We start from the raw sequence: 115,343 nt of genomic DNA, 5'->3' as shown, positions 1-115,343 counted from the left end.
GGATTCCGCCGATATGGTCTTCGTGGCCGTGAGTGACAAACAGCCCTTTGATTTTGTCTGCGTTTTTAACGAGATAAGTATAATCCGGAATAACATAATCGATTCCGAGCAAATCGTCTTCCGGAAATTTAATGCCGGCATCAATCAGGATAATTTCATCCTGGAATTGGACGCCATACGTGTTTTTGCCGATTTCGCCTAGTCCGCCGAGGGCGAATACAGCAGTCTGGTCATTCTTTACAAACTTCATAATTAGTCCAAACTCTCAACTTTGAAATTCTCGCTGGCTTGTTCATAGGCAAGGTGATTCCCTTCAAGCAGCTGAATGAATTCAATGTTGTAATTGCGGTCTTTAAGATGGAATCTGACTTCACGCTCGGATGATGCTTCTACATAGAGGCTCTTGGTGTTTTCGCGAACTGGTACCTCTGCACGGTTTTCTTGGTATAATACTTTAAAGATCATATTTTGCTCTCCTTTTGCACGTTCAATTAAAATCACTTTCTTTATATTATCATGACATTGTTTTAAAATAAAGAATAGCCCTCCTATTTATTAAGAAGGGCTAAACAAGGTCAAGCGATTTTCTTTTTGTTCATAATGCCGTTCAGCTGTCTGAGCAGTCTTCTCCGAATACGTTTCAGTTTCAGCATGGCTATCTCACTCCTTGAGGGTATTATACTGTATTTTCTGATAAATGTAAAGAATGGAGCCGGTTTGGACATATAAAAAATCAAGAATGGAGAATGATGAATGGGTAAATTATTGTTGTTGGATATTGACGGAACTTTGATGAATTCAAAAAAAGAAATCCCGCAAAGCGCTAAAGATGCTTTAATCGAAGCGCGGGCAAATGGGCATGAATTGGCGATAGCCACAGGCCGGGGCCCTTTCATGATCAAGCGGGTGCTGAGTGAGTTGAATATCGACACCTTTATTACGTTTAACGGGCAATATGTAGTCAATAAGGGAGAGCTTATACATAAAGAAGCATTGGATACCGATACTTTGTCCAATATTGTGGAATACGCGGAACAACGCGACCACCCCATTGTGTTTCTGACAGACGAACGCATGGTGTCCACGATTGATTACCATCCGGACATTGACGAAGGCATCAAAAGCTTGAAGTTTCCGCATCCTGCCATGATCGAAGACTTCCATCTGGAGCATGAGGTTTATCAGGCATTGCTGTTTTGTGAAGAAGCGGATCAGCAGCAATACCATGAAACATTCGGCAATATGGAATTCGTCCGCTGGCACCGGGTTTCCTGTGACATCACCCCGGGAGGCAGAAGCAAAGCGAGCGGCATCAAACACTTGATCAAAGCGACTGGCCACGGCATTGAAGACACAATAGCATTCGGAGACGGCCTCAACGATGTGCAGATGATGGAAATTGCCGGCGTCAGTGTGGCGATGGGCAACGGCGAAGAAGAAGTCAAACAAGTAGCAACCCACGTTACCGACCACGTTGATAACGACGGCCTTGCAAAGGCATTCAGACATCTTGGATTAATTTAAAAAAAGAGACTCGGATTATTCATCCGAGTCTCTTCCTATTGCTATGGCATTTTCAATTTCGGCGTATGGATTTTTTGGATTGATATGGTCGAAGAACATAACGCCGTTCAAGTGGTCGAGCTCGTGCTGGAAAGCGATGGCGGGCAAGCCTTTCAAGCGCATTTTGTATTCTTTGCCTTCTATATCAAATGCTTTGATGGTAACGCGTGCGTAGCGTGGAACATAGCCCGGAACTGCACGGTCAACCGATAGGCAGCCTTCTCCGGCTGCTAAATAAGAGCGTTCTACAGAATGGCTGACGATCTTCGGATTGATGGCAATCAGGCTTAAGTTCTCGCCGGAAGTTTCATCAAAATGCAAGGCGAAAATCCGTTTTGGTGCATTGACCTGCGGAGCAGCAATTCCGACGCCTGGCCGCAAATCGTATTTTTTAATCATTTCATCATTTTGGCTATTTACAACATATTCCAATAGATCTTCCGCTAGTTTTCGGTCTTCTTCAGAAAGTGGAAATGCAACTTCCTCTGAACGTGCCCGGAGAGTAGGGTGGCCTTCGCGTATAATGTCTTTCATCAATATCAAGAGTATTCATCCTTTCATTAAAACCACTGTCTTTAAGTATAGCGCAATCCGGCATGCCGGGAAAAGAAAAAACCCGCTGCCGCGAGTTGTGTTTTTTAAAATCAGCTATTATAGTTGATTTAAGTATTAAAGGGGGTTTGGCATGAAAAGAATCGTTTCAGCCGGTATTTTTACAAGTGTGCTGCTTTTGAGTGCATGTTCAGGCCCGGCGGCAGGGGAACAATTGGACGCTGTATTAAATGATACATTCGATGCTGAAAAAGAGTATCGGGAAACACAAAAAAAGATGGAAGAGCTGGAAAAAGACGAACAGCAATTGTTCGAATCGATCATGGCTTTGACACAAGAACAGCAGGATGAAGTGGATAGCCAGGCAGAAGAAGCACTTGCTTCGGCGCAAGAACGGCTGGAACTTCTGGCAGCTGAAAAAGAATCCATGGGCAACGCCCAGGAAAACTTCAAAGAAATCGATACCGTCATTGCAGAAACGGATGACGCTCAGCTGAAAGAAGAGCTGGGTTCGTTAAAAGAAATAATGCAGGAACGGTTTGATGCCCATGGCCAATTTACGGAAGCCTACGAAACTTTGAACGGGCTCCAGCAGGAATTGTATACCATGCTGATGGACGAAGATACGGAGCTTAAGGCCATGCAGGAAAAAGCTATGGAAGTGAACGAACAAAACACAGTCGTTCAAGACGCTGTTACAGCCTTCAATGCCAGTACCGAACAGTTTAATGAAATGAAAAATCAAATTTTAGAAAACTTAAAAGAGAGTGAATGAAAAGCGGCCGCATCGGCCGTTTTTTTCTGTGCTATAAAAGAATTGGGAATACAGTACTGTTTTATAATACAGATGTCAACAGCGCACTGATACAGATTTTGTGATCCCTTGTTTTCTTTCGGCAAAAAATCCTTGGTAAATGTAGGTTCGCTATGATTGACCGAGCAAATCATCTAACGTATACTGAGTTAGAATATGCAATTGTATTACTAATTGAATATAATAATTTTAATACAGATAAAGGAGAGTTGCTTTTATGGCTGCGAAAAAATCACAGCAGTTCGATCCAGTGGAAACGCTTAATGCAATCGAAGAAAAGTTTGAAATGGTTCAAGTTCTCAATGAAGAAGGCGTTATTGTCAACGAAGAGGCAGATCCGAAGTTGTCAGATGAGGAGCTTCAAGAGTTAATGACCCGTATGGTTTATACGCGTATTCTTGACCAGCGCTCAATTTCATTGAACCGCCAAGGCCGTCTGGGCTTCTACGCACCAACTGCAGGACAGGAAGCTTCCCAATTGGCTTCTCATTTCGCTCTTGAAAAAGATGATTTCATCTTGCCGGGTTACCGCGATGTCCCTCAATTGATTTGGCATGGCTGGCCGCTTCATCAGGCTTTCTTGTTCTCACGTGGACATTTCATGGGGAACCAAATGCCTGAAGGCCTGAACATTCTGCCTCCGCAAATCATTATTGGCGCCCAGTACATCCAGGCAGCTGGAGTTGCACTAGGCATGCAAAAACGCAAAAAAGAATCAGTGGCAATCACTTATACAGGTGACGGCGGTTCTTCACAAGGGGATTTCTACGAAGGAATTAACTTTGCAGGGGCTTTCCGCGCACCGGCAATCTTTATCGTCCAAAACAACCAGTATGCAATTTCAACACCGCGTGAATTGCAGACTTCTGCTAAAACAATCGCACAAAAAGCTGTAGCTGCAGGTATCCCAGGCGTCTTGGTAGACGGAATGGATCCATTGGCAGTATATGCTGTTACCCGTGATGCACGTGCACGCGCTGTGAAAGGCGATGGGCCGACTTTGATCGAAACACTTTGCTACCGCTACGGACCGCACACAATGGCAGGGGATGACCCAACGCGCTACCGTACTTCTGATATCGACAGCGAATGGGAAAAGAAAGATCCATTAGTCCGTTTCCGCAAATACCTGGAAGCAAAAGGCATTTGGAGCGAAGAGAAAGAAAACGAAGTAATCGAACGTGCTAAAGATGAAATTAAAACAGCGATTAAAAAAGCTGACAGCGCACCAAAACAAACAGTAACAAACCTACTTGAAATTATGTATGAAGATGTTCCATTCAACGTGCAGGAACAGCTGGAAATCTACAAAGCGAAGGAGTCGAAGTAAGCGATGGCACAAATGACGATGGTTCAAGCAATTACGGACGCTCTCAGATTGGAATTGCAAAATGATGAGAACGTTCTGATTTTCGGAGAAGACGTCGGGAACAACGGCGGGGTTTTCCGTGCAACTGAAGGGTTGCAAAAAGAATTCGGAGAAGACCGTGTATTTGACACACCTTTAGCTGAATCCGGTATTGGCGGTTTGGCAATCGGTCTGGCATTGCAAGGATTCCGTCCGGTTCCAGAAATCCAGTTTTTCGGTTTCGTTTACGAAGTAATGGATTCCATCAGCGGACAATTGGCCCGTATGCGTTTCCGCAGCGGCGGCAGCTTGAACGCGCCGGTTACAATCCGTTCTCCATTCGGCGGCGGTGTTCATACACCGGAAATGCACGCCGACTCTCTGGAGTTATTGATGACTTCACAGCCAGGATTGAAAGTGGTTGTTCCATCTACTCCTTACGATGCAAAAGGATTGTTGATTTCTTCAATCCGCGACAACGATCCGGTTGTCTTCCTTGAGCATTTGAAACTTTACCGTTCAGGGCGCCAGGAAGTGCCTGAAGAATCTTACACGATTCCACTTGGCAAAGCGGATGTTAAACGTGAAGGGAAAGATATTTCCATCATCGCTTATGGCGCAATGGTCCAGGAAAGCTTGAAAGCTGCTGAAGAGCTTGAAAAAGAAGGCTATTCTGCAGAAGTGATCGATCTTCGTACAATCCAGCCATTGGATATCGAAACTCTTGTGGCATCTGTTGAAAAAACAGGCCGCGCAATGGTCGTACAAGAAGCACAAAAACAAGCGGGGATTGCTGCCAACGTAGTAGCTGAAATCATGGACCGCGCTATTTTGAGCCTGGAAGCACCGGTACTTCGTGTAACTGCGCCAGATTCGATTTTCCCATTCTCGCAGGCGGAGCAAGTTTGGCTTCCGAACTCGAAGGATATACTAGAAACAGCGAAAAAAGTTCTAACGTTCTAATAGTTGCGTAAAAGGAAGGGTGAAACTAATGGCTTTTGAATTTCGTTTGCCGGATATCGGAGAAGGTATCCATGAAGGTGAAATCGTAAAATGGTTCGTCAAAGTCGGAGATACAATCGAAGAGGACGACATTCTTTTTGAAGTACAAAACGATAAGGCGGTTGTTGAAATGCCGTCGCCAGTTTCTGGCAAAATCGTAGAAATCATTGTTGAAGAAGGAACGGTAGCCGTAGTTGGAGATGTATTGGTGCGTATTGAAAGTGATGATGCAGCCGACAACGAAAGCGCAAGCACTGAAGAAACTTCAGCTCCTGAAGAAAAACAGGAAACGGAAGAGCAAGTGCAGGCAGGAACTGCGGAATCTGCTCAAGACGTAGAAAAAGAACCGGTAAAAGAAGAACAGCCTAAAATGGGCGAAACGGGTGCTGGTGCCCAGCCTCAGACTACATCGCAGGACCCGAATGCGCGCGTAATCGCGATGCCTTCTGTCCGTAAATTTGCACGCGATAAAGAAGTTGACATCACCCAGGTTTCCGGTTCTGGAAACAACGGCCGTATCCTGAAAGAAGACGTTGAAGCATTCTTGAACGGAGGCCAGCAAGAAGCTGCAGCACCTGCTGCAGAAGAAACAGCACAAGCGGCTCCGCAAGAAGAAACAAAAGAAGTGAAAGAAGCTGCACCAAAAGCGGCTTCGCTTCCGGAAGGCGAATTCCCGGAAACACGCGAAAAAATGTCCGGAATCCGCAGAGCGATTGCAAAAGCAATGGTTCATTCAAAACATACGGCTCCACACGTAACGTTGATGGACGAAGTTGATGTTACCGAGCTTGTAGCACACCGTAAAAAATTCAAAGACATTGCAGCTGAAAAAGAAATCAAGTTGACTTACTTGCCGTATGTCGTTAAGGCGCTTGTGAGCACATTGCGCGAGTTTCCAGCATTGAACACGTCGTTTGATGATGAGACGAGCGAAATTATCCAGAAACATTACTTCAATATCGGAATTGCTGCAGATACAGAAAAAGGCCTTCTGGTTCCAGTTATCAAGAATGCTGACCGCAAATCTGTATTTGCCATTTCAGATGAAATCAACCAGCTGGCTACAAAAGCCCGTGAAGGAAGACTAAGCCCTGCAGAAATGAAAGGCGCTTCTTGCTCTATCACGAATATCGGCTCCGCTGGAGGGCAGTGGTTCACTCCGGTTATCAACCATCCGGAAGTTGCGATTCTTGGAATCGGCCGCATCGCTGAAAAACCTGTAATTAAAAATGGTGAAATTGTTGCCGCTCCTGTGTTAGCATTATCATTGAGCTTCGATCACCGTATGATTGATGGAGCAACGGCACAACATGCGTTAAATCACATTAAGCGTTTATTGAGTCAACCTGAATTACTATTAATGGAGGCGTAAAACTTATGGTAGTAGGAGATTTTCCAATCGAAACAGACACGCTCGTCATCGGTTCAGGCCCTGGCGGATATGTAGCAGCTATCCGTGCAGCGCAAACTGGACAAAAAGTAACAATCGTTGAGAAAGAATACATCGGAGGCGTTTGCTTGAACGTCGGATGTATTCCTTCAAAAGCCTTGATCTCTGTAGGTCACCGCTTTGAAGAAGCACAGCACTCAGATGCAATGGGCGTTGTTGCCAAAGAAGTTTCTTTGAACTTCGAAAAAGCGCAGGAATTTAAAAACGGCGTTGTGAAAAAATTGACTGGCGGCGTAGAATCGTTGCTTAAAGGCAATAAAGTGGAAATCGTCCGCGGTGAAGCTTATTTTGTTGATGATAATTCAATCCGTGTCATCACTGAAAACGCAGCACAAACGTACAAATTTAAAAATGCGATTATTGCTACAGGATCACGTCCGGTAGAAATTCCAACTTTTAAATTTTCGAAACGTGTCATCAATTCTACTGGAGCTTTGAACCTTCAGGAAGTACCGGGCAAACTTGTCGTAATCGGCGGAGGTTACATCGGTACTGAGCTTGGAACGGCGTACGCAAACATGGGATCAGATGTTACGATTCTTGAAGGCGCACCTGATATTCTTGCTGGATTTGAAAAACAAATGACAGCAATTGTTAAAAAAGGCTTGAAGAAAAAAGGCGTTGAAGTGATTACAAAAGCGTCTGCTAAAGGCGTGGAAGAATCAGAAAACGGCGTTACGGTATCTTATGAAGCAAACGGCGAAGAAAAAACAATCGAAGCAGATTATGTTTTGGTAACAGTTGGACGCCGTCCAAACACAGACGAAATGGGTCTTGAAGAACTGGGCCTTAAAATGTCTGAGCGTGGTTTGATCGAAGTCGACAAACAGTGCCGTACAAGCATTTCGAATATCTACGCAATCGGTGACGTTGTTGCCGGACTTCAATTGGCGCACAAAGCGTCATACGAAGGCAAAGTAGCTGCTGAAGCAATTGCAGGAGAAAAATCAGTTGTCGATTACTTGGCAATTCCAGCAGTATGCTTTACAGATCCTGAACTTGCGAGCGTCGGTTTGACCGAAGAGCAAGCAAAAACTGAAGGATTTGAATTCACTGCTGCTAAATTCCCATTCGGCGCAAACGGCCGTGCATTGTCATTGAATGCTCCTGATGGTTTCGTGAAATTGGTTTCACGCAAATCGGACGGCTTGCTTCTTGGCGCACATATCGTGGGAGCTGGTGCATCCGATATGATCGCTGAACTTGGCCTTGCTATTGAAGCAGGCATGACAGTTGAAGATATCGCAATGACGATCCATGCTCACCCGACATTGGCTGAGATTACAATGGAAGCTGCAGAAGTAGCTCTAGGAACTCCAATCCATATCATTAAGTAGTAGTGAAAGAAGCCCTGCAGTTAGCCATGCAGGGCTTCTTTTTTCTTTTGTCCGCTTATGGTAAAGTTTGTTTAATAAAGCAACGGGATGGGGGAGAGGGCATGATACATACAAAAGGGTTTTTACTGGCTGCAGGATTGGCTCTATTAACAGCCTGCAGTTCGGAAGGCGCGGCTCCGGAAAAGAAAGGAATGCCTGACACCGAACAAGCCGTTCCGAAAACCACAGAAAAAAGTGTGGAAGAAGAAACAGAGCTTGAACAAACGGAAGTGCCTGCGGAGAAGGAAGAAGAACCTGCGAAATTGGCAGCTGAGCCCAAATACCGCCTCAATCCGGCAAATTGGAATGTGGAGCCGATTGGCGATGCTCCTGCGGAGGCGGTTTTGATTACGATAGATGATGCCCCGGCAGACCATTCCGTGGAAATGGCAACCACGCTTAAACAACTGGATGTTCCAGCTATTTTCTTTGTCAACGGCCATTTTTTGGACAGCGATGAAGAAAAAGCGAACCTGAAAAAAATACATGATATGGGCTTTGCCATCGGCAACCATACTTATAACCATAACAATTTAAAAACGATCGGCGAAAATCAGCAGCGTGAAGAAATTTTATCATTGAGTGAAGCAGTCGAGGCGATTATTGGAGAAAAGCCGAAGTTCTTCAGGGCGCCGAACGGCTCGAACACAGATTTCAGCAAAGCGTTGATTGCACAGGAAGGCATGCTGCTGATGAACTGGACCTACGGCTATGATTGGGAAAAGCAATACATGGATTCTGCTGCCTTGACTGATATCATGGTGAATACAGAATTTCTGCGGAACGGCGCGAATTTGCTGATGCATGACCGCAAGTGGACCGCCCAAGCGTTGCCTGGCATTATTGAAGGCTTAAGAGCCAAAGGGTACTCCTTTATCGAACCGGGTGAAATTGAAGGCGTACAATAGAAAAAACGGCCAAGGGACTATAAAACCCCTTGGCCGTTTTGTGTTTTAACGAATCGCTTGCTGTTCTTTGATGACGCGCAGCTTTTTCAATGTATCGTCTTCAGGTCCTTGGACGGGAAGCCCTGCTTTGACGTTCATATCGATATAATTGATGTTTTCCTGTGTAATGATCTCACCAGGGATGAAAATCGGGATGCCCGGAGGATATACCATGATGAACTCCGCCGAAATGCGGCCTACGGCATCTTCAATGGAAATAACTTCTGTTGTAGCATAGAAAGCATCTCTTGGAGTCATGGCGAGCCGCGGAATGTCCGGCAGCAGCACTACAGGTTCAATGATCGCCGCTTCGCTTTCAAATGCCTCACTCATCCGCTGCAAGGCGTTAATCAAAAGATTGAGCTCTTTGCGCGTATCTCCGATTGTCACCAAGGCAAGGATATTATAAAGGTCGGACAATTCGATTTCGATATTGGCGTTTTCTCTCAGCCATTCTTCCGCTTGGTGGCCTGTGATTCCCAGGTTTTTAACACTGATCAGCAGTTTTGTCGGATCCATATCATAGGTGGCGGACGTGTTTAAAATCTCCTTGCCGACACAGTATAAATGAGGGATCTTATTGATCCGTTTGCGTGCATCCTGCGCCAGCCGGATTGCTTGGTCGATCAAATCGTAGCCATGGATCGCCAGTTGTCTGCGGGCTGTATCGAGCGACGCCAGAATCGGATACGATGTGGAAGTGGTGGTCAGCATGGAAAGCGTCGATTGGACGCGTTTGGCGGAAACCAGGCCTTCACGCACATTCAATACCGAACTTTGTGTCATGGAGCCTCCCAGTTTATGGACTGATGTGGCTGCCATATCAGCACCGGCAGCCATCGCCGATACAGGAAGCGACTTGTGGAAATGGATGTGGACGCCGTGTGCTTCGTCGACCAACACGGGAATGTCGCGGCCGTGCGCAATGTCCACAATGCGTTTTAAATCTGCGGCTACGCCAAAGTATGTCGGGTTGATGACGAGTACGGCTTTGGCATCCGGATATTCCACCAGCGCCTTTTCAACAGCTTCTGCAGAAATGCCATGGGAAATGCCCAGTTCTGTATCCACTTCCGGATGGATGAAAATCGGAATGGCACCGGCAAATACGATAGCGGACATAATTGATTTATGGACGTTTCGCGGAACGAGGATTTTGTCATTCGGGCCAACGACGCTTAAAATCATCGTCATGATGGCACCGCTTGTTCCTTGTACGGAAAAGAACGTATAATCTGCACCGAATGCTTGGGCGGCCAATTCTTGGGCTTGTTTAATGGCGCCTTTCGGTGAATGAAGATCGTCTAAAGGTGCAATATTGATTAAGTCGATGGATAAAACATTATCGCCGACAAATTCCCGGAAAGCAGGGTCTACGCCTTGGCCTTTTTTATGTCCAGGAATATGGAATTGTATTGGGTGCCGGTTACGATGCTTTAGGAGCGCATCGAATAACGGAGTTTCTAATTGAGACAATGGTAACCCACCTCACTTTATAAAAATGAAAACAAAATGAATTATAGCACGTTGCGTAAAGCTATACTATAAAAATAAAAGGAATTTGGCCGGTTCTATCGAATAGAGAAAATAAAGGGGAGGGAATACATTAGATGAATTTCAATACACGGGTAACAGACTTATTAGGGACGGAGCTGCCGATTGTTCAAGGGGGGCTCGCGTACTTGGCGTATGCTGAACTGGCGGCTGCCGTTTCAAATGCAGGAGGGCTCGGCCAGATTACGGCAATGAGCTTATCGTCTCCGGAAATGCTGCGGGAGGAAATCCGGAAAGTGCGTCAAATGACAGACCGGCCGTTCGGCGTGAATTTTGCTATCGGCGACCACGGTCGTGCCTTTTCGCATATGCTTGAAGTGGCGATTGAAGAAAATGTTCCGGTCGTCTCGATGACCGGAGGAAATCCGACGCCGATTTTTGATCAATTAAAAGGCACTTCGATTAAAAAATTGGTACTTGTTGCAGCAAGACGCCAAGCTCAAAAAGCAGAAGAACTGGGAGCGGATGCGGTCATGGTTGTCGGGCATGAAGGTGGCGGCCATTTAGGAAGGGACGACATCGGTACGATGGTGTTAATTCCGCAAGTAGTGGACGCTGTTTCAATTCCGGTTATTGCTTCCGGTGGCATCGGCGACGGCAGAGGGTGGATGGCTGCTCATGCGCTCGGTGCAGAAGGCATAGAGATGGGCACCCGCTTTATTGCTACGCAAGAATGTGTCCATGCTTCAGAAGTTTACAAAAAAGCATTGATTGACAGCACGGAAAGCGATACGGTTATTATTAAGAAAAGCATCGGTTCGCCTGCCCGAACCTTAAAAAATACATGGACCGATAAAATTCTTGAAATTGAAGCTGCGACGCCGAATTATGAAGCACTGCGCAATTACGTCAGCGGCGAGGCGAATAAAAGGTATATATATGAAGGAAACCTGAATGAAGGATTTGGTTGGGCAGGGCAAGTCACCGGCTTGATCAAAGATGTGCCCACTGTAGCGGAACTGCTGGACCGGATGGTTAAAGAAGCAGGTGAAATCCGTAAAAGATGGGCGATTACACCATGAAAGTAGGGATGAAAGATGGATTATTCTTATCCGTTTTCTGTCGACTGGACAACAGAAGAAATCATTGACGTCGTAACATTTTTCGAGGGAATTGAAATGGCTTACGAAAAAGGGATCAAACGGGACAATATCATGGCGCGTTACCGCCGGTTCAAAGAAATTGTTCCTTCCATCGCGGAAGAAAAGACGTATTTCCGTGAATTTGAAGAAGAAAGCGGCTACGCCAGTTTTCCGGTGATCAAAGAAATGAAAGCCAGAAATGACAGCGACGTCATTAAAATTCAAAAAAGATAAAACTGCTCATGTTATTAGTGGGACGAACAAAAAGATGTCTCAGCTTAGCGCTGGGGCATCTTTTCAGTTTGTTGTGAAAGATATAGAAAAATTTTCCTTAGAATATCTCCGATATTCCGCAAACCAGCTGCGCTTGCCGCGGGCGATCCGCCAAGCCTCCTCAGCCGCTGTGCGGCTTGCGGCGTCTCGGCTGTCTCGCTTTCCCGCAGGCGTCTCCGCTGGTTTGCTCCATATCGAGGGAGAGCAATGAATAAATAGCATGCTTACTCTTCCGCTCTTTCTGATAAAAGAGTTTTTTATTAAAAGAGTGAGCCGAATGAAGCGGAAAGCGTCCACTTGGAGCGAAATGGCTTAGAGAATGGAAGGTTTCTCGGTAGCTTGAAAAAATGCCTCAGCTTAGCGCTGGGGCATTTTTTCTTTCTGTAGCAGTGTTTTATAAACAGGCAATAATGCGGCGAATGTTTCTTCGGCAAATTCCTTGAACTCTTCTTCGTTCAGTTTGATGGCCTGTTCTTTTGGTAGATGGCGGCCGATCACAAATTCGCCTTTTTTGACATCGCGCAGGCGGACAATCAGCTTGTTCACCTCTTCTTCTGTCATTTCCGACAGTGGAGACGCATCCGGTTTCATATGGTCACCGGATACGACAAAACCTTCCGGCAAAGCAGCTAGTGCATTTTCGTCCAATAAGTTCTGCGCCATCGCCGTTTTATTTGGTGCTTCGTATATGACCGCTAATATGATAAATATGTGGCTGTTCCATAAGCCAATCTGGAAATGGGGCACCGCTTTATAGCCTCTTTTATGCGGTGCAAAAGCCACCCAGCTATCGTTTGGCGGATTTACCGTGCGGCGCATATGCTTCGCTACATGCGGGAAAAACTCATCTCCGGTTGTTGCTGAAAAAAATGAAGAATAGTGGCTGCCCAATTCCTCGAATTTTGGGCGTACCCGCTCAATCAGCAATTCCATACGAGCTTCTAGCCCGGGTGTATCAAATACTTCAAAATCCTGTTCATTCCAAAATGATGTCAAATTTATTTCCTCCTTAATCTATTTCACAGGTTTCATTTTAACGAACTTTGGGAAGAAAGAGTATAAATAAGTTTTTCCTAGTCGCCAATGGGGTAAGGATAATTAACAGCAATTATAAATTTCTGAATTATCGAAATGCGGAGAGAAAGGGGTGCTTATTATGAAACAGATGATTCAAATCATTCGTAAGGCAGAGATAGAAAAAGAGTATATTAATGTATTAAAACTAGAGCTGGACTATGAACTTGCTTCTTTGTTTGATGCCCTGCAGCAAAAAGACAGCCGTGAAGCCGATAAAAGCAAAAAGCGGCTCCATGAAATATATGTAGAACTGGAGGCACTTCATGCGCTCTGACAATTCCATCACATGAAGGCACTTACTGTGAACAGACAGTAGGTGCCTTTTTCGTTATAATGGGTAGAAACAAGGAGGCGAAACTTATGGAACTGCATGCAGTGGATTTATATATTAAGTCGCTGATCAAAGAAGCCGGCCACAAAATCCGGAATTCGTTTATCAGTGATATCACAATTGAAACGAAGTCTGATGCCAATGATTTGGTGACGAATATTGATAAAGAAATCGAGCAATTTTTTATTGAGCGGATTCGCCGGGATTATCCGGGGCACCGCATTTTCGGGGAAGAGGGATTCGGAGACGATATCAAGGACCTGGAAGGCGTTGTCTGGATGCTCGATCCGATTGACGGCACGATGAATTTTGTCCATCAAAAACGCAATTTCGCGATTTCCCTCGGTGTTTATGAAAACGGCACAGGTCAGCTTGGATACATATACGATGTTGTAAACGATGATTTGTATTATGCGGTGCGCGGAGAAGGCGCTTACTATAACGATGAAAAATTAAAGCCGTTGATTGACACTTCCATTGCGGAATCGATTGTGGCCATTAATGCCAGCTGGCTGGCGCCAAATCGCTATCTTGACCATGAAGCAGCCATACGGCTCGTTCGGGCTGTCCGCGGAACACGGTCATATGGTTCGGCTGCACTTGAACTGGCGTTTCTGGCGAGTGGCCGGATCGATGCCTATGTATCGATGAGGCTGTCTCCGTGGGATATTGCAGGCGGATCCGTTATTGCAGGAGAAGTAGGAGCCGTCATGACAAACTTCAAAGGGGAAGCTGCAAACATGCTTAAACAAGATACGTTTATCGCAGCCAATCCTTCGATACACAATATTATGTTATCAGACTACATTCGGTTAAAATAAAAGAGGATGCGATTCGTCGCACCCTCTTTCTACATGATTAAAGTAAACCGGCTTCCCGCATTTCTTTTTTCTTTTTAAAGCCCATGCCCATGATTCCGAAAAGGAGCAATAGCGCCAAAAGGATCAAAGGGATGCTGCGCAAACCGACTGCGACGCCGATTCCAGTCATTGCCAAAAGTGCCGCCAACGAATAAAATACGAAAATCCATTTTATGTCTTTCAAACTTTTTCCTCCTGCACTGTTTGCTTGAAATAAAATCGTTAGGGTTTTCTCCCCATATGTGCTATACTAACACAGTTATGGACATGAAAAAAGAATATTGGAGTGAAAGTATGACTAACTTACGAAATGATTTAAGAAACATTGCTATTATTGCCCACGTTGACCATGGTAAAACAACTTTGGTGGATCAGCTGCTACAGCAGTCAGGGATTTTCCGTTCAAATGAACACGTTGAAGAACGTGCGATGGACTCGAACGATATTGAAAGAGAACGCGGAATCACTATTCTTGCGAAAAACACTGCAATTCAATACAAAGATGCTAAAATCAATATTCTCGATACGCCTGGACACGCCGACTTTGGTGGAGAAGTGGAACGTATTATGAAAATGGTTGATGGTGTTTTGCTTGTAGTAGATGCTTACGAAGGCTGTATGCCGCAAACCCGTTTTGTTTTGAAAAAGGCATTGGAGCAAAACTTGAAACCAATCGTTGTTGTAAATAAAATTGACCGCGATTTCGCTCGTCCAGAAGAAGTGGTTGACGAAGTAATCGAATTGTTCATCGAACTTGAAGCTAACGACGAGCAGCTTGAATTCCCGGTTGTTTTTGCCTCAGGAATGAACGGTACTGCAAGCCTTTCATCTGATCCTGCAGATCAAGAAGAAAACATGCAGGTTATTTATGATGCCATTATGGAACACGTGCCAGCGCCAATCGATAACAGAGATGAGCCACTTCAATTCCAGGTAGCACTTCTTGATTACAGCGACTATGTAGGCCGTATCGGAATCGGACGCGTATTCCGTGGAACGATCGAAGTAGGGCAATCGGTTGCCCTTATGAAATTAGACGGTTCTGTCAAGAACTTCCGTGTAACGAAAATCCATGGTTTCATGGGTCTGAAACGCGTTGAAATCCAAAAAGCCGAAGCGGGCGATTTGATTGCCATCTCAGGTATGGAAGATATCAACGTAGGTGAGACGGTTTGTCCGGCTGACCATCAGGAAGCATTGCCGATTCTTCGCATTGACGAACCGACTTTGCAAATGACATTCTTAGTTAACAACAGCCCGTTTGCCGGTAAAGAAGGTAAATGGATCACTTCACGCAAAATCCAGGAACGTTTGGATGCACAATTACAAACGGACGTGTCATTGCGTGTAGAAAATACAGATTCACCTGATGCTTGGATCGTTTCCGGCCGCGGCGAATTGCATTTGTCGATCTTGATCGAGAACATGCGCCGTGAAGGTTTCGAACTTCAAGTATCTAAACCGGAAGTAATCGTCCGTATGGTTGACGGCGTTCGCTGTGAGCCGGTTGAACGTGTACAAGTTGACGTGCCGGAAGAATACACTGGAGCAATCATCGAATCATTGGGTGAGCGTAAAGGTGAAATGTTGGATATGATCAATAACGGAAGCGGACAAGTCCGTTTGGTATTCAACGTGCCAGCGCGCGGCTTGATCGGTTACACCACTGAATTCCTGACACAAACTCGTGGATACGGAATCATCAACCATACTTTCGACAGCTACCAGCCAGTCGCTTCAGGGCGCGTTGGCGGACGCCGCCAGGGTGTATTGGTATCCATGGAGCGCGGTAAAGTTTCGACTTATGGCTTGATGGGCATCGAAGACCGTGGAACTGCGTTTGTTGAAGTAGGCGCTGAGATTTACGAAGGAATGATTGTCGGCGAGCATAACCGTGACAGCGATTTGACAGTGAACATTGTTAAAATCAAAGCTGCGACAAACATCCGTTCAGCAAACAAAGACCAGACGACTACATTGAAAAAAGCTCGTTTAATGAGTCTTGAAGAAGCACTTGAATATTTGGCAGATGATGAGTATTGTGAAATCACTCCGCAAAACATTCGTTTGCGCAAAAAAATTCTTGATAAAAACGAACGTGAGCGCATGGCTAAGAAAAAGAAAGTGGCCATCGAAGAATAATGAACTAGGAAGGGTGTAATATCTGTGGGAGACGAGCAAGCTTTTGTCTATGACAGTATGTATCCCGTAGCCCGAGTTTTGTATGAGAATCTGCCGAATTTCACCATTGCAGGATATGCGCTTTTTGCAGTCATATTCCTGTTATCGGCTTTCGTGTATAAATTAGGGTTCGCAAAAAAGTTATCCATCGGGAAAAATGCCGTCATTACGCTTTTCCTTCTGGCTGGTGGACTGGGGCTGACATTCTTGGCCTTCTTCCTGCCGGTTGTAGAAGGACTGGTTATTGCTGCGCTGATCTTGATTCTTTACAAAATACGCTTATGGCGTGAAAAACGCGAAAACGCTGCTTCTCATTGAGAAGCAGCGTTTTTTCGTTCAAAGGTTTTATAAAGAATCGGCAATGCCAATGCATACGTTAAATGCGCAAACGTCCAGTATAGAATGGCTCCGCCGTCAGTTAACGCCGGCACGTCTGGACGTACTGCAAGAGCGGCAAGCGGGAAGTAAAGCAGGAAAAATGGGATGCACATGGCGAGGCTGAACAATACCAGCTGGCCGAATGTATAGGGGCGCCGTTTCGCAAGGTAGACATACACGATGCTGATCAGCAATGAGACAACCAGGTGGAATGCAAATTCAACGGGTTCAGACCAGTTGACCCCTCCTATTACAGGGATAAAGTCGACATTCAGCAGCAGTGTATATACTTGCTCACCTGTAACCGCTTGAATCCATTTCAGTAAAATCCCCAAAAGCAAGCCGCTCCAAAATCCGATCCACAAGCCTTTTAACACCTTCATCAGAAGTCGTCCTCAATTCTGCGGGAACTTCTGAAGAAGTGGAACGACCCGGTAGCGAGCCGCTCTTTTGTTCTTTCTGTGATGCGGTCATGGCAAGCTTTGCACATATGCGTGTGAATCGGCCGGTTCCGCAATCGTTTGGCTTCGAGTGTATCGTCAACCAGTTCTTCGATGGTGTCGCAAATTACACATTGTACGCGCATGGCGGTTCACTCCTATTCGACTCGGATGGCTAAAATATGCGTGATTGGATCTTCTTGATTGGATCCATCAGGGAGCAATACATGGACGGGGCCGTTTTCTTTTAACGGTTTTCCGTTATCACTGAATTTGAAAATCAGCTCGTTTGCTGCATCCAGTGGGAATGCATACTCACCGTTGGCCGATTCAAAAACCACCGTTTTTGCTTCAGCTGAAGGCTCTGCATTTTTCAGAAATGGAGCGAATTTGATGCCATATGTGCCAGTGATCATTTCGTTTTTTTCCTGGCGGCTGTATCTTTTTTCGGTTTTCAGCGTCTGCGGAACAGTAGCGCCTTCCATGATTTCACGGGACCAGTGTTCGCCCATGCCGCGTTTGTATTCTTCCATTTCGTCGATTTCAACGCGTTCTTCATCAAAATAAGTATCCAGGTCAATCCGGCGGTCATCAAAAATCCAGACAGTAGGATCTAGTGCGATTTTAAATTTCACTTCACCTTTAAAAGGTACGATAAATTCCATTGTAAACCCTCCATCATTTAATCAATCTTTTATAAGTATACCTTTTCCGCACAAATTGCTAAAGGGATTAATACTAAAGGCAATAGACGCTTGCAATTTTGGTGTTTTGAAGATACACTTTAAACAGGTTAATAGAGATAAATATCATTAAATGGGGGAGTCCTCATGGAACATACAGAAGAACAAACTTACCAAGTAAAGGCTTTGGAACTCCTCAAAGCGGATGCCGAAAAAATTGAGCAATTGATTAAAGTCCAAATGGACAATTTAACATTGCCTTCTTGCCCCTTATATGAAGAAGTGCTCGATACACAAATGTTCGGACTTTCACGTGAAATCGATTTTGCTGTAAAGCTTGGGTTAATCGAACGTGAAGTAGGGAAAAATTTAATGGATACGCTGGAGAAGAAGCTTTCAATTCTGCATGAGGCGTATACAAATAAATGACTTAAAACTCAAACGAACCTTGTTTGAGTTTTTTTACTAATCTGATAAATCGAGGTATGGAAATGAAAACTTATTTTAAAAAGTACACCAGGTATTTGGACTATCCGCTATTATTTGTTTACATCGCATTAACGCTTTTCGGACTTGTTATGATATACAGCGCCAGCATGGCCTGGTCCGTAAACTATTACGATGATGCACCAAACCGCTTTTACATACAGCAATTGATGAACTTGGCCTTTGCATTCCCCGCATTTGCAGTTGCCTCCATTTTCCCATACAAACATTTCGGCAAGAAATGGATGATGAAGCTCGTGCTTGCTGTCATCTTTATCGGCCTGGTACTTGTCCACTTGATCGGATATGAAGCAGGGGGCGCCAGAAGCTGGATCGATCTGGGCTTTGCGAATATCCAGCCTTCCGAAGTCGCCAAAGTCGGCATCATTTTCTATTTGGCTGGTGTTTTCTCCAATAAATACAAAAAAGGCAATATCAATAATTTAAACGAATCAATTGCTCCGCCCGTCATCATTCTGACGCTGGTTTTGCTTGCTGTATTCCTCGAGCCCGATTTGGGGTCCATGATGATTATCGGGGCAGTCGGCTTGTCAGTAATGGCAGCGAGCGGCATCAGCATCAAATTTTTTGCGAAGATGGCCGGCTGGGTTGCAGTTGGCTGTGCAGTTTTTATTATCCCGATTATGCTTTTTGCGTCAGACATCATTTTCACGGAAAAACGCTTGGGGCGGCTGGATGCCTTTTTTAATCCGTTTTCAGATGAATTGGGCTTTGGGCTACAAATCGTCAATGGCTATTTAGCAATTGGCTCGGGCGGCCTGAGCGGCTTAGGGCTGGGGCAATCCATCCAAAAACTTGGGTATCTTCCGGAACCGCATACGGACTTTATCATGTCGGTAATCGCTGAAGAACTTGGCGTACTTGGAGTGATTTTCGTTCTTGGCGGTCTTGCTTTTATCGTACTGCGCGGCCTTTCAATTGCGATGACAACAAAAGATCCGCTTGCTCGCACGCTTGCTGCAGGGATTGCGAGCATGATCGGAATCCAGACTTTCGTCAACTTGGGAGGTTTGACCGGACTTATTCCTTTAACAGGGGTGACACTTCCATTTATAAGCTATGGCGGAACGTCGGTAATTTTGTTATCGTTAGCTATGGGAGTATTGATGAATGTTTCCATGGTCCACAAATTCGAAAAATCGAAAAAGTAAAGGGTGTGCTGCAGTGTGAAAACAATTAGCAAAATTTTAGTGGCAAACCGCGGAGAAATCGCTATTCGGGTTTTCCGCGCTTGTACGGAACTGAAAATTCCAACAGTTGCAATTTATTCACAGGAAGACAGTGGTTCCTATCACCGCTATAAAGCGGATGAGTCTTATTTAGTCGGAAAAGGCAAAAAGCCGATTGATGCGTATTTGGATATTGAAGATATTATTCGGATCGCCAAAGACTCAGGGGTAGATGCCATTCATCCAGGTTACGGTTTTTTATCCGAAAATGTTCATTTTGCACGTCGCTGTGAAGAAGAAGGCATAATCTTCATCGGTCCGACTTCTAGGCATCTGGATATGTTCGGCGACAAAGTGAAAGCACGTGAACAGGCGATTGCAGCCGATATTCCGGTCATTCCAGGAACGGACGGCCCTGTTGCATCTCTTCAAGAAGTGGAAGAATTCAGCAAAACCGCTGGTTTCCCTCTAATGATCAAAGCGTCTCTCGGCGGAGGCGGACGCGGCATGCGCATCGTACGAACTGAAGAAGAGCTGGCTTCAGCCTATGAACGTGCTAAATCCGAAGCGAAAGCTGCTTTCGGATCTGATGAAATGTATGTCGAAAAATTTGTGGACAAGCCAAAACATATCGAAGTTCAAATTTTGGGAGATGTTGAAGGAAATATCATTCATTTATATGAACGTGATTGCTCCATTCAACGGCGCCATCAAAAAGTGGTGGAAATTGCACCTTCCAATTCAATCAGCGACGAACTGAGAAATCAGATTTGTGATGCTGCTGTAAAATTAATGAAAAATATCGATTACATAAATGCGGGTACTGTTGAATTCTTAGTGGCAAACGACGAGTTCTACTTTATTGAAGTCAATCCCCGCATTCAAGTCGAACATACAATAACCGAAATGGTGACAGGGATCGATATCGTGCATGCACAAATCAAGATTGCCCAAGGGCATTCCGTGCACAGCGAAGTAATCGGAATTCCGGCTCAGCAGGATATTCCGTTGAACGGTTTTGCAATCCAGTCGCGCGTGACGACAGAAGATCCATTGAACGACTTTATGCCGGACACTGGTAAACTCATGGTTTATCGCTCAGGAGGCGGTTTCGGTGTCCGTTTGGATGCAGGAAACGGGTTCCAGGGCGCAGTCATTACGCCATTCTATGACTCTTTATTAGTAAAAGTTTCTACTCAAGGCAACACATTCAAAGAAGCAGCTGCGAAAATGGACCGCAACTTGCAGGAATTCCGGATCCGCGGCATTAAAACCAATATTCCATTCCTGGAAAATGTCGTGCGCCATAAGAATTTCATCAACGGTGAATTTGATACAAGCTTTATCGATTCAACGCCGGAACTGTTCCTTTTCCCGGTACGCAAAGACCGCGGAACAAAACTGTTGACTTACATTGGAAATATCACAGTCAACGGATTCCCAGGCATCGAAAAGAAAAAGAAACCGATTCATGCAGCGCCGAGAATTCCGGAACTGGACTTATCCGTACCGGCACCGCGCGGAACAAAGCAAATTCTGGACGAACAAGGGCCTGAAGGACTGACAAAATGGATTCATGAACAGAAGGAAGTTCTTCTGACAGACACGACTTTCCGTGATGCCCATCAGTCACTGCTTGCGACCCGGCTGCGTTCGCACGATATGTTTGCCATCGCAAACGAAACCGCACGTTTGCAGCATGATTTGTTCTCGATGGAGATGTGGGGAGGCGCAACGTTCGATGTTTCCTACCGCTTCCTGAAAGAAGACCCATGGCAGCGCCTGATCAAATTGCGTGAACAAGTGCCGAATGTATTGTTCCAGATGCTGTTCCGAGGCGCCAATGCTGTCGGCTACAAGAACTATCCGGACAACGTCATCCGTGATTTCGTCCGCAAATCAGCCGAAGCCGGAATCGATGTGTTCCGTATTTTCGACAGCTTGAACTGGATCAAAGGCATGGAAGTGGCAATTGATGAAGTCCGCCAAAGCGGAAAAGTGGCAGAAGCAGCCATTTGCTACGCCGGTGATATTCTAGACCCAAGCCGCGATAAATATACGGTTGATTACTATAAGAAAATGGCTAAAGAACTTGAAGCGTCGGGTGCACATATTCTGGCAATCAAAGATATGGCAGGACTGCTGAAGCCGGAAGCTGCGTATCGTCTGGTGTCGGAACTGAAAGATACCGTTTCCTTGCCGATTCACCTTCATACACATGATACGAGCGGCAACGGTATTTACTTGTACGCAAAAGCGATTGAAGCAGGCGTCGATATCGTAGATACGGCTCTTGGCAATATGGCAGGGCTAACTTCTCAGCCGAGTGCAAACTCTCTTTACTACGCTATGAAAGGCAGCGGACGTGAAGTGCGGACCGAAATCGAATCGATTGAAAAATTGTCGCATTATTGGGAAGATGTCCGCAAATACTACAGTGATTTTGAAAGCGGCATGAACAGCCCGCATTCAGAAATCTATGTACACGAAATGCCGGGCGGCCAGTACAGCAACTTGCAGCAGCAAGCGAAAGCAGTAGGGCTCGGCATGCGCTGGGAAGAAGTCAAAGAGATGTATTCGCGGGTCAACATGCTGTTTGGAGATGTTGTAAAAGTGACACCTTCTTCAAAAATTGTCGGAGACATGGCATTGTTCATGGTTCAAAATGATTTAGATGAAGAAACCGTCATCACACGCGGGGAAACAATCGACTTCCCGGAATCGGTCATTGAATTCTTTGAAGGCTATATCGGACAGCCGCACGGCGGATTCCCGAAAGAGCTTCAGCAAGTCGTTTTAAAAGGCCGCGAAGCCATCACTGTCCGTCCGGGAGAATTGCTTGAACCGGCTGACTTTGATGAAATCAAAAAGACCTTGTTTGAACGATTGGAGCGTCCGGTAACGAGCCAGGAAGTTTTGGCGTACGCGCTTTATCCGAAAGTTTTTGAAGAGTACACACTGACAAACCAGCAGTTTGGCAATGTGTCAGTATTGGATACTTTAACGTTCCTTTACGGAATGCGCTTAGGCGAAGAAATCGAAGTGGAGATCGAAAAAGGGAAAACCTTGATGATCAAGATGGTGTCCATCGGAGAGCCGCAAAAAGATGGCCATCGGACAATCTATTTCGAACTGAACGGCCAGCCGCGTGAAGTGAACATCCAGGATATGACGGTCGAAACCGATGCTTTGGCAAGACCGAAAGCTGACATGAAAAACGAATCCCATATTGCAGCAACCATGCCGGGAACCGTTTTGAAAGTGGTAGCGGAAGTAGGGGCCAAAGTGAAGCGCGGCGACCACTTGATCGTAACCGAAGCAATGAAAATGGAGACAACGGTGCAAGCGCCATTTGACGGCGTTGTCAAAGAAATCCATGTTGCAGCGAGTGAAGGCATTTCAAGCGGCGATTTGCTGATTGAAATGGAAAGAATTTAAAAAAACAGCCAGCGCAAATGCGCTGGCTGTTTTTATTTGGCTTTGGCTCTGCTTCTGGAAACGAGCAGAATCATATAGCATAGCAATCCGAACAAAAGTGAAATCAGCAGCGAGTGAAGAAGGGCCACTGCCAAATTCAATTTGGTCAACACTACGAGCATGCCGGTAGTAGCTTGAAGCACAACGATGATGAAGGCAATGATCCAACCCCAATAAATGACACGCTGTTCCTTGTAGTTTTTAAACGCATGCCAGGCGATGTAGCCCAGCCACAATACGATCATGCTCGCAGCAAAGCGATGCCCCATCTGAACCCATTCATACATATTGTTTGGCAGAGCGAACTGGTCATTGCGGCATAGCGGCCAATCTGAACAAATCAAACTGGAATCTGTATGGCGTACAAGAGCCCCTGTGTAAACAACGATATAGGAATAAAGCGTAACTCCGATGGTATGAATTCTTAATTTCCTTCCGATTACCAAGCGGTCAGCATCGAATTTCCGGTCGACTTCAAAAATCAGCAAGGTCAGAAGCAGCACCGATGCAAAAGAAATCAGCGAGATTCCGAAGTGAAGTGCAAGAATGAAATCGCCTTGCCCCCATAATACTTGTGCGGCTCCGATCAAAGCTTGCAAGACCAAAAAAAATACGGCCATGACGGCTAGAAATTTGGTTTCACGGATATGTCCATATTTTCTCCATGCCCATACTGATAATACGACGATCAAGATGCCGACTGCACCAGTAACGAGGCGATGGGAAAATTCAATAAGGACTTCAGCGGTGATTTTTTCTGGAATCAATTCCCCGTTGCAGCTTGGCCACGATCGGCCGCAGCCCATTCCGCTTTCGGTTTTGGTGACAAGTGCACCGCCAAGCAAGATCAATAGCATGCCGATGGTCGCAGCTACCGCAAACCATTTTATATATTTACCTTGTTGCAAGAATGTCACCTACTTTTTCATGTTAAAACTCATTTATACGTCCGTTCCCTGCATACTCGATAATATCGAAAGTCGCTGCAAAACACAACGGAAAATGGGGAATAGCCGAAACTTTCAAGATTTAGACATATTACGAAAGGCTTCACAAACTGTTCAAAAACAAATTTTTTTCTATCTTAAAATAACTAGTGCACTAAGGTATGATTAATAGAGCATATTTCTGAGGCAAATTACATGAAAATCATCGCTTTTATCGGGAAATTTCAGTTTGAAGTAGAAAAACAACTGGAATTTAGATATAGTTATGGTTAGCGGAATATGCTTACAACTTTGAAAGGAGGGGGTTATATGTCAAACAGCCGGTCTTTGTCTGCGGAAACTCATGAAGCAGCCGAAACCACCACTTTTCTCCAGGATTTTCTCGCGTTGATCAAAATCGGAATTGTAAATTCCAATTTAATTACCGTCTTTACGGGACTGTGGCTCGCGTTTCAGTTTTCCGACAGACATTTCCTGCAGGAGATGGACATCCTCGTTTATACATTGGTCGGGTCTGCACTCATCATAGCGGGTTCTGCTGCGATGAATAACTACATTGACATGGACATCGATCCATTGATGGCGAGTAAGAAAGCGCGTCCAACTGTAACAGGAAGATTCAAACCGTCTGCTGTCTTAGCGCTCGCTTCGTTTTTCATCGTTATAGGCGAATTATTTTTGTTCTCTGCTTCTGTCTCTGCTGGTTTGTTCGGGATTGCGGGAATTTTGGCTTACGTAGTCCTCTATTCCATGTGGTCCAAGAGAAAACATGTCGGCAACACAATTGTAGGGAGCATATCGGGAGCCATTCCGCCGCTAATCGGGTGGGCTGCAGTTGAACCGACGCTCGGCTGGGGCGCATGGGCATTATTCTTGATTATGTTCGTTTGGCAGCCGCCACATTTTTATGCATTGGCTATGAAGCGCACTGAAGAATACCGTGCAGCCGGCATTCCGATGCTGCCTGTGGTCAAAGGCTTCCACCGCACTAAGAAATCTATGCTTGCCTGGGTTTTGCTGCTGTTCCCTCTGCCATTCCTGTTAATGGATCTCGGAATAAGCTTCATCATCTTAGCGACATTGCTGAATATCGGTTGGCTGGTACTCGCCATTCGAGGCTTCAATGTAAAAGATGATTTGAAATGGGCAAAGACAATGTTCATCTATTCGTTGAATTATATGACCATCCTATTTGTTTCGATGATCATTTTTGCTGTCTTTGTCTAGTTTCCAACATTGCAGAACAAAATTTTTTAAATGAGAGAGGGGTATGAAAAGCTATGAATAAAGGGCTCAAAAAATGGCGCCTTTTCGCATTGATGACTGCATTGGTCGTCTTTCTTGCAGGTTGCGGTAGAGAAGAAATTTCTACATTAATACCCGCTGGCGAAGTAGCTCAAGATCAATTTAACTTACTGATCTTGTCTTCGATAGTAATGGCATTTGTCATTCTTGTCGTAACGATTATCTACGTTTTGGCAATTTTCAAATTCCGCCGTTCAAAAGTTGGGGAAGATCTTATCCCTGAACAAGTCGAAGGAAGCGCAAGACTTGAATTTTTATGGACTTCCATTCCAATCGTATTGCTTTTGATCCTTGCAGTTCCAACCGTTTATTCAACATTTGATTTAGCGGATGTTTCGACAATGGATGTACAAGCTGAAGATGGAGAAAACATGACTCATTTGACAGTCAACGTAACAGCTAAATTATACTGGTGGGAATTCGAATACCCTGAACAAGGAATTGTAACCGCTCAGGAATTAGTTGTCCCTACAGGCGAGAGAGTTTACTTTAACTTGATCGCGGCTGATGTTAAGCACTCATTCTGGATTCCATCCATTGGCGGTAAATTGGATGCTAACCCGGAAAACGTAAACACATTTTACTTAACCTTTGATCAGGAATCTGCGGAACTTGAAGACGGCGTTTTCTACGGAAAATGTGCTGAGCTTTGTGGTCCATCCCACGCGTTAATGGATTTCAAAGTGAAATCGATGAACCGTGATGATTTCGATTCATGGGTAGCAGCAATGCAAGAAGAAGCTACTCCAGCTGAAGGTGCACTTGCGCAAGAAGGAGAACAGCTTTTCGGTCTTGAAGGCGCTGGCTGTATCGCTTGCCACGCAGTTTCAGGTTCAGGAGAAGGCGGGATTATGCAGGGACCGAACGTAGCAACATTCGGCGACCGCAACCGTGTAGCAGGCTTCATGGAACATAACGAAGAAAATCTTAAAAAATGGATCGCTGATCCACAACAATACAAGCCAGGCAACTTAATGCCTGATCCTAAATCTTTGAACGACGGGAAAGATTTCACTGAGCAAGAGCTTGATGCCCTTGCCGCTTACTTGATGTCTTTATCCGTTGAAAAGTAAAAGAGACAGGCTTAAAAAAGGGAGGTTTACATTGTGAGTTCTATTGCTCAAAAACAGGGCTTCGGTGCAATGATATGGGACTACTTGACAACAGTAGACCATAAAAAAATCGCACATCTTTATCTCGCATCAGGAGGTTTGTTCTTCCTGATCGGTGGTATTGAAGCGATGTTAATCCGAATCCAGCTAATGAAAGCCGGAAATGATTTCCTAAGCGCGGGTACTTATAACGAAGTATTGACGATGCACGGGACAACAATGATTTTCCTGGCTGCGATGCCAATTTTGCTCGCGTTTATGAATGCGGTCATGCCATTACAAATTGGTGCTCGTGACGTAGCATTTCCATTCTTGAATTCACTTGGATTCTGGTTGTTCTTCTTTGGTGGAATCTTCTTGAACCTTTCATGGTTTATGGGCGGCGCCCCTGATGCTGGTTGGACAAACTATGCATCCTTGGCACTCGCATCGGAAGGACATGGGATTGACTTTTACACTCTTGGATTAACGATTTCCGGTTTTGGTACGCTGATTTCCGGGATTAACTTCCTTGTTACGATTATCAATATGCGTGCTCCAGGTATGACTTACATGAGAATGCCATTGTTCACATGGACGACTTTTGTGGCTTCAGCATTGATTTTGCTGGCTTTCCCTCCATTGACAATCGGTCTCTTCTTTATGGTATTTGACCGTATGTTTGGTGCAAACTTCTTTGATGTAGCAAACGGTGGTAACACGATTATCTGGGAGCATTTATTCTGGATTTTTGGTCACCCTGAGGTTTACATTCTGATTTTGCCGGCTTTCGGTATTTTCTCTGAGATTTTTGCTATTTTCTCTCGCAAGCGTTTGTTTGGTTACACTGCGCTTGTATTCGCCACAATCCTGATCGGTTTCTACGGATTCATGGTTTGGGCTCACCACATGTTTACAGTAGGTCTTGGGCCAACAGCAAACGCAGTATTTGCATTGGCGACTATGATTATTGCTGTTCCGACAGGGGTTAAAATCTTCAACTGGCTATTGACCATTTGGGGAGGCAGCATTAAATTCACGACACCAATGATTTATGCGATTGCCTTTATCCCTTCGTTCGTTGCAGGTGGGGTAACCGGGGTTATGCAAGCGATTGCTCCTCTGGATTACCAATTGCATGACTCTTACTTTATCGTTGCGCATTTCCATTACGTTATCGTTGGTGGGGTTGTACTTGCAATTTTTGCAGCTACACACCTATACTGGCCAAAAATGTTCGGTACAATGCTTAGCGAAAAATTAGGAAAAATTACTTTCTGGTTCTTCTTTATCGGTTTCCACTTAACATTCTTTATCCAGCATTTCTTAGGCCTGATGGGGATGCCGCGACGCGTTTATACGTTCGGCGCTGACCAGGGCTGGGATTTATTCAACGCCATCAGTTCTGTTGGTGCGTTGTTCATGGCTATCGGTGTTATCGTATTATTGATCAACGTAGTACTTACTACTATTAAAAACGAACGTGTCGGCAATGACCCGTGGGAAGATGGCCGTACTCTTGAGTGGGCAATCCCATCACCGCCGCCGTTTTATAACTTTGCACAAACTCCATTAGTACGCGGTCTGGATACATACTGGATCGAGAAAATGGAAGGCAACAAAGAAGGCATGCTCTATGCTGAACCATTAGAAGAAATTCACATGCCAAACGGCTCTATTATTCCTATAATTATGTCATTTGGTTTGTTCGTTGCTTCATTTGGTGCGCTTTACTTCCTGGATGGAGATAAATCTTGGCCACTTCCAGTGCTTATCCTTGGATTATTGATCACTTTCGGTTCGATGCTATTGCGTTCGTTGAAAGATGATCTTGGATTCCATATCTCTAAAGAAGATTTGATCAAAGACGCTAAAGGGGGTAATGTGAATGGATCTAAATAAGAAATATACCCCACAAACTTGGCCCGATCATCCTGAAACTGCTACAATGGAAGGGAAGAATAAGTTTATCGGCTTCTGGCTTTTGCTGGCGGCTGAAACCGTAACGTTTGCTTCACTTTTCGCTACGTATTTGGCTCTTAAAGATAAGGGGCCAAGCGGAATGGAATTTACAGCATCGGGATTGTTTGAACTTCCATTAGTGTTTGCGATGACAATGATTCTTTTGACTTCGTCTTTGACGAGTGTTTATGCAATGTACCATATGAAGAACCATAACTTTAAGGCGATGCAAGCTTGGCTCATGGTAACTGTGTTACTAGGAGCAACTTTCCTTGGATTGGAAATTTATGAGTTTAACCACTATGTGCATCTTGGTTTTGGCTATACGCATAGTGCCTTCAGTGCTGCATTCTACACGCTTGTCGGAACTCACGGTGCTCACGTAGTATTCGGTCTTAGCTGGTTCATCGCTTTGATGCTCCGCAACGCTAAACGTGGATTAAATACTTACAACGCACCAAAATTCTATCTTGTAGCGTTATACTGGCATTTTATCGACGTAGTATGGGTTTTCATCTTTACTGTCGTCTATTTGATGGGAGTGATCGGTTAATATGGCACATGACACACATACGCATGTTAGATCACAAGCAGAATATCAATACATCCGCCGTCAACGGGCAAAAGAGATGCGCAACCAGCTGACTTCATTTGCAATGATGATTTTCTTGACATTGATTGCATTTACAACGGTTGCAGCTGATTTCTCACCTTACTTGATCACACCAATTATTTTATTGTTGGCAGCTGTTCAAGTCGTGCTTCAGTTGTATCACTTTATGCACATGAGCAATAAAGGTCATGGCATGGTCGCGTTCTTTATGTTCAGCGGCATGTTTGTTGCCTTTATTACAATTCTTGCATTGGTAACAATTGTTTGGTGGTAAAATAAAACTTAAACCCCGCATGCCTGTAAAGGTATGCGGGGTTTTTTTGCATGTTATAATTATCAATTGCAGCCATTCCTCATAATGGTTTTTGCATTTATGCTTTCGCGCTAACATTAATCAGATCCGAGAATTCCTTTGAGAATGCATTCTATCATTCTGTCAGGGAACCAGTGTTTATCTTTCGCCAATTGTCATAGTTCGTTCATTGATATACCTACTTCCACACTATATAATGGGGGTACTTAAGAAAAAGGAGGTATGCTGGCATGCCGATTAGTATATTTGGATTTCAGGCTTTATGGAGTCCATACTTCTTGGGAGTCCTCGTATTAATTACGATCTTATATTTTTTGGTTACCGTAAAATGGAGAGACAAGTTTAAAGACAGCGAGCCGCTGAAACAAAAAGAAGCGCTTCTGTTTGTTTCAGGTGTGCTTTTACTGTATATAATCAAAGGGGCGCCAATCGATTTGCTTGGCCATATCATTTTCTCCATGCATATGTTCCAAATGGCATTTCTGGTTCTTTTAGTTCCGCCGCTACTTATCATGGGCACTCCTTCTTGGCTATGGCGAGCAATCATCAATCGCCCTGTCATTAAGCCGTTGTTTGATTTATTCACGAAACCTATGCTAGCTATCATTATTTTTGGAATGGTATTTTCTTTTTACCATATTCCCTTAATTTTCGATTTTGTAAAAATGAATTCATTATTGCATGCAGCTGTCAGCATCCTTCTGTTCGGTTCGGCTTTGCTTTACTGGTGGCCAGTTGTCAACAATCTGGAAGGCGCTTATAAGTTCCATGGATTGAAAAAGCTTGCGTACTTATTCGGGTTAAGCGTATTGATCACGCCTGCCTGTGCATTGATTATTTTCAGCGATACAGCCTTCTATGCCACTTATACAGATGGCCAGGCATGGCAGCAAGCCATGGCACTATGTGTGCCAGCGGGTACACTTGCTCAGCTCGGCTTGACCGGTCCGGAACTGTTTACCAATATGTCGGCGCTTGAAGATCAGCGGACAGGCGGCATTACCATGAAAGTGGTGCAGGAATTGATCTTTACGGTATTCCTGTGGCTCGTTTTCTATGAATGGCTGAGAAACGAAAACAAAAATGCTGATGAAATTACTGCAAAAACGATTGAAGACAGAAAGAATATGGCCTTACACAGACATAATGCTTAAAGAAGCCAAAGGAGAAACTATAGTATGAATTTGCCGCTATTACCGACCATCAGTACCTTTTTCATCGTATTAAGTGCCGTTCTAGTAGCGATTGGCTGGTATTTGATCCGCCGACGCAACATCGAAGCACATAAAAAAGTAATGCTGGCAGCAGGTGCTGCCGCATTGACATTTTTCATTATCTACATGTCCCGTACGATTTTCGTTGGAAACACCGCATTTGGGGGACCTGATGAATATAAGCTTATCTACACCATATTCCTGATTTTCCATATCTGTTTGGCTACTACCGGCGGGGTTATGGGATTAATCACGATTTGGCTTGGGTTAAAAAACCGTCTTGAAAAACACCGTAAGTTAGGGCCAATTACGAGCGTCATCTGGTTTTTCACTGCCATCACGGGCGTAGTCGTATACCTGTTGCTATACGTAATTTATGAAGGCGGGCACACCACTTCAGTTTTCAAAGCAATATTAGGTGGATAAAAAAAGAACCTTCTCAGGTTCTTTTTTTTATGCCTTCAATTAATGGGAAATGACTGTCGGTAAAGAGATTCTTCAGATTAAATCTTGAAATCAATTTTAATCATGCCCGCTTCCCGTGCTGATGTGAAGAGAATGACGAATAAGGGGCCGACAAAAAAGCCGAGCGGTCCAATCAATTGAAGGCCGATGTACATTGCCACCAATGTGGCAAGAGGGGATAGGCCGATCTGCGATCCCATGACTTTGGGTTCTACAGTTCTCCGAATGATCAATAATACCAAAGCCAGGATGGCCAATTGCGTTCCCTGGACAATATCGCCGATAATAAACTGATAGATAAACCAAGGGGTTAACACGATAATAGAGCCGAGTATTGGAATAAAGTCGATCAACCAGATGAACAACGACATTGCAATAGCATATTCCGGTGCGATGAATAATAAGGCGAGCAAAGACACCAAAAATATAATGACGCTTACCAAAAATTGCGCTTTTAGAAAACCAAAAATCACATTATTTAAGCGGGCGGCCATAAAACGGACTTTTTCCGCAGTCTGCTCTTTTAACCGATTGAACAGCATTTCTTTCAAATTCAATAATTCGAGCATGAATAAGAACAATGCGATCAAAAAGACGATAAAACTAACCAAAAATGAAGGGATTCCCGTCAGAAGTCCGGTGATGGTATCATAATTGACAATAGATAGAATCCAATCGCGGGTGCTGGTCAGAAAACCTGCCAATTCCGTTTCGATCGACGAACTAACTTCCATCGGCATGTCTTCAGTCGAGCGCAAGAAAACTGCCTGTACTTCGTTCCACATGTCAGTCAGTGAATTAATGTAATCCGGCACGCTTTGGGAAAACTCGATCAGTTTTCCAAACAAACGGGTTACTGTCCAGTAGAGGATGGCCGAAACGATTACAAGAAATGCAATGAATACAGTGATGACTGCGGTTTTTCGTTTCCATTTCGCTTTTCTTTGGACGAATTTTACAAAAGGTTCAAGGAAAATCGCAACGAGTAAAGCGATAATTAAGGGAATAGAAATGGGGAGTATGTATATTGCCAGTAAAACAGCGATTGTAATAACCAAAACAATCGTTAACACCTTTTTGTTCAGCCACTTAAACATGTTCAACCTCCTTTTCTTTATTATATCTATTATATCAATAAGAGAAGAAGGAAACGTCAGGAAAAATAAAAACCGCAGTTCAGTAAAGAACTACGGTTTTTCTTATGCTTTAATTTCAAAAGCTGCAATTTCCGTTTTGATTGCTTTCAGCACTTCAACGCAAGATTTAATCAAATGCTCTGGGAAATGCTCGTCTTCGCCATATTCTACACCATGTGGGTAGTAGTGTTTGCCGACAACCGGTTTCATTAATTTTACGACTGCATCTCCGGCATCAATATCGCCAGTGATTGCATAGCCGAAAACACGAAGATAGTAAGTGCCTTCGCGGACAATAAACTTGCGGTCGTATGTAACACGCTCATAGTCCCATTGGCCTTCTTTAGTTAAGCCGTGACGGCTCATAATGTCGTCAAGTAAAGTGAAATCTACTTGAATGTTTTCTAGTCCTGTATTTTCAAAATACATAGGATCTCCTCCTCGATATCAAACTGACTAAATGCTTCTTTAATAATAGATGAAAAAACGGCTTGTTGCAATGGCTAGATTGTGTCAGAATGCGGACGACTGTTATAATTGTGTGTATATACTTTATTGAGGAGCTGTTCGATTGAAAGACTTGTTGCGCATTATGATTTTTCTATCGGTAATTCTCATTGTCTTTTTTTACTTCGATTCTCCTACTGAGGAAAATGAGATGCTGGAAGCTCCGCAAACTCAGGATCCGTTGCCGGCACAGGATCTGATAGAAGATTCGCTGGACGTGGAACGGCCGATGGAAGGGTTGTCGACGTATATCGGTAAGCCGTCCAAGGACTGGCTTTCGGATTTTGGAAAGCCTGCCCGAATCGAACCTTCCGCATTCGGGTACGAATGGTGGGTCTATAACGCTTCGTATTCCAACTATCTGATGGCGGGCATCAAAGAAGGCAAAGTGGTTCAAGTGTACACTGCGGGTATTGCCACCAATCCGTCACCATATAAAATTGGCCAGACTTTGAATGACTTGTACCGTTTTACCATTGTTGAAAACGAAATTACGGTAAAATATGGAGAAAATATTTATATCTTTAACCTTAGTTCGGAAGATTTGAAAAAGCGCCTGCTAGCCAGTTTCGGCGACGTTTATGCCCAACTCTATATCGATGGGGAAGATCAGAAACTTGAAGCTGTCCGGTTTATGGATGCTGAGACCTTGGTTCGGCATCAGCCCTATGACATGATGTTTTCAGGAGATTTGCTGCCGCCCATCACTCCATCTTCGGGCCTTCAGCAATCCATTGATGAAGCAAATTCCAAGCAGATCATCGATTTAACCAATGTGTATCGGCTGCGCCACCAAAAAAATCCACTGGCTGTAAATCCGGCCGTTAGCATGCTGGCAAAAGAACATAGTCAAAATACAGCGAAACAGAACTTCTCAGCAGAGGAAACTGAATTAAAAAGTTTGGAAGAGCGGCTTACGAATGCCAACATCGTTTTTGAAGAAGCTGCCGAGAATACGGCAACCAAGTACTCTGACTCAGCAGAAGCAGTGCATGGCTGGATCAATTCGCCGAGCCACCGGGACACCTTATTGTCCAGCCGATTCAATCAAATCGGAGTAGGGGTATTCGGCAAATATTATACCCAAGATTTTTTAAAGCAGAAACCGGCAACTGCTGAAAATCAATAAAACCTATTGTCTTTTTGGAACGATAAAAAAAGAGCCGGTGGCAGTGGCGATGTGCTTGCCGTCTTGCTGCACGATATTGCCCTCTACAACCATCGTATGGGCGCCCTGGCGAATCATGCGGGCATCTGCCCGGATTTCGTCTTCAACGGCAACAGTGAGGTAATGGATCGTAATATTGGTGGTTACAGCAACGAAGCCTTCGGGGCATTTGCTGCTGGCCAGGGTACCCATCGCTGTATCCAATAAAACAGCCAGGATGCCGCCATGCGGAATATCGATATTATTGTGGATAAAAGGTGTGTTCGGAATGCGGACGGCACTTGAATGCTCGTCGGTCTCCCGCTGCATGTTCAAGCTGGCGCTTAAGTATGTATTGAATTCGCCTTGCTGCTTTTTCTCGAAATTTTCGAGGAAGTCGCCTAAAATTTTTAAATCGTCCAATGTGCTGTTATCAACAATGCGCTGAAATTGCTTCGATAAATTTTTCATAAAACCAGTCCTTTCAATATGTATGAAAATGGGTATATTTCTGCTATGATGAAACGTGTAGAGGAGGAATGCATATGTTTATGACCTACGAATGGGTTCAAATAACTGACTCTGCAGAAGAGTTAAGCGAAATGATTTTGCAATCCGAACAGGCCGAGCTTTATCGAAAAGCTTATGATACTGTTTATAACGATAAAGGTTTGGCTGACGAAATTCACGCATTTGCCAGACTAAAAGAGCAATACGAGGAAGTTCAGAGGTTCGGCAAATACCATCCGGATTACAGCCGGGTGATGAAGCAGATCCGCGTTGACAAACGCCGGCTGGATTTGAACGAACAAATCGCAGCCTTGCGCTTGGCGGAAAATGAACTGCAGGACTTGATGGACCAAGTAAGCTTCATTCTTGGAAGATCCGTCTCGGAAGCGGTGAAAATCCCTTCCAGCAATCCGTTCTTCTCTTCCGATTCATCTTGCGGCGGAAGCTGCGGAACTGGCGGAGGCTGCTCATGCTCCGCTTAAAGAAAAGCGGAAGCGCCTATTTAGCCTCGACAAGCGCTGGAAGGCTGGGCAGTGATGGCGCTTTTGGCCATCGCAGATCAGTCTGAAGCGACCTCGAGAGGCTAGGCGCTGCAGCTGGACAAGAAAAGCGGAAATGGCCGTTAAGGTCCGACAGGCATAAGGTGGATCGGCGAAGCGGCGTACTTAGCCGCACAGCCGGAACGACTTATGACCCGAGGGCCTGGCCATTGCAGCTGGACAAGAAAAGCGGAAGCGCCTGTTCAACTTTAATTCCAGACAGAATATATAAAAAATGTGCAACGATTTCGTTGCACATTTTTTTATTGCTCTTGATCTTCCATTTCGCTCATGAGAGCGACAGCAAGATCCGGCCGTCCTGTGATGATTCCTTTTGCGCCCGCAGCAATCAATGCCTGCATTTCTTCAGGGTCATCGATTGTCCAGTAATGGACGGGAATATTCAAATTGGATAAAAATGCGATGAACCGCGGCAGGTCAAGCCGGAACATCGATGAACGGACAGGGATTTGAAAGACGTCAGCGCGTGGATTATATAAATGGCCGAATTGGCTATTAAATGCCGTATACGCTTTTTTCACTTCGTTTTCCCCGGCTCCGATTGCTACCCGGTTTTGGGCATAAAGATTAAAACGGTCAATTTGTTCATCATAAAAACTAGTAACCACTACACGGTCATGAACGCCCAGAGAGTCGATCAATCTCCATAATTTTGAAGGAATCAAACTGCCTTCGTAAGTTTCCGGAGAATCCTTCATATCAATATTGATGAACATTTGTGGGAATTCTTTCAGTAAATCGCGCAGAAGCACGACTTTTTCGCCTTTGCCCCGATAAGTCGTTTTGCCTGACGGGTCGACGAAATGATAGCCTAAGTCGAATTCCAAAAGTTCTTTAAGCGTCAAATCCGCTACACGCCCAGCTCCGTCTGTTGTCCGGTCCAAGTATTCGTCATGGAACACCAGAATTTCTTCGTCTTTGCTCAATCGGATATCGATTTCAAATCCGTGGACTCCCAGTTCTGCTGATTTTCTGAATGCGGCCATTGTATTTTCCGGAGCAATGCCGCCGCCTCCACGGTGAGCCAGGACAATGGGGTGGCCGTAGTCCAGCACATCTTTTCCAGGTCTCGTTTGTGGAGTTGCTAATGCTTTAGAACCTGCCCAAGCAGCTGCTCCGACCGCAACGGCAGCAAGTCCGATTTTTGTTTTTTTCCCCATAAGAATGGATTACCCCCTCGAAAATGTAACTAAAGTCATTATAACGAATTCCAGGATTTATTGTTAGTTTTATCCTGCACTTACAAGTGGATACGGCAACGGAAATTTTATGGCCGGGCAAGCCCAATAGAGCTTGCGAATGTTTCAGCTTCACTGGTTGCGGCTTTTTTCTTTCCTATGGTATTCTAACAGTAAGAAAAGAGGGATAGTTATGCGTGATCGCCAGGGCCTGATTGTTTATGTCCATCATTTAAAACAAGCCAAATCGCTAAGAAAATACGGACATGTCCATTTTATCTCGCGAAGGCTCAAATATGCCGTTCTTTATATGGATCAAGAAGTCATTGAAAGCACAAAAACCAAATTATCGAAACTGCCGTACGTGAAACAGGTTCTTGAATCACAGCGGCCGTTCCTGAAAACGGAATACGAAAATGCAAAACCGGATAAAGCTAAAGAGTACGATTATAAAATCGGCTTATAATTACTGCATTGGTGGAATGTAGTGGTTTAATCGGAGAATGGCAATCAAATGGTTGAAGTAGAATTTCTTTTCCGCATAGGCAGAAGAATGTTTAACATCCATCTTGATTGGTTCATGGCCAAGCCCTTTTACCGTTTCTTCAAACAAGCCGAGGCGCTTTGAATTCTCTGGAATTCCTTCCCGGCATATGTAAATCGGCATGAAGCCGCCTTCCGTGGCCGGCTCAAATGCCGCTGCAACCGATAGTACCGGCTGGCCTCCACTAGCTGATGAAACAAAAATAAACCCGTGTTTGAAACGGTGAGAATTTACAGTGATCAATTCACGGAGTTCATAAAGATCTCCATACCCTTCGCCTAATTCGATAAATCGTTGAATCATATAGGTCACGTCCTTTCCATTTAACATTCTACCATTAGGCGGATTTTTTTCATAAGAAATTTAGCAAATAAGAGGCGATAAGATGCGTGTTGTAGCAGGAACAGTAAAAGGCATTCCGCTGAAAGCGGTGCCAGGCACTTCAACAAGGCCGACAACTGACAAAGTAAAAGAATCCATCTTCAATATGATCGGGCCATTTTTTGACGGCGGCAATGCATTGGATTTGTTCGCAGGCAGCGGCGGCCTTGGCATTGAAGCGTTAAGCAGAGGCATCGATAAAGTGATTTTCACGGATAAAGACCGGAAGGCTGTCGACACCATCCGGGCAAATTTGGAAAAAACCAGATTGACAGACCAGGCGGAAGTTTATAAAACGGATGCCGACCGTGCACTTAAAGCAATAAAAAAAAATAACATTCAAGCCCGGCTGATGTTTTTAGACCCACCCTATCATATGGAAAAAGCATATGGCTTGATGGATAAAGCAGCGGAAATGGGAATATTGACAGAGGATTCCATAGTGGTGTGTGAACATGCCAAAGAAGTGGAGCTCCAGGACCGCACGGTTTTTTTCGAGCGATTCAAAAAAGAACTTTATGGCACCACCATTATTTCAATTTACCGTTTTCAAGGGGAAGAGGGAGAAGAATTTGAATAAGATTGCAGTTGTGCCGGGAAGTTTTGACCCGATTACATTGGGGCATTTAGATATCATAAAAAGAGCTTCGACGATTTTTGATGAAGTCAAAGTGGTGGTGATGAACAATTCATCAAAACAGCCGCTGTTTGACGTGGATGAACGCCAGGAACTCATTTCCAAAGTCACCCAGTCGTTTCCAAACGTGCAAGTGGATTCTTTCGGCGGGCTTTTGATTGATTATGCAAGCGAAGTGAAAGCAAATGCGATCGTTCGAGGCTTGCGTGCAGTTTCGGATTTTGAATATGAAATGCAGATTACATCAATGAACAGATTTCTGAATGAAAATATCGAAACATTATTTATGATTTCCAATAACCAATATTCTTTTTTAAGTTCAAGCATTGTAAAAGAAGTCGCGAAATATGGCGGGAATATCAGTGAATTGGTTCCAGGCGCAGTAGAAGAGGCCTTAAAGCGGAAATTCCAATAAGTCACGTTTATCGTGGCTTTTTGTTATTGGCTGCCAATTTGGAAAGGAGCAGCAGATGAGAAATAATAAATTAATTGCATTGGTAGTCGTTGCTGCCTTGGCAATTTTCACCTCGACGTACCAACTGAATTATTACATTACTAAACCCGGAGGTGCCTACGAACTCAGTCCCTTGGTAGAAGTAGAGGGTGGAGACGAAGACGACGAAGGCACTTTGAGTTTAATGACGGTTTCGATGCTGAACGCTACACCGGCATTATATCTTTTTGCAAAGTTTCAGGACGGCTATAAAATTCTGAAGCCCGAGGAAGTGCGCAGCCCGCATGAGAGCGAAGAAGAGTATAATGTGCGCCAGCTCAAGCTGATGTCGGATTCACAAGTGAATGCCTTGCAGGTGGCTTTTGAAAAAGCCGGCAAGCCATATGAAGTGGATAATAACGGAGTTTTTGTGATGAACGTCCTTGAAGGCGGAGCGGCAGATCAAGTGCTCGCACCAGGAGATCAAGTGTTGTCGATTGATGGCAATGAATTCGATTCGCAGCAAGAGTTCATTGATTATATAGCGGAAAAAGCGGAAGGGGACGAAGTGGAATTGGCGTTTGAACGCGAAAGCCGCAAACTGACGGAAACCATTTCGCTTGCACCGCTGCCGACTGAGCCGGATCGGGTTGGCCTCGGCATTTCATTTGTGGAGAATAAAGACATTGTCACCACTCCGGAAGTGAAGATCGATGCGGAAAATATTGGCGGCCCCTCTGCGGGATTGATGTTTACCCTGGAGATTTTAAACCAACTGCTTGATGAAGACATCACTAAAGGCTATGACATTGCTGGCACTGGTACGATGCAAAGCTCCGGAGAAGTTGGAAGAATCGGCGGAATCGACCAGAAGGTGATTGCGGCTGACAATGAAGGCATGGATGTTTTCTTTGCTCCGGATGATGACACCGAAGGCGCTTCTGCGTCCAACTATGAGGTGGCCAAGGAAACGGCAGAAAAAATCGGCACAACCATGAAGATTGTGCCGGTGAAGACCGTCGATGATGCAATTGCGTATTTGGATACCCTTCAGCCGAAATAACGGGGCGGCGTTGTGAATTCTTTTTTTACATCCATTGCCCCCATTCCAAGCAAATACATGGAACTGGCATGAATATCGAGTTTCCCCATCGGGTCCGTTAAATCTGCGGCCCGGCTGATCAAGGGGAGCCCGATATTCTTTTTTTGTTGGTTTAAATACTGTTTGCCTTTAGCGGTCATGCCAAGCAAGCGCAGGTAAGCAGGGTTTTCAAAAGAACGAAGCTCTTCCCATGTGAAACCGGTATAGATATGTGTCATCATCCGCTGTACGCGGGTCCGTGTAAACCGCTTCGATTTCACGCGGCTGATGAATCCTTCAAAATCGGCTTCTTTTTTTGCCGCTTCATAAATCAGGTTTTCGATGCCTTCTGTCACTTCGGCAAACCGGTTTAAGCGGGATGGGCGCTCCCGCAGGATGCTGTAGCGCAGCAGGGGATAAAAACGTTCCCAGCTGCCGAAGCCATGATGCGCTCCATTAAACTCTTTGAGAATGTTGATGGAAGCATGGGGCATATATTTGGCGATTTCCTCCATCGACGCACCCTCAAAAAAGGCCTGCCGTATGCCGGTCGCGCTGGCGATGGTCAATTCTTTGTCAATCGGGTCGTGGTAATTAGCGGCAATGCGCTGGATGGTCAGCGGGCGAATCGGAGAAGCCATCTTTTTTGCTGCTTCTATGTAATGATAGCCCAGTATATTGTTCGGCTGCTTTAAATCGGCATAGCCTGCACCGTTTCCGGTTAGGCTTGTGTAAGCTTCGTTTAAGGCTTTCGGGTAGCTGATCCCTGTCTGAACAGCTTCGTGGATCTTTTGTTCATAAAGAGGGCGCTCGCTTTCTAAAAGGCCGTATGTCTGAAGGAAGGGTTCAATGGAACCTTGCTCACTGCCAAAGCAGAACGATTCACAGCCAATTGCCGATAAAAGGGCAATGCCGCCTCTGGCAAAATCCGATGCCTGGGCAGTAGCGTACACATAGGGAAGTTCGAGCACAATATCCACGCCATTGGCCAGCGCCATTTCAGTGCGTGCCCATTTATCGGCAAATGCGGGCTCTCCCCGCTGCAGAAACTGGCCGCTCATCGCTGCCACCAACACATCTGCTCCGGATTCGATGCGGGATTGATGAGCGTGATGGAGGTGGCCATTATGAAACGGATTGTATTCAACAACAATGCCTGCAGCTTTCATTTCAATCGCTCCTTTGGTAAACTTAAATAACAGTATACCGATGTTTAGAACTGTCTGACAAGATTTTATCTTGACATCTTTTTCTGTGCATTATATAATCAACTTTGTTGTCTTAGAGGTGATACTTATGAAAATGGCGATTCAACAGCTTCAAAAGCATCGCAAAGACGGAATGCCAATTGACGAAATTGTCCACTTGGATGCAGTGAAAAAACGCAATAGCGATATTCGCGAAATTTTACCTATGCATGTCACGGGGCATTGTACAATTGGTTCGCAACAAATAACGTGCCAGCTTCAACTCAAAGGGATGTTGATACTTCCCTGCGCTAGAACTTGGGAAGACGTTGAATTTCCTATCGACATCAAATCGGTTGAAATTTTCTCCTGGTCTGAAAAAGACCGAGATACAAAAGACGATAATGTTCACATGGTTGCTACTGAAACAATTGACCTTCAGCCGGTGCTAGAAGAACTTATCCTTTTGGAAATTCCGATGCAAGTGTTCAAGGAGGATTCCGAAGAAGCCGTGATTACTGGCGGCAACGACTGGTCCTATTCAACTGATGAGCAAGCGGAAGCGGAGAAAGAAGAAGCACAACCAAAACCGGATCCAAGACTTGCTGATTTAGCCAAGTATTTTGATCAGTCAGATGAATAGAATCATTGTAAGGAGGTGTCACCAATGGCTGTACCAGCTAGAAGAACGTCCAAAACCGTTAAAAGAAAACGCCGTACGCATTTCAAATTGTCAGTGCCGGGCATGGTAACTTGCCCAAGCTGTGGCGAAATGAAATTGGCTCACCGCGTCTGCAAAGAATGCGGTTCATACAAAGGGAAAGAAGTAGTAGCAAGCAAATAAAACAGTATTTGCTGCTAAAAGGCTATTGAGAGGCCATGGCTCTCGATAGCCTTTTTCTCTACCTAAAAATAAGGAGTGATAAGATGTCGTATAAAATTGAAATGACAGACGAAATCCTCACCTTTACAATCGACCGCCCGGATATCCGCAATGCCATCAATGAAGGCGTGATGGAAGGGCTCGAAGAATTAACGAAAAAAGTACATAAGTCAAAACCGCGTTTTGTCATCATCACCGCTTCCGGATCCCAAGCTTTTTGTTCCGGCGGCGATCTGTCAGTATTCCACGAATTGAAAACAAAAGAACAAGCGTATCCAATGCTGAAGCGGATGAGCGAAGTGCTTTACGCCATCAAAACCTTGCCGGTACCGGTGATTGCTTTGGTGAACGGAGCTGCAGTAGGCGGCGGCTGTGAAATTGCGACTGCCTGCGATTACCGATTAGTAAGAGAACATGCAAAATGCGGCTTTATCCAAGGCACGCTTGCCATCACAAGCGGCTGGGGAGGCGGCAGCTACCTGTTTGAAACCCTGCAGCATGACCGGGCGCTGAAAATGCTCAGCGATGCACGGGCATATAGAGCGGATGAACTGCTTGAAAACGGCTGGGCGACCAAAATAGTCCGCAACGATGACGATGTTGAAGCATTTATCCATTCGATGAAAAAGATTCTTCCGGAAGTGCACCGCGCCTACAAAGAAATGGCCATCCGCAAATGGCAGGCTAGTGGCTTAAAGGACCGGGTAGAAGCCGAAGTGCGGCGCTGCGCCGAACTTTGGGAAGCCGATGCACACCACGAAGCCGTTGATAATTTCCTGGATAAGACGAAAAAATAAAGACTTCCGCTAAAGGAAGTCTTTTTTTTATGACGAATTGTAATATTAAGTGCAACACCCTAAAAAACAAAAAAGGGCCCATGACAGATTCGTGTAAAATGTAAGTTACCACACCAACACTACACGGAGGTTCTGTCATGAGCTACGTCCATCTTACCATATCCGAACGCGTCAAAATAGAAACCCTTGCGGATTTGAATTACTCGATCCGTGAAATCGCCCGTAAATTGGGACGTAGTCCCTCTACCGTTTCGCGCGAAATGAAGCGTTGTGAAAGCGAGGGCTCTTATCAAGCAGAAACGGCGCAGGAAACCTATGCCGGCAAGAAAAAGTGCTGCGGCGCGAAGTCCAAAGGGACCGAAGTAACCGTGGCTATTGTCCAGCAGAAGCTGGACGAGACCTGGTCCCCGGAACAGATCGCCAACCGGCTGTTCGAAGGAAGGCTCTGCTTTAAAACCATTTACCGCTGGATCTATGAAGGGGTGATTCAGGTGCCGCTCACTATGCTGCGGCAGAAAGGGAAACGGCGGAAACCGCAGGAAACGCGTGGCCGTTTTACCATTGGCACACCGATTGCCAAACGACCGAAAGAGGTCCGGAAACGGGAGACCTTCGGTCACTGGAAACTGGATACCGTCGTCTCCAGCCGCGGAAAAAGCAAAGCCTGTGTCGCCACCTTCATCGAACGCAAGACCCGCTGGTACACCGCCATCAAAATGGCGGACCGCACCTCAGCCTCGATGGAAAAAGCGGTTCATACGTTGTGCCGACGCTTTCCAGAGGGTGGCTTTCTCACGGCAACCACCGACCGGGGCAAAGAATTCAGCTGTTACAGCTCACTTGAAAAAGATCTGAACATCCAGGTGTACTTTGCGGATCCGTATTCTTCCTGGCAGCGCGGAAGCAACGAAAACGGCAATGGACTTTTGCGTGAATTCTTTCCAAAGAAAACCGATTTCGCCACTGTCAGTGAAAGCGAATTAAACGAAGCACTCCGCCTGATCAATAACCGGCCACGAAAATGCCTGAAGTGGAGAACGGCAACCGAAGCACTCATGGATGAAGTGTTGCACTTAATTTGACAAACTATCTTATGAAAAACTGATAGAAAAACACTGGATGAAATCTGTTATTCTGAAAAGTTTTGCGCCAATAGTTGAAATCGCTTACAAAAATCGTATATGCTAGAGAAGGGAGAAAAACACAGGGGGTATTTCTTATATGAATAAAATCCTGATTGCGAACCGGGGCGAAATTGCACGGCGGATTATCCGCACCTGCGATCGCCTCGGCATCGAAACGGTTGCTATTCACTCTGAGGCTGATGGGGATCTGCCTTATGCAAGTGAAGCAACCGAAGCTATTTTAATCGGACCAAATCCGGTCGCACAGTCTTATTTGAAAGTTGACAAAATTATTGAAGCGGCGCTGGCCTCCGGAGCGGATGCCATTCATCCGGGATACGGCTTGCTGTCGGAAAACGCAGAATTTGCCCGGAAAACCGAACAGGCGGGGTTGATCTTTATCGGTCCGTCCGCTGATATCATGGAAAAAATGGGCGATAAGATTGAATCTCGCCGCACAATGATTCAGGCTGGGGTTCCAGTCGTTCCAGGAACAGAAGAAGGCGTCCACGAACTTGAGGAAGCTTTAGCTGAAGCGGCGGCAATCGACTATCCGGTTATGCTGAAAGCGAGTGCAGGAGGCGGCGGCATCGGCATGGTGCGCTGTGATAATGAGCAAGCGCTCAGTCAACAGTTTGTTTCCGTTAAAAATCGGGCGAAAGCTTATTTTGGAGACGATGTCGTCTTTTTAGAAAAATTCATCGCAAACGCGCGCCATATTGAAGTACAAATATTTGGCGACAAGCATGGGAATATCGTCCATTTATTTGAGCGGAACTGTTCGGTCCAGCGGCGCAATCAGAAAGTGATTGAAGAATCGCCGTCGCCTCATTTGCCGCAGGATGCACGTCTTCGCCTTTGTGAAGCGGCACTTCAAGCTGCACGGGCAGTCGGTTATACCAATGCCGGAACAGTTGAATTTATTGTCGATGAAAACAATGAATTTTACTTCCTGGAGATGAATACACGCCTTCAAGTCGAGCATCCGGTTACAGAACAAGTGACAGGCTATGACTTGGTGGAATGGCAGATTGACGTGGCGAACGGCAAAGAGCTGCCGCCGCAGGAGAACATCCAAACCCATGGCCATGCCATTGAGTTCCGTATTTACGCAGAAGATCCGAAGACCTTCTTTCCATCGCCTGGAAAGCTGGAGTCCATTATGTGGGGCCGCGATGCCCGCATCGAGTCCGGATACGAACAAGGCAATGCAGTCACGCCTTTTTACGATCCGATGATTTCTAAAATCATCATTACGGGCAGTGACCGGGTAGATGCTATCCGCAAATCACAGAATTTTTTCAATCATGCTACAATAACAGGGGTAAAAACCAATATTCCGCTATTCAAAGAATTTGTTGAATCAGCGGAATTTGTAAACGGCGACTACGCAACATCGGTATTGCCGAAATGGCTCGAAAAAACAAAGGAGGAATAGGGATTATGAAAGAACTAAAAGCATCGATGGCAGGAACAGTATTGAACGTATTGGTAGCAGAAGGGGAAGCGGTAAGCGCAGGCCAAGCCGTTCTTACAATTGAATCAATGAAAATGGAAATTCCGGTTGAAGCGGAAACTGGCGGCACAGTGGAAAAAATCCATGTGGAAGTCGGCGGATTCGTCAACGAAGAAGAAACATTGATGACACTGGGAGAATAATCCGTTTCATGCAAAGGGGGCAGCGAAATGACAAAAACGAGTGAAACAACCGGCTATAACGAACGCTTGGAACAAAAACTCGCGACGATTTTTGCGGGAGGGCATCCTAAATATCACGAGAAAATGAAGGAAAGCAATAAGCTATTCGTCCGCGATCGGCTTAAGCTTTTGTTTGATGATGAGAATTATGCGGAAGATGGCCGATTCGCAAATGCAGAAGCAGGCGATTTGCCGGCTGATGGCGTAGTTACGGCAATCGGCAAAGTGAACGGCCAGACAGTTTGCGTAATGGCGAATGATTCTACGGTTAAAGCTGGATCATGGGGTTCGCGCACCGTTGAAAAAATCATCCGCATTCAAGAGACTGCAGAAAAAATGCAGGTGCCTATGCTTTATCTGGTGGATTCTGCAGGTGCCCGCATCACAGACCAGCTGGATATGTTTCCAAACCGTAGGGGTGCGGGGCGGATTTTCCATAACCAGGTGAGAATGTCTGGGATGGTTCCGCAAATTTGCCTATTGTTCGGTCCGTCTGCAGCTGGCGGAGCATACATACCGGCGTTTTGCGATATTGTTATCATGGTCGAAGGCAATGCTTCGATGTACTTGGGTTCTCCGCGGATGGCCGAAAAAGTGATCGGCGAAAAAGTGACGCTCGAAGAAATGGGCGGAGCCCGCATGCACTGCACCGTCAGTGGAGTAGGCGATGTATTGGTTTCGACTGAAGAAGAAGCCATAGAAGAGGCGCGCCGCTATTTAACATTCTTCCCGGCGAATTTTGCCATCAAGCCTGAAAAAATTGAAGCAAAAGCAGCGAAAGCCGGACGCACGCTGGAAGCTATCATTCCGGAAAATCAAAATGCACCGTTTGATATGTATGAACTGATCGAACAGTTGGTCGATGAAGGCAGCTTCTTTGACATCAAAAAACTATTTGCTGGTGAATTGATTACGGGCCTTGCCCGCATTGACGGCCAGGCAGTCGGGATCCTGGCGAACCAGCCGAAAGTAAAAGGCGGCGTGCTGTTCGGAGATTCAGCCGATAAAGGCGCGAAATTCATCAACTTATGCGATGCTTTCTCCATTCCGTTATTGTTCCTGGCAGATGTGCCGGGCTTTATGATCGGAACGAAAGTCGAACGCGCAGGCATTATCCGCCACGGTGCGAAATTTATCGCGGCCATGAGTTCGGCGACTGTGCCTAAAATTTCGGTTATTGTCCGCAAAGCATACGGTGCGGGATTATATGCGATGGCAGGCCCTGCTTTCGAGCCGGATGTGTGCATCGCGCTTCCAACTGCCCAAATTGCAGTAATGGGTCCAGAGGCGGCCGTCAATGCTGTCTATTCAAACAAAATTGAAGCTATTGAAGATCCGAAAGAGCGCTTGAAATATGTTCTTGAAAAACATCAGGAGTACAAGGAAGAAATCGATATTTACAAATTGGCGTCTGAGCTGATTATCGATGAAATCGTGGCTCCTTATCAGCTTCGGGATGTGTTGTCGCAGCGCCTGGCTATTTACGAAACAAAAGATTTGCCTTTGCCATATCGAAAACATGGCGTTTATCCTGTATAATAAGAGTTAATAAGAAAGAAGTCTGCCTTATTATGGCAGGCTTCTTTTTTGAGATTGCATGAGGAGGGAAGCCATGAAAGTGGTCATCGTCGGCGGAGGAGCGGTTGGCCTGCTGCTCGCCTGTTTATTGGATGAAGCAGGAGCCGCAGTGCAAATACTGGCGCACCGAAAACAGCAAGCCCGCATCATTAATGAACGAGGGATCCTAAAAGACGGACAACGCCACAATGTGCCAGCCTTTACAGATTGGGCGGAAATCCCTCCGGACGCTTTTGTCCTGCTGGCAGTGAAATATGATGCGCTGCCACAGCTTATGCCAGCTCTTACACAATATGCCCCGCATAACCCGGTAGTGTTCCTCCAAAACGGCATGCTCCACCTCCGGTTGGCTGATCAATTGCCTAACGGAGATATTGCTGCAGGCAGTGTAGAACATGGTGCCCTAAAAATCAGCGACAACGAAGTCCGGCATACCGGGGACGGAACGGTTAAATGGGCCCTGTTAAAAGGGCGGAAGGAAACGTTTCTTCCGTTTACCCAGCGCCATGGCTTCCGGGCGGAATGGCATGAGGATGCAGACCGTCTCCTGTTCCGCAAAGTGCTGCTAAACGGCATCATCAACCCGCTCACGGCGATAACGGCTTTAAAAAACGGCGAACTTTTGTCGAATCCCTATGCCTATGATCTGATGCAGAGAGTCTATGCCGAACTGGACCGGGCTTTTCCGGAAATCAAAACGCTGCTGCCTTTTGAAGAAGTAACCGCTTTATGCAAGGCGACTGCCGAAAATTCATCTTCGATGCTGATGGACAAACAGGCTGGCCGCAAAATGGAGCTGGACACCATTGTGCTGTATTTATTGGAGCGATCTCCAATCGAACTCCCTTTGTTAAAAGCATTTTATCAACTACTAAAATCAATCGAGGTTTGATCTATGGACATTTTATATTCAATCGGGGCGGCATTTATCTTTGCTCCTATTATTTTATTCGTTTTGACACTATTGATTGCCCGCAAAAAAATGGGGCGGCGTTCAATCGGACTGGCCGCAGATGCCACGACGTTTTTACTGTTCGTTTCCATTCCGGTAGCGGCTGCAGTCATTTGGTCATATGATATTGCGGCCATCACCTATATCATCGCTGTCGTGATCGCAATGTTCTTGCTGACAATTGAGTGGATTAAATCGAAGGAAATCAAAGTTGTCTCGTTTATCCGGAAAACATGGCGCACGTATTTCCTGATTTTGAGCATTGCATATTTTCTTCTATGGGTAACTGGACTGGCCCTCAGCATCAGCCGTTTTCTAACTTCGTAAGCGTATATTTTTCCAACAGCGATTGCGTTTGATATAGTAATACTGAATGTAAACGGAAAAGGGGACAATTTTTCATGAGGTTAGAAGAACAATATATAAAACCAGCCAGCCAGCTAATGGAAGACTACATAAACGGAAAAGCGAATATTCTACAGTATTTTTCATATGGGCCAAGCGCTGAGAATGTCAGCAAGCGCTTTGAGGTGCTGCAGCAGCACGAAGTCGATCGTGCAAAAGTTGGATCGATCCTGCGCAAATTCATGGAACCGAACGGCATTTCCCAAAAGGCGGAAGCCCATCTGTCCGATTTTGAGAACGGTGCACCGGTCGTTGTAACCGGCCAACAGGCAGGCCTTTTAACAGGACCTTTATACACCGTGCACAAAGCCATCTCTGTCATCGTTCTGGCGAAACAGGCGAGCGAACAATTGGCAACAAAAGTCGTCCCCGTCTTCTGGATAGCTGGCGAAGACCATGATTTGGCGGAAATCAGCCATTTATACAGAGGCATAGACGGCCGGTTGGACAAACTGAATTTTCCTCATGTTGAATACGGAAAGAATTCAGCCTCCACTGCAAAATTGAATAAAGCGAAAGTCCATTCCTATTTGGAAGAATATTTCAGAAGCTTGCCTGAAACCGAGTACTCTAAAAACATGCACGAAACAGTCTTTGCCTTTTTGGACGGCGCCGAGTCCTATACGGATTTCTTTGCAGCGCTGCTTAATTACTTTTTCAAAGAAGAAGGGCTGCTGTATATTGACGCTGCCAGTCCCGATCTCCGGAAATACGAAGCGGCTTATTTTGTACGCATGATTGAGAAGTCGGAAGAAATTGCCGAAGCGGTCCTGGCGGCGGAACAAAACCTGGTTGAAGAAGGATATTCCGCAGTCATTGATGCGGAACCGCAGGCGGCTAATCTATTCATTACGGTGGAAGGCGAACGCATTTTGCTTCAGCGCGAAGGCAATGGGTTTATCGGCAATGAAGGGGCGGTAGCTTTCACTAGGGAAGAATTGCTGGATATTGCGAAAAACTCACCTGAACGCCTGAGCAATAATGTTGTGACGCGTCCTTTAATGCAGGAATTGGTTTTTCCGGTTCTGGCGTTTGTCGGAGGCCCGGGAGAAATTGCTTACTGGGCTGCCTTGAAAGGCGTCTTTAAAGTAATGGGCATGGAAATGCCGATTGTCATGCCGCGTCTAGGAATGACCTTGGTCAACCGGCAAGTTCAAAGCTTGCTCCAAAAGTATCAATTGACTTTCAGCGAAGTTTTCAACGAGCTGAAAGTGGTGGAGCTCCGCCATGCTTTAATGGAGTCGATTCGGGAAAAAGAAGCTGAACAGCTGATTGAGGAAACGCAGCGGCAGCTGGAAGCCAAATACGAAGACATCCAGAAGAGTTTTTCAGCGATCAGCGGGGGGCTTACGCCGCTCGTGGAGAAGAATCTGCAATTCCATTTAAAACAGCTCCAGTTTTTGAAAAACAAATTGGAGGATGAAGTAGTATTGCAGAATAGCACTCAGTTTAACCACTTCGGATTGATTGAGATGGAATTGCGCCCGGATGACAATTTCCAGGAACGGGTTTTCAGTCCCTTCCCTTACCTGAATGTTTATGGTTTGGAACTTGTTCAAGACTTGCTGAAGCTTGATTTCCAATATGACAAAACCCACAAAATAATCTATCTGTAACAGCAAAAGTCTGCCTTGGCAGACTTTTTTTTGTCTCATTAAGTGCATATGAGATTTATTTCTGTAACAAACATGAAATATTTCAAAAACAAGTGGTGAGAAGTGGGGGATTGTGGTACATTAAAGACATTAAGTGGGGTGACAGGCATGTTCATGGGAGAATATCAACATAGCGTTGATGCAAAGGGACGTTTAATCGTACCTGCAAAGTTTCGTGAGCAACTTGGCGAGAACTTTGTTATAACCCGTGGCCTGGATCAATGCTTATTTGGTTACACAATGGATGAATGGCAAAAGATCGAAGAAAAGCTGAAAGAGCTGCCGGTCACTAAAAAAGACGCACGTGCATTTACACGGTTCTTTTTCTCAGGTGCCACGGAAGTGGAACTTGATAAACAAGGGCGCGTCAATATTCCATCAACATTGCTAACATATGCAAAACTTGACAAAGAATGCGTGATTCTTGGTGTATCGAATCGATTCGAAATCTGGTCGAAAGATGCATGGGAAGAATATTTTACAGCGTCTGAAGACTCATTTAATGACATTGCAGAGAATTTAGCAGACTTTGATTTCTAACAACTGAACGGGGGGAATGGATTGTTCAACCACACCACGGTTTTACTGCAGGAGACTGTCGATGGACTGAACATTCGTCCTGATGGCGTCTATGTAGACTGCACGCTTGGCGGAGCCGGACACAGCGAATACTTGGTAAAGCAGTTATCCGATGAAGGACATTTGTACTGTTTTGACCAGGACGCGACAGCTATCGCTCATGCACAAGTAAAACTGAAAGATTACTTACACAGAATTACGTTTATTCATTCGAATTTTAAGTTCATTAAAGAACAATTGGAAATGCGCGGAATTGAAAAAGTGGACGGCATATTATATGACCTCGGCGTTTCTTCTCCGCAACTCGATACACCGGAAAGAGGATTCAGCTACCACAATGACGCACCGTTAGACATGCGGATGGATCAATCCGCTGAGTTGACTGCTTATCATGTGGTGAATGAATGGCCATTTGAAGATTTGGTACGGATTTTTTACCGCTACGGCGAAGAGAAATTTTCGAAGCAAATTGCCCGGAAGATTGAAGCGGCAAGGGAAACCGCGCCGATTGAAACAACCGGCCAATTAGTGGAACTGATCAAAGACGGCATACCAGCATTTGCCAGACGAAAAGGCGGCCATCCGGCAAAACGCATTTTCCAGGCAATCCGCATCGCGGTAAATGATGAGCTTGGATCGGCGGAAACTTCACTCCAGGATGCACTTGATTTACTGGCTGTCGGCGGAAGAGTCAGTGTTATTACCTTCCATTCACTGGAGGACCGGTTATGTAAAACGCTTTTCAAGGAAGCGTCATCAATGCCGGAACTGCCTCCAAACCTGCCGATGATTCCAGCAGGCATGGAACCGAAATTTAAGTTGATCACCAGAAAACCGATTCTTCCGTCTGAGGAAGAGTTAGAACAGAACAATCGTTCACGGTCGGCAAAATTGCGGATTGTGGAAAAAATCAAAGAGTAAGGACGTGTTCAAATGGCGCTATATGCAAGAAAAGAAGCATACATACAACAGCCGGCCGTTCCTCAAAATCCGGTCCGGCAACCGGTAAGAAAAAAAGGTATTTTTACAAAAGGCGAGAAAGTGCTTTATTTGTCTTTCTTTGCAGCATTTGTCCTATGTGCACTTTTGGTTCTTCAAAACCAATCGGTGATTCAGGCATCTACACAAGAAATTCAAAAAATTGAACATTCAATCGATGAAAAAGTGAAACAAAATACAGATTTGTCTGTACAAGCAACCGAACTGTCTACATATGAGCGCATTTGGGCAAAAGCGAAAGAGCTTGGTCTAAAATTAAATGAGCATAATGTAAAGGTAGTGCCAGGACAATGAAAAAAAAGTTTCGATTTCAATGGGGAGCCTTTCTGCTGTTTTTAGTTTTTGCAGGGCTCTTTTTCATTTTGACCGTCAGAATTGTCTCAATACAGGCAACTGGCACAGTCGAAGGACAGGAATTGGCAGCTAAAGCCGCCGCGAAATACCAGCAGGAAGAAGTGCTCGCTGCTGAGCGCGGGAAAATTTTAGACCGTGACGGACAAGTGATTGCGGAAGATACACTGACGTATAAGGTAGTGGCGGTCCTAGATGAATCGGCCACCCAGAGTGCCAGCAACCCTCGTCACGTAGTGGATGTAGAAGAAACAGCCGAGTTTTTGGCTAAGCATTTGGAAATGGAAGAAGAAAAAGTGTTAGCCATTTTGGAACAAGGCGTGGAAAAAGACCGCTACCAGGTGGAATTCGGAGTAGCCGGCCGTGAAATCAGCCATACGAAAATGCTTGAAATGAAAGAAGAAGAAGTGCCAGGCATTCTGTTTGTCAAAGATTTGAAGCGTTTATACCCGAATGGGACATTTGCTTCCCATTTGATCGGTTTTGCTATGAAAGAAGAAACCAAAGACGGCCAAATGGTCACAAAAGGAAGGATGGGGCTTGAATCCATCCATAACAAAGCGTTAACTGGAAAAAACGGCAAAATTGAATTCTCCACCGATAAATGGGGATTTTTGCTGCCTAATAACGAATCTGCCGTTACGCCGGCAGTGGATGGTTCAGATGTCCAATTGACTCTGGATAAAACCCTCCAGAATTTCCTGGAAGACGCGATGACGAAAGTTCAAAAAGAATATCAACCGACCCGGATGATTGCTGTCGTGGCAGATCCGGATACAGGGGAAATTTTGTCCATGTCGCAGCGTCCAACATTCAATCCGAACACACGAGAGGGCCTTTCTGACAATTGGCTCAATGAAAGTATAGAATTGACCATCGAACCCGGTTCGCCAATGAAAATGTTTACCTTGGCATCTGCCATTGAAGAAGGCAAATGGGATCCGAACGCTTATTACAATTCTGGAAAGTATTCGCTGATGGGGACGACTATCGGAGATTACAACAGCGGCAGAGGCTGGGGGAGCATAACGTTCCTGGAAGGTTTCCAGCGTTCTTCAAACGTGTCAATGGCCTATCTGCTCGAACGCATTGGTCCTGAAACATTTATGAAGTATATTGATGCTTTCGGTTTTGGCAAGCAAACAGGCATCGATTTGCCGAATGAGGCGCCGGGGAAAGTGCTGGATACCGGTCCGATTGAACGTCTGACCACAACATATGGTCAAGGTTCGACAGTGACGCCAATCCAGATGATTCAGGCAGCGTCAGCAATTGCAAACGAAGGCGTCATGATGAAGCCATATGTCATTGACCAGATTAAAAATCCGGATACTGGAAAAGTGACGGTGAAAAGCAAGCCGGAAGAAGCAGGTCAGCCGATTTCAGCAGAAACTGCCGAAAAAGTGAAAGAAATCCTTGCTTCGACTGTCACTTCCGAAAATGGATCGGGCAGGCCGTTTGCCTTAAAGGAATACGCAGTAGCTGGCAAGACGGGAACAGCACAAGTGCCGGGGCCTGATGGCCGTTACATTAACCAAGGAAAAAACGGATTTTTGTATTCTTTCCTGGGAATGGCGCCGGCAGATGATCCTGAACTGCTTGTCTATATTGGTGTCCAGCAGCCGAAGTTGCCTGCTGGGGAGTATGGAAGTGCACCTGTAGCCAAGATTTTCAATTCGGTCATGGAAAATGGCTTGAAACACCTGAATGTGAAACCGGATAATGCGAAGGATGTAAAAACTACAGAGCTGGAAGATTACGCAGGCAAATCGTCTGCGGAAGTTACAGAACAATTGGCTGGAAGAGGGCTGAATGTAGTAGTTACAGGCGGAAGCACGAAAGTGGAAGGCCAGTATCCGGCAACAGGAGAAGCGGTCGTTGAAGGCGGCACCGTGATTTTAAAAACTGCAGGAACGTCAATTTTGCCGGACTTTACAGGCTGGTCAAAACGCGATTTGCTGGCGTATCAATCGCTTAGTGGCTTATCGGTGGAACTTGCCGGCCAGGGCTATGCCGTGAGCCAGAGCCTGTCTCCGGGGTCTAAAGTCACTTCAAAAGATCCGGTCGTCATACGCCTTCAGACGCCTGAAAATGCCTCTCAAATCCAATCGACGGATAGTTTTGAAGGCGCAACTGAAGAAACGGCTGAAGACGAGGCTGAAGGTGCTGCAGAACCAGGGACGAAAGAAACCCCTGTAGAGGCAGTGCCGGAAGAAAACAGTGCAGCTTCTGAAGAATCTGCAGAGGAAACGCCTGCAGAAGCCTCAGAAGCAACACCTGAAGAACCAACGGAAACTGCTGAAGAACCAGCTGAAGAAGGTTCAGCTGGAGAAACAAACGAAGAAGAAATAGTTGAAGATCCAACTGAATAATTTATTGCTTAAAGGAGTTCTATGATGGACGTTAATTTATTGATTGGTTTTGGAGCCGCTTTTTTACTGACAGTTATACTGATGCCGCTTTTTATTCCCCTATTGAGAAGAATGAAATTCGGCCAGAGTATTAGGGAAGAAGGGCCTGAATCCCATATGAAAAAAACAGGTACCCCTACAATGGGGGGCCTTGTGTACTTAATCGCTATTATTGTGACGGTTTTGCTGGTCGCGTTGTTTACTGAAGGGCTGACAGCGGATATTATGATTCTTTTGCTGGTGCTTTTCGGTTTCGGCCTGATCGGATTTTTGGATGATTTTATTAAAGTGGTACTAAAAAGAAACTTGGGATTAACTTCTTTGCAGAAATTAATCGCCCAAATCGTTATTGCTATTATTTCATTCTTATTGCTGAACGGCACAGAATTTGATACATCCGTATCGATTCCGTTTACGGACCTGGCAATTGAACTATCGTTTGTCTATGTGTTGTTCATCATCTTTTGGCTCGTTGGTTTTTCCAATGCGGTCAATTTGACAGACGGCCTCGATGGATTGGTTGCGGGTACGGCTTCAATCGCTTTTGCAGCGTTTGGCGTGCTGGCCATCCATCAGGATGAAAACGCCATTGCCTTGTTTACGTTTTCTGTAGCAGGTGCCTTGCTTGGCTTCCTGGTATTCAATAAATACCCGGCGAAAGTCTTTATGGGAGACACAGGTTCATTGGCACTTGGCGGAGCGCTTGCAATGGTTTCGATTTTGTTGAAACAGGAGCTTTTGCTTCTGCTTATCGGTCTGGTATTCGTAATTGAAACGCTGTCTGTCATCTTACAGGTCGGCAGTTTCAAATTAAGAAAAAAACGTATTTTCAAAATGAGCCCGATTCATCATCATTTTGAACTGAGCGGATGGTCAGAGTGGAAAGTCGTCACAGTCTTTTGGCTGGTCGGCCTGATTGCCGCATTAATTGCAGTAGCTTTGGAGGTCTTATAAAATGAAGCAAGTTGAACAACTTTATCATAAAAAAGTGCTTGTGTTGGGGCTTGCGAAAAGTGGGTTTACAGCGGCTCGCATTCTTCATGGACTAGGTGCTTTCGTTACCGTTAACGATGCTAAGCCTTTTGAGGAAAACTCAGAAGCCCAAGAATTATTGAATTTGGGAGTGACCGTAATTTGCGGCAGACATCCGGAAGATCTTTTGGATGAAGGCTTTGAATTAGTGGTGAAAAACCCGGGCATTCCATACAATAACGTAATTATCGAATCAGCAATTGAAAAAGGAATTCCGATTTGGACGGAGATTGAATTGGCCTATTTGATCAGTGAAGCTCCATTTATCGGCATAACGGGATCCAACGGCAAAACGACGACCACTACCTTGTTGTTTCATATGCTCAACCAGGATCGCAAGAAACCGCTGATTGCTGGGAATATCGGAACTGTCGCAAGCGGTGTTGCTGAAAACGCGACGGAAGAAAACGTCATTGTCACCGAACTTTCTTCTTTCCAGTTGAAAGGGACAGATACATTCCGGCCGCGCATCGCGATTGTCACCAACTTTTATGAAGCGCATTTGGACTATCACGGTTCGTTTGAAGACTATACCGCTTCGAAGATGAAAATTGCCCAGAATCAGACATCGGAAGATTATTTCATCTACAATGCAGACCAGCCCTTGCTGTCAGCATTTGCGGCGAAATGCAAAGCGCAGCTGATTCCATTTACGCTCAAAGGCAAGACCGAGCAGAGCATCAGTGCAGATGATGAATTTGTTTACTGGCAAGGAGAAAAAGTGATTGAACGCTCGAAAATTATGCTGGGCGGCCAGCACAATTTGGAGAATATCCTGGCAGCAACAGCTGCGGCGCTTCTATGGGGCGGAACGAAAGAAACCATTACCCGGGTGTTGACGTCCTTCACAGGGGTAAAACACCGTTCCCAATTTATTACTTCCTGGAACGGAAGAAAGTTCTATAACGATTCCAAAGCGACCAATGCCTTGGCGACAAAAAGTGCGCTTGAAGCATTTCCCGAACAAATTGTTCTGTTGGCTGGCGGGCTTGAGCGAAACCATTCGCTTGAAGAGCTGCGTCCTTATATGAACCGTGTAAAAGCGCTCATCACATTTGGCGAAACCGCTGACCGTTTTGTAGAATTTGCTGCTGATTGCGGAGTACCGGCAATCACAAAAGCAGGCGACATGCTGGATGCTGTTGAAAAAGCAGTAAGCCATTCAGAAGATGGAGATACCATCCTCTTGTCTCCGGCATGCGCAAGCTGGGATCAATATGAAAGTTTTGAAATCCGCGGTGATGCATTTATCGATGCAGTCCTGCAAGTAACAGAAGCGAACGAATAAAGGGGAAGGAGCAGCAAGTATGGACAAAGTGATTGATATCGAAGAACGCATCCCGACGCTTCGTGAGCGGCGGAAAAAAAGAACCAATCGCAAGTTCGTGGCGTTGCTGTTCATTTTTCTTGTATTGCTGGCCATTCTAATCTATAGCCAAACAAAATACAGTAAAATCCAGGACATCACTGTCACGGGAGCAGAACTGTACGAAGGAGCCGAGTATCAGCAGCTTAGCGGCTTGGCGATTGGCGACTCCATGTGGTCCTTCACGGAATCGGACATTGAAAAGACCCTGGATGGACTGGAATGGGTAGAAAAATCCTCAGTCAATAAAAAATGGCTGACTGGTGTAGAGATTGAAATTCAAGAGTTTGAGAGCATCGGTTATCTTGATAAAAGCAATAGCTACCAGATGGTTTTATCAAATAATTTTGCTTTGGAAAAACCGGTAACCTCAGTTGATGGCCCCATCTTAACAAATTTTGAAGATGCTAAGACGAGATCGAAACTGGTCAATCAGCTGGCAAAGATCGATTCGGAAGTATTCAACTTGATCTCCCAGATTATTTTGTCTCCACGTGAAGAAGAAGCAGCCTATGTGACGCTCTATATGAACGATGGAAATGAAGTAAGAGGGATATTAAGTTCGCTGGCTGAAAAGCTGAATTACTATCCTTCTGTTGTAGCTCAGCTCGAAGATGGCCAAAAGGGTGTTATTGACATGGAGGTCGGAATTTTCTTCCGTTCTTACGAAGACGTATATGGTCCTCGGAAGGAAGGTGCCGAGAATGAAGAATCCGAAACAACTGAAGAAGAATAGCCGGGCAAGCTTCAGTAAATCGATTATCTTTTCTCTTGTTTTTCTTGTGTTGGGCTTTATCATGGCTTACTCTTACAGCCTTTCTCAAGAGGAAGAAGCAGCCAGGAATTTTGACGGAAAAACTTTTTCTGAAGAAGAAGAGCGGTTTCGGGCAGAATTGATTGAACAGCAGGAACGCAACAAATCATTGCGTGAGGAGTTACAAGAAAAACAAGCAACTGTCCAAGAATATGAAGATTCTTTCTCTGACGGCGAAAACCGTTTTGCTGACTATACCGAAGAAGCGGAAGCTCTGCGGCGGTATATCGGCATTCTGCCGGTTAAAGGGTCCGGATTAAAAGTAACCCTGCAGGACGGCGATTACGAGCCGGATTCCGTGAATCCGAATGATTACATCGTGCACGAGAGCCATGTGTTCCAAGTGATCAACGAATTGTATATTTCCGGGGCGCAAGCCATTTCAATCAATGGGCAGCGAATCCACGCGAATTCGTATATTGTCTGTACCGGACCGGTCATTACCGTGGACGGTGTCCAGTACCCGGCGCCTTTCACGATTGAAGCGATCGGCGAACCGGACGTGCTGGAATCTTCCATGAAGCTATCAGGCGGCGTTATGGATCAGCTTGTAAATGATAATATTATCGTCACATTGGACGCTGGACAAAAAATTTCCATGCCAGCGTTGCTGACAGAATCATAGGAGGGGAGAGGCAGCATGAAAAAGAAACTCTCTTCCCGCTTTTCAGTCATCTTATTCATCATCGGGTTGATGGCGGCGATTCAATACAACACCATCAATGAACCGGATGCGCGCGACACACGCGATATTTGGGAAATCAGGCAGGAGCTTTCGCGCGAAATGCAGCTGCATTCGGAGCTGCTGACAGAGGTCGGCACCCTTGATGATACCTTGTCCAAATACGAAGATGCATCGAATGAGAGTCCGGAACAGGCATTAAAAGAAACCGTCGAGGATTTAAGAAGTGCAGCTGGCTTGGCCGAAATGACTGGCCCAGGCATAGAAATCTCCATTGAACCCTCTCCAGAAGCAGTCGCTTTAGGTTTGAATATTGAAGGGATTGCACCCGACCTATTGATCCGCCTGGTCAATGAAATCAATCGGCATAATGGGCTCTACATTTCGATTGATGGCAACCGGGTGGTCAATACAACCGCCATCCGCGATATTAACGGAACGACCACTGTTAATACCGTTCCTGTTCAAACTCCGCCATTTAAAATTAAAATTGTTTCAAAAACGATGGATGATACGGAAAAGCTGTATAATCATTTAATGTCATCCCGTATACACGATGATTTTTATATTGATAATCTTTCGGTCTTGATCACAGAACCAATGGATCAAGTGAGTGTAGAAGCTTATGACAAAGAACACAACTATCAACAATTAGAAAAAGTGGAGGAGGAATAGTCATGTGGTTGTCTGTACTGGGTTTATTGCTTGGAATTGCACTCGGCCTGTTAACCGATATGCAAATTCCTCCTGAATATGCAGATTACTTGTCCATTGCCGTGCTTGCTTCGCTTGACACCTTATTTGGTGGAATCCGGGCGCATTTGCAAGGCGTCTACGACGATAAAGTATTTGTGTCGGGCTTTTTCTTCAATATTGTACTGGCAGCGGCGCTTGCGTTTATCGGTGTGCATCTGGGAGTCGATTTGTATTTAGCCGCCATTTTTGCATTTGGGGTTCGCTTATTCCAAAATATCGCTGTAATACGCCGGATTCTTCTGACAAAATGGGCAGAAAAAAAGGAAGTTCGTGAATTGCAGGGATAAGTTGAAGGAAAATTTACAAAGTTGTGCTGTTTTACTTAGACAAGGGATACAATTTACAATAGAATATAATATAGAAGTTTATTAAGGAGGTGCCACGAATTGAGTCAATCAGAATTATATGTAAGCCTAGACATCGGTTCGTCATCCGTTAAAGTATTAATCGGAGAAATGGCCAACAAATCTTTACATGTCATTGGCGTAGGAAATGTAAAATCAAACGGAATCAGAAAAGGTGCGATTGTTGATATAGATGCTACAGTTCAATCCATTAAAAAAGCAGTTGACCAAGCGGAGCGCATGATCGGAAAGTCGATCCACGAGGTAGTGCTGGGAATTCCGGCTAACAAAGCTGCTCTTCATCCTGTCAAAGGGGTAGTGGCAGTCAACAGCGAGAACCGTGAAATTACGGATGATGATCTGGACCGTGTGCTTGAAGCGGCACAAGTTATTTCTATTCCGCCGGAACGGGAACTGGTCAACATCATTCCTGAACAGTATATCGTCGACCATTTGGATGAAATCAAAGATCCGCGAGGTATGATTGGGATTCGCCTTGAAATGGATGGTACAATGGTGACAACATCAAAAACCATTTTGCATAATGTGTTAAGATGCGTAGAACGTGCGGGATTGCAAATCCGTGATATTTACGTTCAGCCACTTGTCGCAGGATATGTTGCCTTGACAGAAGATGAAAAAAATCACGGCACTGCCTGCATCGACATCGGCGGAGGCTCAACATCGATCGCTGTCTTCCAAGATGGCCATTTGACTGCTTCTTCCGTTATTCCAGTCGGTGGAGACCATGTGACGAAAGATTTATCCATCGTTCTGAAAACGCCAACAGACCAAGCTGAAAAAATCAAACTGGAGTATGGCCATGCATTTTATGACGATGCTTCTGAAGATGAATTGTTCGAAGTGGAAGTAATCGGTTCCGATTCAAAAGAGCAATACAGCCAAAAATACATATCTGAAATAATCGGAGTTCGCCTGGAAGAACTTTTCGAATTGATTTTAGATGAGCTTTACCGTCTTGGATATCAAGACCTTCCAGGAGGAGTCGTATTGACTGGCGGAATGGCTAAGCTTGAAGGGCTGCCGGAATTGGCGCGCCATATCATGCAAACGCGCGTCCGCGTATACGTACCGGAATTCATCGGTGTACGTGAGCCTCAATATACCACTGCTGTAGGCCTGATCCAGTACGCTTACATGGAAGATATGTTCTATGGCAACGTAGGAAGCGGAGGCGCTTTGTCCGAATCTGCACACGTAGAGCCGGAACCACAGCACCAGCAGCCTAAAAAGCAAAAGCAGCCTAAACAGAGCGGTGAAGGCGTTGTTACAAAAGCTAAAAAAATGTTTGATAGATTCTTTGAATAAAATCAACATTGCATTATGCTTAATCTAAAGCTGAGCAATATATAGGAGGAAAAAGAATGTTGGAATTTGATACATCAATCGATGCACTGGCAGTCATTAAAGTAATCGGTGTAGGCGGCGGCGGAAACAACGCGGTAAACCGTATGATCGAACACGGAGTGCAAGGCGTAGAATTCATCGCTGTAAATACAGATGCACAAGCGCTAAACCTTTCAAAAGCTGAAACTAGACTTCAAATCGGAGGCAAATTGACTCGAGGACTTGGAGCAGGTGCTAATCCGGAAGTCGGCAAAAAAGCGGCTGAAGAAAGCAAAGAACAAATCGAAGAAGCTTTGCGCGGAGCAGATATGGTATTCGTTACTGCCGGCATGGGCGGCGGAACCGGTACGGGAGCAGCACCTGTAATTGCAGGAATTGCCAAAGAACTGGGCGCTTTGACTGTTGGGGTTGTAACTCGCCCATTCACTTTCGAAGGACGCAAGCGTTCGACTCAAGCAATCAGCGGAATCAGCACAATGAAAGAATCTGTGGATACATTGATCGTTATTCCAAACGACCGTTTGCTTGAAATCGTTGACAAGAGCACGCCAATGCTTGAAGCTTTCCGCGAAGCGGATAACGTTCTACGCCAAGGGGTTCAAGGTATTTCCGATTTGATCGCTGTACCTGGTCTAATCAACCTTGACTTTGCGGACGTAAAAACAATCATGTCCAACAAAGGTTCTGCTTTGATGGGAATCGGTGTTTCTTCAGGGGAAAACCGTGCATCTGAAGCAGCGAAAAAAGCTGTTTCAAGCCCGTTGCTTGAAGTTTCCGTTGACGGAGCAAAAGGTGTTTTAATGAACATCACAGGCGGATCTAATCTTAGCCTTTATGAAGTACAAGAAGCAGCGGACATCGTAGCTTCAGCTTCTGACGAAGATGTAAACATGATTTTCGGATCGGTCATCAATGATAACTTAAAAGATGAAATCGTGGTTACAGTTATTGCTACCGGATTCAACGAAGAATTGCTTCAGCCGAGAACGCCAAGAGGATCAGGATTAAACTCAAGCCGAGTACAGTCGATCCAACAGCAGTCTCCGCCGTCACTTCGTGAATCGCGCCGGGAAGACCAGCGCCGGGAAGAACATTACCCGTCGTATCAGCAGGAACCTGCCCGCCAGGACAAACCACAGGAAGATGCATTAGACATCCCTACATTCCTGCGCAACCGCCAAAAAAGAAGATAATTAAAATTGACAGCCGCCTTAGGGCGGTTGTTTTTTTGTGAAATGAATATTCAAAGCACCCGCATGGGCTATTCGAATTTTGTACAAGAAAAGTCGGAAATGCAAGATAAGAAGGGCTTTATGATAGGGTGGAATTGATAAAAAACCTGTTACTTGGTACAATAAAGTGAAACTACATTCTTAGGGGACGCCCCTGAAATTGCTAGTGGAACCGATCAGACTTTTGCATTCAGTGGGTTCCGCTGAATGCAGCAGATGACTTGGCTTGCGATAAGCAGGACAAGTTGAACATCAATAGAAAAGTTGTGAATGCATGAAACCCATTAAACCAGTCTATGAAGAAATCACACAAGAATTAAATAATGTCCGGCCTGGCATTCAGGTCATTGCAGTCACCAAACAAGTAGGCGTTGAACGTACAGCAGAGGCAATTGAAGCTGGAATCGGCCATCTTGGCGAAAACCGTCCGGAAGGGCTATTGAACAAGCGCCAAGCGATTTCAGCGGATGTCAGCTGGCATTTTATCGGCAATTTGCAGACGAGAAAAGTCAAGGAAATTATCGACCAAATCGATTATCTTCACTCCTTGGACCGTATGAGCCTGGCCAAGGAAATCCAGAAACGGGCAACTCATCCCGTTAAATGCTTTGTGCAAGTGAATGTTTCGAAGGAAGAATCCAAAAGTGGGGTACTTGCAGAAGAAGCAGTAGCATTTGTTAAATCACTGGAAGCTTTTGATAAAATCCAGGTAGTCGGATTGATGACGATGGCGCCGAACACCACGGACGAGACCGTTATTCGTAATGTATTCAAAGGATTGAAATCGCTTCAACTTGAAGTTGCGGCTGAAGGAATGAGCCATGCCCCTTGCACCGAGTGTTCGATGGGAATGTCCAATGATTACAAAATCGCAGCTGAAGAAGGAGCGACTTTTGTTCGCATAGGGACTGCATTAGTAGGGTCAGAAAGTGAGGCAATGTGATGAGTATGAAAGACAAATTTAAGAATTTCTTTTATCTGGAAGAATTTGAAGAAGATGAGCCGCCGGTTCAACAGCAGAAACCCCAGCCTCAACCAGAACAAGCACAGCCGCGGCCTAAACCGCAGAAGGCTTCCCGCTATGAAAAAGCGGTAACGGTTCAGCCGGAAATTCGAAAACAACCAAAAGAACGGAGACAAAAAACAGTGGAAACAGGAGTTACCAATCTTGTAAGCCTGCAAAGTGCAGTTAAATCCTCGAAGATGATTTTAGCGGAACCCAGAGTTTATGCGGAAGCCCAGGACATTGCCGAAAACTTAAAAAACAAACGCGCCGTCGTAGTCAATCTGCAGCGGATCGAAAAAGACCAAGGTTTGCGCATCATTGATTTCCTAAGCGGAACCGTATATGCCCTTGGCGGAGACATACAGCGCATTGGAACGGATATATTCCTGTGCGTGCCGGATACCGTTGAAGTTGACGGAGCCATTTCCGAGTATTATTATGACGATCAACAATAAAAGAGGTGCATGAATAACCGATGATTGCTTTATTGAATTTAATTTTAGTTGCTATAAACATCTATTCGTTTATTTTAATCGCCAGCATTTTAATGAGCTGGCTGCCGAATGCGAAAGAATCAAGTTTTGGCCGTATGCTGTCAAGCATCACTGATCCATATCTTGATATTTTCAGGCGTTTTATTCCCCCGTTCGGAATGATTGATTTTTCGCCAATCGTCGCTATCTTTGCTTTGAACTTAGCGAGCCGCGGGATTATCGTTTTATTTTCTTATTTCAGCTAATGACCTCACATAACGTGAGGTTTTTTGCTTGAAACCTATTAACTATCCAAAAAGGAGCGCTTTCTATGGAGTCGTTATTCCAGCATTTCAGAAAAGACGAGCAGCCGTTCATTGAACAAGTGACGGGCTGGATGATAGATGTTGAAGACCGTTACACGCCTAAACTGACTGATTTTCTGGACCCAAGACAGCGTTTTATCGTGGCTTCCGTGATCGGTTCAGGCGATATCCAAATGGCTTCATCAGGGCTGTTTGAAGACGCGGAAAGGCAGCGTGTACTGCTTTACCCTTCGTATTACGAGCCGCAAAAAGAAGATTTTCAAATTACCGTTTTTGAATTGAACTATCCCACCAAGTTCGTCACGCTGCAGCATCCGGATATTTTAGGCTCCATGATGTCCATCGGGCTTGATCGCAGCAAGTTTGGCGATATCCGCATTGACGGACAGCAAATCCAGATTGCCGTTGCGGATGAAGTGAGCAGTTATTTGCAGGCTAATTTTACAACAGCCGCAAAGGTGAAAGTGCATTTGGAAGAAGTCGCATCAGAAGAGAGCTTTGTAAAGGTGACGGAAGACTGGACAGAAGAAAGCCATACGGTCAGTTCGCTGCGTCTGGATACCGTCATCAGTTCGGTCTATAATATGTCCCGGCAGAAAGCGTCGGCGTTGATCAATGGCGGGAAAGTGAAAGTCAACTGGACCGTGCAGGAACAGCCGTCGTTTGAGTTGAATGAATCGGATATGGTATCATCGCGTGGGTATGGCCGGGTCAAAATGATCGAAATCGAAGGCCGTACTAAAAAAGACAAAATCCGTCTGCTTGTTGGCCGATTGGAGTCGGGCAAGTAAGCCGGTTTGAAAAAATGCAAAATAGTACTGATATTTACAGCCATGGACTGTATAATGTAAAGAAACGAAGTTAATTAAGGAGAGGTGCCCTTACTATGCCATTATCCCCCTTGGATATACATAATAAAGAGTTTAGCAAAGCATTCAGAGGATATCAGGAAGACGAAGTAAACGAATTCCTGGATCAAATCATCAAAGATTACGAAATTCTGTTAAAAGAAAAGAAAGAGCTGGAAGATCGCTTAACGCAGACAGATGAGCGCGTCGGCCATTTCACGACGATTGAGTCAACTTTGCAGAAGTCGATTGTAGTGGCACAGGAAGCAGCGGAAGAAGTCCGCCGCAATACGCAAAAAGAAGCGAAGCTGATCATCCGCGAAGCTGAAAAAAATGCAGACCGCATTGTCAACGAATCATTGACGAAAGCACGCCGCATAGCACTGGAAATCGAAGAGTTGAAAAAACAGTCCAAAGTATTCCGCAACCGCTTCAAAATGCTGGTGGAAGCACAGCTGGACTTGATTGAAACGGATGATTGGGAAACATTGATGGAATATGACATCGATACGACCAACCTGGATAAATTGGAAGAAAAGAAAGAAGTCTACTGAACTTGACGCAGCAACTTCTAAATTCTATAATTACGTCATATCTTTAAAAGCGTTGACGGAGACAGTACTCCAAACAATTCGACAAAGCGAGCCGGGGACAGTGAGAGCCTGGTGAAGAATGTTTTGAGGAAAATCACTCTTGAGCAGAATTGGGGAACCGACAAAGTACCCAATTCCGTATCCACCACGTTACGGTGTTCGAGTGGCAGCTAAGAGCTGCAACAAGGGTGGTACCGCGAGTTTAGCTCCTCGTCCCTTTCCAGGGATGGGGGGCTTTTTATTATGCCTACAGGAGGAATTGCAATGGAATACAAAGACACGTTATTGATGCCGAAAACAGATTTTCCGATGCGCGGCAATTTGCCGAACCGGGAACCGGAAATGCAGAAGAAATGGGAAGATATGAACATTTACCAAAAGTCGCTGGAACGCACGAAAGGCCGTCCATTCTTCATTCTTCATGATGGACCCCCGTACGCTAACGGTGACCTTCACATGGGCCACGCCCTTAACAAAGTGCTAAAAGACATGATCGTCCGTTCGCGTTCGATGATGGGCTTCCACGCTCCTTATGTTCCGGGCTGGGATACGCACGGCCTGCCGATTGAACAGGCATTGACAAACAAAGGGGTTAACCGCAAAGAAATGTCTTTGGCGGAATTCCGCAAGCTTTGTGAAGAATATGCTTATGAGCAAATTGACAACCAGCGTTCGCAGTTTAAACGCATCGGGGTGCGCGGCGATTGGGAAAATCCATACGTAACGTTGAAGCCTGCCTATGAAGCCCGCCAAATCGAAGTATTCGGCAAAATGGCGAACAAAGGCTATATCTATAAAGGGTTAAAACCGGTTTACTGGTCCCCTTCAAGTGAATCTTCACTGGCGGAAGCAGAAATCGAATATGCAGACAAGAAATCACCATCAATTTACGTTGCTTTCAAAGTTGTGGACGGCAAAGGCGTTTTGGCAGAAGGCACGAACGTGCTGATCTGGACAACAACTCCTTGGACCATCCCGGCAAACTTGGGAATCTCAGCACATGCCGATTTCAACTACGTGGAAGTTTCCGTAAACGGATCGTTGTATGTGGTGGCTCAGGATTTGCTGGATGAAGTGGCGAAAGAAGTGGAATGGACGGATTATGAAGTGGTGCGCGAAATCAAAGGCGTCCAGTTTGAGCATATCCTCACCCAACACCCGCTGTATGACCGCACTTCACTGATGATGCTCGGGGAGCACGTAACGATCGATTCCGGTACCGGTTTTGTCCATACAGCTCCAGGGCATGGGGAAGATGACTTCCTGATCGGCAAAAAGTACGGCTTGGACGTTCTTTGCCCGGTTGATGAAAAAGGCGTCATGACGGACGAAGCTCCAGGGTTTGAAGGCCAGTTCTATGACAAAGCCAATAAATCCATCACAGAAGCTTTGGACGCAGCAGGCGCACTTGTGCACTTGTCGTTCATCACGCATTCATACCCGCATGACTGGCGTACGAAAAAACCGGTAATCTACCGGGCGACGGCTCAATGGTTCGTTTCCATCGATGCTTTCCGCGACCAGATTCTAAAAGCGATTAACGAAACAAGCTTTACGCCGGCATGGGGCGAAACGCGCCTATTCAATATGCTGCGCGACCGAGGCGACTGGAATATCTCGCGCCAGCGCGTTTGGGGCGTGCCGATTCCTGTATTTTATGCAGAAAACGGCGATCCGGTTATCACAAAAGAAACCATCTCGCACATTGCCGAATTGTTCCGTGAACACGGTTCAAACGTCTGGTTCGAACGCACAGCTGCCGAATTATTGCCGCCAGGATTTACACATCCAAGCAGCCCGAACGGCATCTTCGTCAAAGAAACCGACATCATGGACGTTTGGTTCGATTCAGGTTCGTCTCACCAAGGCGTCCTTGAAGAACGCGAAGACCTTCAATACCCGGCGGACTTGTATTTGGAAGGCTCTGACCAATACCGCGGCTGGTTCAACTCATCTTTGACGACAAGCGTCGCCATCAACGGCATCGCGCCTTACAAAGGGGTCTTGAGCCACGGATTTACATTGGACGGCAATGGCCGCAAAATGAGTAAATCACTCGGCAACGTCATCGTTCCAGCGAAAGTCATGAACCAGATGGGCGCAGATATCCTTCGCCTATGGGTAGCGTCTGTTGACTACACCGCTGATGTGCGCGTATCAGACGACAACTTCAAGCAAGTGTCGGAAGTTTACCGAAAAATCCGCAACACCTTGAAATTCCTTCACGGAAACTTGGCGGATTTCAATGAAAAAGAACACCGCGTCGCATTTGAAGATATGCGCGAAATGGATCAGTATATGGTCATGAAATTGCAGAAGATGATCGAGACAGCCCGCAAAGGCTACGAAACGTATGAATTCTCTTCGATCTATCACGCGTTGAATGGCTATTGTGCAAATGACTTGAGCTCATTCTACCTGGATGTGGCGAAAGACGTTGTGTACATTGAAGCGGCTGACCATCCACACCGCCGTGCAATGCAGACGGTTATGTTCGATTCCTTGATGGCTATCCTGAAATTGGCAACGCCGATCATCCCGCATACGACAGACGAAATGTGGGGCTACTTAGGCTTTGTGGAAGAAGAAAGCGTTCAGCTGACGGATTTCCCTGAAAGCGAAGAAAACCCGGCATTTGCTGACCTGGAAGCGAAATGGACGAACTTTATGGACGTCCGTGACGATGTATTGAAAGCATTGGAAGAAGCCCGTGCTGCGAAAACCATCGGGAAATCACTTGAAGCCAAAGTGACCGTTTACGGATCAGAAGAAGTAAACAGCTTGCTTTCTTCCGTGGATGAAAACGTAGCTCAACTGTTCATCGTATCCCAATACGAGTTCGGCGGAGCGCTTGAACAAGCACCGGAACAGGCTTTGAAATTAAACAAAGTGGCAGTGGTTGTCGAAAAAGCGTCAGGCGAAAAATGCGAACGCTGCTGGACAATCTCTGAAGAAATCGGCAAAAACGAATCACATCCGGCTCTATGCCCGCGTTGTGCAAGCGTCGTCGAAAAACAATACGCATAATACGAATACTGGAAAGCTGCCGGGAGAAATCCTGGCAGCTTTTTTGTTTATTTTCGTTATAAAGTTACGCTGTTTAGCTTGTAGTTGCTTGAAAGGAATCGAATATACTGCTTTTGCCGCTCAAAGCATCTATCGTTTGAATAGTACTGAATAGGCTTACTAGCAGAAATAACTTATCTAGCTCGTTTGCACAATATCGGCAGACAAGGACTCGTATCCTATTGGGACATTTCAGCCAGTTTCCTTTTTCGAGGCGGGATGTGGTAAAATAAACTGACTGATGAATTGACGGGGGAAACACATGTTTATACTTTATTATGGAATTGCATTAGTGATCATTGCACTTGATCAATGGACCAAGTGGCTGGTAGTAAAAAATATGGAATTGGGTGAACGGATCGCTGTTCTGGACCCCTATCTTGGCTGGCTTTCGCACCGGAACCGCGGAGCTGCCTGGGGGATGCTGGAAGGGCAGATGTGGCTGTTCGCCATTATCACAGTGGCTGTAATAGCCGGGATTCTTTGGTATTTTCATAAGCACGCAACCGGAAAACCGTTGTTTCAATTGAGTTTGATGGTGCTGCTCGGCGGTGCAATCGGAAACTTTATTGACCGGATGCTGCGCGGAGAAGTAGTGGACTTTGTGGATGTGCTGATTCCTGTCATCAATTACGATTTCCCGATTTTTAATGTGGCGGATGCTGCATTGACAATAGGTGTGGTATTGATGATCTTATTTATCATCATTGACGAAAAACAAGAAAAGAAAAAGGTGTCTTAATGGAAATTGAAGATTTGACAATAGAAATAACAGAAGAAATGGCCGGTGTGCGGATTGATAAAGCTGTATCATCAATCGACGAAGACTGGTCCCGCTCGCAAATTGCCAACTGGGTGAAAGACGGCGCTGTGAAAGTCAACGGCGAAACAGTCAAACCGAATTACAAAGTGCGTCTGGACGATATCATCATTGTTTCGCCACCGCTGCTGGAAGAACTGGACGTTGTTCCGGAAGACTTGAACCTCGAAATCGCTTACGAAGACGCGGATGTATTAGTTGTGAACAAGCCAAGAGGCATGGTGGTCCATCCGGCTCCCGGACACGCAAAAGGAACGCTTGTCAACGGGCTGATGTTCCATTGCAAGGACTTGTCCGGAATTAACGGCATAGCCCGTCCCGGAATTGTCCACCGCATCGATAAAGACACTTCCGGTTTATTGATGGTTGCCAAAAATGATATGGCGCATACGTCATTGGTCGATCAATTGGTGAAGAAAACCGTTACGCGCAAATATGTGGCGCTTGTCCATGGCCATATTCCGCACGATAAAGGGACAATTGAAGCCCCGATCGGCCGTGACTCGAAAGACCGCCAGAAAATGGCTGTCATCGACAAAGGCAAACACGCCGTGACACATTTCCGTGTACTGGAGCGCTTCGGCAATTTCACTTTAGTGGAATGCCGTTTGGAAACAGGCCGCACCCACCAAATCCGTGTCCATATGAAATACATCGGGTTCCCGTTAGTAGGCGATCCAAAATACGGACCGAAGAAAACAATGGATATCGGCGGCCAGGCATTGCATGCTGAAGTAATCGGTTTTGATCATCCGCGAACAGGCGAATACTTGGAGTTTTCGGCAGAGCCGCCAGCAGAGTTTGCAGAGCTTTTGGAATCTCTTCGAGAGAAAGATTGACAAAGCGGTTGACTGTTCTTTATACTTAAAAAAACAAATCGAATAAGCAACACCTTTAAAAACGGTCCAGAGAGGCCGAGAAGGTATTTACGCTGGCTGGGAGACTGTCTTCCATGCTGAATTTTTCTGCGCATCTAACCTCTTGCCTCTCAGGCAAGAGGTTTTTTATTTGGAAAAGGAGTGGAACACATGGTGGAAAAAGCAGGGATTTTGGATGAAAAAGCGATTACGCGGGCCATAACGCGAATTGCCCACGAAATCATTGAGCGCAATAAAGGAATAGACGACTGCATCTTAGTCGGCATCAAAACAAGAGGCGCATTCATTGCAAAACGGCTCGCTGAAAAAATCGAACAAATTGAAGGCAAGCCAATTTTAAAAGGCGAACTGGACATTACACTTTACCGGGACGATTTGAGCGTGAAAACGAAAAATCAGGAACCGCTTGTCCAGCAAGTGGACATCGAACACAATATCTCGAACAAGAAAGTGATTTTGGTCGATGATGTGCTTTATACGGGAAGAACGGTCAGAGCGGCTATGGATGCTGTCATGGACCTTGGGCGCCCCGCCCAGATTCAGCTGGCGGTGCTGGTTGACCGGGGACACCGGGAATTGCCGATCCGGGCAGATTTTGTCGGAAAGAACATTCCGACGTCGAGCAATGAACGCATTGTGGTGCAAATGGAAGAAAGCGACGGCAGCGACCGTGTAGCGATCCATGAATAGAAACGGAGAGAAGCAGCAATGAATGAAGCAGTATTGGATGTACAAGATCAACCGAAAACGGTCCAATGGATTTCATTGAGCCTTCAGCACATGTTCGCCATGTTCGGCGCAACGATTCTCGTTCCGAAACTGGTCGGCTTAAGCCCGGCGATTGCGCTGTTGACAAGCGGCATCGCGACCATCATCTTCATCCTGATCACCCAGTTTAAAGTGCCGGCGTACCTCGGTTCGTCTTTCGCCTTTATCGTCCCGATCACCATTGCAACTGAAACGGGCGGCATCGGCTCAGCGATGATCGGAGCCATGTTTGTGTCACTCGTCTACGCCATTGTCGCACTCATCATTTGGAAAACCGGCTACCGCTGGCTGATGGAGCTCCTGCCGCCGATTGTGGTCGGGCCGGTCATCATCGTCATCGGGCTGGCATTATCCGGAACAGCGGTTGACATGGCCATGAACATCACGGTCGACGGCGTGAGCCAATACAGCATGAAGCATTTCTCAGCCGCACTGGTCACGCTGATTACCGCCATCATCTGCAATATCTACTTTAAAAACATTATCAGCCTGATGCCCATCCTGATCGGCATCATCGCCGGCTACATCTACTCGGCGGCAATCGGCATTATCGATTACGCACCGATCGCCCAAGCGACCTGGTTCCAGGTGCCGGACTTCCTGATTCCCGGCATCGACTACAGCTTTACCGTCACGCCAACCTTGCTGTTCGTCATGGTGCCGATTGCAATCGTGACGATTTCTGAACACATCGGCCATCAGCTGGTGCTCGGAAAAATTGTAGAACGCAATTACATAAAAGATCCCGGGCTTCACCGCTCGATTCTCGGCGACGGGCTCGGCACATTGATTTCATCTTTCGTCGGCGGACCGCCAAAAACGACTTACGGGGAAAACATCGGCGTCCTCGCCATCACCCGGGTATACAGCGTCTACGTCATCATCGGAGCAGCAGTGTTCGCCATCGCCTTCTCATTCTTCGGAAAACTGATGGCCGTCATCGAGACGATTCCAACTGCGGTGCTCGGCGGCATTTCCATCCTGCTGTTCGGGATTATCGCTTCATCCGGCTTACGCATGCTGGTCGACAACCGCATCAACTTCGGCGACAAACGCAATTTGGTCATCTCCTCAGTCATCCTGGTCATCGGGATCGGCGGAGCGAAAATCCAGTTCAGCGAGTCGTTCTCAATCGAAGGAATGGCGCTTGCTGCCATCATCGGCGTACTGTTAAACCTCGTCCTGCCAGGGCGCAACAAAGAAGAAATTGATCACGGAACTGCATAATCACCTTTTAATGAATGTCCAGAGAGGCATGGAAAGGGTCGAAGCAAGGGCGAACCATGCCTTTATTTCCTCACACCTTCCTGCTCTCAGGAAGGTGTTTTTTAATGAAAGGAAGGGATCCACTTGCCAAACGTACTGACAATGAACCACTTGAAAAACCGGACCATCATGAAATTGCTGAAACGGGCAGGAGAATTCGAACGCGGCGAACAGCATCCCATGACGGGAACCATCGTCAATCTGTTCTACGAGCCAAGCACACGGACCAAAATGAGCTTTGAAATGGCCGAACACCGCATGGGGCTGACCGTACTTCCATTTGAAACAGCCTTCTCCAGTGTCCAAAAAGGCGAAACCTTGTATGACACGGTCAAAACTTTCGAGTCGATTGGAGTGGACGGCATTGTCATCCGCCACGAAGAAGAAGCCTATTACGAAGAGCTGAAAGGCTGCAACGTCGCCATCATCAACGGCGGTGATGGCTCAGGGCAGCACCCGACGCAATCGCTGCTCGACTTGTACACAATCCACCAGGAGTTTGGCCGCTTTGAAGGCATTCACGTGACCATTGTCGGTGACATTGCCCATAGCCGGGTTGCCAAATCCAATGCGGCTGCCTTGAAGCAGCTGGGGGCTGAAGTATCGTTCGTCTGCCCGGAAGAATGGAGCGGCGGCTATGAAACCTCGCAAAACCTGGATGAATTGCTTCCGGATACGGATGTCGTCATGATGCTGCGCGTCCAGCACGAACGCCACGCGGTATCGGCTTTATTCTCAAAGGAAAATTACCATGAACAATACGGATTGACAGTGGAGCGCGAACGGAAAATGAAAGACACGGCCATCATTATGCATCCGGCGCCTATCAATCGAGGTGTCGAAATCGCGGATTGCTTAGTGGAATGCGAACGCTCACGGATATTCAAACAAATGGCAAACGGTGTGTTTGTCCGGATGGCTGTACTGGAATATGCATTGAAAGGGAGAGATTGAGAATGGATTTGTTGATTAAAAACGTCAAGGTACTGGAAAACGGAGAACTGAACGAAAAAGATGTGCGGGTGGCACAAGGGAAGATCGAAGAGATCGGTACAGAACTATCTTCCAAAGGCGAAACCCAACTCGACGGCAAAGGCCGGATGATCGCACCAGGATTTGTAGACGTTCACGTGCATTTGCGTGAACCGGGCGGCGAGCAAAAGGAAACAATCGAAAGCGGGACGAAATCAGCAGCCAAAGGCGGCTATACGACAATCTGTGCGATGCCAAATACGCGGCCGGTGCCGGATACGAAAGAAAACCTGCAGCATGTCAACGCTTTGATTGAAAAAAATGCGCTTATCCGAGTTTTGCCGTATGCTTCCATCACCATCCGGGAAGCCGGGAAAGAACGCACGAATTTGCAGGAGTTAAAAGACAACGGCGCTTTCGCCTTCACCGATGACGGCGTCGGCATCCAGCAGGCAGGTATGATGTATGAAACGATGCTGGACGCAGCCAAAATCGATATGCCGGTCGTGGCGCATTGTGAAGACAATAGCCTGATCTACGACGGCGTTATGCACGAAGGCATGCGCAGCAAAGAACTTGGCTTGAAAGGCATTCCGTCGATTGCGGAATCGGTGCATATTGCACGCGACATTCTGCTGGCGGAAGCGGCAGGCGCCCATTACCACGTCTGCCACGTCTCCACCAAAGAATCGGTGCGCGTCATCCGCGATGCGAAACGGGCAGGCGTCCGCGTGACTGCAGAAGTCACGCCGCACCATTTGCTGCTGAGTGAAGACGACATTCCGGGAGACGATGCCAACTGGAAAATGAACCCGCCACTCCGGGCGAAAGAAGATCTGGCAGCGCTGCACGAAGGCTTATTGGACGGCACACTCGACTTTATTGCCACCGACCATGCGCCGCATACACTGGAAGAAAAAACGAACGGCATGGATAAAGCGCCGTTTGGCATCGTCGGATTTGAAACAGCGTTTCCGCTGTTGTACACAAAGTTTGTCGAAACCGGCAAATGGACGCTGCAGCAATTGATCGACTGGCTGACGGTCAAACCGAGTGAAACATTCGGTCTGCCGTACGGCACACTCGAAATCGGCAAACAAGCGGACCTGGTGCTCCTGGATCTGGAAAAAGAGCAGCCAATCAACGTTGATGAATTTTTATCAAAAGGAAAAAACACTCCATTCGGCGGCTGGAACTGCACAGGATGGCCGGCAATGACAATTTACGGCGGACAAATCGTATGGCAGGAGGAGACAAACTGATGAAACGTTATTTGATCTTAGAAGACGGTACGGTATTTGAAGGCACGGCATTCGGCAGCGACAATGCTTCAGTCGGCGAAGTGGTGTTCAACACGAGCATGACCGGCTATCAGGAAATTTTGTCGGATCCTTCCTACTGCGGCCAGATTGTCACGATGACCTACCCGCTGATCGGCAATTACGGCATCAACAGCGATGATTTTGAATCGATCGAGCCTGCTGTAAAAGGCATGGTCGTCCGCGAAATGGCGGAATTCCCATCGAACTTCCGCTGCAACGCCACGCTCGACGAATTGTTCCGCATGAAAAACATTCCAGGAATCGCGGAAATCGATACGCGCAAACTGACGCGGCTGATCCGCTCGAAAGGTTCCATCAAAGGCGTCTTGACGGCAGCCGGAGAACAAGTGAATGTCGCTGAAGTGGTGGCAAAGCTGGAAGGGACGGAGTTGCCGCATAACCAAGTGGCGCAAGTTTCCACGGCGCGTCCTTATCCAAGCCCGGGACGCGGCAAACGGGTGGTGCTGATCGACTACGGCATGAAGCACGGCATCTTGCGTGAACTGAACAAGCGCGACTGCGACGTGATCGTCGTGCCTTACAACACGACAGCTCAGGAAATTCTTGCCTGGGGGCCGGACGGCATCATGCTGTCAAACGGACCGGGAGACCCGAAAGACGTCGAAGAGTGCGTGGATGTGGTCCGTGAACTGCTTGGCCAAGTGCCTCTGTTCGGCATCTGCCTCGGCCACCAATTGTTTGCACGTGCGTGTGGCGCCGGGACATTCAAACTGAAATTCGGCCACCGCGGCGGCAACCATCCGGTAAAAGATTTGACGACCGGAAGAGTGGAAATTACGTCCCAGAACCACGGTTATGCAGTGGATGAAGAAACCTTGAAAGGCACACGCCTGAAAGTGACGCATAGAGCCATCAACGACGGCACAAACGAAGGGCTTGCCCACTTGGACTACCCGGCATTCACTGTGCAATATCATCCGGAATCATCGCCTGGCCCGGAAGATTCCAACTACCTGTTCGACCGTTTTATCGACATCATGAGCGCAACTCGAAAGGAGCAGCAATATGCCTAAAAGACAAGACATTCAAAGTATCCTCGTAATCGGTTCCGGTCCCATTGTGATCGGACAAGCTGCAGAATTTGACTATGCCGGAACACAAGCCTGCCTGGCGTTAAAAGAAGAAGGCTACCGCGTCATCCTGATTAACTCCAATCCGGCAACGATCATGACTGATACCGAAATCGCCGATAAGGTCTACATCGAGCCGATTACACTGGATTTTGTCAGCCGCATTCTCCGGAAAGAACGTCCGGATGCGCTGCTTCCGACGCTTGGCGGCCAGACGGGGCTCAATATGGCGATTGAACTGGACGAATCGGGAATCCTGGATGAACTGGGTATCGAAATTTTGGGGACGAAACTCGAAGCCATCCATAAAGCGGAAGACCGCGATTTGTTCCGCACTTTGATGAATGAACTCGGCGAACCGGTTCCGGATTCCGATATTATCCACAACCTTGACGAAGCCCAGAATTTCGTTGAGCGCGTCGGATTCCCAGTGATTGTCCGCCCGGCGTTCACGCTTGGCGGTACTGGCGGCGGCATCTGCCACACGCAAGAGGAACTGCAGGAAATCGTCACGAGCGGATTGAAATACAGCCCGGTCACGCAATGTTTGCTCGAGAAATCGATTGCCGGAATGAAAGAAGTCGAATATGAAGTGATGCGAGACGCCAACGACACAGCCATCGTCGTCTGCAATATGGAAAACATCGATCCCGTCGGCATCCATACCGGCGATTCGATTGTCGTAGCGCCGAGCCAGACTTTGTCTGACCGGGAATACCAGATGCTGCGCAATGTCTCGCTGAAAATCATCCGGGCATTGAAAATCGAAGGCGGCTGCAACGTCCAGCTGGCACTCGACCCATACAGCTTCCAGTACTACATCATCGAAGTGAACCCGCGCGTCAGCCGTTCTTCGGCACTCGCTTCCAAAGCGACGGGCTATCCGATTGCCAAACTCGCGGCAAAAATTGCAGTCGGCCTGACGCTCGATGAAATGATCAACCCGGTAACGGGGCGCACGTATGCCTCGTTCGAACCGGCACTCGATTATGTAGTAGCAAAAATTCCACGCTGGCCGTTCGACAAGTTCGAATCGGCAAAACGCAACTTGGGCACACAAATGAAAGCCACAGGAGAAGTCATGGCGATGGGCCGCTCATTTGAAGAGGCGATTTTGAAAGCCGTCCGCTCCCTTGAAACCGGACAGTTCCATTTGGCTTTGAAAAATGCAGATGCCATGAGCGATGAGTGGATCCAAAAACGCATTTGCCGGGCCGGCGATGAGCGCTTGTTCTTTATCGGGGAAGCACTTCGCCGCGGGGTGAGCATTGAAACCATCCACAGCTGGAGCCAAATCGACTTGTTCTTCTTGAAAAAATTCGAAAACATTGTCCAGTTCGAGAATGTGCTGAAAGAAAACCGCTTTGACTTTGCAGCAGCGAAAAAAGCGAAACGGATGGGCTTTGCGGACATTACAATTGCCAAGCTCTGGGGAACCACTGCCCAGGAAGTCTACAACTGGAGAAAAGAACAGAAATTGATGCCGGTCTATAAAATGGTTGATACATGCGCCGCGGAGTTCGAATCGGAAACACCGTATTTCTACGGCACCTACGAAGACGAAAACGAATCGATCCGGACCGACAAAGAAAGCATCATCGTCCTTGGATCAGGTCCGATCCGCATCGGCCAAGGCGTCGAATTCGATTATGCCACGGTCCATTCTGTCTGGGCCATCAAAGAAGCAGGTTACGAAGCAATCATCATCAACAACAACCCGGAAACGGTTTCCACCGACTTCTCCATTTCGGATAAATTGTACTTTGAGCCGCTGACGGTTGAAGATGTCATGCACATCATTGAAATTGAACAGCCAAAAGGCGTTGTCGTCCAGTTCGGCGGCCAGACGGCCATCAATCTGGCAGACAAGCTGGAACAAAACGGCGTGAAAATTCTCGGTACGTCTCTGGAAGACTTGGACCGTGCGGAAAACCGCAATAAATTCGAAGCGGCCCTGCATGAAATCGGTATTCCGCAGCCGCTCGGCAAAACAGCAGTATCAGCGCAAGAAGCGGTGGTCATCGCTTCAGACATCGGCTATCCGGTACTTGTCCGCCCGTCCTACGTCCTCGGAGGGCGCGCGATGGAAATCGTCTACAACGAAAAGGACCTGCGCCATTATATGGAGCATGCCGTGGAAGCGAGCCCGGAACATCCGGTGCTGGTGGACCGGTATTTGACGGGGATTGAAATCGAAGTCGACGCCATTTCGGACGGAGAAAACGTCTTGATTCCAGGGATCATGGAACATATCGAACGTGCCGGCGTCCACTCAGGCGATTCGATTGCGGTCTACCCGACGCAGAACATCTCCCAGGAACTGCTGGACACCCTGGTCGATTACACGACCCGCCTGGCAAAAGGCTTGAACATTGTCGGCTTGTTGAACATCCAGTACGTCATTTCAAAAGGCGAAGTGTTCGTCATCGAAGTGAATCCTCGCTCTAGCCGGACGGTGCCGTTCATGAGCAAGATTACGGCCATCCCGATGGCCAATATCGCCATGAAAGCGATTCTCGGACACAGCATCACGGAACAGGGCTTCACTCCTGGACTTGCGCCGCTTTCAAAAGGCGTCTATGTGAAAGTGCCGGTGTTCTCGTTCGCGAAACTGCGCCGCGTCGACATCACGCTCGGACCGGAAATGAAATCGACAGGCGAAGTGATGGGCAAAGATTCCACGCTTGAAAAAGCCCTCTACAAAGGACTTGTAGCAGCAGGCATGGAAATCAAAGACCACGGTTCTGTGCTGATGACAATTTCCGATAAAGACAAAGCGGAAGCAATCGGCCTGGCGAGACGTTTCACTGCAATCGGCTACCACATCCTGGCGACCGAAGGAACTGCAAAGTCGCTCGAACTGGCAGGCATCCGCGTGACGACGATCGGCAAGATCGGTTCAGAAGGCAAGACCTTGATTGATGTGATCCAAAACGGTGATGCTCAGCTGGTCATCAATACCTTGACGCGAGGCAAACAGCCGGAGCGGGACGGTTTCCGCATCCGCCGCGAATCGGTGGAAAACGGTGTACCGTGCTTAACGTCGCTCGACACAGCAGAAGCGATGCTGCGCGTCATCGAATCAATGACATTTTCTGCAGAAGAAATGGGAGCTGGCGTATGATCAAACAAGAACGGATGGTTGTCACAAAACAACAGGAAATTGCCCATCATATTTTCGAATTGACGGTGCAGGGCGAATTGACCGGGGAAATGAAAGCCCCGGGGCAGTTTGTCCACGTAAGGGTAGCGGACAGCTTTGAACCATTGCTGCGCCGTCCGATTTCGGTAGCATCGATTGATTACGCTGCTTCCCAGTTCACCATGATCTATCGGGCGGAAGGCAGAGGGACCACTTTGCTGTCCGAGAAAAAAGCCGGCGACACCGTTGATATTCTTGGGCCGCTCGGCAACGGCTTCCCGGTGGAACAAGCCAAACAGAAAGCCTACTTGATTGGCGGAGGCATCGGGGTGCCGCCGCTTTATGAACTGGCGAAAGAGCTGAACGCAAAAGGCATCGAAACGGTCCATATCCTCGGCTTCGAAAGCAAAGGAGCAGTGTTCTATGAAGACAAATTCCGGCAGCTCGGCGATACGCATATTGCGACCGTCGACGGCTCCCACGGCACGCAGGGGTTTGTCACTCATATTCTGAATGAACTGCCGAAGGATTTTGATACGTATTACAGTTGCGGACCGACGCCGATGCTTGAAGCGGTGCAATGGGCGTATCCCGAGAAACAGGGCTTCCTGTCCTATGAACAGCGCATGAGCTGCGGCATCGGTGCTTGTTTCGCCTGTGTGTGCCGGACAACAAGGAGTGAAACGGATTACATCAAAGTATGTTCGGATGGACCGGTATTTCCAGCGGGGGTAGTGATTTCATGACAAATTTAAACGTACAACTTCCAGGACTTGATTTGAAAAACCCGATTATGCCGGCTTCCGGCTGCTTCGGTTTTGGCAAGGAATATTCACAGCTTTACGATTTATCCGCGCTCGGCGCCATTATGATCAAAGCGACGACGGTCGAAACGCGTCTTGGGAACCCGACGCCGCGTGTTGCCGAGACGGCTTCCGGCATGTTGAACGCCATCGGCCTCCAAAATCCAGGGCTTCAAAAAGTGCTCGGCGAAGAACTGCCGCGTCTGGAGCAATACGACGTGCCGATCATCGCAAACGTCGCTGGCACCACAACGGAAGATTATGTGGAAGTGGCAAAAGCGATTTCGGAGTCTCCGAATGTCCATGCACTGGAAATCAATATTTCCTGCCCGAACGTCAAACAAGGCGGCATCACATTCGGCACGGACCCAGACATCGCAAAGGAATTGACGCGCGCTGTCAAAGACGTTTCATCAGTCCCGGTATACATCAAATTATCCCCGAACGTCACCGATATTGTATCGATTGCCAAAGCAGTGGAAGAGGGCGGCGCGGATGGCATCACGATGATCAACACGCTGCTCGGCATGCGCCTCGATGCTAAAACCGGGCGCCCGGTCATTGCCAATATTACAGGCGGCCTGTCCGGCCCTGCAGTCAAACCGGTTGCGCTTCGCATGGTGTATGAAGTGCGCAAGCAAACCGATTTGCCGATCATCGGAATGGGCGGAGTGGCAGATGTCAACGATGTCATCGACTTCTTGTCAGCCGGTGCAAATGCAGTGGCAGTCGGAACGGCGAACTTTGTCAATCCGTTCGTCTGTCCGGAAATCATCAGCCAGCTGCCGGAAAAATTGCACGAGCTTGGATATGAATCCATAGAAGAACTTGTCGGAAGGAGCCACCGTCTGTGAATAAACCCATTATTGCGTTAGACTTTTCATCAAAACAACAAGTAGAGGACTTCCTGTCAAAGTTTGACGAACCGCTTTTTGTCAAAGTGGGCATGGAGCTCTTTTACCAGGAAGGGCCGGAACTGGTTCGCAGCATCAAGAAGATGGGCCATCAGATTTTCCTGGACTTGAAATTGCACGATATTCCGAATACCGTGGAAGCGGCAATGAGGGGCTTGGCAAAATTAGGGGTGGACTTAACAAATGTCCACGCGGCAGGCGGCTTTGACATGATGCATGCGGCTAAACGCGGGCTTGCAGGAAGCGATACGAAGCTGATTGCCGTCACCCAACTGACGTCAACCGATGAAAACCAGATGCACGAAGACCAACTCATTTACGTCAGCCTGGAAGAGTCCGTTTTACATTATGCCAAACAAGCCAAACGGGCCGGCCTCGACGGCGTGGTCTGTTCGGTATTGGAAGCAAACGGCATCAAAGATGCGTGCGGAGAAGAATTTTTGAAAGTCACACCGGGCATCCGCTTGGCAGACGGCGCAGCGGACGACCAGAAACGGGTCGCGACGCCCGCAACGGCCCGTGAGCAGGGCTCGACGCATATCGTTGTCGGACGGGCCATTACGAAATCGCCTGATCCGGCGGCAAGCTACCGCCAAATCAAAAACGAATGGAGCGGTCAATGATGAAACAGCATATCGCAAGACAATTACTCAATATCGGTGCAGTCGAACTGCGCCCGCAAGACCCGTTCACTTGGGCATCCGGCATCAAATCACCGATTTACTGCGACAACCGCCTGACGATGTCGTACCCTAAGGTTCGGAAAGAGATCGCCAAAGGATTGGCGGGACTGATTCAGGAATCCTATCCGGACTGTGAAGTGGTGGCAGGAACGGCAACCGCCGGCATTCCGCATGCTGCCTGGGTTAGTGATCTTCTGGACTTGCCGATGGTTTACGTGCGTTCGAAAGCGAAAGAGCATGGCCAGGGCAATATGATTGAAGGCAAGGTCGAACCCGGCAAAAAAGTCGTGGTTGTGGAAGATTTGATTTCCAAAGGCGGCTCTGTCCTGCAGGCAGCAGAAGGCTTGAAAGCAGCCGGCTTTGACGTGCTCGGCATCGTCGCCATTTTTACATACGATTTGCCGCAGTCGATCGAAGCGATTACCGGCGCAGGCTTTACATTCCATACGCTGACCAACTTCCCGGCACTGGTCGAAGAAGCGATGGAAATGAACGCCATTTCAGAAGAAGATTTGCCGATGCTCGCCGATTGGCACGAAAGTTTGAAAGCAGGAACCCTATAAAGCTGACCTTTGGGTCGGCTTTTTTTGTTGCGGACAGTAAAAAGGCATTTCCGGACAGTATTTGAGGTTCGGCAGACAGTATATACTGTCGAACGGACAGTAAGCAAAAAATTTCAACATACCCGTTGACAATTTTCTGAAAATAAAATAAGATGTAGGCAACTACTTGGCTACGCAAGGTAGCTATTTTTTAACTTAGCTATCTTGTTTTGCCAAGTACCGTGGAGGTGGACAACTATATGGCGAGCAGAAGCCAATTATTGAAAGGGGTACTGGATGCCTGCGTCATGGCGGTAGTGGAAGCGGAACCGGTTTATGGCTACGAATTGTCACAGAAGCTGCAGCAGATCGGGCTGCCGGACATCAGTGACGGCACCATTTATCCTGTACTGCTCCGGCTCCAGAAAAACGGCTTCATCAAAGGGGAAATGCGGCCTTCCGCATCCGGCCCGAACCGCAAGTATTATTTTTTGACCGACAGCGGCAAAAAAGAGCTCGAAGAAATTTCGGAAGAATGGCGCCAAATTGCAGCACCAGTCAGTGAATTACTGAAAAGGGGTGGAACACAATGAGGATGACAGATGAATTGATTGAACAGAACAACAACAAACGGGAAGACTTGAATGAGGAAAATTTGGCGGTTTACGAAGATTTTCTGGTGTATGTGCGGACTGATCTTCGGGTTGATGAACATGCCACCGAAGAAGTCCTGATGGATTTGCTTGACCATTTGCTGGAAGGCCAGCAATACGGGAAGTCTGCGGCTGAAGTTTTTGGCAGCAATCCAAAAGCCTATGCAGATGAACTGATTGAAAACTTGCCGCGTGAGAAAAAGCGCAGTTCCGCTTTATTCGCCATCTCACAAGTAGCGGGATTGGCCGGCTGGTTCAGTTTGACTTACGGGGCCATAAATCTGCTAATATCTTTGTTCGAACCTGTAGAGACCGACGTATCGCTTGGCCAGTTGCTCAGTTTGTTGATCGTTATTACGGGAATTGGCTTTGTCGGCGTGGTGCTGTTTTTCAAAATTATGCGCTCCACGTTGTTCAAACCTAAGAAAAAATCGTTTAGCGGCTATGTTAAAGCTGGTTTGGCAGGCGGAGGAGCATTTGCCGTGATGATGCTTGCAATCATCCTGATTCCGGAATTCGGTCCTGTGATCTCTATCGGATGGTGGATGTTTATAATCGCAGGGCTATTGCTTCTCGCTGCTTCGAAAATAATCAGCGGCTTTTCAAGAAAATAAACGATTTTCGTGTATGATGGAGCAAAGACCATCTTTAGTCGGAGGGGATGAAATCAATGCAAAGCCAGCAGAAAATCAACGAATGGAAGCAGCGATATCCGTTATTGCAAGACATCATATCTTTAAAGCCGGTGATGTGGCAAAATCCCAAATTATCGGAAATGGCGGTACTTCCCGAACTTCCGGTTTCTCTGGAGGATATGAAACGGGCGGAATCGCTATGGCAGCGCTTTGCTCCTTATTTAGCTAAAGAATTTGCGGATGCGGAACCGTCTGACGGCATCATTGAGTCGCCCGTCCGCAAAATTCCGGAAATGCAGAAAGCACTGAATGCCCATTACCACAGTGCAGTCCAAGGGGCGCTTTTCTTGAAATGCGACAATGAGCTGCCGATTGCAGGATCTGTCAAAGCGCGCGGTGGCGTTTATGAAGTGCTGTACCATGCAGAACAATTGGCGATGGAAGAAGGGCTCCTGAAGGAAGAAGACAATTACGAGTTGTTCTCAAAACCGGCATTCAAGCAGTTTTTCAGCAATTATTCAATTGGCGTCGGATCTACCGGCAATCTCGGGCTCAGCATTGGCATCGTCGGTGCACGGCTCGGCTTTCGAACATCCGTCTACATGTCGGCGGATGCCAAGCAGTGGAAGAAAGATTTGCTGCGCGCAAATGGGGCCATTGTCCATGAATGTGCCGGCGACTTCAGCGAAGCGGTCGCACTTGGCAGGGCGCAGACCGAAACGGATGCCAATGCGTATTTTGTCGATGATGAAAAATCGAAGCATCTGTTCCTGGGATACAGCGTGGCAGCGTTCCGTTTGAAAAAACAGCTCGAAGAAGCACAGATTACAGTCAATGCAAGCCATCCTTTATTCGTCTATTTGCCATGCGGCGTAGGCGGTGCACCGGGCGGCATCACGTTCGGCTTGAAGCAAGTATTCGGCGATGCCGTGCATTGCTTTTTCGTGGAACCGACCCATTCTCCGGCAGTCTTAATCGGCTTATTGACTGGCGAAAAAGACAAAGTAAGCGTCCAGGATTTTGGTATTGATAACCGGACAGAAGCAGACGGCCTGGCAGTAGGGCGCCCATCGAGCTTTGCCTCTGTAACCAGTGAAAAGCTGGTCAGCGGCATTTACACTTTGGAAGATGACGAACTCTTCAAGCTGCTGGCATTGCTTGCCGACACAGAAGACATTTTTGTCGAACCTTCTGCAACTGCAGGTCTGATTGGGCCGGGGGAAGTGATGAAAACTTCTTATTTGGAAGACCACGGCTTGAAGGAAGGGAATGTAACCCACCTTGTTTGGGCGACGGGCGGTGCTTTCGTTCCTCAGGTAGACAGAGACCGTTTTTATCAAAAAGGAAAAGCGCTGCTATAAGCAAAATATTTTTGGCAAAAAGGAGTGCTTGAAATGGATTTATCGTGGATACTCGTCATAGCTGGAGCAATTCTTGCGGCAGTTTATCTGGTTTATGGGATGATGGACAACCGCTTGAAAGCGATGGAAAAACAATTGGCGGACATGCAGAAAACCATTGCAGCCATCAACAGTGAAGAACCGCTGAAGGAGCCGCCAGTCAATGAGGGACTGCGGCAATTATTACAGGATGGAAAAGATATAGAGGCTATTAAGATGGCAAGAGAACATCTGGGGCTCTCTCTATTGGAAGCTAAAAAATACGTTGATTCGCTAAGCGGCAATACTTAACAGACAGAAATCCTGTCTCCTGAAAAGGGGCAGGATTTTTTTCTGCAGCTACGGGAGAATCCATAAGAAATTCCGCAATTGAGCAGGACGAAATTTCCACGTCCAAGTGAAGGGAATGAAGAAATTTTACCGAATAGTTAGGAGAGTGAATTTTAGAGGAAGGAGGGAATAAAATGGGTTTGCAGGTGAAAGAGATCTACGTTAACTTGCCGGTTAAAGACTTGGAAAAATCGAAGAGTTTTTTCAACAGTCTCGGTTTTGAATTCCATCCGGAAATGACGGATGAAAAAGCGGCTTGCATGATTGCCGGAGAGAATATTTTTGTGATGCTGCTGACGGAACCGTTTTTCAAAACGTTTACGAAAAAGGAATTAACGGACGCAACCCGCAACACCGAAGTGATTACAGCGATATCAGCAGACAGCCGTGAAGCGGTCGATGAAATGGTCAATAAAGCGCTCGCTGCAGGCGGCAAGGCGTCAAACGACAAAATGGACAATGAGTATATGTATGGCTGGAGTTTCCAGGACCTGGATGGACATTTATGGGAACTCGTGTACATGGAACAAAGTTGAATATGCAACGAAAAAGCCAAGGGCTGCTTATAAACAAAGCAGCCTTTGGCTTTTTCGTTCCAATGTCTTCTTCAAGAAGCCGAATTTAATTTCTCTCTAACCATTCGATGCGTCTCTTCGTTTTGCAAATTTCCTGGAATTTGAGTTTCTCTTCTTGCGTCTATTCATCTGCAAATGGGATTGCAGCCGCCTTCACTAATTCCGACTTATTATTCCTTTTTAAAAAAATATGAATTTATTTTCCAATTTTAGAAACTTACTTCGTTCCATTTCGTAAAGCTATAGAGGTACATAAAATTTGGAGGTGTTTTTTTGTCAAAGCCGGCAATAGCGATGCAATTAATTAATCTGAAGAAAACGATTGGCAAAAAGCCGATCATTAAAGGGTTGAGCTTTGAGATACGTGCAGGAGAAGTGTTTGGGTTTCTTGGGCCGAACGGCGCGGGGAAGACGACGACGATCCGCATGATGGTCGGGTTAATGGACATTACGGAAGGCGACGTGTTAATCGAAGGAAAAAGCATTAAAAAAGATTACAAAGAAGCCATCCGCCATGTCGGGGCAATCGTGGAAAATCCTGAAATGTATCCGTTTATGAGCGGCTTGAAAAACTTGCAGCATTTTGCCCGTATGCTGGAGGGAATTACACCCGAACGCATTCAGGAAGTAGTATCGCTGGTCGGTCTGGAAAAAGCGATCCATGAGAAAGCTGGGCGCTATTCTTTGGGGATGCGGCAGCGTCTTGGAATTGCACAGGCGTTGCTGCACCGCCCGTCTATTTTAATTCTTGATGAACCGACCAATGGACTCGACCCTTCCGGCATCCGCGAAATTCGAAAGTATATACGCAACTTGGCGGAAAAGGAAAATGTTGCGGTCATCGTATCCAGTCATTTATTATCCGAAATTGAACTGATGTGCGACCGGATCGGCATTATCAAAAATGGTGAATTGGTTGCGATTGAAGCGGTTCGGACTACGGAAAATCAAAGTGAGATGAAAGATGTACATATTGAAGTTCTTCCCCTCGAACCGGCAAAGGATTTTCTGGAGGCGCAAACTGCACAAAAAGTGAATATCCATAAAAAAGAACTCGTCCTATCCTTAACCAAAGATCAAATTCCTCAAGTACTGAAAGAGTTGATCCAAAAAGGGATGGATGTTTACGGAGTGCGTGTGCTTCAGTCGACTTTGGAAGACAAATTCTTTGATTTGATAGGGGAGAACACAATTGAGTAATTTTCTGAAACTGGTATGGAATGAACAAATCAAACTGTATTCGCAAAAATCCGCCTGGATCATGATTGGGTTTATTGCGGTCGTCGCTTTGGCGGGAGCGCTGATTTATACGTTCATGGATTCTGGTATTTTGCAGACTGAATACGGAGAAGACTGGAAAACGGAACTGCAGGAAGAAAATGCTGAGCTGGCTGCAGAGATGGAGCAGGATGAATTTGCGGCCTTTGAAAATCCGATGTTGATTGAGAAAAATAATTATTACCTTGAAAATAATATTAAACCCCAGCCCTATGATGCATGGGAATATGTCCTTGAAAACGCCATGTTGTCTTCGCTGCTCAGTTTGTTCACGATTATTGTGGCCGCTGGCATCGTGGCGAATGAATTTAAATGGGGAACCATCAAACTGCTGCTGATCCGACCGATATCCCGGACTAAGATTTTGCTGGCGAAATATGTATCGGTGCTGGTGTTCGCGGCTACCTTGCTTGCAGCGCTTCTTGTTTTCTCCTGGATTGTCGGTGCGCTGTTCTTTGGCGTGAATGGACTTTCTCCTGACATTGTCATCACGACTGCAGAAGGCTATGCGGAAAGAAATGCAATCAAAGAAATCTTGATGTCCTATGGCCTGAAGATGATTACGCTAATTATGATGGCGACATTCGCATTTATGATTTCAACGATTTTCAGAAGCAGCGCCATGGCAATCGGACTGTCCATCTTCCTTATGATGGCGGGAAGCGCCATCGTTTCATTTGTTTCCCAATACGAATGGTCGAAATATATTTTGTTCGCCAATACGAATCTTTCGCAATATTTTAATGGTGCTCAACCGATAGTCGAAGGAATGACATTGACTTTCTCGGTCGTTGTCTTGGTCGTTTATTTTGCTGCGTTCCTGGTAGCCGCCTGGGTGGCTTTTACAAAACGGGATGTAGCAGGGCATTAAAAAGAAGCAGGAGATTTCCAAATAAAAAACGAACAAGACTTCCAATTGGAGGTCTTGTTCGTTTTTTTGTTACAGATAATCCGCATAGCGCTTCTCCAGGTAGTTTTGCAGCACGGTCATGACAGAACAAATCGCCCAGTAAATCAGCGACACCAGAATCAGCAGTGTCAACAAGTCGTATTCACGTGCGCCGACGACGCGCGCTTTTTGGAAGACTTCCGGCACCGTGATCATGGCAGCGAGCGAAGAAGCTTTGATCAAATCAAGATAGATATTTGAAAGCGGCGGCACCGCGATGCGGACTGACTGCGGCAAAATGATGCGCCGCATGGTCTGCCAATAAGTCAGGCCAAGAGCAGTGGAAGATTCCCATTGCCCTTTGTCGACAGAAGCCAATGAAGAACGGAACACTTCAGCCACATAAGCAGCGCAGTTAATGGTAAAGCCGATCAAAGCAGCCTGCAAAGCGGTAAATTCAACGCCAATGACGGGCAGTGCAAAATACAGCAAAAACAGAATGACTAAAATCGGTACGCCTCGCATAAAGGAGATATACAGGCGTGCCGGCCATTGAAGCAGCACAAGCTTGGATGTCCGTGCAAGCGCCAGGAAAAAACCGATAAACAAGGCAAGCACCATGCTGACGATGGAAATAAGCAAAGTGTACCAGATGCCTTCCAATACGTATGGAAGAGACTCTATGGCCAGTTGCGGATCAAAGAGCAGCCCCCATTCGATGTCACTCATATATAAACCTCCAATTTGCTTACTCGATGTCAGGTTTTACAGAAACGTCCGCACCGCCGAAAAACTCAGCGGAGATGTCAGAAATGGTGCCATCTTCGAGCATTTCTTCCAATTTTTTATTGACATTTTCAGCAAGTTCTTTGTTGTCTTTGTTCATTACAAGTCCAACTTCCGATGGGCTGTATTTGATGTCCGGATGAATCGTGATGTTCAGTTCAGGAAAAGCCGCAACGCCAAATGTCGACAAATAATAATCGTTCAAGATGACGTCCGTACGTCCGATGGACACATCACGCAAATAGACTTCGTTTGTTGCATTGTCATACGTTACTTCTTCTGCACCATAGCTGCGGGCGATTTCCATATAAATTGAAGTGGATGCACCGGCGGCTTTTTTGCCTTTCAAATCTTCCAATGTCTTGATGCCGGATAAATCATCTTTCCGCACAACGGCTGTCCCGTAAGAATGCTTGATCGGCGTTGAGAAAATGAAATTATCCAGACGGTCTTCTGTAATTTCAATATCGTTGGCAGCGATGTCAATTTGGCCAGTGTTGACGCTGGTCAACATTTCGTCAAAGCCCAGCTCTTTAAATTCAATGTCCAAATCAAGGCGTTTGCCGAGTTCGCGCACAACTTCCACTTCAAAGCCGGTCAGTTCATCGGATTTCGGATCGCGGAACGAAGTCGCAAGAAGCGTACCGGAAGTGGCAACCGTCATGGAACCCTGTTCCTGGATTTCATCCCAAGCCGTTTTCGATTCAGCCGAATCTGTTTCCTCGCTGCCGGAATTGCCGCAGCCAGCCAATAAAAGCATGGATGCTGTTCCTGCAGCTAATAGCCATTTTGAAGTTTTTGAAGAAATGTTCATGATGTATACCCCCTAAAATTTAAGTCCTCTAAAAAGATAGCACTTAGTTCGAATTCAAGCAATCTTCTTTTAATCTATAAATAATTTTATTATGTAAACAAATTTGGGTGCAGATGAATTTTCCGATTTGTCTTCTCCTTCTAAAAAAGAACAGGACTCCTTTTACCCCCAACAGAGCAGTGCAAATAAAAACAGGGAAGCTTTTGGCTTCCCCTTAAAATTTTATTTCTTTAATTTGATGACCAAGTCTTCATCCGGTGTAACAAACACCGTTTTTTGTTCAAAGTAGATGACGAAACCGGGTTTGGCGCCGTTCGGTTTTTTCACTTGGCGGACTTCTGTATAGTCGACCGGCACGGAACTTGATTCGCGCGCTTTGCTGAAGTAGGCCGCAATCGTCGCGGCTTCCATAATCGTTGTTTCGTCCGGATCGCTGGAATGGATAATGACGTGGGAGCCGGGAATGTCTTTTGTGTGCAGCCATGTGTCGGATTTCGAAGCGACTTTAAACGTCACATAATCGTTTTGTTTGTTGTTTTTGCCGACTGAAATCGGTACACCGGTGCTTGACACATACGGTTCAACAGACGGTTTGGTCGGTTTTTTCTTTTTCTTCGATTTCTGGGCTTTCATGAAGCCTTGTTCCGCCAGCTCTTCGCGGATTTCTTCGATGTCGGAGAGGCCCGCTTGCTGGACCTGCTGCATAAGTGTTTCAAAATACGCAATGTCTTCTTCGGTTTTTTCGATCTGCTCCTGTGTTTTGACTAAAGCTGTTTTCGCTTTCTGGTAGCGGGAATAATATTTCTGCGAGTTCTCAATCGGCGTTTTCCGCGGGTCGAGGGCAATCGTTACTTTTTCATCGTTGTAATAATTGTCGACTTCGATTTCTTTCGTGCCCTTTGTAATGCGGTGGATGTTCGCCATGATCAGTTCGCCGTTCAATTGCAGCTGGTCCCGTTTTTCTGCCTGGTCCTGCTCTTTTTTCAATTTTTTCAGCTTCAGTTTCAGTTTGGCGATTTCGTTTTGCAGCCAGCGCTCCAGGTCGCCGGCTTGCTGCTTGACGCGGTCGCGTTCCGCTTTGGCATAGTACATGCGGTCCAGCAATTCGCCGAGCGTCGGGAAAATCATTTCAGCTTCGCCGATATGCGTCAACGGTGTAGCCGAGAACGAACTTTTGCCATCAAGTTCAATGTAATGGCCCGTCGGCTGCTCTTTTGAAAAGTCAGCCAGGAACTGCTCAGCGATTTCTTGGCGATTTTCTCCTTGTGCCATTCGGTGGTGGAGTTCACGCGCATTCAGCGGTGAAAAGCCGGCAAAAGTGCTAACCAATTCTTTTTCCGTTAACCCTGCCAGTTCGCCAGGCGCTGCAAAGGGGTCTTTCTTTTCCTGTGAAGGCGGGAAGACGTAAGGCTGTCCGGGGAGCACCGTCCGGAACGAATTGACGCTCGGCGGCAAATGTTTCAGGCTGTCGAGGATCATATTACGTTCAGAATCCACGAGGATGATGTTCGAATGGCGGCCCATGATTTCCACATGCAGTTCGCGTTCAATATCGTCGCCGATTTCATTTTTGCCGCGAATTTTCAAGATGATCAGCCGATCCATTTCGTGCTGGATGACATCGGTGATCACGCCGCCTTCAATATGTTTGCGGAGCAGCATGCAAAACATCGGCGGTTCCGATGGATTGACGTTGGCCATCGCCGTCAAATGGATGCGTGAATAAGACGGGTGGATGGAAATCAATAATTTATGGTTTTTTCCTTGTGCACGAATTTGCAGCAACAGTTCTAGCTGATTGGGCTGATGAACTTTTGAAATTCTGCCTGACACGAGCTGTTGAAGCTCACGCGTCATCGCTTTTGTAAATAATCCATCAAATGCCATTAAAAATCCCTCTTTCAAATCGTTTTGTTCCATCTTATCATTTTCCCGGTGTATTATGATATAATAAGACAGTTAGAAAGAAAACGAAGAACAAAGATCAGCAACAATGGCGGTGATGGATTTGAAGAAATCGGTGAAATTTATCTCTCTTGGTGGCGGCAATGCCGTTTCGGTAAGCCGGATTGTTTCAATCGTGACGCCGGATTCTGCACCGTCGAAACGGCTGGTCCAAGAAGCACGGGGGAAAGGCCTGTTGATTGATGCCACTGGAGGAAAAAAGACCAAGTCCATTTTTATCATGGACAGCGACCATGTGGTGATTTCCGCGGTATCTGCTGAAACAGTGATTGCCCGTGCGGAAGAAAATGACGACGAGATGAATGAGGGATAAGATGAGAAAACAACGCGGACTGCTGATCGTATTATCAGGGCCTTCGGGTGTCGGCAAAGGCACTGTAAGAAAAGCGCTGTTCTCGCAGCCAAATACAAACTATGAATACTCCATTTCCATGACGACGCGGTCTCCCCGTGAAGGCGAAGTGGATGAAGTGGATTACTTCTTCAAGACGCGCAGCGAATTTGAAGAATTGATCGAACAGGACCAACTGCTCGAATGGGCGGAGTTTGTCGGGAATTACTACGGCACACCACTTGAATACGTCAATAAAATGCGCGATGCCGGGCGTGACGTTTTCCTTGAAATTGAAGTCCAGGGAGCGGCGCAAGTGCGTGCGAAAGTTCCGGACGGCTTGTTCATCTTCCTGGCGCCGCCAAGTTTATCGGAATTGGAAGAACGGCTGGTCGGCCGCGGCACAGAATCGGACGCTGTCATTGCTTCCCGCCTCCAGGCTGCAAGGCAGGAGCTTGAAATGATGAATTTGTACGATTATGTCGTGGAAAACGATTTGGTGGAACACGCATGCGAGCGCATCAATGCCATCATTATTGCTGAACACTGCAAACGGGAACGAGTAGAAAAAAGATATTTTGATATGCTAAAGGAGAATGTATAATGTTATATCCATCCGTTGATAAGTTAAAAAGCCAGGTCAATTCAAAGTATTCACTAGTTGCTCTTGCATCGAAGCGTGCCCGTCAATTGCACGAACACAGCGACGAGAAGCTGGACAAATATGTTTCAGCCAAATCGGTCGGAAAAGCGCTTGAAGAAGTTGCTGCCGGCGCATTGAAACCGGAACATCAAGATGAATTTGCAATTTATGAAGATGAAATTTAACCATTAATCGCAACAGACGACTCCCAGAGCAAACTTGTTCTTTGGGAGTTTGTTGTTTAGAAAGGGTGTTTACGTTGTTGGCGAATCGTAAAATCTTATTGTGTGTAAGCGGAGGAATTGCTGTATACAAAGCGGTTGCGCTTGTCAGCAAGCTGTCTCAGGCTGGAGCAACCGTAAAAGTCATCATGACGGAGTCCGCACGGCAGTTTGTCCAGCCGTTGTCATTCCAAGTCATGTCCAGAAACGATGTTTATTACGATACATTCGATGAAAAAGACTCTTCGGTCATTGCGCATATCGACCTTGCCGACTGGGCGGATCTAATCATTGTCGCGCCGGCAACCGCCAATGTCATCGGCAAATTGGCCAACGGCATTGGAGACGATATGCTGACTACGACGCTGCTTGCAGCGACTGCTCCGATATGGGTGGCACCTGCGATGAACGTGCATATGTACGACCATCCGGCTGTCAAACGAAATATCCAACAACTGCATGACGACGGCATCCGTTTCATTGAACCGTCTGAAGGGTTTCTTGCCTGCGGCTACGTGGGCAAAGGACGGCTGGAAGAGCCTGAGAAAATTACTGCGCTGGTAGCGGATTATTTTGCTCGTCCGAAATTGCTGGCTGGGAAAAAAGTGGTCGTAACAGCAGGACCGACGCGCGAGCGGATTGATCCGGTCCGCTTTTTAACCAATTTTTCCAGCGGCAAAATGGGCTACGCGATGGCAGAAGCTGCAGCTGAAATGGGAGCAGAGACCGTGCTCATCAGTGGACCGGTCACACTTCCCGTGCCAAAAGGGGTTCAGCGGATTTTTGTTGAAAGCGCGGAAGATATGCTGAATGCGGTAGATGCACAATACGAAACGACGGATGTTGTCATCAAAACAGCGGCCGTGGCTGATTACCGGCCGATTGATGTCCATCATCAGAAAATGAAGAAACAGGCAGGCGGTTCCACGCTCGAGCTGGAACGCACCACCGATATTTTGCAGCATCTCGGAAAAACCAAAACCCATCAGCTTTTGATCGGTTTTGCAGCGGAAACCAATGATGTGGGGCATTACGCAAAAGACAAATTGGAACGGAAAAACGCGGATTATATCATTGCCAACGACGTCAGCGAAGCACAGGCCGGATTTGAATCAGATACGAACCGCGTGACGGTTTACGGCAAAGAAGGTTTTGAACGGTCATTCGATATGATGCCGAAATTGGAGCTGGCCCGCCAAGTGCTTCAATTAATTATGGAAAAGGAAGATCTGCATGATCGCTGAAGTCATTGTCGACGTTGCTGCGCATCCCATTGACCGGCCTTTTGACTATGCCATCCCGCCTCACCTGCAAGTGCTGGTGGAGCCTGGCATGCGCGTAAAAGTTCCATTCGGCCCCCGAAAAGTGCTCGGCTTTATCACCGCGATAAAAGAAACGTCCGAATTTGATCCGGCCCGCTTAAAACCGATCCATGAATTGATGGACGTCGTTCCTGTATTGAATGATGAATTATTGGAAATGGCCAAATGGATGAAAATCCAGACGGTCTGTTTTGAAATCGATGCGCTGCAAGTGATGATTCCTTCGGCGCTCCGGGCAAAATACGAAAAGCGTTTTGTGCTGAATGCCCCGTTGGAAGACATTGCTGAACCGCTGCGGGTATATTTTGAAAAGCGTCCGTTTGTGCGTTCGCAGGATGCAGTTGAAGTATACGATTTGCTGAAAAAGGAATTAGACCGGGGCACTATCGTTGCCGATACGGATATTTCCCAGCAGACGGCGGTTAAAAAAGTCCGCATGATCCATATTGCGGATTCCCTCGAGAAACTGGAGAGCATTGAAATCCGTTCCAACGCCAAGCAGCAAGTAAAGCTGATGGAGTATATGAAAAATCATGCAGGAAAAGCCATTGAATCGTCCCGGCTGCAAAAAGAAGCAGGCGTTTCACTGCCTACAATCTACGGGTTGGTTGAAAAAGGCGCGGCTACCATAAATAATGAAGAATCTTACCGCGATCCGATGCTGGAGGCGACAATTGAACAGAAACAGTCGCTCAAGCTTACCGAAGCACAGCAGACGGCATTTGATGCCATCGAACGGTCGCTGAACACTCCTAAAACCTTCCTGCTTCACGGCATCACAGGAAGCGGCAAAACCGAGATTTACCTTCAGACAATCGATCAAGTGCTGAAAGAAGGAAAAGAAGCCATTATGCTCGTTCCGGAAATTTCCCTGACGCCGCAAATGACGCTGCGTTTTAAAGAGCGCTTCGGCGATCTCGTGGCGGTGCTGCACAGCGGCTTATCAGCAGGGGAGAAATACGATGAGTGGCGGAAAATCCAGCGCGCGGAAGTGAAAGTGGTGGTCGGGGCACGATCCGCCATTTTTGCGCCGTTCCAAAACCTGGGATTGATCATTCTGGATGAAGAACACGAATCGAGCTACAAGCAGGACGACTCTCCGCGCTACCATGCACGCGATGTCGCTATTTGGCGCAGCGAACAGCATAATTGCCCGGTCATACTTGGCAGCGCCACGCCGTCGCTGGAATCGTATGCACGCGCACAAAAAGGCGTCTACGAGCTGCTGGTTCTTGAAAAACGGGCGAAAAACCAGCCATTGCCGGATGTCCAGATCATCGATATGCGCGAAGAACTGCGAAACGGCAACCGTTCGATGTTCTCGATTCCGCTGGCCGAAGCAATTCGTAAACGGCTTGAGAGAAAAGAGCAAGTGGTTTTATTCCTTAACAAACGGGGCTATTCTTCGTTTGTCCTGTGCCGCGACTGCGGAACGGTCATGCAATGTCCGAATTGTGATATTTCACTCACGTACCACCGCTCAAGCGAATTGATGAAATGCCATTATTGCGGCTATGACGAACCGGTGCCGCATATCTGTCCGGAATGTGAAAGCGAACACATCCGATTTTTCGGGACAGGCACGCAAAAAGTGGAAGAAGAATTGGCGAAATTGGTCCCGGAAGCCCGCGTACTGCGGATGGATGTGGATACGACCCGGAACAAAGGCGCCCATGAAAAAATCCTGTCGGCGTTCGGCGATGGGAAAGCGGATATTCTGCTGGGTACCCAGATGATTGCCAAAGGGCTCGATTTCCCGAACATTACTTTAGTCGGTGTATTATCGGCGGATACGACTTTGCATTTGCCGGATTTCCGGGCTGCAGAGAAGACCTACCAGCTGCTGACGCAAGTAAGCGGCCGGGCAGGGCGCGACATTTTGCCGGGTGAAGTGTATGTCCAGTCGTATACACCGGAGCATTACGCGATCACGCTGGCAAAAGACCAATTATATGAACCGTTTTATGACCAGGAAATGGCGATGCGAAGAGCAAGCGGCTATCCGCCGTATTACTACGTCGTGAACATCCAGTTTACCCACGAAGACTTGATGACCGTTGCCGGTTATGCGGACCAGTCTGTCCGCTACCTGCAGTCCGAGTTGTCAGCCAGCACGATTATTATCGGGCCATCGGCGTCGCTCATTGCCCGTGTGAACAATAGATATCGCTATCAATGTTTGATAAAATACAAAAAAGAACCGAAACTTGCGGATGTCCTGCAGCAACTGATCAAAATCTACCGCTCCGAGTGGCTGAAAAAAGGCGCGACGCTGTCGATTGATATGAATCCGACATCCGTGATGTAAAGAAAAGAGGATCCCAAATGACTATACTCAATATTGTGAAACACCCGAATGAAATTTTGGAAAAGAAATGCCTGACAGTGACCAAATTCGATAAAAAGCTCGCTGTCTTATTGGATGATATGCATGAAACGATGATTGCCAATGATGGCGTCGGAATTGCCGCTCCGCAAGTCGGCGTTGACCAGCGCGTTGCCATCGTTGATTTTGGCGAAGGGCAGGAGCCGATTGAAATGGTCAATCCGGAGTTGGCGCTTTTTGAAGGCCTCGATACGGATGTAGAAGGCTGCTTGAGTTTCCCGGGAATCTTCGGGGAAGTGGAACGTCCGGACCACATCAAAATCAAAGCCCAGGAACGGGACGGTTCTTGGTATGAATTGGAAGCGGAAGGGTACGAAGCGCGCGCAATTTTGCACGAGATGGACCATTTGGATGGCATCTTGTTCACCAGCAAAATTTCGAAATACGTCACTCAGGAAGAGCTGGACGCCATGATTGCTGAAGCGGCTGCCATAGAAGAGGAGGAATCGGTTTGACCAAGATCGTTTTCATGGGGACGCCGGCTTTTTCGGCCCCCATTCTTCGCATGCTCGTAGAAGAAGGCTATGACGTCGTTTCCGTGGTCACGCAGCCGGACCGGCCTGTCGGACGCAAAAAAGTGATGACGCCGACGCCGGTAAAAGAAGAAGCGCTGCGCCTTGGCCTTCCGGTCTACCAGCCTGAAAAACTGAAAAATCCCGAAGAACTGCAGCATGTCCTAGATTTGGCTCCGGACTTGATTGTGACAGCCGCTTTTGGCCAGATTTTGCCAAGCGAAGTGCTTGAGGCGCCGAAGCTCGGGGCGATCAATGTCCATGCGTCGCTTCTTCCTGCTTACCGCGGAGGCGCGCCGATCCACCAGGCGATTATGGACGGGCAAACCGAAACGGGCGTTACGATCATGTATATGGTCGACCGGCTCGATGCAGGGGACATCATTTCCCAAGTTACGGTGCCGATCGGCAAGACCGACCATACGGGAATCATGTTCGATAAACTGAGTGTGGCCGGTATGGAATTGCTGAAAGAAACGTTGCCTTCCATTATAAACGGGACCAATGAGCGCATTCCGCAGAACGAAGTGGAAGTGACTTATGCCCGCAACATTTCCCGCGAACAGGAACGCATTGATTGGGCGTTGTCAGCTGAATCCATCTACAACCAGGTACGCGGCTTGCATCCGTGGCCTGTGGCGTTCACTACGTACAAGGAACAGAACATGAAAATCTGGTGGGCCGAAGAACGGGATTCTACAAAAAGCGGCAAGCCCGGCGAAGTGCTGGAATTGGCGAATGACGCCATTCTGGTTCAGACGGGCAAAGGCGTTCTGGCCATTACGGAATTGCAGCCGGCCGGCAAAAAGCGGATGTCTGCCACCGATTATTTAAAAGGACCCAAAATCCAGGCAGGAGATTTATTCGAATGAAAAATAAAAAATTACAAGGCAACGTAAGAGATGCTGCTTTTTCTATCCTGTGGGCGGTCGAGAACAAGCAGGCATACAGCAATTTGCTGCTGCACCAGACGATTCAAAGCCACGGCATTGCGGATAAAAACAAAGGCTTGCTGACCGAAATCACCTACGGCACGCTGCAGCACCAAATGACGCTCGATTACTATTTGGAACCATACCTGAAAGGCAAAATCGAGCCGTGGGTAAAAACATTGCTGCGCATGTCGTTGTACCAGATTGTTTATTTGGACCGGATCCCTGCCCATGCAGTTGTCCATGAAGCAGTGGAAATCGCCAAACGGCGCGGCCACGGTGGTGTAGCTTCTGTGGTCAACGGAGTTCTTCGGTCCGTTCAGCGCAGCGGCGTCCGTTCGTTCAACACGATCAGCGATCCGTATGAAAAGATTGCCATTGAAACGAGCCACCCGCTTTGGATGATCAAACGATGGGCGGAACAGTTCGGATTGGAAAAGACGCGCGAAATGGCGTTGGAGAACAACAAAATCCCACCGCAGACGGTACGCGTCAACACGGTTCGGGCAACACCGGCAGAAGTGATTGAAATGCTGGAATCGGAAGGGCTGGAAGCGGTGCAAAGCGAACTGGTTCCGGAATGCCTCATTGTCACGAACGGCCAGCCGGCCAAGACGGCGACTTTTGAAAAAGGCTTTATCACGATTCAGGATGAAAGCTCGATGCTGCCGGCATACGCCTTGCAGGTAGCGCCGAATATGCAAGTCCTGGACATGTGCGCAGCGCCAGGCGGCAAAACGACCCATATTGCAGAAAAAATGCAGAACACAGGTCAATTGTTCGCGATGGATCTCCACCAGCACAAAATTAAGCTGATTGATGAAACGGCGAAGCGCCTTGGCCATACGGTCATTGAAACCGAAGTGGGCGACGGCAAAAAAAGCGTCGAACGCTTTGGAACCGAAAAATTCGACCGCATCCTTGTCGATGCACCGTGCAGCGGGCTTGGCGTCATCAAGCGCAAACCGGATATTAAATACACCAAAAAAGAAGCGGATTTTACGCGTCTCCAGGAAATCCAGTTGGAGCTGCTTGATCAGGCTTCACAGTTATTAAAAACGGATGGCATCATGGTATACAGCACGTGTACGGTGGACTCGATTGAAAACCGGGGAACAGCTGAGAAATTTTTGAAAGACCATCCCGATATGGAAAAAATCGAAGTGGCCTTGCCCGAAGCTCTTGGGCTTAAAAACACCGGCTTTGTCCAGATTTTTCCGCAGGATTTCGGCGGCGACGGATTCTTTATCTCGGCTTTCCGGAAAAAAGCAACGGCATAAAGTGAAACTTAATCAGTGGGGTTTTTCATTCCCCACTGATTATTAGTTGAAGCAATCAGACTTTTATGGTCAGTGGACCTCACGCTTGGAGAAGTGGGAGTCATACTGCCCGTTAAAACGGGATAAAATCCAAGCAATAACAGTCAAGAAACGGGGGAACGGGATTTGTTTCAGTACGTCATGGAAAGTGATACTGGCAGAAAACGCAAAATAAACGAGGACCGCGTCGGTGTTCTTCGACGGCCGAATGGGCTTTTGCTGGCTATCGTAGCCGATGGCATGGGCGGACATAACGCAGGGGATATCGCAAGCGAATTGACGGTATCAACACTTGGCAGGCTCTTTACGGAAGAAAGTTCAGAAGCCTTATTGACCGTGGACCAGCGAAAAGCCTGGCTTTCACACAATGTCCAGTACGTGAATCGCCTCGTTTATGAATACGCACTGAACCATCCGGACTGCAAAGGGATGGGCACAACACTGATAGCGGCACTGATTGACCAGGACGACTGCGTGATGTGCCATATCGGCGACAGCCGGGCGTACGTCATTAACGGAGCAGTCGAGCAATTGACGCGCGACCATTCCTACGTCAATGTGCTGGTGGACAGCGGAGAAATCAGTGAGGAAGAAGCGGAAGACCATCCCAAGAAAAACTGGATTGTCAAAGCGCTTGGCACCGATCCGGAAATTGACGGGGAGATCCTTCATTTCTCCTTAGAGACTTCTTCTTATTTGTTGATCTGCTCGGACGGTTTAAGCAATAAAATATCGAAAAAAGACATCGCATCAATCGTACTTTCTGCTATCCCGCTTTCCCAAAAAGGGGAAGAAATGGTGAAACTCGCGAATGAACTGGGAGGAGAAGACAATATTTCCTTTGTCCTTCTTTCCTCAAAGGCTGAGGAGGTATAGCCATGTTGATCGGCAGAAGTATAAACGGCCGTTATAAAATATTGGAATTGATTGGCGGCGGCGGAATGTCGAATGTCTATCTGGCACATGACATGATTCTCGACCGCGACATCGCCATTAAAATTTTGAGATATGATTTTTCAAACGAAGAAGAACTGCAGCGCCGTTTTCAGCGGGAAGCACTGTCGACGACGAGTCTGGCGCATCCGAATATCGTTAATATATTCGATGTCGGCGAAGAAGAGTCCATCCACTATCTGGTGATGGAATATGTACCGGGCAGCACTTTAAAAGAATACATAATCGATCACTCACCGGTGAGCCCTGAAGAAGCGGTTAAGATTATGACTCAATTGACGTCAGCGCTCGCTCATGCGCATCAAAACCAGATTGTCCACCGGGACATCAAACCGCAGAACATTTTAATGGACCAGGAAGGCAATGTGAAAATCAGTGATTTTGGCATTGCGATGGCGCTCAGCGCAACTTCCTATACGCAAACCAATTCCGTTCTTGGCACCGTCCATTATTTGTCTCCGGAACAAGCGCGCGGAGGCACCGCCAATAAGAAATCGGATATTTATTCACTCGGCATCGTCATGTATGAATTGTTGACGGGGCAATTGCCGTTTTCAGGCGAATCCGCCGTATCGATTGCATTGAAGCATTTGCAGACCGAAACGCCTTCTTTAAAGAAATTAGTCCCTTCCTTGCCGCAAAGCCTTGAAAACATTGTATTAAAGGCGACAGCTAAAAATCCGCAGCACCGCTACCAGTCGGCGGATGAAATGCAGGAAGATATCGCTACAGCCCTGCTGCCAGAACGTTTGGACGAACCGAAGTTCACAGTTCCGGTTGACCAGGATGAAACAAAAGCGATGCCTATTATTAAAGACCGGGTAACGTATGAAAGTATGGAAAAAACGAAAGAACTAAAACCGGCTGCTGCCAAATCGGCACCATCACCTGAACCGCCTAAGAAAAAGAAGAAAAAAGGGCCGCTGATTGCCGGGATTATCGGGTTATTGATCCTCGCAGGTTTGATAACGGCACTTGCTTTCCCTGACATGTTCGGCCCGAGGCAAGTGGCTGTTCCGGACATTTCGGGATTGGAACGCGACGAGGCCGTCGAAGAGTTGCAGGCAGTCGGCTTTGTAATCGGGGAAGAGGAACGGCGGCCTTCAGAAGAAATTGAAGAAGGCCATGTGATCCGGACCATTCCGGAAGCTGGCAAAATGCGCGACCGTGAATCAGCGATTCAATTGTTTGTCAGCACCGGGAAAGAATCGAAGGAATTTGCTGATTATGTTGGCCGTGACATCGAACAGACAATGGAATTGCTGGATGGCGAGAATTTCAAATCCGTCGAACAAGTCGAAGAGTTTTCCGATGAACCGGAAGGAACCATTCTCGAACAGGAACCAAGAGCCGGCGAGGAAGTCATTGTCTCGGAAACGGATGTTGAATTTGTAGTCAGCAAAGGAAAAGATATGCGCACCGTTGAGAATATAATCGGATATACAGAAGACGATTTAAATGAGTATGCGAGATCTTCAGGCTTTAATATCCGCATCATCGGCGAAGAAGCTTCTGAAAACGCGCCGGAAGGCACTGTGTTGAGCCAGAACCCGGCTGCAGACCAACAGCTGGAAGCGGGCAGCACAATTGAAGTGGTTATGTCTTCAGGCAAAGCAGCACTGCCGCTCAAAACGTATATCCACACCGTGGAAATTCCGTATGAGCCGGCAGAACCAGCGGCAGAAGGCGAAGAAGCGGCACCGCAAACGGTGCAAATTTATATTCAGGACCAAAGCAATACGATGGTTGAACCGGTCGAGGAATTCACCATTACAGGGGACGAATCCCGCAAAATCGAATTGCAGATTGCCGAAGGCGGAAGCGCCACATACCGGATTATCCGTGACTCTACGGTGATTATGGAAGAAACCATTGCCTACGACAGCGTCGAGTAATGTTAAATGAAAAGGAGTGAAAGCAAGCATGCCGAAAGGTCAAATTAGAAAAGCGCTAAGCGGTTTTTATTATGTTCTGGACGAAAATGGGGAACGCTATATCCAGTGCAGAGGCCGGGGAGTATTCCGCAACCGGCAAATATCGCCATTAGTCGGAGATTTCGTGGACTATGAAGCTGACAATGACTTAGAAGGAACCATCACAGTTGTCCACAAACGGAAAAATGAATTAGTGCGCCCGCCCATTTCAAATATCGACCAGGCCATCCTTGTTTTTTCTGCAAAACAGCCGGACTTCCATCCTTTGCTGCTGGACCGTTTTTTAACGGCGATTGAGCAGCATGGCATCAAGCCGGTGATTTGCCTGACGAAAATGGATTTGTTGAAAGACAATGAAAAAGAAAAACTGGAAAGTTTCATCTCGGATTATGAAAAAATCGGCTATGAAGTCATTCCGACCTTTAAGGGAGACCCCAGTTTACAAGAGCGCCTGATGCCTGTATTGGAAGGGAAGATCAGTGTATTGGCTGGCCAGTCCGGTGTAGGGAAATCAACGATGCTCAATACCATCCTGCCGGCGTTGGAACTTAAGACGGACGATATTTCCAAAGCGCTGAACCGGGGCAAGCACACGACCCGCCACGTTGAACTAATTGAAGTGAACAACGGTTTACTGGCAGATACACCAGGCTTCAGTTCATTTGACTTTGACACGATTGAAAAAGAGGAATTGTCCGGGTGTTTCCCTGAAATGGCAGAACGTTCGAACAGCTGCAAATTCAGGGAATGCCTTCATTTGAATGAGCCGAAATGCGCCATCAAGGCAGCTGTAGAAGCCAACGAAATACCGGAATACCGTTATAAGCATTACTTGAAGTTTTTAGAAGAAATAATGAGCCGAAAGCCGAGGTATACAAATGATTAAAATCGCCCCATCCATATTAGCAGCAGATTTTTCGAAATTGGGCCAGGAAGTTCTGGAAGTGGAACAAGCTGGAGCGGATTGGATCCATATTGATGTAATGGACGGCCACTTTGTGCCGAATATTTCTTTTGGCGCCGTTGTAGTAGATGCGCTTCGTCCTCTGACAAACCTTCCATTGGACGTTCACTTGATGATTGAAAATCCTGATCGTTATATCGAAGATTTCGCCAATGCCGGAGCGGATTATATTACCGTTCATGTGGAAGCGGCTCCTCATCTTCACCGCACCATCCAGCTGATCCGTTCACTGGGCGTTAAGCCGGGAGTTGTCTTGAACCCGCATACACCGATTGAAACGATCCAGCACGTACTCGAAGACATTGATTTGGTCCTATTTATGACTGTGAACCCAGGGTTTGGCGGCCAGAAGTTCATCCATTCTGTCGTTCCGAAAATTGAGCACTTGTCTCAGATAATTCGTGAGCGAGGATTGGATATCGAAATCCAAATCGACGGCGGCATCAATGAAGAAACCATTGTACCGTGCGCAAAAGCCGGAGCGAATGTCTTTGTCGCCGGCTCTGCCATCTATAGCCAAAAAGACCGTGCAGCAGCCTTGCAGGGAATCAAACAAGCGGGAGAAGAGGCGATCGTGTGATTGTCGTAGTGAACGCCGGAGGCCCTGTAAAGGAGCTTCCTGATTTTTCCTTATGGCCTTCTGCTTCCTATATTGGAGTGGATGCCGGAACCATTGTACTGCTTGAGCGGGGCATTCAGCCTGCAGCAGCGGTTGGTGACTTCGATTCAGTGTCAGCAGCGGAAATGGCAAAGATTAAAAAGCTTTTTCCGAAATTGAACCAGGCAGCAGCCGAAAAAGATGAAACCGATACAGAACTGGCCCTGGAGAAAGCGATGGAGTTTTCTCCAGACACCGTCATTGTGACAGGTGTAACCGGCGGCCGTCTGGACCATTACATGAGCGCGCTTCATGCCATCTATAAATACCAGGAAAAATTTCAGGATACCAGCTTTGTACTGGTCAACCGGCAGAATCGCATCCGTTTTTTGGCTCCCGGCACTCACCGGATCCAGCCAGACCTGAATTACCGCTATATCTCATTTTATCCTTTTGCCCAGGAAGTCCGGGGCTTTAAACTGGAAAAGTTCAAGTACGAAGTGGACGATGAAGTGATTCCGTTTGGCTCAACACGTTTCATCAGCAATGAGCTGGAAACAGAAGGCATCGTTTCTTTTGCAAGCGGAAGCTGCATCGTCATCGAGAGTACGGACCAGTAGGTGTGCGAGCCGGCAGTTTTATGGAACAACGCAAAAAAGATTCCGGAATGTCTAATCCGGAATCTTTTTTAGTTTAATAGAATGATGAAATTATAGTGCTGGCTCTGTTTCTTTTAAAGAAGTCTGCTGGCTGACCATGAAAAAATGCCAGGCCGACGAATGTCAGACCTGGCATTATTCATGAGCGATTATACGCGCTCAACTTTTCCTGATTTCAATGCTCTCGCAGAAACCCATACACGTTTCGGTTTACCGTCTACAAGGATACGAACTTTTTGAAGGTTTGCTCCCCATGTACGTTTGCTCGAATTCATCGCGTGCGAACGGTTGTTTCCTGCACGAGCTTTGCGTCCACTAACTGCACATACTTTAGGCATGTAAGTCCCTCCTCACAAGTGAAGCTGAAAATTATAATAGAATTTCAGTTCGTTTTTCGTTTCACATACTTTAATAATTTACCATAGACATTTAGGCATTGCAACTAATTTTCGCATGTCTTTCAAGAAAAAAGCCTTTACACCCAAACAGCGCCTTTTCAGGTATAATGGTTTCATGTAGAATGAAAAGAGTGAAATAGGACTCAAGGAGGAATTCTTAATGTCGATTGAATTGAAAAACGAATATGGCCAAATCGATATTTCCAATGATGTAATCGCTCAGATTGCAGGCGGGGCAGCTATTGAATGTTACGGAATCGTAGGAATGGCTACTAAACATCAAATCAGAGATGGTTTAACAGATATTTTGCGCAAAGAGAATTTCGCGAAAGGCGTCATCGTCCGCCAGGAAGATAAAGATTTGATCATTGATATGTATGTCATTATCAGCTATGGAACGAAGATTTCTGAAGTTGCTTATCAAGTGCAATCCAAAGTGAAATATACCATTACGAAGACCCTTGGCATGCCAGTTAAAGCGGTCAACATTTACGTGCAGGGAGTTCGAGTCACGAACCCGTAGTATGAGGAGGAAGAAACGGCTATGAAGTCATTAAATGGAAATCAGTTCGCGGATATGGTGGAAATGGGATCTCACCATCTTTACCAAAACGCGGATTATGTTGATGCATTGAACGTTTTTCCAGTGCCGGACGGCGATACTGGAACGAATATGAACTTATCAATGACATCAGGTGCAAAAGAAACAAAAGCGAATGCACAAGAGCATGTCGGCAAAACCGCAGGGGCTTTGTCTAAAGGATTATTGATGGGCGCGCGTGGAAATTCAGGCGTTATTTTGTCTCAATTATTCCGTGGATTCGGCAAGTACATTGCAAATGAATCCGAGCTGTCTGCGGCGAAACTTGCGGAAGCGCTTCAGCACGGCGTTGAAACAGCTTATAAAGCGGTGATGAAGCCGGTAGAGGGAACGATTCTGACGGTAGCAAAAGATGCAGCGGCCAAAGGCATGGAACTGGCCAAAACAGAAGAAGACATTATCGTGTTGTTTGAAGCGGTTGTAGAAGAAGCCAAAGCTTCATTGGAACGCACACCTGACCTTCTTCCCGTGCTAAAAGAAGTCGGCGTAGTGGACAGCGGCGGCCAAGGGCTCGTTTATGTCTATGAAGGCTTTTTGGCATCGTTAAAAGGGGAAGCGCTGCCAGAAAAGCATGCCCATAATACAATGGATGACCTGGTCAGTGCAGAGCACCATAAAAACATCGCCGGTTTCATGGATACGGCGGATATTGAATTCGGGTATTGCACAGAATTCATGGTTAAGTTCGAATCAGGCAAAAAAGAATTCAACGAAGCTGAATTCCGGACAGACTTGAGCGCTTATGGCGATTCGTTGCTTGTCATTTCAGATGATGAAATTGCCAAGATCCACATCCACTCCGAAGAGCCTGGAAAAGTACTTACATATGGCCAAAATTACGGCAGCTTAATTTCAATGAAAATTGAAAATATGCGCCAGCAGCACATTGACATTGTAGGGGAAGACTTCCACAAAAATGCACGGAAAGAATCGGCGAAGCATCCTTACGCTGTAGTGACAGTAGCTATGGGCGAAGGCATTGCGGACTTATTGCGCAGCATCGGCGCATCCTACGTCATTGAAGGCGGGCAGACGATGAACCCTTCTACGGAAGACATTGTCAATGCCGTCAAATCAATCGAAGCGGAACGCGTACTGATTCTTCCGAACAATAAAAACATCATCATGGCAGCAGAACAAGCGGCAGAACTTCTTGAAATTGAAGCGGCCGTAGTTCCGACAAAAGATGTGCCCCAAGGAATGGCTGCTTTACTGGCATTCAATCCGGAAGCAACGGTTGAAGACAACCATAAAACAATGACGCAAGCCTCAAAACAAGTGAAAACCGGCTCTGTAACCTTTGCAGTCCGCGACACGGCGATTGACGGTGTTGAGATCAAGAAAGATGACTTTATGGGCATCTCGGAAGGCAAAATCGTTATTTCTGACACAAGCCTGGAGCGGGTGACAGAAGAATTGGTGAAGAAATTGGTGGATGAGGAAGCCGAAATCGTGACCATTCTCTACGGGGAAGATGTGACGGAAGCGGACGCTGAAAAGCTTGCTGGATTCATTGAAACATTAAATGAAGAAGTGGAAGTCGAAATCCACAACGGCAAACAGCCGCTTTACCCTTATATTTTATCAGTTGAATAATAGACAGAAGGCGCATGCTCCGGCATGCGCCTTGAGCTTGTAGATAAAAGAATTTTAATGCTTAAAAGATGAATGAACATCCGCCCGGACATGTCGGATCCTCCGTTTCAGCCGGACGCGTTCCGCGGGCTCGCGCCGAACTAACTCGGAACTGGCGTCCCGAGTGGATTTCAGCACTTCGCTATCCCGCTGGAGTCGCCGGCTTTCACTTCGGTTCCTTAACGTGTAGGCTACTCAAAGGGTGCCACTTTTCTTCTACAACCAGATGGTTGGTTTTATGCATTTCTATTCATTTCATTTATACTTTGTCTACAGTCTGAAGGTGCATGCTCCGGCATGCGCCTTTTATTTTTGTTAATTGTGGCAATATCATGTAAAATGAGAGTCAAGTACTGAAGGGAAGGGGTTTGGGCAATGAAGTTCAAATCTGTTTTTGATATCATAGGACCGGTCATGATTGGTCCCTCTTCTTCACACACCGCGGGAGCGGCACGTATCGGGAGAGTAGCGAGAGATTTATTCGGGCGCCAGCCAAAATGGGCAAAGATCCATTTATACGGCTCGTTTGCCGAAACATACAAAGGACACAGCACAGACGTCGCCATTGTGGGAGGTCTGCTTGACTATGATACATTTGATGAGCGCATCAAAACTTCGTTTGAAGAAGCGCAAAAAGTGGGCATGGAGTTTGAATTCATCCCGGAGACAGGCCATGTGGAACATCCGAACACGGCAAGAATCGTTCTTGGCGATGAGCTTTCTGAAATGTCGCTGATGGGCATTTCCATTGGCGGGGGGAAAATTGAAATCACGGAATTGAACGGTTTTCCGCTGCGTTTATCAGGGGAACATCCGGCGATACTAGTGGTCCATGATGACCGTTCAGGGTGCATTGCCAATGTGGCAAACTGCTTATACAAATACGACATCAATATCGGCCATATGGAAGTTTCCCGAAAAGAAAAAGGGCGTATGGCGCTTATGGTAATAGAAGTGGATCAAAACGTCGATAAAGAAGTGATGGATGAGCTAGCTGAGCTCCCTAACATTACTCAAGTGACGCGGATCGCTGATTGAGAAAGGGGATTATACAGTGGAACCATTATTTCACAATGTAAGAGAACTGGTTGAACGCGCTGAGAAGGAAAATAAGCTGATTTCGGAAATTATGATCGAACAGGAAATCATGATTACCGACCGGTCGCGTGAAGAAGTCATGAAACAGATGGACCGCAACTTGACAGTCATGGAGGAAGCGGTTGAAAAAGGCTTAAAAGGCGTACATTCAGTTTCCGGTTTAACAGGAGGCGACGCAGTACTCCTGCAAAAATACATGGAGTCCGGTAATTCCTTGTCGGGAGATTTGCTTCTGGACGCGGTCAGCAAAGCTGTTGCGACGAATGAAGTAAACGCTGCCATGGGGACGATCTGTGCCACACCAACTGCAGGGTCTGCCGGTGTCGTGCCTGGCACACTGTTTGCGGTTAAAAACAAACTGAACCCGACGCGCGAGCAAATGATCCGTTATTTGTTTACGTCAGGAGCTTTCGGATTTGTCGTCGCCAACAATGCCTCGATTTCAGGAGCTGCGGGCGGATGCCAAGCGGAAGTCGGTTCAGCAGCTGCAATGGCTGCAGCGGCTATCGTGGAAATGGCGGGCGGAACGCCTCAACAAAGTTCTGAAGCATTTGCCATCACGATGAAAAATATGCTCGGATTGGTATGCGATCCAGTTGCGGGCCTCGTGGAAGTGCCTTGCGTTAAACGGAATGCCATGGGGGCGGCAAACTCAGTAGTAGCTGCTGATATGGCTTTGGCAGGCGTTACAAGCCGAATTCCTTGCGATGAAGTAATCAGTGCCATGTACGAAATCGGGCAATCGATGCCGAGCGCTTTAAGAGAAACGGCAAAAGGCGGACTTGCCGCTACTCCAACCGGAAAATGGCTGGAAGCAAAAATCTTTGGCGGAGCCGTGGTTGGCAGTGGGCAGTAAAGATCCTGTCTCCGTTTTAAAAGGAGTAGGAAAACAAGCAGCTGAAACTTTACAGGAAATGAAAATCGAGACGATCCATGATTTGATCATGACATTTCCTTACCGCCATGAAGATTTTCAGCTGAAGGACTTGGCAGATACGCCGCATAACGAACGGGTGACTGTGGAGGGAAGGGTCGAAAGCGAACCTTCCGTCCTTTTTTTAGGGAAAAACAAATCGCGTACGACCGTGCAAGTAATGGTCGGCCGCCATTTGATCAAAGCGATTTTCTTTAACCAGCCTTACGTAAAAGCGAAGCTGCGGATAAGTGAAGTCGTGACCTTGACCGGAAAATGGGACCGTGGACGCCAAGTCATAACAGTGTCCAACCATACCATCGGTCCGCGTACAGACGGTGTCGACTTTGAACCGGTCTATAGTTTGAAAGGGAGCATTTTCCAGAAAACTTTCCGGAAGCTGATGCGGCAAGCGCTTGATCTGGCAAAAGGCGATATAGAAGACTGTCTGCCCGAAAGATTCCGCACCAAATACCAATTGCCTTCCATTGAAGATGCGCTGGAATGGGTCCATTTTCCGACAGACGGGGAAGCACTGAAACAGGCAAGGCGCCGCTTTGTTTATGAAGAACTTTTGATGTTCCAATTAAAGATGCAGGCCTTGCGCAAAAAGACCCGTGAAGAAGAAGGCGGGTCATTCATCGATTATGACTTGGACCGCTTAAAACAGTTTATTGAAACCTTGCCGTTCGATTTGACCGATGCCCAAAAACGGGTGGTCAATGAAATCTGCAGGGATTTAAAAGAGCCTTTCCGCATGAACCGCCTGCTGCAGGGCGATGTGGGCTCCGGGAAAACCGTTGTCGCAGCGATTTCGTTGTATGCGGCTGTAACGGCCGGACAGCAAGGGGCATTGATGGCGCCGACCGAAATCCTGGCGGAACAGCATGCCAATACACTGGCGCAATGGTTCCAGCCTTTTGCGGTGAATATTGCATTGCTGACCGGATCGGTTAAAGGCAAAAAGCGCCAACTGATCCAGGAACAGCTGGCGGCTGGCGAAATTGATATTCTGATCGGGACGCATGCCTTGATTCAGCCGGATGTCCGGTTTAAAAAGCTTGGACTGGTCATTACCGATGAACAGCACCGTTTTGGCGTGGACCAGCGCCGGGTTTTGAAAGACAAAGGGTATAATCCGGATGTCCTGTTCATGACGGCTACACCGATTCCGCGTACATTGGCGATTTCCGCTTTTGGCGAAATGGATGTATCCGTGATTGACGAGATGCCGGTCGGTCGAAAAGAAATTCAAACCTTCTGGATGAAAAAGGATATGTTCGGGAAGATCGTCAGCCGCATGGAAAAAGAACTGGCTGCCGGGCGGCAGGCGTATGTCATCTGCCCATTGATCGAAGAATCTGACAAACTGGATTACCAGAATGCGGTAGATCTGTTCCAGCAGTTATCAACTTATTTTCACGGCAAGCATACAGTCGGTCTGATGCACGGACGGCTGTCCTCTGACGAAAAAGAAGAGACGATGCGTTCGTTCACAGAAGGCGAGATTGAAGTTCTGGTTTCCACTACGGTTGTCGAAGTCGGCGTCAACGTGCCGAATGCGACGTTCATGCTGATTTATGACGCTGAGCGGTTTGGGTTATCCCAGCTTCATCAATTGAGGGGCCGGGTTGGACGAGGCAGCGACCAGTCGTATTGTGTGCTGCTGGCGGATCCGAAAACCGAAATTGGGAAAGAGCGCATGGCTTCCATGACGGAAACGAATGACGGCTTTGTTTTGGCTGAGAAAGATTTGCAGCTGCGCGGGCCGGGCGACTTTTTCGGACGGAAGCAAAGCGGTGTGCCGGAATTTAAAATGGCGGACCTTGTCCATGATTATCGGGCGCTGGAAACTGCCAGACGGGACGCAGAAGCATTGGTCAACAGCGAAGAATTTTGGACAGGCCAAGAAACCAAATGCCTGCGTGAGCACCTGGAAGAATCAGGGGCGCTTGCTGCAGGAAGGCTCGATTAAGAATGCGGGATTCAGATAATCCTTGCATTCTTTTTTTGTTATTTATATACTCATATTAGTACCAAGTGCTAATAGCGGGCGGTGACAGAGTGAGAAAACCAAAAAAAGAGCGGCAGCGCGCGTTGACAGAGTCCATCAATGACAATCCATTTGTCACAGATGATGAGCTGTCTACCAAGTTTGATGTCAGCGTTCAGACGATCCGTCTTGACCGCATGGAACTCGGAATTCCGGAGTTGCGGGAACGCATCAAGCATGTGGCCGTCAAAACATTTGAAGATGAAGTGAAATCTTTGCCGATTGACGAAGTCATCGGTGAAATAATAGATATTGAACTCGATGAACGGGCCATTTCGATATTCGATGTGAAACCGGAACACGTTTTCCAGCGCAATCAAATTGCGAGAGGACACCATTTATTTGCCCAGGCGAACTCTCTTGCTGTAGCGGTGATGAACGATGAACTGGCGCTGACGGTTAAGTCGGAACTCCAGTTCCTGCGCCCGGTGACAGCCGGCCAGCGGGTAGTGGCGAAAGCGCTGGTAGTCGACCGCAATCCCGAGAAAAACCGGGCATACGTAAAAGTCATTTCATCGGTTGATTTGGCGACTGTATTTATCGGTACATTTGAAATGTACCGCATGACGGAACAAAGTGAAGGTGACGAAAAGTGATTATAGCAGTAGATGGAATGGGCGGCGACAATGCCCCGAAAGAGATTATTGAAGGGGTTTATAAAGCGCTGGAAGAATTCGGCGATTTGTCGGTGCAGCTTTATGGCCACCAGGAAAAAATGCAGCCTTTTTTAAAACAGCATGAGCGGCTGAATGTGATCCATTGTGAAGAAATTATCGAAGCAACGGATGATCCTGTCCGGGCAGTGCGCCGCAAAAAAGGGGCATCGATGGTCCAGATGGCACAAGCGGTCAAAGACGGGCGTGCTGACGCTTGCGTGTCTGCAGGCAATACCGGAGCGCTGATGGCAGCTGGGTTATTTGTTGTTGGGCGCATTGACGGTGTAGATCGTCCGGCATTGGCTCCAACCTTGCCGACAATCGACGGCAAAGGATTTGTCATGCTCGATATGGGCGCAAACGCCGAAGCGCGGCCGGAACATCTTGTGCAGTATGCAGTAATGGGCAGCATTTACGCTGAAAAAGTACGGGGCATCCAAAATCCGACAGTCGGCTTATTGAACATCGGCACGGAAGAGAAGAAAGGCAACGATTTGACGAAGGCTGCTTTTCCGATGCTGAAAGAGGCGCCGGTGAATTTTATCGGCAACGTAGAATCGCGTGATTTGCTGAACGGCGCCGCGGATGTTGTTGTGACGGATGGTTTTACCGGGAATATGGTGTTGAAAACGATTGAAGGCACCGCAATGAATGTCTTTGCAATGATTAAAGATGTCTTTATGTCATCAACAAAGACGAAAGTGGCTGCGCTTTTAGTGAAAAACGATTTGAACGGCCTGAAAGGCATGCTGGATTACAGCGAGTACGGAGGCGCCGGGTTATTCGGACTGAAAGCACCGGTCATCAAAGCTCACGGCTCTTCTAATGCAAACGCCTTGTTCAACGCCATCCGCCAAACACGGACCATGGTTGAATATGATGTAACCGGCACGATTTACAGTACATTGAAAAAGGAGAACCCAGATGACTAAAATTGCGTTTATTTATCCAGGACAAGGTTCCCAAACAATTGGCATGGGTGAAAGTTTCCTCGCTGACGAAAAGAGCCGCCAATATTTCAGCGGCGCCGATGAAGCTCTTGGCGTTAATTTGTCCCAATTGATGCTTGAAGGCCCACAAGAAAATTTAACGCTTACATATCATGCACAGCCCGCGCTTCTTACTGTAAGCGCGATGATCACTGAACGGCTGAACCGTGCAGGAATTCTGCCGGACTATACGGCTGGCCACAGCCTCGGTGAATACAGTGCATTGGTCGCATCAGGTGTACTGCCATTCGAGAAAGCGGTCGACATCGTCCATAAACGGGGGTTGTTTATGAACGAAGCCGTGCCGGCAGGAGAAGGCGCAATGGCAGCCATCCTTGGCATGGACAGCGAAACACTGGAAAAAGTGACAAATGAAGTAACGGATTCAACCGGCGTCGTCCAGCTCGCCAATTTAAACTGCCCGGGGCAAATCGTCATTTCGGGCACGAAAGCAGGCGTCGAAGCAGCATGTGCGCTCGCCAAAGAACGCGGAGCTAAACGCGCGATTCCCCTGGATGTCAGCGGTCCGTTCCATTCAGAACTGATGCGCCCGGCTTCCCAGGATCTCGCTCAAGTGTTAAGCAACGCTTTTCTGAAAGATGCAGAGATTCCGGTGGTGACCAATGTAACGGCGAAAAGCGAAACGCACGCTTCCCAGTTCCAGGAACTATTGGTGCGCCAATTGTATTCCCCGGTTCTTTGGGAGCAATCGGTCCGTGAAATGATTGACCTAGGCGTAACAGTGTTTGTAGAAGTCGGTCCGGGCAAAGTACTGAGCGGATTAGTGAAGAAAATCGATCGGTCGGTGCAGACTTTGCCGGTCTACGATTTGGAATCCTTTGAAAAAGCAGTAGAGGAGCTGTCAAAATGACCACATTAACAGGGAAAACAGCCATTGTGACGGGAGCATCGCGTGGAATTGGCGCTGAAATCGCCCGCAAATTGGCCGGCGCCGGCGCGAAGATTGTCGTCAATTACAGCGGAAGCCAGGAGAAGGCGGAAGCTGTAGTCGCGGAAATCCAAGCGGGTGGCGGAGAAGCGATTGCCGTTAAGGCCAATGTGTCGGATGCAGAAGCGGTAAAAGCGATGGTGGACGAAGCAATGAACGCTTTCGGATCTGTCGACATCCTGATAAACAACGCCGGTATTACCCGTGACAATTTAATGATGCGTATGAAGGATGATGAGTGGGATGATGTTATCAATACCAATCTGAAAGGTGTCTTTATCTGCACAAAGGCGGTTACACGCCAAATGATGAAGCAGCGCTCAGGGCGGATTGTCAATATTTCCTCGATTGTCGGAGTTATGGGCAATGCCGGACAGGCGAACTATGTGGCAGCAAAAGCCGGCGTCATCGGACTGACAAAAACGACGGCTCGTGAACTTGCAAGCCGCGGGATTACGGCAAATGCCATCGCGCCCGGGTTTATTACGACCGACATGACAGACAAATTGAACGAAGACATTCAAAAATCAATGCTTGCCCAAATTCCTCTTGGACGTTTCGGGGAAGCCGAAGAAGTGGCAAAAGCTGCACTGTTTTTGGCTTCAGATGAAGCTTCGTACATGACAGGTCAAACGCTTCATCTTGACGGCGGCATGGTCATGTAGCAAAAAGTTTTGTATACTGATTTGAGGGGAGGTGACGGCATTGGCAACAGTATTAGAGCGCGTAACTAAAGTAATCGTGGATCGTCTAGGTGTGGAAGAAAGCGAAGTTAAACTTGAAGCTTCATTCACAGGCGACCTTGGTGCGGATTCATTAGACGTAGTTGAATTGGTTATGGAACTTGAAGATGAATTCGATATGGAAATCTCTGACGAAGACGCTGAAGGTATGGCAACAGTAGGAGACGCAGTGAATTATATCGAAAAGAAACAAGCGTAAGCAACGAAAAGCGAAAGCGCCTGTACAGGCGCTGGAGCTGGACAACACGAAAGCAAAAGCGGCCGTTGTTGACGATTACGTTTACTTAATACCACAAATCGGCGCACAATCGCTTATCCAAAGCGGCTGTGCGCCGATTCTCTTTTTGCACTATCCAGTGAAAACAGGTAAAATCAAAGGAAGAACGTCAAAGGAAGGCAGATTATAAATGGCAATGAAAAAGAAACCAAACCCGCAAAAGCCGGGTTCAATCAAAGAAAGCGCCCGCTTGGCTTTTGAACAGCTGCAAAAAGAGCTCAATATCGAATTTAAAAATCCTGCACTGTTATACCAAGCTTTCACCCATTCATCTTATGTGAATGAGCATCGAAGAAGACATTACACGGACAACGAGCGCCTCGAATTTTTGGGAGATGCTGTATTGGAGTTGTCGGTATCCCATTTCTTGTATGCAAAATACCCTGAAATGAGCGAAGGCGAATTGACAAAGCTGCGTGCAGCGATCGTTTGTGAACCGTCGCTTGTGCTGTTTGCCAATGAACTTAATTTCGGCAAATACATCCTGCTCGGAAAAGGCGAAGAACAAACGGGTGGGCGTACACGTCCGGCGCTTCTCGCAGACGTTTTCGAGTCGTATATCGGGGCTTTGTATTTAGACCAGGGAATGGATCCAGTGGTCAAGTTTTTGGAAGTCGTTTTGTTTCCAAAAGTGGGCACCGGTGCTTTTTCGCATGTGATGGATTATAAAAGCCAATTGCAGGAATTGGTCCAGCAAAAAAATAATGGTGTATTAAGTTACGAAATCATTGATGAAAAAGGGCCTGCACATAGCCGGATTTTTGTCACACGGGTATCGCTGGCTGATCAAGAACTGGGCATCGGGAATGGCCGTTCCAAAAAAGAGGCTGAACAGCAAGCCGCACAGCTGGCAATCCAAAAATTGCAGGAAGCAATGGAGGATTAGAACATGTTTTTGAAACGATTAGAAGTCATGGGATTCAAGTCATTTGCCGATCGGATCGGCATTGACTTTGTACCGGGCGTAACGGCTGTTGTCGGGCCAAACGGAAGCGGCAAAAGCAATGTAACAGATGCCATCCGCTGGGTGCTCGGCGAACAGTCGGCCAAATCCCTGCGGGGCGCAAAAATGGAAGACGTGATTTTTGCGGGCAGCGATTCGCGAAAACCCCTTAATTTTGCGGAAGTAACTTTAATTTTAGATAACACAGACGGCAGAGTCCCTCTCGATTACAGCGAAATCAGCGTAACGAGGAGGGTTTTTCGAAGTGGCGAAAGCGCCTATTTGCTAAACAAGCAAAACTGCCGGTTAAAAGATATCACGGATTTGTTCATGGACTCGGGCCTTGGAAAAGAAGCTTTTTCCATTATCTCGCAAGGCCGGGTGGATGAAATCCTGAACAGCAAGGCCGATGAACGCCGTTCGATTTTTGAAGAAGCGGCAGGCGTGCTGAAATACAAACAGCGGAAGAAAAAAGCTGAAGTAAAACTAAACGAAACCGATGAAAACTTAAACCGGGTTCTGGATATTTTGCATGAACTGGACGGACGCATGGAGCCGCTGCAGATCCAGGCTTCAGCGGCAAAAGATTATATTGATATGAATGAACAATTGAAAGACGCAGATATTGCTTTGCTGGCGTTTGATTTGACGGCGCTTGAAGCGGAACTGTCAGCGCTGTCTTCAGAGACTGCGTCGCATGAAGAAAAAGAAAAAGAGCTGGCGGCAGAAATCGAAGCAAAAGAAGTAGCCGTCAAAGACATACGAGCCATCCTTTCCAAACTGGATAAGCAGATTGAAAAATCACAGAACCAGCTTGTGGAAGCCAGCAGTGAAAGCGAAAAATGGGAAGGCCGCAAATTGCTGATGTCTGAGAAAAAAAGCAATGCGCACCGCCAAGCGCAGCAATTGCAGGACAGCCTGGAAGCGGAAAAAGCAGAAAATGACTTGCTGGACAAGAAATACACGGAACAATCGGCTTTGCTGGAAGAACAAAAAGCGGAGCAGCTTTCCATTCGCCAAAGCATTAAATTGCTGGAAGAGCAGCTGAACCGGACGCCTGCTGATATCGACAACGATATCGAAAGCCAGAAATCGACTTATATCGAGCTGATGAATGAGCAGGCAACTGTAAGAAACGAGCTGAAAAACATCGGCTTGCAGGAGCAGCAATTGT

The 115,343-nt window shown here is 46.9% G+C and carries 121 protein-coding genes and 1 other annotated feature (2 of these 122 cut by a window edge); of the genes, 101 read left to right on the top strand and 20 right to left on the bottom strand.

Going from position 1 to position 115,343, the window contains the following annotated elements:
* Both rnjA and HU147_RS03975 read right to left on the bottom strand, forming a co-directional pair.
* Positions 1 to 250, bottom strand: partial view of a ribonuclease J1 gene (gene rnjA, locus HU147_RS03980; RefSeq protein ID WP_224075012.1) — the start only. It extends 1,418 nt beyond the left edge of the window; the window shows 250 of its 1,668 coding nt (coding positions 1-250); its start codon is at positions 248 to 250; its stop codon lies off the left edge, out of view.
* Positions 251 to 252: 2 nt separating this feature from the next.
* Positions 253 to 465, bottom strand: a complete 213-nt coding sequence (locus tag HU147_RS03975) for a DNA-dependent RNA polymerase subunit epsilon (protein ID WP_224075292.1) — start codon at positions 463 to 465, stop codon at positions 253 to 255.
* A 288-nt stretch (positions 466 to 753) separates the two neighbouring features.
* On the opposite strand from HU147_RS03975, the gene HU147_RS03970 reads away from it, so the two are divergent.
* The gene (locus HU147_RS03970) at positions 754 to 1,524 is read left to right on the top strand and encodes a Cof-type HAD-IIB family hydrolase (RefSeq protein ID WP_224075011.1); all 771 of its coding nucleotides are present in this window, start codon (positions 754 to 756) and stop codon (positions 1,522 to 1,524) included.
* 15 nt (positions 1,525 to 1,539) lie between these two features.
* On the opposite strand, the gene def (HU147_RS03965) is transcribed toward HU147_RS03970, so the two are convergent.
* Positions 1,540 to 2,106, bottom strand: coding sequence for a peptide deformylase (gene def / locus HU147_RS03965; protein WP_224075010.1), 567 nt, complete (start codon positions 2,104 to 2,106; stop codon positions 1,540 to 1,542).
* Between the two features lie 142 nt (positions 2,107 to 2,248).
* Between def (HU147_RS03965) and HU147_RS03960 the strand changes: the two genes are divergently transcribed.
* The 6 genes from HU147_RS03960 (at position 2,249) to HU147_RS03935 (ending at position 9,013) form a co-directional block, all read left to right on the top strand.
* Positions 2,249 to 2,890, top strand: a complete 642-nt coding sequence (locus HU147_RS03960) for a YkyA family protein (RefSeq protein ID WP_224075009.1) — start codon at positions 2,249 to 2,251, stop codon at positions 2,888 to 2,890.
* 256 nt (positions 2,891 to 3,146) lie between these two features.
* Positions 3,147 to 4,259 carry a pyruvate dehydrogenase (acetyl-transferring) E1 component subunit alpha gene (gene pdhA, locus HU147_RS03955; RefSeq protein WP_224075008.1) on the top strand — a complete coding sequence of 371 codons (1,113 nt, stop codon included), beginning with the start codon at positions 3,147 to 3,149 and terminating at the stop codon, positions 4,257 to 4,259.
* A gap of 3 nt (positions 4,260 to 4,262) precedes the next feature.
* Positions 4,263 to 5,240 carry an alpha-ketoacid dehydrogenase subunit beta gene (locus tag HU147_RS03950; protein ID WP_224075007.1) on the top strand — a complete coding sequence of 326 codons (978 nt, stop codon included), beginning with the start codon at positions 4,263 to 4,265 and terminating at the stop codon, positions 5,238 to 5,240.
* Positions 5,241 to 5,268: 28 nt separating this feature from the next.
* Positions 5,269 to 6,651, top strand: a complete 1,383-nt coding sequence (locus HU147_RS03945) for a dihydrolipoamide acetyltransferase family protein (protein WP_224075006.1) — start codon at positions 5,269 to 5,271, stop codon at positions 6,649 to 6,651.
* A gap of 5 nt (positions 6,652 to 6,656) precedes the next feature.
* Entirely contained in the window at positions 6,657 to 8,066 is a 1,410-nt protein-coding gene (gene lpdA, locus HU147_RS03940; RefSeq protein ID WP_224075005.1) for a dihydrolipoyl dehydrogenase, read from the top strand.
* A 101-nt stretch (positions 8,067 to 8,167) separates the two neighbouring features.
* Positions 8,168 to 9,013 (top strand): polysaccharide deacetylase family protein, encoded by an 846-nt coding sequence (locus HU147_RS03935; RefSeq protein ID WP_224075004.1) that lies wholly within the window; start codon positions 8,168 to 8,170, stop codon positions 9,011 to 9,013.
* Between the two features lie 45 nt (positions 9,014 to 9,058).
* Here HU147_RS03935 and HU147_RS03930 read toward each other — a convergent pair whose 3' ends face one another.
* Positions 9,059 to 10,528, bottom strand: coding sequence for an aminotransferase class I/II-fold pyridoxal phosphate-dependent enzyme (locus HU147_RS03930; RefSeq protein WP_224075003.1), 1,470 nt, complete (start codon positions 10,526 to 10,528; stop codon positions 9,059 to 9,061).
* Positions 10,529 to 10,662: 134 nt separating this feature from the next.
* Between HU147_RS03930 and HU147_RS03925 the strand changes: the two genes are divergently transcribed.
* Positions 10,663 to 11,628: an NAD(P)H-dependent flavin oxidoreductase gene (locus HU147_RS03925; RefSeq protein ID WP_224075002.1), complete on the top strand. Its 966-nt coding sequence runs from the start codon at positions 10,663 to 10,665 to the stop codon at positions 11,626 to 11,628.
* Between the two features lie 15 nt (positions 11,629 to 11,643).
* Positions 11,644 to 11,922, top strand: a complete 279-nt coding sequence (locus tag HU147_RS03920) for a UPF0223 family protein (RefSeq protein WP_224075001.1) — start codon at positions 11,644 to 11,646, stop codon at positions 11,920 to 11,922.
* Between the two features lie 396 nt (positions 11,923 to 12,318).
* Here HU147_RS03920 and HU147_RS03915 read toward each other — a convergent pair whose 3' ends face one another.
* Positions 12,319 to 12,957 (bottom strand): YktB family protein, encoded by a 639-nt coding sequence (locus HU147_RS03915; protein ID WP_224075000.1) that lies wholly within the window; start codon positions 12,955 to 12,957, stop codon positions 12,319 to 12,321.
* 160 nt (positions 12,958 to 13,117) lie between these two features.
* On the opposite strand from HU147_RS03915, the gene HU147_RS03910 reads away from it, so the two are divergent.
* Positions 13,118 to 13,312, top strand: a complete 195-nt coding sequence (locus tag HU147_RS03910) for a hypothetical protein (RefSeq protein WP_224074999.1) — start codon at positions 13,118 to 13,120, stop codon at positions 13,310 to 13,312.
* An 86-nt stretch (positions 13,313 to 13,398) separates the two neighbouring features.
* A complete protein-coding gene (locus HU147_RS03905; protein WP_224074998.1) occupies positions 13,399 to 14,190 on the top strand; it encodes an inositol monophosphatase family protein in 792 nt (263 codons plus the stop codon).
* 37 nt (positions 14,191 to 14,227) lie between these two features.
* Here HU147_RS03905 and HU147_RS03900 read toward each other — a convergent pair whose 3' ends face one another.
* Positions 14,228 to 14,413: a YlaF family protein gene (locus HU147_RS03900; RefSeq protein ID WP_224074997.1), complete on the bottom strand. Its 186-nt coding sequence runs from the start codon at positions 14,411 to 14,413 to the stop codon at positions 14,228 to 14,230.
* Positions 14,414 to 14,523: 110 nt separating this feature from the next.
* Here HU147_RS03900 and typA point away from each other — a divergent pair, with 110 nt between their 5' ends.
* Both typA and HU147_RS03890 read left to right on the top strand, forming a co-directional pair.
* Complete coding sequence (gene typA, locus HU147_RS03895; RefSeq protein ID WP_036807048.1) at positions 14,524 to 16,371, top strand: translational GTPase TypA; 1,848 nt, start codon at positions 14,524 to 14,526, stop codon at positions 16,369 to 16,371.
* 57 nt (positions 16,372 to 16,428) lie between these two features.
* Complete coding sequence (locus HU147_RS03890; protein ID WP_224075291.1) at positions 16,429 to 16,728, top strand: YlaH-like family protein; 300 nt, start codon at positions 16,429 to 16,431, stop codon at positions 16,726 to 16,728.
* On the opposite strand, the gene HU147_RS03885 is transcribed toward HU147_RS03890, so the two are convergent.
* Genes HU147_RS03885 through HU147_RS03875 form a run of 3 tightly spaced genes read right to left on the bottom strand, consistent with a single transcriptional unit; the run spans position 16,722 to position 17,893 of the window.
* Positions 16,722 to 17,171, bottom strand: coding sequence for a hypothetical protein (locus HU147_RS03885; protein WP_224074996.1), 450 nt, complete (start codon positions 17,169 to 17,171; stop codon positions 16,722 to 16,724). The two genes, HU147_RS03890 and HU147_RS03885, sit on opposite strands and share 7 nt — an antisense overlap.
* A complete protein-coding gene (locus tag HU147_RS03880) occupies positions 17,171 to 17,374 on the bottom strand; it encodes a YlaI family protein (RefSeq protein ID WP_036807042.1) in 204 nt (67 codons plus the stop codon). Before HU147_RS03880 ends, HU147_RS03885 begins: the two co-directional genes overlap by 1 nt.
* A gap of 12 nt (positions 17,375 to 17,386) precedes the next feature.
* On the bottom strand, positions 17,387 to 17,893 hold the full coding sequence (locus HU147_RS03875) for a peptidyl-prolyl cis-trans isomerase (RefSeq protein WP_224074995.1): 507 nt from the start codon (positions 17,891 to 17,893) through the stop codon (positions 17,387 to 17,389).
* Positions 17,894 to 18,058: 165 nt separating this feature from the next.
* Here HU147_RS03875 and HU147_RS03870 point away from each other — a divergent pair, with 165 nt between their 5' ends.
* From HU147_RS03870 to pyc, 3 genes are all read left to right on the top strand, one after another.
* Complete coding sequence (locus HU147_RS03870) at positions 18,059 to 18,340, top strand: YlaN family protein (protein WP_224074994.1); 282 nt, start codon at positions 18,059 to 18,061, stop codon at positions 18,338 to 18,340.
* A 62-nt stretch (positions 18,341 to 18,402) separates the two neighbouring features.
* Positions 18,403 to 19,569, top strand: a complete 1,167-nt coding sequence (locus tag HU147_RS03865) for an FtsW/RodA/SpoVE family cell cycle protein (RefSeq protein WP_224074993.1) — start codon at positions 18,403 to 18,405, stop codon at positions 19,567 to 19,569.
* 15 nt (positions 19,570 to 19,584) lie between these two features.
* A complete protein-coding gene (pyc, locus tag HU147_RS03860) occupies positions 19,585 to 23,025 on the top strand; it encodes a pyruvate carboxylase (RefSeq protein WP_224074992.1) in 3,441 nt (1,146 codons plus the stop codon).
* A gap of 32 nt (positions 23,026 to 23,057) precedes the next feature.
* Here the strand turns inward: pyc and HU147_RS03855 are convergent, their stop codons facing one another.
* Positions 23,058 to 23,972, bottom strand: coding sequence for a COX15/CtaA family protein (locus HU147_RS03855; RefSeq protein ID WP_224074991.1), 915 nt, complete (start codon positions 23,970 to 23,972; stop codon positions 23,058 to 23,060).
* A gap of 348 nt (positions 23,973 to 24,320) precedes the next feature.
* Here HU147_RS03855 and cyoE point away from each other — a divergent pair, with 348 nt between their 5' ends.
* From cyoE to HU147_RS03820, 7 genes are all read left to right on the top strand, one after another.
* Positions 24,321 to 25,238, top strand: a complete 918-nt coding sequence (gene cyoE / locus HU147_RS03850) for a heme o synthase (RefSeq protein WP_224074990.1) — start codon at positions 24,321 to 24,323, stop codon at positions 25,236 to 25,238.
* 53 nt (positions 25,239 to 25,291) lie between these two features.
* On the top strand, positions 25,292 to 26,389 hold the full coding sequence (coxB, locus tag HU147_RS03845) for a cytochrome c oxidase subunit II (protein WP_224074989.1): 1,098 nt from the start codon (positions 25,292 to 25,294) through the stop codon (positions 26,387 to 26,389).
* 33 nt (positions 26,390 to 26,422) lie between these two features.
* Positions 26,423 to 28,309, top strand: coding sequence for a cytochrome c oxidase subunit I (gene ctaD, locus HU147_RS03840; RefSeq protein ID WP_224074988.1), 1,887 nt, complete (start codon positions 26,423 to 26,425; stop codon positions 28,307 to 28,309).
* A complete protein-coding gene (locus HU147_RS03835; RefSeq protein WP_224074987.1) occupies positions 28,296 to 28,922 on the top strand; it encodes a cytochrome (ubi)quinol oxidase subunit III in 627 nt (208 codons plus the stop codon). The genes ctaD and HU147_RS03835 overlap by 14 nt, the downstream gene beginning before the upstream one ends.
* A gap of 1 nt (position 28,923) precedes the next feature.
* Complete coding sequence (ctaF, locus tag HU147_RS03830; protein ID WP_224074986.1) at positions 28,924 to 29,256, top strand: cytochrome c oxidase subunit IVB; 333 nt, start codon at positions 28,924 to 28,926, stop codon at positions 29,254 to 29,256.
* Positions 29,257 to 29,525: 269 nt separating this feature from the next.
* A complete protein-coding gene (gene ctaG / locus HU147_RS03825; protein ID WP_224074985.1) occupies positions 29,526 to 30,449 on the top strand; it encodes a cytochrome c oxidase assembly factor CtaG in 924 nt (307 codons plus the stop codon).
* Between the two features lie 24 nt (positions 30,450 to 30,473).
* The gene (locus HU147_RS03820; protein WP_224074984.1) at positions 30,474 to 30,935 is read left to right on the top strand and encodes a DUF420 domain-containing protein; all 462 of its coding nucleotides are present in this window, start codon (positions 30,474 to 30,476) and stop codon (positions 30,933 to 30,935) included.
* A gap of 77 nt (positions 30,936 to 31,012) precedes the next feature.
* Here the strand turns inward: HU147_RS03820 and ytvI are convergent, their stop codons facing one another.
* The gene (gene ytvI, locus HU147_RS03815; RefSeq protein ID WP_224074983.1) at positions 31,013 to 32,071 is read right to left on the bottom strand and encodes a sporulation integral membrane protein YtvI; all 1,059 of its coding nucleotides are present in this window, start codon (positions 32,069 to 32,071) and stop codon (positions 31,013 to 31,015) included.
* Between the two features lie 102 nt (positions 32,072 to 32,173).
* Positions 32,174 to 32,539 (bottom strand): YugN family protein, encoded by a 366-nt coding sequence (locus tag HU147_RS03810; protein ID WP_224074982.1) that lies wholly within the window; start codon positions 32,537 to 32,539, stop codon positions 32,174 to 32,176.
* 142 nt (positions 32,540 to 32,681) lie between these two features.
* Here HU147_RS03810 and HU147_RS03805 point away from each other — a divergent pair, with 142 nt between their 5' ends.
* Positions 32,682 to 33,746: a CAP domain-containing protein gene (locus tag HU147_RS03805; protein WP_224074981.1), complete on the top strand. Its 1,065-nt coding sequence runs from the start codon at positions 32,682 to 32,684 to the stop codon at positions 33,744 to 33,746.
* 3 nt (positions 33,747 to 33,749) lie between these two features.
* Here HU147_RS03805 and HU147_RS03800 read toward each other — a convergent pair whose 3' ends face one another.
* The gene (locus HU147_RS03800; protein WP_224074980.1) at positions 33,750 to 34,235 is read right to left on the bottom strand and encodes a PaaI family thioesterase; all 486 of its coding nucleotides are present in this window, start codon (positions 34,233 to 34,235) and stop codon (positions 33,750 to 33,752) included.
* Between the two features lie 74 nt (positions 34,236 to 34,309).
* On the opposite strand from HU147_RS03800, the gene HU147_RS03795 reads away from it, so the two are divergent.
* Positions 34,310 to 34,756, top strand: a complete 447-nt coding sequence (locus tag HU147_RS03795) for a YlbF family regulator (RefSeq protein ID WP_036806961.1) — start codon at positions 34,310 to 34,312, stop codon at positions 34,754 to 34,756.
* A 320-nt stretch (positions 34,757 to 35,076) separates the two neighbouring features.
* Here HU147_RS03795 and HU147_RS03790 read toward each other — a convergent pair whose 3' ends face one another.
* Positions 35,077 to 35,994 (bottom strand): glycerophosphodiester phosphodiesterase, encoded by a 918-nt coding sequence (locus tag HU147_RS03790; RefSeq protein WP_224074979.1) that lies wholly within the window; start codon positions 35,992 to 35,994, stop codon positions 35,077 to 35,079.
* 211 nt (positions 35,995 to 36,205) lie between these two features.
* On the opposite strand from HU147_RS03790, the gene HU147_RS03785 reads away from it, so the two are divergent.
* A complete protein-coding gene (locus tag HU147_RS03785; RefSeq protein ID WP_224074978.1) occupies positions 36,206 to 36,478 on the top strand; it encodes a YlbG family protein in 273 nt (90 codons plus the stop codon).
* On the opposite strand, the gene HU147_RS03780 is transcribed toward HU147_RS03785, so the two are convergent.
* Entirely contained in the window at positions 36,479 to 36,859 is a 381-nt protein-coding gene (locus tag HU147_RS03780) for a DUF7147 family protein (protein ID WP_224075290.1), read from the bottom strand.
* An 82-nt stretch (positions 36,860 to 36,941) separates the two neighbouring features.
* Here HU147_RS03780 and rsmD point away from each other — a divergent pair, with 82 nt between their 5' ends.
* The 3 genes from rsmD to HU147_RS03765 are packed head-to-tail and all read left to right on the top strand — an operon-like array spanning position 36,942 to position 39,070.
* Positions 36,942 to 37,517 (top strand): 16S rRNA (guanine(966)-N(2))-methyltransferase RsmD, encoded by a 576-nt coding sequence (gene rsmD, locus HU147_RS03775; protein WP_224074977.1) that lies wholly within the window; start codon positions 36,942 to 36,944, stop codon positions 37,515 to 37,517.
* Complete coding sequence (coaD, locus tag HU147_RS03770) at positions 37,510 to 37,989, top strand: pantetheine-phosphate adenylyltransferase (RefSeq protein ID WP_074510220.1); 480 nt, start codon at positions 37,510 to 37,512, stop codon at positions 37,987 to 37,989. Before rsmD ends, coaD begins: the two co-directional genes overlap by 8 nt.
* A gap of 55 nt (positions 37,990 to 38,044) precedes the next feature.
* Positions 38,045 to 39,070, top strand: a complete 1,026-nt coding sequence (locus HU147_RS03765) for a SepM family pheromone-processing serine protease (RefSeq protein ID WP_224074976.1) — start codon at positions 38,045 to 38,047, stop codon at positions 39,068 to 39,070.
* Here the strand turns inward: HU147_RS03765 and HU147_RS03760 are convergent.
* Complete coding sequence (locus HU147_RS03760; RefSeq protein ID WP_224074975.1) at positions 39,058 to 40,257, bottom strand: nucleotidyltransferase; 1,200 nt, start codon at positions 40,255 to 40,257, stop codon at positions 39,058 to 39,060. The two genes, HU147_RS03765 and HU147_RS03760, sit on opposite strands and share 13 nt — an antisense overlap.
* 127 nt (positions 40,258 to 40,384) lie before the next feature.
* On the opposite strand from HU147_RS03760, the gene HU147_RS03755 reads away from it, so the two are divergent.
* From HU147_RS03755 to HU147_RS03525, 47 genes are all read left to right on the top strand, one after another.
* The gene (locus tag HU147_RS03755; RefSeq protein WP_224074974.1) at positions 40,385 to 40,918 is read left to right on the top strand and encodes a YceD family protein; all 534 of its coding nucleotides are present in this window, start codon (positions 40,385 to 40,387) and stop codon (positions 40,916 to 40,918) included.
* A 24-nt stretch (positions 40,919 to 40,942) separates the two neighbouring features.
* Complete coding sequence (gene rpmF, locus HU147_RS03750; RefSeq protein WP_036806933.1) at positions 40,943 to 41,119, top strand: 50S ribosomal protein L32; 177 nt, start codon at positions 40,943 to 40,945, stop codon at positions 41,117 to 41,119.
* 83 nt (positions 41,120 to 41,202) lie between these two features.
* Positions 41,203 to 41,955 carry an enoyl-CoA hydratase/isomerase family protein gene (locus tag HU147_RS03745; RefSeq protein ID WP_224074973.1) on the top strand — a complete coding sequence of 251 codons (753 nt, stop codon included), beginning with the start codon at positions 41,203 to 41,205 and terminating at the stop codon, positions 41,953 to 41,955.
* A gap of 137 nt (positions 41,956 to 42,092) precedes the next feature.
* The gene (locus HU147_RS03740; RefSeq protein WP_224074972.1) at positions 42,093 to 43,037 is read left to right on the top strand and encodes an IS30 family transposase; all 945 of its coding nucleotides are present in this window, start codon (positions 42,093 to 42,095) and stop codon (positions 43,035 to 43,037) included.
* Positions 43,038 to 43,176: 139 nt separating this feature from the next.
* Entirely contained in the window at positions 43,177 to 44,517 is a 1,341-nt protein-coding gene (locus HU147_RS03735; protein WP_224074971.1) for an acetyl-CoA carboxylase biotin carboxylase subunit, read from the top strand.
* Positions 44,518 to 44,522: 5 nt separating this feature from the next.
* Positions 44,523 to 44,738, top strand: coding sequence for an acetyl-CoA carboxylase biotin carboxyl carrier protein subunit (locus HU147_RS03730; protein ID WP_224074970.1), 216 nt, complete (start codon positions 44,523 to 44,525; stop codon positions 44,736 to 44,738).
* A gap of 27 nt (positions 44,739 to 44,765) precedes the next feature.
* Positions 44,766 to 46,316: an acyl-CoA carboxylase subunit beta gene (locus tag HU147_RS03725; protein WP_224074969.1), complete on the top strand. Its 1,551-nt coding sequence runs from the start codon at positions 44,766 to 44,768 to the stop codon at positions 46,314 to 46,316.
* 73 nt (positions 46,317 to 46,389) lie between these two features.
* Entirely contained in the window at positions 46,390 to 47,247 is an 858-nt protein-coding gene (locus tag HU147_RS03720) for a 2-dehydropantoate 2-reductase (protein ID WP_224074968.1), read from the top strand.
* Positions 47,248 to 47,250: 3 nt separating this feature from the next.
* The gene (locus tag HU147_RS03715) at positions 47,251 to 47,634 is read left to right on the top strand and encodes a DUF3397 family protein (protein ID WP_224074967.1); all 384 of its coding nucleotides are present in this window, start codon (positions 47,251 to 47,253) and stop codon (positions 47,632 to 47,634) included.
* A 74-nt stretch (positions 47,635 to 47,708) separates the two neighbouring features.
* Positions 47,709 to 49,328, top strand: coding sequence for a bacillithiol biosynthesis cysteine-adding enzyme BshC (bshC, locus tag HU147_RS03710; protein WP_224074966.1), 1,620 nt, complete (start codon positions 47,709 to 47,711; stop codon positions 49,326 to 49,328).
* 147 nt (positions 49,329 to 49,475) lie between these two features.
* A complete protein-coding gene (gene mraZ, locus HU147_RS03705; RefSeq protein ID WP_036806910.1) occupies positions 49,476 to 49,907 on the top strand; it encodes a division/cell wall cluster transcriptional repressor MraZ in 432 nt (143 codons plus the stop codon).
* 21 nt (positions 49,908 to 49,928) lie between these two features.
* On the top strand, positions 49,929 to 50,867 hold the full coding sequence (gene rsmH / locus HU147_RS03700; RefSeq protein ID WP_224074965.1) for a 16S rRNA (cytosine(1402)-N(4))-methyltransferase RsmH: 939 nt from the start codon (positions 49,929 to 49,931) through the stop codon (positions 50,865 to 50,867).
* 12 nt (positions 50,868 to 50,879) lie between these two features.
* Positions 50,880 to 51,239, top strand: coding sequence for a cell division protein FtsL (ftsL, locus tag HU147_RS03695; RefSeq protein WP_224074964.1), 360 nt, complete (start codon positions 50,880 to 50,882; stop codon positions 51,237 to 51,239).
* Positions 51,236 to 53,668, top strand: coding sequence for a penicillin-binding protein (locus HU147_RS03690; RefSeq protein ID WP_224074963.1), 2,433 nt, complete (start codon positions 51,236 to 51,238; stop codon positions 53,666 to 53,668). The genes ftsL and HU147_RS03690 overlap by 4 nt, the downstream gene beginning before the upstream one ends.
* Positions 53,669 to 53,689: 21 nt before the next feature.
* Positions 53,690 to 54,661: a phospho-N-acetylmuramoyl-pentapeptide-transferase gene (mraY, locus tag HU147_RS03685; RefSeq protein WP_440137286.1), complete on the top strand. Its 972-nt coding sequence runs from the start codon at positions 53,690 to 53,692 to the stop codon at positions 54,659 to 54,661.
* Between the two features lies 1 nt (position 54,662).
* Complete coding sequence (gene murD, locus HU147_RS03680) at positions 54,663 to 56,027, top strand: UDP-N-acetylmuramoyl-L-alanine--D-glutamate ligase (RefSeq protein ID WP_224074961.1); 1,365 nt, start codon at positions 54,663 to 54,665, stop codon at positions 56,025 to 56,027.
* A gap of 19 nt (positions 56,028 to 56,046) precedes the next feature.
* A complete protein-coding gene (locus HU147_RS03675) occupies positions 56,047 to 56,841 on the top strand; it encodes a cell division protein FtsQ/DivIB (protein WP_224074960.1) in 795 nt (264 codons plus the stop codon).
* A complete protein-coding gene (locus HU147_RS03670; RefSeq protein ID WP_224074959.1) occupies positions 56,810 to 57,544 on the top strand; it encodes a DUF881 domain-containing protein in 735 nt (244 codons plus the stop codon). Before HU147_RS03675 ends, HU147_RS03670 begins: the two co-directional genes overlap by 32 nt.
* 15 nt (positions 57,545 to 57,559) lie before the next feature.
* Positions 57,560 to 58,276, top strand: coding sequence for a DUF881 domain-containing protein (locus HU147_RS03665; RefSeq protein WP_224074958.1), 717 nt, complete (start codon positions 57,560 to 57,562; stop codon positions 58,274 to 58,276).
* 2 nt (positions 58,277 to 58,278) lie between these two features.
* Positions 58,279 to 58,644, top strand: a complete 366-nt coding sequence (locus HU147_RS03660) for a small basic family protein (protein ID WP_224074957.1) — start codon at positions 58,279 to 58,281, stop codon at positions 58,642 to 58,644.
* A 99-nt stretch (positions 58,645 to 58,743) separates the two neighbouring features.
* A complete protein-coding gene (gene ftsA, locus HU147_RS03655; RefSeq protein WP_224074956.1) occupies positions 58,744 to 60,030 on the top strand; it encodes a cell division protein FtsA in 1,287 nt (428 codons plus the stop codon).
* A 56-nt stretch (positions 60,031 to 60,086) separates the two neighbouring features.
* On the top strand, positions 60,087 to 61,262 hold the full coding sequence (gene ftsZ, locus HU147_RS03650) for a cell division protein FtsZ (protein WP_074510206.1): 1,176 nt from the start codon (positions 60,087 to 60,089) through the stop codon (positions 61,260 to 61,262).
* 313 nt (positions 61,263 to 61,575) lie between these two features.
* Complete coding sequence (locus HU147_RS03645) at positions 61,576 to 62,244, top strand: YggS family pyridoxal phosphate-dependent enzyme (protein ID WP_224074955.1); 669 nt, start codon at positions 61,576 to 61,578, stop codon at positions 62,242 to 62,244.
* Complete coding sequence (locus tag HU147_RS03640; RefSeq protein WP_224074954.1) at positions 62,244 to 62,762, top strand: cell division protein SepF; 519 nt, start codon at positions 62,244 to 62,246, stop codon at positions 62,760 to 62,762. The genes HU147_RS03645 and HU147_RS03640 overlap by 1 nt, the downstream gene beginning before the upstream one ends.
* Positions 62,763 to 62,782: 20 nt before the next feature.
* Positions 62,783 to 63,046: a YggT family protein gene (locus HU147_RS03635; RefSeq protein WP_036806871.1), complete on the top strand. Its 264-nt coding sequence runs from the start codon at positions 62,783 to 62,785 to the stop codon at positions 63,044 to 63,046.
* A 65-nt stretch (positions 63,047 to 63,111) separates the two neighbouring features.
* Positions 63,112 to 63,897, top strand: a complete 786-nt coding sequence (locus HU147_RS03630) for an RNA-binding protein (RefSeq protein WP_224074953.1) — start codon at positions 63,112 to 63,114, stop codon at positions 63,895 to 63,897.
* Positions 63,898 to 63,992: 95 nt separating this feature from the next.
* Positions 63,993 to 64,508: a DivIVA domain-containing protein gene (locus HU147_RS03625; protein ID WP_036806865.1), complete on the top strand. Its 516-nt coding sequence runs from the start codon at positions 63,993 to 63,995 to the stop codon at positions 64,506 to 64,508.
* Between the two features lie 43 nt (positions 64,509 to 64,551).
* Positions 64,552 to 64,768 (top strand) — a binding site (T-box leader).
* Positions 64,769 to 64,811: 43 nt separating this feature from the next.
* A complete protein-coding gene (gene ileS, locus HU147_RS03620) occupies positions 64,812 to 67,574 on the top strand; it encodes an isoleucine--tRNA ligase (RefSeq protein WP_224074952.1) in 2,763 nt (920 codons plus the stop codon).
* Between the two features lie 301 nt (positions 67,575 to 67,875).
* A complete protein-coding gene (gene lspA / locus HU147_RS03615) occupies positions 67,876 to 68,355 on the top strand; it encodes a signal peptidase II (protein ID WP_224074951.1) in 480 nt (159 codons plus the stop codon).
* Between the two features lie 5 nt (positions 68,356 to 68,360).
* Positions 68,361 to 69,272, top strand: a complete 912-nt coding sequence (locus HU147_RS03610) for an RluA family pseudouridine synthase (protein ID WP_224075289.1) — start codon at positions 68,361 to 68,363, stop codon at positions 69,270 to 69,272.
* A gap of 192 nt (positions 69,273 to 69,464) precedes the next feature.
* Positions 69,465 to 70,001, top strand: coding sequence for a bifunctional pyr operon transcriptional regulator/uracil phosphoribosyltransferase PyrR (pyrR, locus tag HU147_RS03605; RefSeq protein WP_317985490.1), 537 nt, complete (start codon positions 69,465 to 69,467; stop codon positions 69,999 to 70,001).
* Positions 70,002 to 70,019: 18 nt separating this feature from the next.
* Positions 70,020 to 71,306 carry a solute carrier family 23 protein gene (locus tag HU147_RS03600; protein WP_224074949.1) on the top strand — a complete coding sequence of 429 codons (1,287 nt, stop codon included), beginning with the start codon at positions 70,020 to 70,022 and terminating at the stop codon, positions 71,304 to 71,306.
* A gap of 123 nt (positions 71,307 to 71,429) precedes the next feature.
* A complete protein-coding gene (locus HU147_RS03595; protein ID WP_224074948.1) occupies positions 71,430 to 72,299 on the top strand; it encodes an aspartate carbamoyltransferase catalytic subunit in 870 nt (289 codons plus the stop codon).
* 2 nt (positions 72,300 to 72,301) lie between these two features.
* Complete coding sequence (locus HU147_RS03590; RefSeq protein ID WP_224074947.1) at positions 72,302 to 73,579, top strand: dihydroorotase; 1,278 nt, start codon at positions 72,302 to 72,304, stop codon at positions 73,577 to 73,579.
* Positions 73,576 to 74,673, top strand: coding sequence for a carbamoyl phosphate synthase small subunit (locus HU147_RS03585; protein ID WP_224075288.1), 1,098 nt, complete (start codon positions 73,576 to 73,578; stop codon positions 74,671 to 74,673). Before HU147_RS03590 ends, HU147_RS03585 begins: the two co-directional genes overlap by 4 nt.
* Complete coding sequence (gene carB, locus HU147_RS03580) at positions 74,666 to 77,854, top strand: carbamoyl-phosphate synthase large subunit (RefSeq protein ID WP_224074946.1); 3,189 nt, start codon at positions 74,666 to 74,668, stop codon at positions 77,852 to 77,854. Before HU147_RS03585 ends, carB begins: the two co-directional genes overlap by 8 nt.
* On the top strand, positions 77,851 to 78,618 hold the full coding sequence (locus HU147_RS03575) for a dihydroorotate dehydrogenase electron transfer subunit (RefSeq protein WP_224074945.1): 768 nt from the start codon (positions 77,851 to 77,853) through the stop codon (positions 78,616 to 78,618). Before carB ends, HU147_RS03575 begins: the two co-directional genes overlap by 4 nt.
* Positions 78,615 to 79,529: a dihydroorotate dehydrogenase gene (locus HU147_RS03570; protein WP_224074944.1), complete on the top strand. Its 915-nt coding sequence runs from the start codon at positions 78,615 to 78,617 to the stop codon at positions 79,527 to 79,529. Before HU147_RS03575 ends, HU147_RS03570 begins: the two co-directional genes overlap by 4 nt.
* Positions 79,526 to 80,212: an orotidine-5'-phosphate decarboxylase gene (gene pyrF, locus HU147_RS03565; protein WP_224074943.1), complete on the top strand. Its 687-nt coding sequence runs from the start codon at positions 79,526 to 79,528 to the stop codon at positions 80,210 to 80,212. Before HU147_RS03570 ends, pyrF begins: the two co-directional genes overlap by 4 nt.
* Positions 80,212 to 80,835, top strand: coding sequence for an orotate phosphoribosyltransferase (pyrE, locus tag HU147_RS03560; protein ID WP_224075287.1), 624 nt, complete (start codon positions 80,212 to 80,214; stop codon positions 80,833 to 80,835). The genes pyrF and pyrE overlap by 1 nt, the downstream gene beginning before the upstream one ends.
* Before the next feature lie 239 nt (positions 80,836 to 81,074).
* Positions 81,075 to 81,407, top strand: a complete 333-nt coding sequence (locus tag HU147_RS03555) for a PadR family transcriptional regulator (protein WP_036806825.1) — start codon at positions 81,075 to 81,077, stop codon at positions 81,405 to 81,407.
* Positions 81,404 to 82,081, top strand: coding sequence for a DUF1129 family protein (locus tag HU147_RS03550; RefSeq protein ID WP_224074942.1), 678 nt, complete (start codon positions 81,404 to 81,406; stop codon positions 82,079 to 82,081). The genes HU147_RS03555 and HU147_RS03550 overlap by 4 nt, the downstream gene beginning before the upstream one ends.
* A 56-nt stretch (positions 82,082 to 82,137) precedes the next feature.
* Positions 82,138 to 83,463 carry a D-serine ammonia-lyase gene (locus HU147_RS03545; protein ID WP_224075286.1) on the top strand — a complete coding sequence of 442 codons (1,326 nt, stop codon included), beginning with the start codon at positions 82,138 to 82,140 and terminating at the stop codon, positions 83,461 to 83,463.
* Between the two features lie 33 nt (positions 83,464 to 83,496).
* Positions 83,497 to 83,793 carry a hypothetical protein gene (locus tag HU147_RS03540; protein WP_224074941.1) on the top strand — a complete coding sequence of 99 codons (297 nt, stop codon included), beginning with the start codon at positions 83,497 to 83,499 and terminating at the stop codon, positions 83,791 to 83,793.
* Between the two features lie 173 nt (positions 83,794 to 83,966).
* Positions 83,967 to 84,368, top strand: coding sequence for a VOC family protein (locus HU147_RS03535; protein WP_224074940.1), 402 nt, complete (start codon positions 83,967 to 83,969; stop codon positions 84,366 to 84,368).
* 312 nt (positions 84,369 to 84,680) lie between these two features.
* Positions 84,681 to 85,607: an ABC transporter ATP-binding protein gene (locus tag HU147_RS03530; RefSeq protein WP_224074939.1), complete on the top strand. Its 927-nt coding sequence runs from the start codon at positions 84,681 to 84,683 to the stop codon at positions 85,605 to 85,607.
* Positions 85,600 to 86,556, top strand: coding sequence for an ABC transporter permease (locus tag HU147_RS03525; protein ID WP_224074938.1), 957 nt, complete (start codon positions 85,600 to 85,602; stop codon positions 86,554 to 86,556). Before HU147_RS03530 ends, HU147_RS03525 begins: the two co-directional genes overlap by 8 nt.
* A 69-nt stretch (positions 86,557 to 86,625) precedes the next feature.
* On the opposite strand, the gene HU147_RS03520 is transcribed toward HU147_RS03525, so the two are convergent.
* From HU147_RS03520 to HU147_RS03510, 3 genes are all read right to left on the bottom strand, one after another.
* Positions 86,626 to 87,303 carry an amino acid ABC transporter permease gene (locus HU147_RS03520; RefSeq protein WP_224074937.1) on the bottom strand — a complete coding sequence of 226 codons (678 nt, stop codon included), beginning with the start codon at positions 87,301 to 87,303 and terminating at the stop codon, positions 86,626 to 86,628.
* A 19-nt stretch (positions 87,304 to 87,322) separates the two neighbouring features.
* Positions 87,323 to 88,174: a transporter substrate-binding domain-containing protein gene (locus HU147_RS03515; protein WP_224074936.1), complete on the bottom strand. Its 852-nt coding sequence runs from the start codon at positions 88,172 to 88,174 to the stop codon at positions 87,323 to 87,325.
* A gap of 222 nt (positions 88,175 to 88,396) precedes the next feature.
* Positions 88,397 to 90,061, bottom strand: a complete 1,665-nt coding sequence (locus HU147_RS03510) for an Rqc2 family fibronectin-binding protein (protein ID WP_224075285.1) — start codon at positions 90,059 to 90,061, stop codon at positions 88,397 to 88,399.
* 106 nt (positions 90,062 to 90,167) lie between these two features.
* On the opposite strand from HU147_RS03510, the gene HU147_RS03505 reads away from it, so the two are divergent.
* From HU147_RS03505 to HU147_RS03445, 13 genes are all read left to right on the top strand, one after another.
* On the top strand, positions 90,168 to 90,452 hold the full coding sequence (locus HU147_RS03505) for an extracellular matrix/biofilm biosynthesis regulator RemA family protein (RefSeq protein WP_224074935.1): 285 nt from the start codon (positions 90,168 to 90,170) through the stop codon (positions 90,450 to 90,452).
* Between the two features lies 1 nt (position 90,453).
* A complete protein-coding gene (gene gmk, locus HU147_RS03500) occupies positions 90,454 to 91,074 on the top strand; it encodes a guanylate kinase (protein WP_224074934.1) in 621 nt (206 codons plus the stop codon).
* Positions 91,074 to 91,298, top strand: coding sequence for a DNA-directed RNA polymerase subunit omega (gene rpoZ, locus HU147_RS03495; protein WP_224074933.1), 225 nt, complete (start codon positions 91,074 to 91,076; stop codon positions 91,296 to 91,298). The genes gmk and rpoZ overlap by 1 nt, the downstream gene beginning before the upstream one ends.
* A 74-nt stretch (positions 91,299 to 91,372) precedes the next feature.
* Positions 91,373 to 92,578 carry a bifunctional phosphopantothenoylcysteine decarboxylase/phosphopantothenate--cysteine ligase CoaBC gene (coaBC, locus tag HU147_RS03490; protein WP_224074932.1) on the top strand — a complete coding sequence of 402 codons (1,206 nt, stop codon included), beginning with the start codon at positions 91,373 to 91,375 and terminating at the stop codon, positions 92,576 to 92,578.
* A complete protein-coding gene (gene priA / locus HU147_RS03485) occupies positions 92,568 to 94,964 on the top strand; it encodes a primosomal protein N' (RefSeq protein WP_224074931.1) in 2,397 nt (798 codons plus the stop codon). The genes coaBC and priA overlap by 11 nt, the downstream gene beginning before the upstream one ends.
* A 17-nt stretch (positions 94,965 to 94,981) precedes the next feature.
* Entirely contained in the window at positions 94,982 to 95,497 is a 516-nt protein-coding gene (gene def / locus HU147_RS03480; RefSeq protein WP_224074930.1) for a peptide deformylase, read from the top strand.
* The gene (gene fmt / locus HU147_RS03475) at positions 95,494 to 96,426 is read left to right on the top strand and encodes a methionyl-tRNA formyltransferase (protein ID WP_224074929.1); all 933 of its coding nucleotides are present in this window, start codon (positions 95,494 to 95,496) and stop codon (positions 96,424 to 96,426) included. The genes def (HU147_RS03480) and fmt overlap by 4 nt, the downstream gene beginning before the upstream one ends.
* On the top strand, positions 96,423 to 97,766 hold the full coding sequence (gene rsmB, locus HU147_RS03470) for a 16S rRNA (cytosine(967)-C(5))-methyltransferase RsmB (RefSeq protein ID WP_224074928.1): 1,344 nt from the start codon (positions 96,423 to 96,425) through the stop codon (positions 97,764 to 97,766). The genes fmt and rsmB overlap by 4 nt, the downstream gene beginning before the upstream one ends.
* A gap of 165 nt (positions 97,767 to 97,931) precedes the next feature.
* The gene (locus HU147_RS03465; protein ID WP_224074927.1) at positions 97,932 to 98,681 is read left to right on the top strand and encodes a Stp1/IreP family PP2C-type Ser/Thr phosphatase; all 750 of its coding nucleotides are present in this window, start codon (positions 97,932 to 97,934) and stop codon (positions 98,679 to 98,681) included.
* 2 nt (positions 98,682 to 98,683) lie between these two features.
* The gene (gene pknB / locus HU147_RS03460; RefSeq protein WP_224074926.1) at positions 98,684 to 100,654 is read left to right on the top strand and encodes a Stk1 family PASTA domain-containing Ser/Thr kinase; all 1,971 of its coding nucleotides are present in this window, start codon (positions 98,684 to 98,686) and stop codon (positions 100,652 to 100,654) included.
* A gap of 28 nt (positions 100,655 to 100,682) precedes the next feature.
* The gene (gene rsgA / locus HU147_RS03455) at positions 100,683 to 101,579 is read left to right on the top strand and encodes a ribosome small subunit-dependent GTPase A (protein ID WP_224074925.1); all 897 of its coding nucleotides are present in this window, start codon (positions 100,683 to 100,685) and stop codon (positions 101,577 to 101,579) included.
* Positions 101,572 to 102,237 (top strand): ribulose-phosphate 3-epimerase, encoded by a 666-nt coding sequence (gene rpe / locus HU147_RS03450; RefSeq protein WP_224074924.1) that lies wholly within the window; start codon positions 101,572 to 101,574, stop codon positions 102,235 to 102,237. The genes rsgA and rpe overlap by 8 nt, the downstream gene beginning before the upstream one ends.
* A complete protein-coding gene (locus HU147_RS03445; RefSeq protein WP_224074923.1) occupies positions 102,234 to 102,875 on the top strand; it encodes a thiamine diphosphokinase in 642 nt (213 codons plus the stop codon). The genes rpe and HU147_RS03445 overlap by 4 nt, the downstream gene beginning before the upstream one ends.
* Before the next feature lie 188 nt (positions 102,876 to 103,063).
* Here HU147_RS03445 and rpmB read toward each other — a convergent pair whose 3' ends face one another.
* Entirely contained in the window at positions 103,064 to 103,252 is a 189-nt protein-coding gene (gene rpmB / locus HU147_RS03440) for a 50S ribosomal protein L28 (protein WP_036806766.1), read from the bottom strand.
* Positions 103,253 to 103,472: 220 nt separating this feature from the next.
* On the opposite strand from rpmB, the gene HU147_RS03435 reads away from it, so the two are divergent.
* The 12 genes from HU147_RS03435 to smc form a co-directional block, all read left to right on the top strand.
* The gene (locus tag HU147_RS03435) at positions 103,473 to 103,835 is read left to right on the top strand and encodes an Asp23/Gls24 family envelope stress response protein (protein ID WP_036806763.1); all 363 of its coding nucleotides are present in this window, start codon (positions 103,473 to 103,475) and stop codon (positions 103,833 to 103,835) included.
* 21 nt (positions 103,836 to 103,856) lie between these two features.
* Positions 103,857 to 105,509 (top strand): DAK2 domain-containing protein, encoded by a 1,653-nt coding sequence (locus tag HU147_RS03430; RefSeq protein WP_224074922.1) that lies wholly within the window; start codon positions 103,857 to 103,859, stop codon positions 105,507 to 105,509.
* 414 nt (positions 105,510 to 105,923) lie between these two features.
* The gene (sdaAB, locus tag HU147_RS03425) at positions 105,924 to 106,586 is read left to right on the top strand and encodes an L-serine ammonia-lyase, iron-sulfur-dependent subunit beta (RefSeq protein WP_224074921.1); all 663 of its coding nucleotides are present in this window, start codon (positions 105,924 to 105,926) and stop codon (positions 106,584 to 106,586) included.
* 16 nt (positions 106,587 to 106,602) lie between these two features.
* Complete coding sequence (sdaAA, locus tag HU147_RS03420) at positions 106,603 to 107,502, top strand: L-serine ammonia-lyase, iron-sulfur-dependent, subunit alpha (RefSeq protein WP_224074920.1); 900 nt, start codon at positions 106,603 to 106,605, stop codon at positions 107,500 to 107,502.
* Complete coding sequence (gene recG / locus HU147_RS03415; protein ID WP_224074919.1) at positions 107,492 to 109,534, top strand: ATP-dependent DNA helicase RecG; 2,043 nt, start codon at positions 107,492 to 107,494, stop codon at positions 109,532 to 109,534. The genes sdaAA and recG overlap by 11 nt, the downstream gene beginning before the upstream one ends.
* Before the next feature lie 89 nt (positions 109,535 to 109,623).
* Entirely contained in the window at positions 109,624 to 110,208 is a 585-nt protein-coding gene (gene fapR, locus HU147_RS03410) for a transcription factor FapR (RefSeq protein ID WP_224074918.1), read from the top strand.
* Positions 110,205 to 111,200: a phosphate acyltransferase PlsX gene (gene plsX / locus HU147_RS03405; protein WP_224074917.1), complete on the top strand. Its 996-nt coding sequence runs from the start codon at positions 110,205 to 110,207 to the stop codon at positions 111,198 to 111,200. The genes fapR and plsX overlap by 4 nt, the downstream gene beginning before the upstream one ends.
* Positions 111,193 to 112,128, top strand: a complete 936-nt coding sequence (gene fabD, locus HU147_RS03400) for an ACP S-malonyltransferase (RefSeq protein ID WP_224074916.1) — start codon at positions 111,193 to 111,195, stop codon at positions 112,126 to 112,128. The genes plsX and fabD overlap by 8 nt, the downstream gene beginning before the upstream one ends.
* Positions 112,125 to 112,871, top strand: coding sequence for a 3-oxoacyl-[acyl-carrier-protein] reductase (fabG, locus tag HU147_RS03395; protein ID WP_224074915.1), 747 nt, complete (start codon positions 112,125 to 112,127; stop codon positions 112,869 to 112,871). Before fabD ends, fabG begins: the two co-directional genes overlap by 4 nt.
* Before the next feature lie 40 nt (positions 112,872 to 112,911).
* Positions 112,912 to 113,148: an acyl carrier protein gene (acpP, locus tag HU147_RS03390; protein ID WP_224074914.1), complete on the top strand. Its 237-nt coding sequence runs from the start codon at positions 112,912 to 112,914 to the stop codon at positions 113,146 to 113,148.
* A gap of 208 nt (positions 113,149 to 113,356) precedes the next feature.
* Positions 113,357 to 114,112, top strand: a complete 756-nt coding sequence (gene rnc / locus HU147_RS03385; protein WP_317985484.1) for a ribonuclease III — start codon at positions 113,357 to 113,359, stop codon at positions 114,110 to 114,112.
* A 3-nt stretch (positions 114,113 to 114,115) separates the two neighbouring features.
* On the top strand, positions 114,116 to 115,343 hold the 5' portion of the coding sequence (gene smc / locus HU147_RS03380) for a chromosome segregation protein SMC (RefSeq protein WP_224074912.1). The gene runs 2,321 nt beyond the window's last position; 1,228 of the gene's 3,549 nt are visible here — the first part of the coding sequence; the start codon lies at positions 114,116 to 114,118; its stop codon lies off the right edge, out of view.

Origin of the sequence: Planococcus chinensis, assembly GCF_020071995.1 — a bacterium.
Lineage (GTDB): Bacteria > Bacillota > Bacilli > Bacillales_A > Planococcaceae > Planococcus > Planococcus chinensis_A.
This window is presented reverse-complemented; position numbering and strand designations above follow the sequence as displayed.

Excerpts from the sequence above, each read along its gene's own strand:
- rpmF (WP_036806933.1), top strand. The coding sequence starts at position 40,943 with ATGGCTGTACCAGCTAGAAGAACGTCCAAAACCGTTAAAAGAAAACGC.
- HU147_RS03905 (WP_224074998.1), top strand. The coding sequence starts at position 13,399 with ATGGAACTGCATGCAGTGGATTTATATATTAAGTCGCTGATCAAAGAA.
- def (WP_224074930.1), top strand. The coding sequence starts at position 94,982 with ATGACTATACTCAATATTGTGAAACACCCGAATGAAATTTTGGAAAAG.
- HU147_RS03785 (WP_224074978.1), top strand. The coding sequence starts at position 36,206 with ATGCGTGATCGCCAGGGCCTGATTGTTTATGTCCATCATTTAAAACAA.
- pknB (WP_224074926.1), top strand. The coding sequence starts at position 98,684 with ATGTTGATCGGCAGAAGTATAAACGGCCGTTATAAAATATTGGAATTG.
- ftsZ (WP_074510206.1), top strand. The coding sequence starts at position 60,087 with ATGTTGGAATTTGATACATCAATCGATGCACTGGCAGTCATTAAAGTA.
- HU147_RS03510 (WP_224075285.1), bottom strand. The coding sequence starts at position 90,061 with ATGGCATTTGATGGATTATTTACAAAAGCGATGACGCGTGAGCTTCAA.
- lpdA (WP_224075005.1), top strand. The coding sequence starts at position 6,657 with ATGGTAGTAGGAGATTTTCCAATCGAAACAGACACGCTCGTCATCGGT.
- HU147_RS03570 (WP_224074944.1), top strand. The coding sequence starts at position 78,615 with ATGACAAATTTAAACGTACAACTTCCAGGACTTGATTTGAAAAACCCG.
- cyoE (WP_224074990.1), top strand. The coding sequence starts at position 24,321 with ATGTCAAACAGCCGGTCTTTGTCTGCGGAAACTCATGAAGCAGCCGAA.
- lspA (WP_224074951.1), top strand. The coding sequence starts at position 67,876 with ATGTTTATACTTTATTATGGAATTGCATTAGTGATCATTGCACTTGAT.
- HU147_RS03745 (WP_224074973.1), top strand. The coding sequence starts at position 41,203 with ATGTCGTATAAAATTGAAATGACAGACGAAATCCTCACCTTTACAATC.
- HU147_RS03590 (WP_224074947.1), top strand. The coding sequence starts at position 72,302 with ATGGATTTGTTGATTAAAAACGTCAAGGTACTGGAAAACGGAGAACTG.
- ctaF (WP_224074986.1), top strand. The coding sequence starts at position 28,924 with ATGGCACATGACACACATACGCATGTTAGATCACAAGCAGAATATCAA.
- fabG (WP_224074915.1), top strand. The coding sequence starts at position 112,125 with ATGACCACATTAACAGGGAAAACAGCCATTGTGACGGGAGCATCGCGT.
- HU147_RS03970 (WP_224075011.1), top strand. The coding sequence starts at position 754 with ATGGGTAAATTATTGTTGTTGGATATTGACGGAACTTTGATGAATTCA.
- HU147_RS03780 (WP_224075290.1), bottom strand. The coding sequence starts at position 36,859 with ATGATTCAACGATTTATCGAATTAGGCGAAGGGTATGGAGATCTTTAT.
- mraZ (WP_036806910.1), top strand. The coding sequence starts at position 49,476 with ATGTTCATGGGAGAATATCAACATAGCGTTGATGCAAAGGGACGTTTA.
- ctaG (WP_224074985.1), top strand. The coding sequence starts at position 29,526 with ATGCCGATTAGTATATTTGGATTTCAGGCTTTATGGAGTCCATACTTC.
- fabD (WP_224074916.1), top strand. The coding sequence starts at position 111,193 with ATGACTAAAATTGCGTTTATTTATCCAGGACAAGGTTCCCAAACAATT.
- HU147_RS03960 (WP_224075009.1), top strand. The coding sequence starts at position 2,249 with ATGAAAAGAATCGTTTCAGCCGGTATTTTTACAAGTGTGCTGCTTTTG.
- HU147_RS03630 (WP_224074953.1), top strand. The coding sequence starts at position 63,112 with ATGGAGTCGTTATTCCAGCATTTCAGAAAAGACGAGCAGCCGTTCATT.
- HU147_RS03795 (WP_036806961.1), top strand. The coding sequence starts at position 34,310 with ATGTTTATGACCTACGAATGGGTTCAAATAACTGACTCTGCAGAAGAG.
- gmk (WP_224074934.1), top strand. The coding sequence starts at position 90,454 with ATGAGAAAACAACGCGGACTGCTGATCGTATTATCAGGGCCTTCGGGT.
- HU147_RS03870 (WP_224074994.1), top strand. The coding sequence starts at position 18,059 with ATGGAACATACAGAAGAACAAACTTACCAAGTAAAGGCTTTGGAACTC.
- HU147_RS03725 (WP_224074969.1), top strand. The coding sequence starts at position 44,766 with ATGACAAAAACGAGTGAAACAACCGGCTATAACGAACGCTTGGAACAA.
- HU147_RS03735 (WP_224074971.1), top strand. The coding sequence starts at position 43,177 with ATGAATAAAATCCTGATTGCGAACCGGGGCGAAATTGCACGGCGGATT.
- HU147_RS03945 (WP_224075006.1), top strand. The coding sequence starts at position 5,269 with ATGGCTTTTGAATTTCGTTTGCCGGATATCGGAGAAGGTATCCATGAA.
- HU147_RS03690 (WP_224074963.1), top strand. The coding sequence starts at position 51,236 with ATGAAAAAAAAGTTTCGATTTCAATGGGGAGCCTTTCTGCTGTTTTTA.
- rnc (WP_317985484.1), top strand. The coding sequence starts at position 113,357 with ATGGCAATGAAAAAGAAACCAAACCCGCAAAAGCCGGGTTCAATCAAA.
- HU147_RS03715 (WP_224074967.1), top strand. The coding sequence starts at position 47,251 with ATGGACATTTTATATTCAATCGGGGCGGCATTTATCTTTGCTCCTATT.
- HU147_RS03810 (WP_224074982.1), bottom strand. The coding sequence starts at position 32,539 with ATGTATTTTGAAAATACAGGACTAGAAAACATTCAAGTAGATTTCACT.
- HU147_RS03820 (WP_224074984.1), top strand. The coding sequence starts at position 30,474 with ATGAATTTGCCGCTATTACCGACCATCAGTACCTTTTTCATCGTATTA.
- HU147_RS03520 (WP_224074937.1), bottom strand. The coding sequence starts at position 87,303 with ATGAGTGACATCGAATGGGGGCTGCTCTTTGATCCGCAACTGGCCATA.
- HU147_RS03505 (WP_224074935.1), top strand. The coding sequence starts at position 90,168 with ATGGCGGTGATGGATTTGAAGAAATCGGTGAAATTTATCTCTCTTGGT.
- HU147_RS03865 (WP_224074993.1), top strand. The coding sequence starts at position 18,403 with ATGAAAACTTATTTTAAAAAGTACACCAGGTATTTGGACTATCCGCTA.
- HU147_RS03515 (WP_224074936.1), bottom strand. The coding sequence starts at position 88,174 with ATGAACATTTCTTCAAAAACTTCAAAATGGCTATTAGCTGCAGGAACA.
- HU147_RS03950 (WP_224075007.1), top strand. The coding sequence starts at position 4,263 with ATGGCACAAATGACGATGGTTCAAGCAATTACGGACGCTCTCAGATTG.
- HU147_RS03790 (WP_224074979.1), bottom strand. The coding sequence starts at position 35,994 with ATGGGGAAAAAAACAAAAATCGGACTTGCTGCCGTTGCGGTCGGAGCA.
- carB (WP_224074946.1), top strand. The coding sequence starts at position 74,666 with ATGCCTAAAAGACAAGACATTCAAAGTATCCTCGTAATCGGTTCCGGT.
- HU147_RS03935 (WP_224075004.1), top strand. The coding sequence starts at position 8,168 with ATGATACATACAAAAGGGTTTTTACTGGCTGCAGGATTGGCTCTATTA.
- bshC (WP_224074966.1), top strand. The coding sequence starts at position 47,709 with ATGAGGTTAGAAGAACAATATATAAAACCAGCCAGCCAGCTAATGGAA.
- HU147_RS03635 (WP_036806871.1), top strand. The coding sequence starts at position 62,783 with ATGATTGCTTTATTGAATTTAATTTTAGTTGCTATAAACATCTATTCG.
- ytvI (WP_224074983.1), bottom strand. The coding sequence starts at position 32,071 with ATGTTTAAGTGGCTGAACAAAAAGGTGTTAACGATTGTTTTGGTTATT.
- rpoZ (WP_224074933.1), top strand. The coding sequence starts at position 91,074 with ATGTTATATCCATCCGTTGATAAGTTAAAAAGCCAGGTCAATTCAAAG.
- HU147_RS03975 (WP_224075292.1), bottom strand. The coding sequence starts at position 465 with ATGATCTTTAAAGTATTATACCAAGAAAACCGTGCAGAGGTACCAGTT.
- rpe (WP_224074924.1), top strand. The coding sequence starts at position 101,572 with ATGATTAAAATCGCCCCATCCATATTAGCAGCAGATTTTTCGAAATTG.
- HU147_RS03660 (WP_224074957.1), top strand. The coding sequence starts at position 58,279 with ATGTGGTTGTCTGTACTGGGTTTATTGCTTGGAATTGCACTCGGCCTG.
- HU147_RS03760 (WP_224074975.1), bottom strand. The coding sequence starts at position 40,257 with ATGAAAGCTGCAGGCATTGTTGTTGAATACAATCCGTTTCATAATGGC.
- ileS (WP_224074952.1), top strand. The coding sequence starts at position 64,812 with ATGGAATACAAAGACACGTTATTGATGCCGAAAACAGATTTTCCGATG.
- HU147_RS03730 (WP_224074970.1), top strand. The coding sequence starts at position 44,523 with ATGAAAGAACTAAAAGCATCGATGGCAGGAACAGTATTGAACGTATTG.
- HU147_RS03430 (WP_224074922.1), top strand. The coding sequence starts at position 103,857 with ATGAAGTCATTAAATGGAAATCAGTTCGCGGATATGGTGGAAATGGGA.
- HU147_RS03625 (WP_036806865.1), top strand. The coding sequence starts at position 63,993 with ATGCCATTATCCCCCTTGGATATACATAATAAAGAGTTTAGCAAAGCA.
- HU147_RS03675 (WP_224074960.1), top strand. The coding sequence starts at position 56,047 with ATGGACAAAGTGATTGATATCGAAGAACGCATCCCGACGCTTCGTGAG.
- murD (WP_224074961.1), top strand. The coding sequence starts at position 54,663 with ATGAAGCAAGTTGAACAACTTTATCATAAAAAAGTGCTTGTGTTGGGG.
- HU147_RS03670 (WP_224074959.1), top strand. The coding sequence starts at position 56,810 with ATGAAGAATCCGAAACAACTGAAGAAGAATAGCCGGGCAAGCTTCAGT.
- HU147_RS03740 (WP_224074972.1), top strand. The coding sequence starts at position 42,093 with ATGAGCTACGTCCATCTTACCATATCCGAACGCGTCAAAATAGAAACC.
- HU147_RS03880 (WP_036807042.1), bottom strand. The coding sequence starts at position 17,374 with ATGCGCGTACAATGTGTAATTTGCGACACCATCGAAGAACTGGTTGAC.
- priA (WP_224074931.1), top strand. The coding sequence starts at position 92,568 with ATGATCGCTGAAGTCATTGTCGACGTTGCTGCGCATCCCATTGACCGG.
- HU147_RS03875 (WP_224074995.1), bottom strand. The coding sequence starts at position 17,893 with ATGGAATTTATCGTACCTTTTAAAGGTGAAGTGAAATTTAAAATCGCA.
- rpmB (WP_036806766.1), bottom strand. The coding sequence starts at position 103,252 with ATGCCTAAAGTATGTGCAGTTAGTGGACGCAAAGCTCGTGCAGGAAAC.
- HU147_RS03800 (WP_224074980.1), bottom strand. The coding sequence starts at position 34,235 with ATGAAAAATTTATCGAAGCAATTTCAGCGCATTGTTGATAACAGCACA.
- HU147_RS03910 (WP_224074999.1), top strand. The coding sequence starts at position 13,118 with ATGAAACAGATGATTCAAATCATTCGTAAGGCAGAGATAGAAAAAGAG.
- HU147_RS03540 (WP_224074941.1), top strand. The coding sequence starts at position 83,497 with ATGGATTTATCGTGGATACTCGTCATAGCTGGAGCAATTCTTGCGGCA.
- typA (WP_036807048.1), top strand. The coding sequence starts at position 14,524 with ATGACTAACTTACGAAATGATTTAAGAAACATTGCTATTATTGCCCAC.
- HU147_RS03575 (WP_224074945.1), top strand. The coding sequence starts at position 77,851 with ATGATCAAACAAGAACGGATGGTTGTCACAAAACAACAGGAAATTGCC.
- HU147_RS03885 (WP_224074996.1), bottom strand. The coding sequence starts at position 17,171 with ATGAAGGTGTTAAAAGGCTTGTGGATCGGATTTTGGAGCGGCTTGCTT.
- HU147_RS03435 (WP_036806763.1), top strand. The coding sequence starts at position 103,473 with ATGTCGATTGAATTGAAAAACGAATATGGCCAAATCGATATTTCCAAT.
- HU147_RS03920 (WP_224075001.1), top strand. The coding sequence starts at position 11,644 with ATGGATTATTCTTATCCGTTTTCTGTCGACTGGACAACAGAAGAAATC.
- HU147_RS03890 (WP_224075291.1), top strand. The coding sequence starts at position 16,429 with ATGTATCCCGTAGCCCGAGTTTTGTATGAGAATCTGCCGAATTTCACC.
- rsmB (WP_224074928.1), top strand. The coding sequence starts at position 96,423 with ATGAAAAATAAAAAATTACAAGGCAACGTAAGAGATGCTGCTTTTTCT.
- HU147_RS03720 (WP_224074968.1), top strand. The coding sequence starts at position 46,390 with ATGAAAGTGGTCATCGTCGGCGGAGGAGCGGTTGGCCTGCTGCTCGCC.
- HU147_RS03645 (WP_224074955.1), top strand. The coding sequence starts at position 61,576 with ATGAAACCCATTAAACCAGTCTATGAAGAAATCACACAAGAATTAAAT.
- HU147_RS03545 (WP_224075286.1), top strand. The coding sequence starts at position 82,138 with ATGCAAAGCCAGCAGAAAATCAACGAATGGAAGCAGCGATATCCGTTA.
- ftsL (WP_224074964.1), top strand. The coding sequence starts at position 50,880 with ATGGCGCTATATGCAAGAAAAGAAGCATACATACAACAGCCGGCCGTT.
- sdaAB (WP_224074921.1), top strand. The coding sequence starts at position 105,924 with ATGAAGTTCAAATCTGTTTTTGATATCATAGGACCGGTCATGATTGGT.
- HU147_RS03665 (WP_224074958.1), top strand. The coding sequence starts at position 57,560 with ATGAAAAAGAAACTCTCTTCCCGCTTTTCAGTCATCTTATTCATCATC.
- HU147_RS03640 (WP_224074954.1), top strand. The coding sequence starts at position 62,244 with ATGAGTATGAAAGACAAATTTAAGAATTTCTTTTATCTGGAAGAATTT.
- pyrE (WP_224075287.1), top strand. The coding sequence starts at position 80,212 with ATGAAACAGCATATCGCAAGACAATTACTCAATATCGGTGCAGTCGAA.
- HU147_RS03925 (WP_224075002.1), top strand. The coding sequence starts at position 10,663 with ATGAATTTCAATACACGGGTAACAGACTTATTAGGGACGGAGCTGCCG.
- HU147_RS03555 (WP_036806825.1), top strand. The coding sequence starts at position 81,075 with ATGGCGAGCAGAAGCCAATTATTGAAAGGGGTACTGGATGCCTGCGTC.
- HU147_RS03535 (WP_224074940.1), top strand. The coding sequence starts at position 83,967 with ATGGGTTTGCAGGTGAAAGAGATCTACGTTAACTTGCCGGTTAAAGAC.
- coxB (WP_224074989.1), top strand. The coding sequence starts at position 25,292 with ATGAATAAAGGGCTCAAAAAATGGCGCCTTTTCGCATTGATGACTGCA.
- rsgA (WP_224074925.1), top strand. The coding sequence starts at position 100,683 with ATGCCGAAAGGTCAAATTAGAAAAGCGCTAAGCGGTTTTTATTATGTT.
- HU147_RS03600 (WP_224074949.1), top strand. The coding sequence starts at position 70,020 with ATGAATGAAGCAGTATTGGATGTACAAGATCAACCGAAAACGGTCCAA.
- HU147_RS03835 (WP_224074987.1), top strand. The coding sequence starts at position 28,296 with ATGGATCTAAATAAGAAATATACCCCACAAACTTGGCCCGATCATCCT.
- pdhA (WP_224075008.1), top strand. The coding sequence starts at position 3,147 with ATGGCTGCGAAAAAATCACAGCAGTTCGATCCAGTGGAAACGCTTAAT.
- HU147_RS03755 (WP_224074974.1), top strand. The coding sequence starts at position 40,385 with ATGAAAATGGCGATTCAACAGCTTCAAAAGCATCGCAAAGACGGAATG.
- HU147_RS03765 (WP_224074976.1), top strand. The coding sequence starts at position 38,045 with ATGAGAAATAATAAATTAATTGCATTGGTAGTCGTTGCTGCCTTGGCA.
- HU147_RS03550 (WP_224074942.1), top strand. The coding sequence starts at position 81,404 with ATGAGGATGACAGATGAATTGATTGAACAGAACAACAACAAACGGGAA.
- mraY (WP_440137286.1), top strand. The coding sequence starts at position 53,690 with ATGATGGACGTTAATTTATTGATTGGTTTTGGAGCCGCTTTTTTACTG.
- rsmD (WP_224074977.1), top strand. The coding sequence starts at position 36,942 with ATGCGTGTTGTAGCAGGAACAGTAAAAGGCATTCCGCTGAAAGCGGTG.